Source organism: Frederiksenia canicola (genome assembly GCF_011455495.1).
In the GTDB taxonomy this organism is placed as follows: domain Bacteria; phylum Pseudomonadota; class Gammaproteobacteria; order Enterobacterales; family Pasteurellaceae; genus Frederiksenia; species Frederiksenia canicola.
Genome location: NZ_CP015029.1, coordinates 1153428 through 1268770, shown reverse-complemented (window position 1 = coordinate 1268770; position 115343 = coordinate 1153428). Strand labels below are relative to the sequence as shown.

Below are 115343 nucleotides of genomic sequence, written 5' to 3'. Positions count from 1 at the left end.
ATTAAATCTCTCGCCCCCAACAGTAAAATTTGTGCCGTAGTTAAGGCAAATGCTTACGGACAAAGTCTGGGATTTGTAACAAAGCAGCTAGAAGACATGGCGGATGCTTTTGGTGTTGCACGCATTAAAGAAGCGCTTTCAATTCAAGAAAGTGGTTATTCAGGAAAAATTGTCTTACTTGAAGGCTATTTTGATCGAGAAGAGCTATTAAAAACACTTTCTCGCCGTTTTGATACAGTCATTCACTGCATCGAACAGTTAGAACTACTGGAGCAAGTTGCTGCAGAATGGCAAGCTGAGCAGGAAAAAGGATTTTGGCAACGGAGGACCAAAATCTATTTTCCCGTTACCGTTTGGTTAAAAATTGATACTGGCATGCACCGTTTGGGCATTCCGCCAGAGCAAGTAGATGAATTTTACCAACGTTTGACCGCTTGCCCACTCGTTCAAAATATCATTTTCATCAGCCATTTTAGTCGTGCCGATGAGCCAAATTGCGGTTATAGTGAAAAACAGATTGCAACTTTTGAGCAAGCAACACAACTTTATGCTGCTGAACGTAGTCTATCTGCTTCAAGTGGTATTCTTTACTGGCAGCAAGCTCATTATGATTGGGTACGTCCTGGCATTATTATGCACGGTATTTCACCACATAGTCAGCCGATTACAGAACTTGGTTTTAAACCAGTGATTACCCTTTCATCTTCTTTGATCGCCGTTCGTGATCATAAAGCAGGCGAGCCTGTTGGCTATGGTGCAGGTTGGATTAGCCCGAAAGATACCAAAATTGGTGTTGTTGCGATTGGTTATGGCGATGGCTACCCACGCAATGCACCAGAAGGTACGCCCGTATTTATCAACGGTCGTAAAGTACCGATTGTCGGACGTGTATCCATGGATATGATGACCGTCGATCTTGGCTTGGATAGTCAAGACAAGGTGGGTGATGAAGTCATTCTTTGGGGCGAAAAACTGCTAATTGAAGAAGTCGCCGAGTCCTTAGGTGTTATCAGTTACGAACTCGTCACCAAACTCACTCCACGAGTTTTGGTCGAATACAAGTAAAAAAAGCAGGAAAAAATCCTGCCTTTTCACTCTTTAAATCAAATTAAAGCATTTCTTTCGCTTTTGCAACCACGTTTTCAACGGTGAAGCCGAACAGCTTGAACAATTCGCCTGCTGGTGCAGATTCACCGAAGCTGTTCATACCAACAATACGGCCACCAAAACCAACGTATTTGTACCAGAAGTCTGCAATCCCTGCCTCAATCGCCACACGTTTGGTGACTGCGCTTGGTAATACTGCTTCACGATACGCTTCATCTTGAGCATCAAACACATTGGTACTTGGCATTGACACGACACGAACTTTGTGACCTTCTGCGGCCAACACGTCAGCTGCTTTCATTGCCAATTCTACTTCAGAACCCGTTGCAATAAGAATTAAATCAGGGCAGCCGCCTTTTTCACAACATTCACGCAAAATATAACCACCACGAGCGACATTAGCTAATTGCTCTGGGGTTCGCTCCATCTGAGCTAAGTTTTGACGAGTGAAAATCAACGCACTTGGGCCTGTTCTCTTCTCAACTGCTGCTTTCCACGCTACAGCTGATTCCACTTGGTCACACGGTCTCCAAGTATCTAAGTTTGGAATTAAACGTAATGCTGCAGTTTGCTCAACTGGTTGGTGAGTTGGACCGTCTTCACCTAAACCGATTGAGTCGTGGGTGTAAACGAATAATACACGTTGTTTCATTAATGCCGCCATACGCACCGCATTATGAGCGTATTCCATAAACATTAAGAAGGTTGCACCGTAAGGGATGAAACCACCGTGAAGGGCGATACCATTCATAATCGCTGACATACCAAATTCACGCACACCGTAATTCACATAGTTGCCGTCCACGTTGTAGTCTGCACGAATTGGTTTTGAGCCAGACCATAAGGTCAAGTTTGAGCTAGCTAAGTCTGCTGAGCCACCTAAAAACTCAGGCAATAATTTTGCATACGCTTCGATCGCATTTTGTGAAGCTTTGCGGCTTGCAATATTCGCTGGGTTCGCTTGTAAATGCTCAATGAATGCTTGTGCATCTTTTGCCCAGTTTTCAGGTAAATCACCATTTACTCGGCGTTTAAATTCACTCGCAAGCTCTGGATAAGCGGCTTGATATGCGGCAAATTTTGCATTCCATTCTTTCTCCGCAATTTCGCCTTTCGCTTTAGCATCCCATTTCGCATAAATTTCTGCAGGAATCTCAAACGGTGCATGTTCCCAACCTAAATTTTGGCGCGTTAAGGCAATTTCTTCGTTGCCTAATGGTGCACCGTGGCTGTCGTGCGAGTTCGCTTTGTTTGGTGAACCAAAACCGATGGTTGTTTTACAGATAATTAAGGTTGGACGATCTTTCTCTGCACGAGCATTCTCAATCGCAAATTGCACTTGATCTGCATTATGCCCATCAACATTACGGATCACTTGCCAGCCATACGCTTCAAAACGCATTGCGGTATCATCTGAGAACCAACCATCAACGTGACCATCAATTGAAATGTTATTGTCATCGTAGAAAGCGATCAATTTACCTAACCCAAGAGTTCCTGCCAAAGAACAAGCTTCGTGTGAGATCCCCTCCATCAAACAACCATCGCCTAAGAATGCGTAGGTATAGTGGTTCACAATTTCGTGACCCTCACGGTTAAATTGTGCCGCTAAGGTTTTCTCTGCAATTGCCATACCCACTGCATTGGTGATTCCTTGACCAAGTGGGCCTGTAGTAGTTTCCACGCCAGGTGCATAACCATACTCTGGGTGCCCCGGGGTTTTAGAGTGTAATTGACGGAACTGTTTTAAATCTTCGATTGAAAGGTCATAGCCCGTTAAATGCAACAAGCTATAAATTAACATTGAGCCGTGACCATTAGAAAGGACAAAGCGGTCACGGTTTGCCCACGCCGGATTGCTTGGATTATGCGAAAGGAAATCACGCCATAATACTTCTGCAATGTCAGCCATTCCCATTGGTGCACCTGGGTGACCTGAGTTAGCTTTTTGCACTGCATCCATACTTAAAAAACGAATCGCATTCGCAAGCGTTCTACGTTCTGCCATTAGTTGCTCCTTAAAAAGTGAAAATAAAACGTTTCGATTCTACACTATTTTAGTAAAAGCAAATAACAAAATTTGCCTAATTTCCGCGTCGATGACGACTTGCAAAATTTCCAGCAGAAGTGTCCGCTTGTATAGTTGCAATCGTCTCAAATTTCACATAAAATGCACACTCTTTTTGGTGCTGAGAAATTCTCAGCGAATGTTAATACATATGGTATCAGACAGCCGAGTTGTATGCTCTGATGGCGATATGGCTTCTTTTGAGGTTTTCTATAATGAAACAAGGTATTCACCCAAATTATGTGGAAATTACTGCAACTTGTTCTTGCGGTAACGTGATCAAAACTCGCTCAACAGTGGGCAAAGATTTAAACTTAGACGTGTGCGGCAACTGCCACCCATTCTACACTGGTAAACAACGTGTTGTTGATACTGGTGGTCGTGTTGAACGCTTCAACAAACGCTTCAGCATTCCAAGCAAAAAATAATAATTTGAAATTATTTACGAACCCCACGTTTTGTGGGGTTTTGTCTATATAAGCTCCAAAAGAATAATGATTATTTATGAAACAGATACCTAAAATCATCCACTATGTATGGGTTGGTGAAAAAGAAAAACCAGAACTCGTATTAAAATGTATCGAATCTTGGAAAAGATTCTTACCCGATTACGAAATCATAGAATGGAATAATGATTCTTTAAAAAACATCAAAAATCAATATGTTGAAGAAGCGTTTAGAAATAAAAAATGGGCATTTGTTTCTGATTATCTCCGCTTATATGCGTTATATCATCAAGGCGGCATCTATCTTGATACTGATTGTGAAATTACACAGAACATTGATGAGTTCCTTGATTTAGATTTTTTTAGTTGTTATGAATATTTTGATAGTAGAGCAGAACTATTTCCTATATCTGCTTTATTAGGAGCAAAAGCTAATAATTCAATTATTTTTGATTTACTAAAAGAGTACGATAATTTAAGATTTGAAACTGAAAATGGGTTAGATCTGACCACAAACACTGTCAGAATCAGCAACTATTTTAGTAAAAAGTTTAATTTTAATCCTCCTTATAATGGTGAAAAAATACATCTAGAATCTAAAAGCATCATATTTCCATATACCTTCTTTTGTAAAAAAGAAGATGGTATAGTTAATTATGCCATTCATCATTTTAATGGCTCCTGGCTACCTACATATCAAAGAAGGGATAAAATCAGAATAGGTAAAAATTACATTCTCTCTAGATTTAAAAAAGAAAGAAATAGAGAAGATAATGACTATCCAATAAATCAAAATGAAGAAATTTTATTTAATATAAAATTTTCAAAGAAAAAATTATTTTGTCTAATTAAGAAGAAATAATATGATTTCAATTATAATGCCAACTTATAATTGTGCTGAATATTTAGATAGATCTATTTCATCAGTACTCAGGCAAACATATGCCAACTGGGAGTTAATTATTATTGATGACGGTTCAACGGATGAGTCTGAATCGATATGTAATTATTACTGTTCTTTAGACAGTAGAGTGAAATACTATTCTCAACCTATTAATCTAGGCGTCTCTAAAGCAAGAAATCTTGGTATCGAAAAAGCTAATGGAGAATATATATGCTTTTTAGATGCTGACGATCTCTATCATCACGAGTTCCTATCTACCTTACACAATAAAATTGAAGGATATGATATATCATATTCTGGATTTATATATAAAAATGGAAATTCTATATCAGAGAGTATAGACTTTACCTACACAGGAAATATCTTAAAACACTATATTGAATTAGTTTCTGAACAAAAACATCCATTATGTATTTGCTCCCTACTAGTTAGAAAAGACCTGATTATAACGAGAAACTTATTTTTTAGCTCCTCTAAAAATGGAGAAGATACTGAATTTATTATTAAGTTATTAGAATCTGCCAATGCAAATTATAGTAAAAAAAGATTATTTACTTATTTGCAAGGCAGAATTGGCTCAGCAACTACTAGTAATAAAATAGAGAACCAAATATTATCTGTTTTAGATTCTTATAAAAGAGTTTATGAATATTTAGACGATAAAAATAAATTCCTTGCTGCCAAGCTTATAGAAGCTGAAATTACTTATCACGTAAAAAATTTAACAAAGAAACGATTATTTAGAAATAGAAAAATACTGCTGAGTATTTTGAGATGGGCATTTAAGAATAAGAAAATTATACAAGGTTAATTCTATGAAAATATTAGTCGTTTTCGGTACTAGACCTGAAGCAATTAAATTAGCTCCTTTAATAAAAGAGCTAAAAAAATACAATTCTATTGAAACATCTGTTTGTGTCACAGGTCAACATAGAGAAATGTTAGATCAAGTTCTTGATTTATTCGAGATCAAGCCTAATTATGATCTGAATATTATGAAAGAAAGTCAATCATTAGAAACAATTACAACTAAGATTATCGAAAACATATCACCTATTTTAGACTCAATCAAACCCGATTGGGTAATCGTTCATGGTGATACATCGACGACCTTTGCTGCAAGTTTAGCTGCCTTTTATAAAAAAGTAAAAATTGCACATATTGAGGCTGGATTGAGAACTTATAATAATTACTCTCCTTATCCAGAAGAAGCAAATCGTAGATTAACAAGTGTATTAACCACCCTACATTTTTCACCTACAGAAGAAGCTAAAAATAATTTATTAGCTGAACATATTCCATCTGAGACTATTTTTGTGACTGGAAATACTGTAATTGATGCCTTATTATTAATGAAAGGAAAATTAGGTTCTAATGTTATAGAAATTGAAATGAAGCAGCACTTTCCTTTTATTGATAACAGCAGAAAACTAATTTTAATTACTGCCCATAGAAGAGAAAATCAACAAGAGGGAATATATAATATTGCTAAGGCTATTTCTCTATTAGCAAGTCAACATCCAGCATTACAGTTTGTTCTTCCTCTGCATTTGAATCCAGCCATAAGAATGCCATTGCAAAATAAATTAGAAAATCAATCAAATATTTATTTGATTGAACCTCAAGAGTATTTGCCATTTATTTATTTAATGTCTAAAGCACACATAATATTAACCGACTCTGGTGGAATACAAGAGGAAGCACCATCATTAGGAAAACCCGTATTAGTCATGAGAGATACAACGGAAAGACCTGAAGCAATAAAAGCAGGAACAATTAAATTAATTGGCTCTAATACTAATGATATTGTAGATAATTTTAATTTATTATATAACAATAAAAATGAACATTCTAGAATGTCTCAAGCTAAAAATCCTTATGGTGATGGAACAGCATCTGAAAAAATTGTTCAATTACTAATAAGTTATAATTAATATTTTAGGCTACCAAATGAAAGTTTTAATTTTACATAAATGGTTAGTAATAGGAGGAATTGAAAGAATCCTTATTAACTACCTGAATTTATTAAAAGACAAACCTAACTTTCAGCTTGATTTACTTATCGCATTTGACACGCCAAATAGTGTGCTTGCTAGAGAAATCCCTAATATAGTTAAAACATATTATCTCTTTGATAAATCCTATTACCAAACTCAGCAGGATATCTATAAAAATAGAAATAAAAATATTATTCAGAAAATAAAATATAAACTATATCGAATAAATGAAAAAAGAGTTAGCCGAAAAAAAGTTAACAAGATGATTTCAAATTATGATATTGTGATTAATTTCAGCAATCATTTTGATCAATTTTTAAATTTTAAAAAAATTGACATCCCAATTATACGCTGGCAACACTCTGCACTAGAAAATAAAAAAAGCAAATTAGGTTTAAGAGAAATAAGCTATTTAAAAAAATACGATCACATTGTTGCAATATGTAAAGAGATGAAAAAAGATATTCAATCAAAGAGTGGAATAGCCTCTCATCAAATTACTTATATATATAACCCGATAGATTTTGAGAATATTAAAAAACTTTCTGAACAATATAAAATCAATATAGAAAAACCTTATTTAATACAAGTTGCTCGTCTAGAGAAAAGTAAAAATCATATTGCTTTAATTGAAATTTATGCTGAACTCCTTAAAAAAGGAGTAAACCATTGTCTATATATTATTGGTAATGGTCCTGAATATAATATGCTTAGTCAAAAAATAAAACAACTCAATTTAGAGCAATACTGTATTTTACTAGGCGAAATAAATAATCCTTATCCATATATTAGGGATGCTGACTTGTTTTTGCATACATCGGAAAAAGAAGGGTTGCCAACAGTTTTATTAGAAAGTGCTATATTAGAAACACCAATTGTTGCAATGAATTGCCCTACTGGAGTAAAAGAAATTCTAAATAATGGAGAGTGTGGTGAGCTGATATCCTTAGGAAATAATACAGAATTTATTGATAAAACCTATGCACTTATTAAAAATCACTCTCTACAGCAAGAATACAAAAAACATATGAAAGATCATCTAATATCTTTTTCAGAAAAAACAACAAAGAAGAGATTCTTAAGCTTACTTAATAGCATTAATAAGAATAAGTAAATATTTCAACAACTAAACCCAATTTATACTATATTGGAAAAACAGAATGCAAAAAATTAATACTCCCCCCTCTATTTTCATTATTAGCTTAAAAAACTCTCCAAGAAGAGAATTTATTAATAAACGCTTAACTGATTTAGGATTTTCTTTTGAATTTTTCGATGCGACGTATGGAAAAGACTTATCCGAAGAACAATTAAAAGAAATTGACTTTGACTTTTATCCAAATAAATATGCGGCTAGACGTCCATTAACATTAGGTGAAATTGGCTGTGCAATGAGCCATATTAAATTATATGAACACCTTGTTCATAATAATATTGAAAAAGCTATTATTTTAGAAGACGATGCTATTGTCTCTCTCTATTTTAAAGAAATTTTGGTTGATGCACTTAATAGATTACCCAAACGAGCTGAAATTCTATTTTTCGATCACGGAAAGGCTAAAATTTTTCCTTTTACAAAAAATTTAGTTGAACGTTATAGGTTAGCTAGATATTTAAAACCATCTAAAAATTCGAAAAGAACCATTATCCGAACTACAGCTTATTTAATCACCCTAAATGGAGCTAAAAAACTCTTAAAATATGCTTATCCGATCCGAATGCCTTCTGATTTTCTAACAGGATCATTACAGCTTACACATATAAATGCCTATGGCATAGAGCCTGCTTGTGTATTTGGTGGATCACATTCTGAAATCGACCAAATGGAAAATCGTTATAAATAATTTCTAATTTATAAACTATAATGAATCTTAAAAAATTAATGGTAGCTATCTCTGAAAAGAGAAATAAATTAACAGAAAAAGACATTGATCTTAAAGAAATTAAATCTATTCTTTTAAGGCCATTGGGTAATGCCATCGGAGATGCTGCCGTTCATACTGCGCATTTATTACAATTAAAATCACTTTTCCCGAATGCCATTATTGGCGTTGTAGTAACTCAGCAGAATAAAGTCATTTTTGAACATTCTAAGCTTGTAGATAAATATGTTCACCGTAGTTTTTTTGATTATCTATACAATTATAAAAAATGGGATCTATTATTAGATTTTGAGAACAACTTTAACTCAGCATCATTATTCATGGATCGTGTTTTAATGCCTAAATATATTGCTATATTTAGAAAATATGATAAAAAGCATTACAACTTCAATACCATTTTTAATTATAACTTCCACTTTCCACAAAAAGATAATGAGCGACTAAGCCATTATTTATCTAATTCCTTTTTTAATAAAAACAATCAGCTTCTTGAGCCATACAGTCAATTAGTGACGGATTCTCAAGCAGATTTTAAAATAAATAGTATTTGGAAAGAAAATAAATTCCGTTTATTACTCTGTCCACAAGGAAGTAAACGCCAAATTCCACCACTTGAGCTAGGTGAATTATTAGTTGACTCTATTCAACCCGAAAAAATTGGTCATATAGATATTATTTTAAGTTATACTGAAACAGCTCAAAATTATCTTGAACAATTATTAGCTTATTATCCAGACTTACCAATACGACTATCACCTAAAACATCACTAACCGAATATCTCTCACTTATTGCAAGCTCTAGTTTTGTAATTGCGGTAGATGGTGGTTCTTTACATCTTAGTTGTGCTTTCAAGAAACCATTATTAAGCTTTTTTGCGGACAGCCAACCTAATTTAGGTACTTGGGAGCCTCTTATCCCCCCCCATATTCCGCATTTAAAAGTGCTAACCAAAAATAATGTAGGTAGCAATTCGAATTTAACTGAAGACTTTAACTTAGACCATGCAAAGACTTGGTTAAAAGAACAATTAAATACATTTATTAACAAGGAATAAACAATGAGCATAAAAAAACAATTACAGAAAATTCGCTTAGCCATTGGTAAAAAAATATTGGATAGGAAAAATCAAAAAAATCATAAAATAGCTAGAGAAAAAATGAGAAAAATTCTGTTTCTTCGCCACGATGGGAAAATTGGGGATTATATTGTTAGCTCTTTTGTCTTTCGTGAGCTAAAAAAACAAAACCCTAATTTGCATATTGGTGTCGTTTGCTCTACAAAAACACTATACTTATTTGATCAGAATCCGTTCATTGACTCTATTTACCCTGTCAAAACTAAAAAAATTCGTGATTATATAAAAACAGCCAACAAAATTAGAAAAGAAAACTATGACATCCTTATCGATCCAACTACTTTTCTAAGAAATAGAGATTTACTGTTAATTAGATTAATTAATGCTACTATCAACATCGGCTATCAAAAATCTGATTATCAACTATTTGATGTAAACATTACAGATAACAACCTTCATTTTTCGCAAATATATCAGAAAGCATTAGAATTGATAGGTTATTATAATATTGATACTCGTTATGATATTCCTGTTAATTTAGCAAGCCAAAAACACATTAATCAATTTTTAACTAGAAATCAGTTAAATCAATTTATTACCATTAATTTTTTTGGTGCAAGCTCATCTCGTAGTTTTAATGATAGCAATATAAAAGCATTACTTACTGATATTCAACAAAAATGTACATTACCAATAATCGTATTAACTTATCCTGCGGTTACCGAAAAATTGAAACATATTATAAAGAATTTTCATAATATATTCATATATGAAGAAACAAAATCTATTTTTGATAATATTGAACTAATCAGGTCATCTTACTTAGTTATATCACCAGATACATCAATTATTCATATTGCATCTGGGTTAAATAAACCTATGATTGCTTTTTATGGGGATGGAAAAGAAAATTTCACACACTGGCATCCTAATAGCCAAAATATTGTGCATCTCATACAGTATAAAAAGAACATTAATGAAATAACTCCGCAGCAAATATTACCTGAATGGTTGGTATAAATGGACTTCCACTCCCTAAAACTCTTTCTCGACATCACCCAAACTCGTAGTTTTATTCGTACGGCGGAAAAAAACTATATGAGTGCGTCTACCCTTTCTCGCCATATTCAGCGAATGGAAGATGAGATTGGGCAGCCACTTTTCTTGCGGGATAATCGGCAAGTGGTTTTAACGGAAGCCGGGGAAAAATTCCGCTATTTTGCAGAACAAAGCTGGGGAAATTGGTTGCAAATTCAGCGACAACTTTCCCCGCAGCAAACGGAATTAGAAGGGGAATTACGTCTGTTCTGTTCCGTAACTGCGGCGTATAGCCACTTACCAAAAATGTTGGAACGCTTTCGCCAACTGTACCCCAAAATCGAAATCAAGCTAAGTACGGGCGACCCTGCTAAAGCCTTGCAAATGGTGCAATCAATGCAGTCAGATCTTTCCCTTGCGGGCAAACCTGAACATCTACCATCAAATATCGCCTTTCACTATATTGACGACATCACGCTATCGCTTTTCGTGCCGAGAGTAGCTTGTCTTGCGACTCAACTTTTACAACAAACGCCAATTGATTGGCAGAATATTCCGTTCATCCTTCCCGTTGAAGGTCCTGCTCGCAAGCGAATAGAAAGTTGGTTTAAGTTGCAAAAAATTCGTGAGCCGAAAATTTATGCAACCGTGGAAGGACACGAAGCGATTTTACCGATGGTCGCTGTCGGCTGTGGCGTAGCATTACTGCCCGATGTGGTAGTTCAGCACAGTCCGCTGAGCAATCAAGTGTCTTATTTTAATCTGCCCGCCCCCATTCAACCTTTTGAATTAGGCATTTGTGTGCAACAACGCCGTTTACAAGAGCCGATAATTCAAGCATTTTGGGCGTTTTTATCTGATTTAGATTAAATCGAAAAAAGAGAATTCTGTTAAAATAGTCACATTGCAAATATCGCATACCATTTGCAAAATGTTTCGTGAATCTGACCGCTTGTAGCGGTCAACAATTAGCCATAGGAGAAAGAGAGAATGAAAATTGTTGAAGTCAAACACCCCTTGATCAAACACAAAATCGGTTTAATGCGTGCTGCCGATGTGAATACCAAAGATTTCCGCCAACTTGCCACCGAAGTCGGTAGCCTACTCACTTATGAAGCAACAACAGATTTAGAGACGGAAAAAGTGACGATTGATGGTTGGAATGGTCCTGTGGAAATTGATCGTATTAAAGGTAAAAAAGTCACTGTTGTGCCCATTTTGCGTGCCGGTTTGGGAATGATGGACGGCGTACTTGAGCATATTCCAAGTGCTCGTATCAGCGTGGTCGGCATTTACCGTAACGAAGAAACCCTTGAGCCTGTGCCATATTTCACTAAATTGGCTAATGATGTGGAAGAACGTTTAGCGATCATCGTTGATCCAATGCTTGCCACGGGCGGCTCAATGATTGCCACCATCGACTTGCTCAAAAAAGCAGGCTGCAAACAGATCAAAGTGTTAGTGTTAGTCGCTGCACCTGAAGGCATCAAAGCCCTTGAAACCGCTCACCCTGATGTTGAACTTTACACCGCTGCTATCGACAGCCACTTGAATGAAAAAGGTTACATCATTCCAGGTTTGGGGGATGCTGGCGATAAAATCTTTGGTACAAAATAAGGCTGACAAGCGGTCAGTTCCTGAAAAAAATTTGCAAATTCTGACGTTCTTATCAACGATTTTTTAAATATACGTTGCTCATATTTATTTAAATGTGAGCAACTTTTTTATCTGCGACACAGCCTTCAATACTGACCCACTTTTAACCTAAACAATATGGTGCTGATACCACTGCGAAAGTAGCACACCCGCATTCACTGCCACGTTTAAGGCGCTGTTGAGAGGGTTAGCAAAGGAAAGTTGGACGTTGGTGTCTTCTGGATATTCCATCTCATTTGAGACTACTTCACTCAACACAAACACTACTTTAGCTGCCAATGTCGTTTTGGCTAACGCAGGGGCTTGTTTTTGAGGTGTGATATGCACGATTTGATAACCTGCATTGCGAAGTTGGGTCAGGGCAATTTGTTTGTGTTTAGTTTCAAGAGCATGAACAAACTCCAACCCACCTTCTGCCACACGAGCGGCATTGCTGGAGTTAAGAATATCGTTGCTTTCCACAATCACGCCTTTTACACCATAAAATGCACACGTCCGCACCACGCCCCCCACATTTTGCGCATTATTCACGCCGTCCAGTAAGACTAAACAGTCCCGCTGGCGTGGGATTTGTAAATAACCTTCAAGCGAGAACGGGGCAGATTTTTTGACTAATAAACAGATTCCACCGTGATGCTCCGTTCCCGTGACTCGCTCCATTTCTTCGCTATCGACAACGTGGTAGGCTTTTTTCTGTTCCGCTAAATAGCTTAATAACGCCCCCGCTTTTTTTGCCCCCTCAACGGTTGCCCACAAACGCACAATGGCTTCGGGCCGTTGCTCAAATAAGGTATAGCACGCATTTTCGCCATACACTTTCATTTCAGTGGCACGATTATTGCGGATTTTTTCCGGTGCTCGTGGTGAAAGCGGACCGGTTTTCTTTTCACTTTTCTCATGACGACCTTTCACACTAATTTGCACCGAGCCTTCACGCCCTGCTTTTTTTGCTTCTTTTGGGTAGATATCGTCATTCGGCTGCGAACGCACAACACGCTCAGCTTTCTGGGCTGACAAGCGGTCAGATTTCTGGAAAGTTTTACGATTAGAGCGATCGTTATCACGATCATCATTAAATTTGCGAGCCTTGCTCTGTTTTTCCTCGATCGTTTTAAAACGAGGGGCGTTAAATTTTGTGTTCATAATCTTAATTCGCTGTAGGAAGGAAATAGTGCAAAGTATAACAAAGCTACTTTATGCGAGATAGGCTTTTTTATTTGCCCTATTCCCTTCTCAACCAACATTCTCTATAATCTCAACCTTTATATGTTCTTTAAAATCAGGTGGAAATCATGAATCCAATGTTAAATATCGCTATTCGTGCAGCACGAAAAGCGGGCAATATTATTGCTAAAGGCTATGAGCAAGCCCCCCAAGAAATCGAAGTCGCTCAAAAAGGTATGAATGACTACGTTACTTCAATCGACAAAGCCGCTGAAGCTGCGATTATTGAAGTCATTCGTAAATCTTACCCTGATCACGCCATTGTAGGCGAAGAGTCCGGTGTGTTAGAAGGGACGAACAACGATGTGCAATGGGTGATTGATCCACTTGATGGCACCACTAATTTTGTAAAACGTTTCCCGCATTTTGCAGTATCTATCGGTATTCGTGTGAATGGTCGCACTGAAGTGGGCGTGGTTTATGACCCAATCCGCAATGAACTTTTCACCTCCGTCCGTGGTGAAGGTACAAAATTAAACGAATTCCGTTTGCGTATTGATAACGAACGCCGTGATTTGGACGGTGCCGTACTCGCCACCGGTTTCCCATTTAAAGCGTCACGTCATCGTGCTGCTCACTTGAATATGGTTGAAGCCTTGATGAACAACGGTGTCGCCGATTTCCGCCGCACTGGTTCAGCGGCATTAGATCTCTGTTATGTGGCGGCAGGTCGTGTCGATGGTTACTTTGAAATCGGCTTAAAACCGTGGGACTGTGCTGCTGGCGATTTAATTGCTCGTGAAGCGGGCGCATTAGTGACCAACTTCGTTGGTGGAACAGATTATTTGCGTTCAGGCAATGTGGTTTCAGGCAATGTGCGAGTGGTGAAAGAAATTTTAAGCAGCATTCAACCAACATTGACCGAAGAGCTAAAAGCCTAAGTTTGTAAGGTGGTTTATCCACCTTTCCTATACAAGCGGTCAGATTTTCAATAAATTTTGTAAATGGTGGGACAAGCCCCCTATGATGATAAACCTATGCAAAACACCTACCCTTTGTTAAGTCAAATCAACTCACCTGGCGATTTGCGTTCATTACCTAAAGAAAAACTTCGTCTGTTGTGCGATGAGCTGCGAGCTTATTTGCTTGAATCCGTCAGCCAAACCAGTGGTCATTTAGCATCAGGATTAGGTGTGGTTGAACTGACCGTTGCATTGCACTATGTTTATCAAACTCCGTTCGATCAACTGATTTGGGATGTAGGGCATCAGGCCTATCCGCATAAAATTCTCACTGGTCGCCGTGACCAAATGCACACTATTCGTCAAAAAGAGGGTTTACACCCTTTTCCGTGGCGTGAAGAAAGCCCGTACGATGTATTAAGCGTTGGGCACTCCTCTACTTCTATCAGTGCAGGTTTAGGCATTGCTGTGGCCGCTGAAAAAGAAAATGCGGGGCGTAAAACCGTATGTGTAATTGGCGATGGTGCGATTACGGCAGGAATGGCGTTTGAAGCCATTAACCATGCAGGCTCGATTCACACGGATATGTTAGTGATCCTGAACGACAACGAAATGTCGATTTCAGAAAACGTCGGGGCATTAAACAATCATCTTGCCCGCTTATTTACTGGTTCGCTATACAACTCCTTACGTGAGAGTGGCAAAAAGTTATTATCGGGCTTACCGCCAATCAAAGAATTTATCCGCAAAACAGAGGAACACGCTAAAGGCTTTGTTTCGCCTGTTGGGACGATGTTTGAAACCCTTGGCTTTAACTATATCGGTCCAATCGACGGTCACGATATTGATGAACTCATTGCGACACTTAAAAATATGCGAAATATGCCTGGCCCACAATTCTTGCATATCAAAACAAAAAAAGGCAAAGGCTATACCCCTGCTGAAAACGATCCAATTGCTTTCCACGGCGTGCCGAAATTTGACCACACTTGCGGACAGTTACCGCAAAGCAAAGCGGTCAAAACTTACTCAAATATTTTCGGCGATTGGTTATGCGAAATGGCAGAACGCGATCCGAAAATTATCGGTATAACACCCGCGATGCGTGAAGGTTCAGGAATGGTGGAGTTTTCCAAACGCTTCCCGCAACAATACTTTGATGTGGCGATTGCCGAACAACACGCAGTCACTTTTGGAGCTGGCTTAGCGATTGGCGGCTATAAACCCGTGGTAGCCATTTATTCCAGTTTTCTACAACGTGCCTATGATCAACTCATTCACGATGTCGCAATCCAAAATCTACCCGTGATTTTTGCCATCGACCGAGCGGGCATTGTGGGAGCCGATGGGCAAACGCATCAAGGGGCATTTGATTTAAGTTTTATGCGTTGTATCCCGAATATGACGATTATGACTCCAAGCGATGAAAACGAAATGCGGCAAATGCTCTACACTGCCTACACAATGAACTCACCTGTAGCCGTCCGCTACCCACGTGGTAATACCCAAGGGGTTGAGTTGGAATCGATGCAAGCCCTTGACATCGGTAAAGGTAAAGTGCTTCGCCAAGGCAAAAAAGTGGCAATTTTAAACTTCGGAGCTTTACTGAGTGAAGCGAAAAGTGTTGCGGAAAAACACGACTACACCTTAGTCGATATGCGTTTTGTCAAACCGCTTGATGAAGTGCTGATTGCCGAACTTGCTGACAGTCATGATCTGCTTGTTACCCTTGAAGAAAATGCGATTCAAGGTGGTGCAGGTAGTGGTGTGAATGAGTATTTGCAAAAAATTGGCAAAATCCAACCGCTTGTGATGATCGGCATCCCCGATTTCTTCGTACCACAAGCCACTCAGCCTGAAGCCTATGCCGATTTAGGCTTAGATGCAAACGGAATAGAACAAAAAATCCATTCTGCATTAAATGTATCATAAACAAAATGGCTTAAGCCTTGTACTATAAGGTTTAAGCCATTTTTAGCAAAAGAGCTAATTGCTTTTGATCACCAGCTTCCGCCTGCTCCGCCTCCGCCAGTACTGCCTCCGCCGAATCCACCGCTTGATCCGCCACCGAATCCGCCTCGAGAGCCACCTCCAAATCCACCACCAAAACCTCCTCGTCTTGCACTGCCCAAAACTCTGCCTGCTTGACGGGGGCTGATATAGCGTCCACCACTTTTTCCACTGAAAATAACTAAGATCACAAAAGCGAAGAATAAGAAGAACATCAAATCTTCAATGTTAAAATCCGATCTGTTTTCTTCCACCGGAAGTGCTGCATATTCGCCTTGTGTCGCAGCAATAATGGAAGATAAACCTTTGGCGATCCCTTGTGCATATTGGTTTTGTTTAAAATAAGGGGTGATGTCGTTGCGAATAATCGAAGACGCAATCGCATCGGGTAATGCGGCTTCTAAGCCACGACCCGTTGCAATAAACAGCTTGCGATCATTTTTAGCTATCAACAGTAATACACCATTATCCTCTTTTGAACGCCCAATGCCCCATTTATTGAACAAATTATGGCTGTAACTAGAAACGGCTTCGCCATTGGTTGTCGGCACAATCACCACCGCAATTTGCGAGCTGGTTTTACGACCATAATCCGCCAAGGCATTTTCGAGCGTTTGCCATTCGTTTTGGCTTAGCGTTTTGGTGTAGTCCGACACATAGTGAAACGGCTTTGGTACATCAGGGTAATTCGCCCAACTTGCTATACTAAATAGCATGGTTATCACCACAAAGATCGCATGAGTCATTTTCTGCATCATTTGATCACCACCTTGTTGTCGAGTTCATTTTCATCATTTGACTGAAGTGGAAAATAGCGAGCTAGTTGCTGTTCAACTTGTGCAATCCCTTCGCAGATCGCTAAGGTAAATTCGCCCTGCTGGCAGCGGTTTTTCATCGCCGCATAGACTGATTGCCAAAACTCATCGCCAACTTTTTGGTGAATACCTTCATCTCCCACCACGGCAATGAGCTGCGGTTTAAACGAAAGATACAGCAAAACGCCGTTGCGTTGAGCCGTTTCCGCCATTTTTAGCTCAGCAAAAAGCTGCTCGGCTCGTCCGATTGCATCTGGCTTTTTCGCTTTCCGTTCCACCACAACACGCAATTCCGCTGAAGTTTGTTGCTCTAAATGCGAAATGGCCTGTTCGATCTGCTGAGTATCGACAGGCAATTTTGGGGTTAAAAATGAGAAAGGTTTCATAGTCTCTCCAATACAAGCGGTCAGATTTTTCTGATTTTTTGCAAATGTAAATAAGGACGCCAAATGTGCGTCCTTCCACAACTCATGTTAATTAAAATTCACCACTGGTGCTTTTTCTGCCCCCACCTCGGCTTTGAATTGTGGTTTTGCTTTAAAACCAAAAATCATGGCCGCTAATTTGGTTGGCATTTGGCGGACTTGTTTGTTGTACTCTTTCACTGCCGCATTGAAGTTATTACGCTCAACGTTGATACGATTTTCAGTGCCTTCAATTTGTGCCTGCAAGTTGAGGAAACCTTCGTGAGCTTTAAGTTCTGGGTATTTTTCAACGCTCACCAATAAACGTGAAAGGGCTGAATTTAAGCCATTTTGTGCCTGTTGGAACTGGGCCATTTGCTCTTCAGTTGCATTAGTTGGGTCAATTTTAGTTTGGGTTGCTTTAGCACGGGCTTCGATCACTTGAGTCAGTGTGTCTTTCTCAAAATTCGCTTGGCCTTTGACTGTATTCACTAAATTTGGAATTAAATCTGCACGACGTTGATACGCCGATTCGACATTCGCCCAAACGGAATTGATGTCTTCTTCCGCTTTCACTAAATTGTTATAACTGCTGCTTAACGTCATACCGCCGAAAATGGCAACAACCGCAAGTACAATAATCACAATCCACTTTTTCATTTTAAAATCCTCTTAAACATGCCTGAAAAATAGGCGGTGCAATATAACATAAACTCCGTAAAGTTATGCCAATTCTTTCTCTTTTTCGCTCGTTTTGCTAAAAACACGATCTTTCAATACACCAAGTAGCTCTTGTCTAACCACAGAAAGTGTCGGACGCTCTGCTCTGGTTAAGGCAACTGGGCGACAAAATTCCATTGCTTTAATCCCAAGGCGAGCTGTCAGCAAGCCCACACCAATGCCTTGAGCAGCTCGCATTGAGAGCTTCGCCGTCAAATTTTGCGAGAAAAAGTCCATCCCCACATCAGTAGCAATTTCCGTCGCCCCCGCAAAAACCATATTCTTCAACACCATTTTGAACAATTTCAAACGGCTGAAATAACCGAGTTCCATCCCATAGGCTCGGGTGATTTTGTTCACCAACGCAATGTTTCGCCACGCAATCATCAGCACATCAACAATCGCCAACGGGCTGACTGCTACGATGACCGCATTTTCTGCTGCACTTTGGCTGATTAACTTTTTGACTTGTTTATCAATTGGTTGTAGCACATTTTGGCTAAATAGAAACAGGACTTCTTGGCTGTTATAAGCCTCGTCCAATTCATTTAGCCAACGTTTTTCCGCTTGCTCGATCAACGGCGTTTTACGTAAATTAGCCAAAGTTGATTTGCAAAATTTTACCGCTATCTCACCGCTTGTATTGCTATCTTCAAGCAATAGTTGCTGACTAACTTGCTGATTTTGATGATGTTTACGTAGCCAAACTAATTTTCGCCATTCGGAAATAATCGAGCCGACTCCAGCTAAACTAATACCAAAAAATGCAATCGCAAAAGCAAAATAGATCCACTGCTTCGCTTGGAAAGTGTCTATAAGCCATTGAATAGATTGAGCAAATATCGCCACACCAAACAACACTAACCCTGCCAGTAACAGACGAATCCAAAAACGTGGTGGTGATAGACTTTCTTCAATAATCAATTCCGCTTCCACTTCTCTCACATCAGACTCAATGACCACATCAGCATCAACAAACTCCTGTTTCGGCTGATGTAACTCGGCTTGAATATGTTCTTCTTCGCTAAAAATTTGTTTTTTCATTACTTTATTCCATCACTGAATTTTCAATATGCCTTTTCAGCCCTTCGTAGCCGTGTTCGGTTTTTAAAATCTCAAATAAATCAATCGCTTCGGGATATTCTTTGTCTAAATAACGCAGCCATTGTTTAATACGGGCAACGTGATAAAAGCCTGTATCTTGCTCGTTTTCCATATTTACATATTGAAATAACAGCTGCATCACTTCCGACCAAGGCATTTTTGGGGCATTCCATTTCACTACTCGGCTGAGATTTGGCACATTCAAGGCCCCACGACCGATCATTAAGGCATCGCAAGCGGTCACTTCCACACATTTTTTTGCAGAGTCAAAATCCCAAATTTCGCCGTTAGCGATTACTGGAATTTGTAGCTGCTGGCGAATTTCACCAATCGCTTGCCAGTTAATTCGTTCAGCACGATAGCCGTCCACTTTGGTACGTCCGTGAACGGTAATTTCGCTTGCCCCACCTTGCTGCACCGCATCCGCAATTTCAAAACATTGAGCCGCGGAGTCCCACCCCAAACGCACCTTGACCGAAACGGGCAATCCTGCAGGTACGGCTTGCCGGATTGCTTGAGTCGCACGGTAAATCAAATCAGGCTGTTTCAACAAAGAGGCACCACCGTTGCTGCCATTGACAGTTTTAGACGGGCAGCCGCAGTTCAAATCAACACCGTGTGAGCCCAACTCTACCGCCAATGACGCATTTTCCGCCAACCATTCGGGGTGTTGCCCTAAAATCTGTACTCGAACGGGCGTGCCAGATGGAGTCAGTCCACCTTGATGAAGTTCAGGACAAAGGCGATAAAACGCCTTTTTCGGCAATTTTTGATCGACCACTCGCACAAATTCGGAAATACAGAGATCGTAATCATTCACCGCCGTTAAAAGCTGACGAACAAAAGGGTCAAGCACTCCTTGCATTGGGGCAAGAATCACCCGTTTAGCCGACATTTGCAAATTTTCCACAGGAACTGACCGCTTGTTAGTAGCGAGAAGGCAAACGCAGATCAGGGCGAACAATCAAAAAGATCACCAATGCCGTCAATGCTCCGAGCGTGTCCGCTAACATATCTTTTTGGGCGTCCCAAATATCCCCTTGAGAGCCTAAAAATTCAATACCTGCAGCTCCACCTTCAATCACCGCATATTGCCATTCAATAATTTCATAAGCCGCCGCTACCGCCATAATAAAAAAAAGCGAGAAGAAAAATGCCACGCCTACACCGCATTTGCGTTTACGCAATAGCCACTCTGCCATTGGGAAGCTGTAAAAACCGATGATATAGTGTGCAATTCTATCGAAATGGTTGCGATCTTCGCCTAAAAAGCCAAGATATTGATTTGCCCAATCAAATGGCACGTTAGCAAAGGTGTACTTTGCACCGATTAAGTGCAAAATCATCCAAAGCGACATCAAAAAATAAGCTAAACCGCTGAATTGGAATTTTGGATAAGTCAGTGCTAGCAAGCCAAATACCACAAAAATGGGCAATGTTTCAGCATACCAAACCGCACGATCAGTCGGATTTAGCCCTGACCAAACGGCAATCACTGTAATCAAAATCGCTAAAAAGAGTGGCACGATATGCGAACTTTGCGAGTAAGATTGCATTATTTCCATCCTTTTGTTTTGTTGATTAAGTCGTAAGCCGCTTGAATTTGTTGTGCTTTTTCTTTGGCAACCTCCATCATTTCAGGCGGTAAACCTTTGGCTACTAGTTTGTCAGGGTGATGCTCATTCATCAGCTTGCGGTATGCTCTTTTTACCGTATTTTGATCGTCATCTGCCGTTACACCAAGCACACTATACGCATCTTCCAAGGTTGGACCGTTCGAATGTGTTTGATAGCCACCATAATTTTTCTCTTGATATGACCCACGTTGTTGATGACTGCCGTGTTGTCCATATTGATAATAACCGGAGCGGAAACGTTGTGCTGCGGCAACCATGGCAAGCATTTGTTCAAATTGAAAACGAGACATACCAATTGTTTCAGCGATAGTAAATAGAATTTGCTGTTCACTTGGTTCAAGGTGTCCGTCTTGCAATGCGGCTTGCATCTGCACTTCTACAAAGAAACGTAGTAAATCATTGCGTTGTCCGCAGGCCTCACGAAATTCTTTGATCACTTGTCGTAATGGAAAATCAGCTTCTTTACCGAGTGTAAAGGCTTGTTGAGCAAGCTGTTGATGGGCGTCATCTAATCTCATGGATGCCATTAAATTACGAGCAAGCTGAATGTCATTTTCGGTTACGCGTCCTTTCGCTTTAGCGATATGCCCCAGCACGGCAAAAGTAGTTTGCATGAAAAGGGATTGGCGTGTAAGCGCCTTACCAAAAAGGCTAGAAGAAACTGAACCTAATTCATACAGTTTTTTATCTCCCCAGTGGCCAACAATTAAACCCAGCAATCCACCGAAAAAACCACCGAACAATTTATAACCTAAAATAAACCCTAAAATTTTGCCAATAAATTGCATTTTTTATCCTATTTTTATTGAAAAAGTGGCACTATTTTAGCGGAAAAATCTGAAAAAAGAATTAAGAATTAGATCTCTACGAAGCTCTCTTTTTCAACGTGAAATAACCATGTTAGTCACAACTAACACAAATCTCTCTGGTGAAAGAAAAATAAAAAAGCCCCGAATTATTCGGGGCCTCTTTCAATGTTCAGAATTAGAGATTAGTACTCTAACACTGCACGACGGTTTTTAGAGTAGTCAGCTTCTGTGTGACCTAAAACAGCTGGTTTCTCTTCACCGTAAGAAACAGTTGAAACATTGTTTGCACCTTTAGCAGCTAAGTAACCTTTTACTGCATCTGCACGACGTTGACCTAATGCGATGTTGTACTCTGGTGTACCACGTTCATCAGCGTGACCAGAAACAGTCACTTTGCCATTTACAGAAGTTAAGTATGCAGCGTGTGCATCTAATAAAGTTTGGTATTCGCCATCAACAGAATAGCTGTCAAAACCGAAGTACACAGTGTTGTAGCGAGTTTGTAAATCTTGAACAGACATACCGCCAAACATTTGTCCATCATTCATTGCTGCGTTTGCTTTATCGTTTGAGCTGCTGCAAGCTGCTAAAACGAATGCTGGTGCCGCGATCATTAAAACTTTAGCTAGTTTTTTCATTTTTTTCTCCTAAAAAGAATTATTGTTTAGTCAAGTACGGTGACCAAGCAGGGAATTTATATTGTCCACCTGCTCCCGGCAAGTTAGCTTTGAAACGGCCATCTGCGGACACCAATTGTAACACTTTGCTCACACCTTTGGTAGAGCTGTAAATAACCATAGTTCCATTTGGTGAGATACTTGGACTTTCGTCTAAAAACGTAGAACTTAATACTTCTGTACTGCCTGAAGCCAAATCACGTTTTACAATTTTATCTCCTGAAACCATAATTAAATTCTTACCATCTGCGGAAATTTTTCCGCTTCCATTACCACCGATGAGACTTGCACCACCACCATTTGCACTCATTTGATAAACTTGTGGTGAGCCAGCTCTATCCGAAGTAAATAAAATATAACCGCCATCTGGTGACCAGCTTGGTTCAGTATTATTACCTGCACCACTGGTTAATTGACGAGGTGTACCACCCGATGCCCCAGTTACATAAATGTTTAATACACCATCTTGATTAGATGCAAATGCGACTCGAGATCCATCTGGTGAAAAAGACGGTGCACCGTTATGCCCTTTCAATGCACCAATAATTTTCCGAGCTCCCGAACGGAGATCATGTACAACCACTTGAGACTTTTTATTTTCAAATGTGACATACGCTAATTTTGAGCCATCTGGCGACCACTCTGGCGACATCAATGGCTCTTTACTTCTCACTACGGTAAATGCATTAAAGCCATCATAATCCGCAACACGTAATTCATAAGAAGCCGATCCACGTTGTACAACATAAGCAATTTTAGTTCTAAAAGCACCGCGAATTTGCGTGATTTTTTCAAAAACTTGATCACTCACAGTATGAGCCCCCAAACGAATTTGAGCAGCTGGAACATTAAAAGAACCTTGTGTTAATACCGCTGCAGGCGTACTTAACGTATCAACTAATTGATATGCTACATTATAACCATTACCTGTCGCAGTTACTTGTCCAACCACAATCGTATCAACACCTAAGTCTGTCCAGTTTTGTGAGTTAACCTCTGCTGCTGAACCTGGCTGCTCTTTCATCCGAACAACAGGAATTGGGTTAAATTTACCGCTATTACGTAAATCATCAGAGATAATCTGAGCAACATCTGCTGGCACACTCCCGTTACCTTTAAAAGGCACGACCGCAATTGGCTGAGCTGAACTAACGCCTTCATCAACAGAAATCACGACATCAGAATCTGCCATAGCATGGGTAGTAAAGAATAGCGTCACTATTGTTAGCAGATTACTAAAACGTTTTATAAAATTCATTGGATAAATCCTTATATTATTGAATTTTTAAGCTAAATCGCATTATTGGCGATTTATACTTGTTATAAAGTTGATCACTCGGAGCTGGTGGAACTGTTTTTGCAGATACAATGGCAGATACTGCCGCCCGACAAATATCATCAGGGCCCGAAATTACCTGATAATTACTAATTCGCCCATCTCGCTCTAAAAACAGCTTAATCCGACACTCACGCCCTCTAAAGCTCTCTTCGACACGATAATAGCGGGAAAGTTTCTTTTTAATAAGGTTTTCATAACCTCGGTCTTCTGTTCCAAAGCCATCGCCCACACTTTTAGCATTGCCGTTACCTTGTGAACCCGTAGCATTTTGATTACCACCTTTACTTGAACCACCGCCAACATCTCCGCCACTCAGAAAATCATCGAGCGCTTTATTATTTTTAGCTTGTTGATCGGCTTTTGCTTTAGCATCAGCTACTGCTTTTGCCTCAGCAGCGGCTTTCGCTTTTGCTTCTTTTTCTGCTTTTAATTTCGCTTCTTTTTCCGCTTTTGCTTTAGCTTCTTTCTCTGCTTTTAACTTTGCCTCTTTTTCCGCTTTCTCTTTTGCCTCTCTTTGAGCCTGAGCTTTTGCTTCCTGTTCGGCTTTTTCTTTCGCTTCCTTCTCTGCTTTTACTTTGGCCTCCGCCGCTAATCTTTTTTGTTCTTCAAGCTGCTTCTGTTTTTCTGCCTCTTTTGCTTTACGCTCTTCTTCAGCTTGCTTTGCTGCAGCTTCTAAACGTTTTGCTTCGGCTTCTGCTTTTAATCTAGCGGCTTCTGCTGCTTTCTTGCGAGTTTCTTCTTCCTGTTTTTTCAATAGTTCTTGTTTAGCAATTTCTTGCTGGCGTTTTAATTCTTCTTGCTGACGTTGTTGCTCTTCTTGTTTCCGTTTCTGTTCTTCTAATTTTTGCTGTTGAGCAATTACTAAAGCTTTTTCTTTTTCAACATCTTCTGCTGCATTTTTAGGCAAGTCGTCTTTGACCACTTGTTCTTTGGGTTCAGTTTTAGCTATTTTTTCGCTCTGTTTTTGAGCAACAATTTGCCCATACTCTGCGGCGACCTGTCCTGTATCAACCATCACTGCATCAAGAGTATCCGCATCACCGCCACTTCCACCTGCGGCTGGCTGAATCATATTTGTAAAGAGAGAGCCTAAAACTAACAGCCCGATCAACAATAAATGCAAAATGATCGAAACAATGATGGCAAGTTCTAGTCTATCATTATTCACTTTCACAGGCTGTCCTTGCTATTTGCCTTGCGTCATTAAACCAACCGATTTAATGCCTGCATCCTTAAGTAATGAAATACCTTTCATCACTTCTTCATAAGGTACATCTTTGCCACCAGCAACTAAAAAGAGTGTATTATTATCTTGCTGAAAAGCATTAGCTGCGTGAGCAACAACATCTTGTTCCGTTAGATTTTCAACATTATTTACTTGCACATAATTTCCGTCAATTTTTAGTTTGAACTGATCTACCCCTGAAATTTCTAAAATAACGGGCGTTTTATCTTCATTTGATACTGATTGACTATGACGTTCTTCTGGCAAATCGACTTCTACACTTTGGCTGATGATTGGTGCAGTAGCCATGAAAATCAATAAAAGCACCAATAGCACATCTAAAAATGGCACGATATTAATTTCAGATTTAATGTCATTACGTTTACGACGACGGTAAGACATATTTTCCTCTTATATTCAATTTCCTGTTCTGACACGACAAGCGGTCAGATTCTCTAAAAGTTTTGCAAATGATGCTATCTTTTTGCAAAAGCTTGGCGATGTAAAATAGAAGTGAACTCATCAATGAAGTTCACATAGTTTTGTTCCAATTTAGCGACTTGCAAATTTAAACGGTTATATGCCATTACCGCAGGAATTGCAGCAAATAGACCAATTGCAGTCGCAATCAATGCTTCAGCAATACCTGGTGCAACTGATTGTAGTGTTGCTTGTTTTACTGCACTTAATCCCATAAAGGAGTGCATGATTCCCCATACTGTTCCAAATAAACCAATATAAGGGCTAATTGAACCAACTGTACCTAAAAACGGAATATAATTTCCAATACTTTCCAACTCTCGGTTCAATGCGAGATTCATTGCTCGGCTTGAACCTTGAATAATAAATTCTGGTGCATCAGAGTTAACTTGCTGAAGACGGTTATACTCTTTAAAACCAACATAGAAGATCTGCTCTGCACCGCTTAATCCATCACGACGATTCTCTAAACCTTCATGTAAACGGTGTAAATCTTCACCTGACCAAAAACGATCTTCAAATGCCAAAGACTCTTTTTTTGCTTGAGCAATCACACGACTACGTTGAATGATCACCGCCCAAGATAATACGGAAAAAATAATTAAAATAAGCATCACGATTTTCACCACGATGCTTGCTTCTAAAAAGAGCGAAACTAAATTAAATCCTGTTGATTCGGTTGGCATTAACAAACTCCAATATTGTAAAAATTTTAGACGATCAGACCGCTTGCAGAGCCTGATAAATCCCTGGTGGAATGGCTATTGGTTTCATTTTAGCTAAATCCACACTTGCTACGACCACTTTCGCTGAACAGAGACAAATATTTTCTCGCCATAAATGCTGCTCAAAAACAATGGACGCTTTCTTAATTTCGTGGACAATGGTTTCAACTGAGAGTAGATCGTCCAAACGGGCAGGCTGTTTATAGTCAATTTCCAGCTTTTTGACCACAAATGCGAAATTCTGTTCCAATAATGTTTGCTGAGAAAATGAGAGCGTTCGTAAGCATTCTGTTCTTGCTCGCTCGAAAAAATTTAGGTATTGCGCGTGGTAAACTACCCCACCTGCATCTGTATTTTCGTAATATACTCGAATTGGAAAGTTCATTCTCACCTCCATTTTCCAGCCATAAAAAAACGCCTAAAAACTAGGCGATCTCGACTTCTTATTGTAGAGAGAGAAAATTCTTTGTGCAAGCCCTTTCCCACTTTGGTGTGTAAAAATAGTTAGGGCTTGAAGAGTAATTTATTGTTTAATTTAAAACAATGTAAAGAAAAGCGGGGGTAGTAATGAGATAGCCTGTTATTGGTAAGAAAATCAATTTAAAAGGTGTTGATTTAATTTCAAATCCAATACCATGAATCCATAAAATGGCCATTCCATAAAAGACGAGAATCGCCAAATAGGGAATACTTCCACCGAAATGTTGTGCGAACATAAATGAATTCATCAAAATCGCCGCAAACATTGCAGTTGCTAGGATAAAAGAAAGGGCTTTAAGCCAGCCCTTTCTTGTTACATTATAGAGTGAGTTAATCATGCTTACTCGTCAAATTTGCCTGTTTTTTCAATACTAATAGTGATTACCGTTGCAAACAGAATGGCAAGTAGAACACCTAATACCCAAGTTACATAAAACATAGTTGTTCTCCTTAATATAAGCTCGCACTGTTGTTCTCAATATATTTAGAGTCAAGACGACCATACATCTTAATATAACTCCAAACAGTATATGCAAGAACAAGCGGTACAAAAATACAAGCAACGATAAACATAACGCCAAGAGTGTTATGACTCGCTGTTGCATCCCACATGGTTAAACTCATTTCTGGATGAGTAATTGACGGCATCACAAATGGGAACATTGACACACCAGCAGTTAAGATGATCCCTGCTTGCATTATTGATGACGCAAAGAACGCTAAGCCACTATTGTTTGCTTTTGATGCAACCACAGTTAATAATGCCCCTAACACTGCTAATGCAGGAACCACAAACAAGATCGGCATTTCGAAGTAGTTTTTGAACCACGCACCTTGTTCTAATACCACCGTTTTATTTGAAATAGTTGATGCCGCATTGTGATCAATCATGCTAGTCACAACGAAACCATCTTTGAAGTATAACCATACGCCAGCTAGTAAGAAGGCACCTAATGATACTAAAGCAGTCACTTGAGCAATGTTTCTTACACGATTGCGTAATTCACCCGTAGTTTTCATTTGTAACCAGGCTGCACCCTGAGTTGTGAGCATCATTAAACTCACTACACCGCAAAGCAATGCAAATGGATTTAATAAGCCTAACAATTTCCAAAGTGTCGAACCTTCATAAGTCACCTGGTTAATCTCATTGAAATGGAATGGTACACCTTGTAATAAATTACCAAATGCCACGCCAAAAATTAATGACGGAACGAAGCCACCAATAAATAAGCCCCAGTCCCAAGCATTACGCCATTTTTGATCATCAATTTTTGCACGATATTCAAAGCCTACTGGGCGGAAGAATAACGCGGCTAAAACTAAAATCATGGCTAAGAAAAAGCCTGAGAATGATGTTGCGTAAACTGTTGGCCACGCAGCAAAGATTGCACCACCCGCAGTTAATAACCAAACTTGGTTACCATCCCAGTGGGGTGCGATTGAGTTAATCATGACACGACGCTCAACATTACTCTTGCCAACTACTGGTAATAGGATTAATACGCCCATATCAAAACCATCAGTTACAGCAAAACCAATTAATAAAACGCCGATTAAGATCCACCAAATAAAGCGTAAAACTTCATAATCTAACATAGTTTACCCCTACTTATTTCGCAGATTGCTCAAAGTGGTAACGACCTGTTTTTAATGAACTTGGACCTAAACGACCATATTTGAACATTAAATACATTTCAATAACCAAGAACAATGTGTACAAGCCACATAATAGGCCGATTGCAATCCATAAATCAGCTGTAGTTAATGCTGAGTTACTCACACCTGTTGGTAGCACATTATAAACAGCCCATGGTTGACGACCATATTCCGCTAAGAACCAGCCACTTTCAATGGCAATCCAAGGAAGTGGAATTCCCCATAATAAGGCTTTAAGTAATAATGGTCTTGATCCCACTGTACCACGCATATTCTGAATAAACGCGGCACCAATAAGAAGAAGCATTAAACCACCAGCAGCCATCATGATACGGAATGCCCAGAAAGTTGGTCCTACGTTTGGAATGGTATCCGCAGCTGCTTTCTTAATTTGTTCTTCAGTTGCATCAACGACTTTATCCGTATAAGGCTTTAATAATAAACCAAAACCAAGATCATGCTGAACGGCTTTGAACGCCTCTTTATCTTCCGCAGTATAATTTCCTGTGCGAAGCTTCTCTAACAAACCGTAAGCAACGATACCGTTACGCACTCGCTGTTCATTTTCAACACGTAAGTCTTTCAAACCTTTGATTTCTGTATCAAGCGAACGAGTTGCAATAATACCTGCCGCATAAGGAATAGAAATGGCAAATTCGTTTTTCATTTCTGCCGTATTTGGAAGCACAATTACATTCCATGCCGCTGGAGCAGGGTGAGTTTCAAATTCACCTTCCATCGCAGCTAATTTTACCGGCTGAGCTCTACCAACCGAATAGCCAGACTCATCGCCCATAATAATGACTGCAATAATTGCCAATAAACCGAAACTTGCCCCCACAGAGAATGAACGACGAGCGAATCCTAAATCACGGCCTTTTAAGATATAGTACGCACTGATCCCTAACACAAATACCGCACCACAAGTATAACCAGCAGAAACAGTATGTAAGAATTTAGCTTGTGTAACAGGATTTAGAACAAGCTCAGAGAAGCTAGACATTTCCATACGCATGGTTTCAAAGTTGAATTCAGAACCAACAGGGTTTTGCATCCAGCCATTTGCAACTAAGATCCACAACGCAGAGAAGTTAGAACCGAAAGCAACTGCATAAGTTGCTAATAAGTGTTTTGCTTTTGACAAACGGTTCCAACCAAAGAAGAAAAGACCAATGAAAGTAGATTCTAAGAAGAACGCCATCAACCCTTCAATTGCTAATGGAGCACCAAAGATATCACCAACATAGTGAGAATAATATGACCAGTTAGTACCGAATTGGAATTCCATTGTAATCCCTGTCGTTACCCCTAGAGCGAAGTTAATACCGAATAACTTACCCCAGAACTTCGTCATATCCTTATACACCTCTTTACCCGTCGTTACATAAAGTGTTTCCATCACTACAAGAACGAAAGAAAGACCTAATGTCAACGGCACGAACAAGAAGTGGTAGAGAGCAGTTAATGCAAACTGCAATCGTGAGAGTTCAACAACGTCTAACATCTCAAACCTCTTTTAATATTACAAGTTCGAATTATTGATTACAAAACCGTAATCACCCAACAAAAATTGACCCTGTTTAATATTCTTTACAGAACTTTTTTTACCAAGATCTCAGCAACTATTTTACCTGTAAATAGCAAAATTAAAAATAGCAAAACCGTTACATTGATCACAAATTGCCGCGAAAATTTAAGACTTGTTAACTTTTATTTAATTAATTTTGACTTAAATCAACACTGTAATGTTATACAAATGTAAAAGAATACATTATGTTGAATTCTACTGGCAACCTGACTCTAGTAACGACATAGCAAATAGAATGAATTTAAAAATATCTGATTGCCAGAATAAATCGATTTGTTATACCATACACACCAATTTGTAAAACCTTTTAAAGAACTTGTTATGTTTAAGTACACTATCTCTTCTTTTTTTGTTATTAGCTGCATGTTCGTAAATGGAAATAGCTTCGCAGCAGACCTAAAAACCTCCTCACTAAACATTGCGAAACCACAAACTCCGAATAAGTTGGCACAACCATGTCTGCAATTATTTAAAGAAGGCGATAAGCTAATTTCTGAAGCAGAAAAACAACCCGGCACACACATCCAAGTAAAAAAGATGAAAGACAAACTGTCTTCTTCTAAACAAAAAATCTTAAAAATGGACAGTGAAATGCAGCAAAAAAGTTGTGATAAAGGTTTAATTGCACTCAATAATTTAAAACAAAAATATTAAATAGAAATAAAAAAACCAAGCAAACACTTGGTTTTTTTATGACTTACAAGCGGTCAGTTCCGACAGTTTTTTTGCAAATCGATCAAAAATCCCACCTAACAATTGTTAGCGTGGGATTTTTTCATAGAAAACGACAATTATCTCTTCGTACTAAGAATTTGGTAATAACAGAACAGAAGGTTCTTTAGCTTCCATTTTTACTTCTTTTAAATTCTGAGTGCGAATGGTTCCAATGAGTGCTGAATCATTTAACTGTTCGGCAACATAAAGTGCCATTATCCGATCATTTGGAGTACATTCTTGGTGTTCAAGCAACTGTACAAAGTAAGGTTTTGCTTTATCAAACACCCCTTCTCTTGCATAAATGTAACCCAAAGCTCGAGCGTAATCATCACTATAGTGTGTTTCGGCTTGAGTATAACGTTTCGCAAGCACTTTCAATAGCTTGCTGTTTTCATCCGTTTGTAGACGAGTTAATTCATTAAATAGACCTTGCAATTGCTCGTCTTGGAATTTTTTAACCGTTTCCAAAGCAATGTCTGTTGCAGATTGATGGTCCTCGCTATCAAGTAAACGTTTAACCAATGCGGTTCGAACGTATACTGAGCGACGGCGACGACTTGATTGATTTTCCCACCAATTTAGTAGTCCTTCTTGTCCTTCATCTGCCATTACTTCATCTAATAAGCCGTCATCAACTTGCTGTTCTAAACGCTCATATTCTTCTGCAGATAAGAAACTCCGCTTACCAATCTCTTCTAAAACATTATCTAAGGCTTTATATGCTTTAGATTTTTGATAAATGTCGATGGCGAGACGTAGTGCATCAATATTATGCGGTGCTAATACCAGTAAGCTATCTACCGCACTACGTGCAGCTGGTAGTTTGCCTTGTTGCAACAACAAGCGAGTTCGAGCTAACTCAACGGCAACATTATTTGGACCCGCTAATTTTGCCGCTTCAATCAAATGTTTATTTGCGGCGAGATCATCTCCACGTTGCTGTGCTGCTTCTGCGGCTTTAATAAAGTTAAGCACAGGCTCATCGGAATGTCTGGCATTTTTACTGATTAATTTTTCTGCTTTTGAATAATCCCCTTCAGTCATTTTCATCAAGCCTTCAAGCGTTTGCTTTTGCGCGGCTCTGCGTTTACGATTCCCAAACCATTGATAAGAATCACGGCTCAAACGGCAAAAACGGGCCACTATCCACTCTAAGCCATAAACTATCGCCATTGATACCGCAAAGAGCACGACGAGCATCACAATACTCATTTCATAGACCCGACTTGCTGTTTCAATCCGAACATAACCTTGGTTGCCTGCGATATAAGGGCCTAAAATCAACCCTGCTAGGACTAACAACATTAAAAAGAGAACACGTAACATACTAATTCCCCCTACTGTTGTGGTTCAGCTTGTGGCTGAACTGTTTGTTCTGCGGGCTGCTCTATTTTTAATCGCTCCACCGCTTTATCCACTTCTAATTCAATTTTTTTGACCGCTGGTTCAGCACGGTTTAGCTTTTGCTTTAATAATGTAGGACTTTGCAAATTATTCGGTGCATCAATGTAAATGGATTGCTCAATTAACTCGTCCACTTCATTTAAGAACATTTTCACATTCTCATTTTGCACATCAAAATAGCTTCTTACCCAAGAGCTGACAGCCTCGAGTGACTGCTTATACAATTCATTTTGCTGACGAGGCACGGTAAGGATCGCGATTTGCAAACGTAATCGAATATTTTCACGTAAATAGATTTCCTGATTTGGTGCAATAAAGGCTTTATCTTGAGCTTGCTTTTTATCACTCACACGAATGAAATGGCTTAAAAACGAATCTGCACTTTTCTCAATATTTTTTTGCCAGTCGGCGAGTGAATCACTCACCTCATTACTTTCCTGAACGGCAAGTTGCTGTTCATGATCTAACATTGGCATGTCATCAACTAAGTTAGCCAACTGTGCGAGACGTTGCATAATATTGTTTTGATCAACCTTATTTAAAGTCGCCAATGTATTTAAATCTGCTTTTATTGCTTCACGTATTGCAGCGATATTTGGTTCATTCACTTGACTTAATACACTATCAGCTTCAACTAACAGGCTTTTAGCGGTTTCAATATCATTGTCAATTACCACTTTACGCAATGCATTGGTTAATAGAAAATCCGCATCGGAAAGCAGAAACGTAGTAGGTTCTGCTTGTGGTGCTGAACCTAGCTTTTGTAATTGCGTTTGTAATCCATTAATTTGTTTCGCATCATTCGCTTGTTCACGTTCTAAATAACGAATTAATTCCAGAGTTTGCTGATGTTCACCAACTAGCTTAGCAATTTGGGCTTTTTCTGCATCAAAATTAGGTATTTCAATTGCCGTTTGCACAGGAACGTTCGCTTGTTGAGATAGTTGCTGAATTTGTTGCTGTGCTTTTGTGAGTTGTTCTTCTACGCTTGCAAATTTTTGTTGCCCGAAGAAATAGCCTGCTCCGCCAACACCAAGTGCAACAAGTAAGGCAAGTACCGCCATTCCGCTACCACCAGATTTTTGTTTTTTTTCAGTTTCCAGCGATGTCGGCTGAATTTCAGTTTGTTCCATTTTGTCTTCCACTTGTTCTTCCTTCCGTTTCGGTTCATTTTGGGTGTCTGCCATCGTCTCAGTATCTTTTGCAAAATGTTCTGATGATCTGACCGCTTGTTGCACGTCATCTGGTTCAGAGATGATGTCTTCAACCTTTTCTGTTACTTGTTCAGTAACCTCATCAACCTGAGAAATCTGTTTTTTATTCTGTTTCGTCATAACTCCCACCTATATTCAAGTTAAGATTTTAACAACGTATTCAGCAGACTATGATTATCTGCTTTCTCCGAAATATCAATAGCTTTTGTTTGCCAACCAAGCTGTTGGGCATCTTTGGCAATTCGTGGGCTCACCACCACTAAACGGCATTGAAACAACCATTCTCGATCTTCTTCACGCGTTTGAGCAACTAACATTGAAACAATATCGCTACTTGTTGCGACAATAGTGTCAATCCCTGCTCGTTTTGCTAAGCTGATTTTATCACTCATATCTTGAGTAAACGGAATGCGTTGATAGCACTCCAGCACTTTCACTTCAGCTCCTCGCTGTTTAGCTTGTTCAGCAAAATATTCACGCCCAGATTCTGCGCGTAAAATCAGTATGGTTTTGCCTTGCAGATTTTGTTGCATTTCAGGCAATTCTAACAAGCCTTCACTATTTGCAAATTTTAAGGGGTAACATACCGCTTGCATGGCGTGGCTTGCAAGATAGCTTGCGGTTGCTTGACCAACAGCAATATACTGCAAGTCACTTCGCCAACCAAAACCAATTTCTGTTAAGGTTTGATGAGCAAAATCTACCGCATTTTTTGATACTGCAAACAGAAAATCGCCCGCTTTTAGCCCCGAAACCGTAGAAGGCAACAAAGGGAGTTCTCTTCCTGCCACAACCGAAAAAAGCGGCTGATGGATAGCAAAAATTTGTTCTTTCGCTAACAATTCAACAAGCTGCTGCCCTCGTTCATCAGGGCGAGTGATCAATACATTCATTCGTTCGAATAAACTTCTGCAAGAATCCTATCTGCACCTTTTGCTAACAACTGCTCTGCAATTTGTACGCCTAACTGTTCAGCATACTCAACGTTTGCTGAGCCTTCTGCTCGAATAATTTCCGAGCCATCTACTGCCCCCACTAGTGCACGCAAATAAATTTGATCACCGTTTAATTCAGCAAAACCACCAATTGGTACTTGGCAACCACCTTGTAAATGAGCATTCATTGCTCGCTCTGCCTGTACACAATAGGTTGTGGGCTGATGAGCAAGAGATTTCACATACTGCAATACACGTTGATCATTTAGACGGGTTTCAATTCCAACTGCACCTTGCCCCGCAGCTGGCAACGATTTTTCTGTTGAAATGAAACTCCGAATTCGTTCTGGCATACCTAATCGGATCAGCCCCGCGGCCGCTAAAATAATGGCATCATATTCGCCATTATCCAATTTACTTAAACGTGTTCCGACATTGCCACGCAAAGACTCGACCTGCAAATGTGGGTAATTTGCAACTAATTGACACTGACGGCGAAGACTTGAAGTACCTACAACAGCACCTTCAGGCAACTCATCTAGACTGGCGTACTGATTTGAGACAAACGCATCTCGTGGCTCTTCCCGTTCACAAATAACAGCTAAGCCAAGACCATCCGGAAAAGCCATTGGCACATCTTTCATTGAATGTACGGCAAGATCAGCTCGATTTTCCAATAACGCTAGCTCTAATTCTTTGACAAATAAGCCTTTTCCGCCAATTTTGGCTAATGGAGTGTCTAAAATGATATCGCCTTTAGTCACCATCGTCACTAATTCGACTGATAAATGCGGGAAACGCTGTTCTAAAGCGTCTTTCACAAAGTTGGCTTGCCACAACGCCAATGGGCTTTGACGGGTCGCAATTCGCAGAATTTCTTTCATTAGGCAATTCTATTTTGAAATGAAAATGCCTGTATCGTATCACTTTTTTCATACTTCTGCCAAAAATTAAATCGACATCTACTCTCAAGCGGTCACATTTACATATTTTTTTGCAAACCCACCTTTACTGTTCAAAAAAACAGTATTAATATATAGATAAACAGTGTTTATTTATCCAGAGATCATGCTTACTCAACTTACCATAAATAATTTTGCCATTGTCCGCCATTTAGTATTAGAACTGAACGAAGGGATGTCTGTGATTACAGGCGAAACAGGAGCGGGAAAATCGATTGGAATTGATGCGTTAGGATTATGCCTCGGTTATCGTTCTGAAAGCAGCATGATTCGCCAAGGTGCAGAGAAAACAGACATCACTGCCACTTTTTCAATGCAACCAAATAGTCCTGCATTTTTGTGGTTAAAAGACCATGAACTTTTAGATGAGGACAATCCAAATGAGTGCATTTTACGTCGGATCATCAACATTGATGGACGCTCTAAAGCCTTTGTCAATAATCGTCCTTTGCCTGTCTCACAGTTACGTGAACTAGGGCAATATTTAATTCACTTAAATGGACAACACGCTCCACAACTCTTATTAAAAAGCGAATATCAACTTGAATTAGTCGACAACTATGCGGATCTTCATACGTTGCTTGCAACGATGGCTGAACATTATCAAATTTGGCGAAAACTGCATAAGCAAGTCAACAACTTTCATCAACAATGCCAAGAAAATGAAGCTCGTAAACAGCTATTGCAATATCAAGTGGAAGAGTTGGATGAGTTCGCAATTAAAGAAGGTGAATTTGAGCAAATGGAAGAAGATCAGGCTCGTTTAGCCAATTCTGAACAATTAACCGCACTGTCTCAATCTGTCTTGGCCAAGTTATCCGATAATGAATTAAATATAGATACCACGCTCTATCAAACTATTCGAGAGTTAGAAAAACTGGTTGAACTGGATAGCCGTTATGGCTCTGCACTTGATATGCTCCATGAAGCGTTAATCCAAGTACAAGAAGCCAGCTCCGAAGTTAGCCATTTAGCCAATAATATTGAACAAGATCCTGAGTTACTGAATCAATTAGATAACCGTATCAGTAAAGCCATACAACTTGCACGTAAACATCAAGTTCCTACTGAACATCTATGGAAACAGCACCAAAATTTGCAACAAGAGCTCGAAAAATTACTGGATTTTGAACAAAACGAAGCCCAATTGATGGCTGATGAACAAATGGCTCATCAACAATGTTTTGAAATTGCTGAACAGATTTATCAAAAACGTTGTGATGCTGCTCAAAAACTATCAGAACAAGTTACCCAACAGATCAAGCAACTCGCCATGGAGAATGGCGAATTTTTCATCGAAATTCAGCATAATCTTGATAAATTATCATCAAATGGGGCAGACGTTGTCGAATTTAATTTACGCAGCAATTTAGGACAACAGGCCCAACCGTTAGCAAAAATTGCATCTGGTGGTGAGTTGTCACGGATTTCATTAGCAGTACAGGTCTTAACCGCCAATAAACTCTCTACACCAACGATTATTTTCGATGAAGTGGATGTGGGCATTAGTGGTCCTACCGCCACCGTTGTTGGACGATTACTGCGTCAGCTTGGGAAAAAATGCCAAGTGCTGTGTGTAACGCATTTACCACAAGTCGCAAGCCATGGGAATTATCATTACAATGTGCAAAAATTCGTTGAAAATAACGAAACAGAAACACAAATGAGCTTACTTGCTCCTTCAGAAAGAGTTCATGCCTTAGCCAGATTGCTTGGAGGAAGTAAAATTACAGAAGCGGTTTTAGCAAATGCACAGGAAATGTTAAATTTGGCGGAAGAAGATTAGTTCGCTAGAATAAGCGGTCAGATTCTCCTAAATTTTTGCAAAAATATGCAGCTAGCTACGCATTCTCTAACTGAAACTGAATTACTACAAAAAGCGCAATGGCTTGCGGGATTCCGTTTAGGTGAAATTGCTGAACAGCTCAGAATGGTTGTTCCACAAGATCTTCGACGTGATAAAGGCTGGGTGGGTATTTTGATAGAAACCGCATTAGGTGCAAAAGCAGGCAGCAAACCAGAGCAAGATTTTGCCCACTTAGGCATTGAATTAAAAACAATTCCAGTCAATGAAAAAGGTCTACCGCTAGAAACAACCTTTGTTAGCTTAGCACCTTTAACACAGAATCATGGCATTACATGGCAAACTTCCCATGTTCGTCATAAATTGCAAAAAGTGCTCTGGGTTCCCGTTGAAGGAGAACGAAAAATTCCGTTAGCACAACGAAGAATAGGTATGCCTATTCTATGGTCTCCAACACCACATCAAGATCAGCAATTACAGCGAGACTGGGAAGAGTTGATGGAGTTGATTGTGTTAGGACGATTAAATGAGATTAATGCAACCTTAGGCGAAGTCTTACAACTTCGCCCTAAGGCGAGAAATAGCAAGGCTCTAGCAAATGCGATTAACCAGCAAGGGGAAAAAACCCAATCGCTTCCCCTTGGTTTTTATTTACGCAAAAATTTTACTTCAGAAATTTTACAAAATTTTTTACGCTCAACTCTTTAATTTCTGTGCGGCTCTCTATATGATGTGCGACTTTAAACAAAAAATTGGCGATTAGATCGCCAATTCTCTTTTTTATTCATTAAGGATTTATTATGTTTGAGTGGGTTGCCAACCCAGAAGCTTGGGTTGCTCTATTTACTTTAACCGCATTAGAAATTGTACTAGGTATTGATAACATCATTTTCATTAGTATCCTAGTTTCTCGCTTACCAGAAAAACAGCGCCAATCAGCTCGACTTATCGGTTTAGGCTTAGCTATGGCGACCCGTGTATTACTTTTACTTTCATTAGCTTGGATGATGCGTTTGGTTGATCCACTCTTTAGCATCATGGGGAAAGATATTTCAGGCAGAGATTTAATTCTCATTCTTGGTGGACTTTTCCTTATTGTAAAAAGTGCGATGGAATTACAGCATGCTATTCGTGGTGACGCCCATGATGAAAACAATGCCTCTGCTAAAAAAGCAAGCTATTTAATGATCTTAGTCCAAATTGCTATTTTAGATATTGTGTTCTCACTCGACTCTGTTATTACCGCAGTAGGTATGGCTGACGATATTCCTGTGATGGTTATCGCAATTATGATTGCAGTTGGTGTCATGATGTTAGCAGCGAAACCGATTGGTGACTTTGTAGATCATCATCCAACGATTAAAAACCTAGCGTTAGCGTTCTTAATCTTAATCGGTGTTGCTTTAGTAGGAGAAGGGTTCAATATTCATATTCCTAAATCCTCAATTTATACTGCAATGGGCTTCTCTGTTGTGGTTGAGCTGATAAACATCAGAATGCGACGTAATCAAGCAAAACGTCAGAAATAATTGTAAAATGCTCTCATCTTTGGGAGCATTTTTATTTAGAGGGCATTATGTTACTGATTGATTTAGTAGGCAAAGAACTAACCGTTGAAGAGCAAGAATTACTTGAACATCCGCTTGTTTCAGGTTTAATCCTGTTTACTCGTAACTTTCACGACCGTGAACAAATTCGGGCATTAATTCAGTCTGTTCGCCAGCGTATCAAAAAACCACTGCTGATCACCGTTGATCAAGAAGGCGGGCGTGTACAACGTTTTCGTGAAGGCTTTACAACGTTGCCAGCAATGCAATCCTTTCAAACTTTGCTTCCTGCCGAACAACAAATCCAGTTTGCCAAAGAAGCGGGCTGGCTAATGGCAGCGGAAATGTTTGCTTTAGATATTGATTTAAGTTTTGCGCCTGTTTTAGACTTAGGGCACCAATGCAAAGCAATTGGTGATCGTTCCTTTGGACAAAATCCAACTCACATCTTGCCCCTTGCTGAAGCGTTTATTGACGGAATGCGTGAAATAGGTATGGCAACAACAGGTAAACATTTCCCTGGGCATGGTCATGTCGTGGCAGACTCACATTTGGAAACACCTTTCGATGACCGTTCAAAAGAGACTATTTTTAACCACGATATCCAGCCTTTTAAGCAATTAATTACAAAAGGTAAATTATCTGCAATCATGCCTGCTCATGTGATTTACACCCAATGCGATAGCCAGCCAGCAAGTGGTTCAGCCTATTGGTTGAAAGACGTTTTACGCCAACAATTGAACTTCAATGGGGTTATCTTCTCCGATGACTTAGGGATGAAAGGGGCTGGTTTTATGGGAGACTATGTAGAACGCAGCGAAAAAGCACTCAATGCGGGCTGTGATCTGCTCTTACTTTGCAATGAGCCTGCTGGTGTTGTACAAGTACTCGACAACTTGAAATACCAACCAACGCAAGCTCAACAAGATCGTCACTACAGCTTAATGAAACGCAAATCGGTCAGTTGGCGTGAATTAGAACAAAGTGTACGTTGGCAACAAGCTCATCAATCACTCGCAAAATTGCAAACTCAATGGCTTGAATGGAAGGCAAACAATGCCTAACCTACTGAATTGCCAACATTTTGAGAAAAAGCGTTGTACTTCCTGCCAATGGCTAGATAAGCCATACCTTGAGCAACTATCTGATAAATCAGCGGATCTCAAGCGGTTAGTTTCGCCTTATATTTTGCAAAAGACGGCATTTTTCCCCGAAGTCACTTCTCCCATTACCCATTTTCGAAATAAAGCGAAAATGGTGGTGTCTGGCAGCGTAGAACGGCCGATTTTGGGCATTTTGAACGATCCCAATAACCCACAAAGTGCGGTGGACTTAACCGATTGCCCGCTCTACCCTAACTCCATCTCAGCACTCTTTCCACTTCTCAAACAGTTTATCGGGCGAGCTGGGCTTGTACCTTACAATGTGGCAAAAAAACGGGGAGAACTGAAATATATTTTGATTACCCAAAGCCAATATAACCACTCAGTGATGATTCGTTTTGTACTAAAAAGTGAGCTGAAAAGACCGCTTGTTGAGCGAGAACTGGCGGGCTTACTCGCTCAGCTTCCCGCTAATTCGGTGGTCACACTCAATATTCAACCACACCATTCTGCCGTGCTTGAAGGCGAGCAAGAAATTTTTCTCACGCCACAACAGGTGCTAGAAGAATATTTCAATGGCATACCGCTATTTATTCGCCCGCAAGGTTTTTTCCAAACGAACCCACATGTGGCAAGCCAACTTTACGCAACGGCACAACAATGGTTGCAAGATTTACCGATTTCGCATCTTTGGGATCTCTTTTGTGGTGTTGGAGGTTTTGGATTGCACTGTATTCGCCCATTACAGCAACAAAATCCGAATGCCACCTTAACAGGCATTGAAATTTCGCCCTCTGCGATTGCAAGTGCAATAACGTCTGCCAAGCGACTTGGGCTGAATCACATTCGCTTTGCATCATTAGACTCCGCTCAATTTGCCTTGAATGAAGCGGGACTGCGACCTGATGCCGTGATCGTCAATCCACCTCGACGTGGAATAGGTAAGCCATTAGCCGAATTCATTAACCAACTCGGCTCACCTTATTTGCTCTATTCAAGCTGTAATGCAAGCACAATGGCTGCCGATTTTGCATCATTAACCCATTATGAATTGGTTAAAGTCCAGCTGTTTGATATGTTCCCTCACACGGCTCATTACGAAGTGCTGACTCTTCTCGTTCGTAAAAGTAGTTAATACAAGCGGTCAGTTCCGCAGAAAAATTTGCAAATTTTCTTGTGAATCTGACCGCTTGTGGCTACTTGACTTGCCCCAGTTTTAGGCGTTCAAAATAGAGACGCGTTTCTTCAATTACAACATGGCGAAGGCTGACCAACGCAATCAAGTTGGGGAACGCCATTAAGCCGTTTACGATGTCGGCAATCGTCCAAATGGTATTGAGCTGAATAAACGGAGCAATCGCAATTAGGGCGATGAAAGCAAGGCGATAGAATTTGATACCTCGAGTGCGTCCGCCTGTGAGATAAACAAAGCAACGCTCGCCGTAATAGCACCAGCCCAATATGGTGGTAAAGGCAAAAAAAATCAGCCCAACGGTCACGATCACCGCGCCAAATTCACTCGCCAAGCCTTGTGAAAATGCCAAGTTTGTGAGTGCAGCCCCTTGAACTGTACCTTGCCAAGTACCGGTCAGCACAATCACCAAACCTGTCATTGTGCAGACGATAATCGTATCTAAAAAGGTGCCTGTCATTGAAATCAAGCCTTGTCGTACTGGCTCTTTGGTATGAGCGGCCGCTGCTGCAATCGGAGCTGAACCTAACCCAGCTTCATTAGAGAAAATCCCCCGAGCCACACCTGATTGAATGGCTTGCATCACGGTAAAGCCCACAACCCCACCAAGTGCTGCTTGTGGATGAAATGCGGCTTCCACAATAAACGCAATGGTTGTTGGTAATTTCTCGGCATTTAGCACCAAAATCAACACCGATGCCGCCACATAAGCAATCGCCATAAACGGCACAATTACGCTAGCCATTTTTGAAATACGCTGCACACCGCCTAAAATAATCGCCGCCACCAGCCCTGTTAATACAATGGCTGTGAGACTGATCGGCAAGTTAAAGGTATCATGTAAGGCCGTGGTAATCCCATTGATTTGCGGGAAAGTCCCGATACCAAACAATGCCACCATCACGCCAAAAAGGGCAAACAACTTCGCGAGCCATTTCCATTTTTTCCCCATACCCAATTCAATGTAATACATTGGACCGCCTGCAATAAAGCCATCGCGATCTTTGGTACGAAATTTAATCGCTAACAAACATTCCGCATATTTAGTTGCCATACCGAATAGGGCGATTAGCCACATCCAGAACAATGCCCCTGGCCCACCTGCTTGAATAGCTGTTGCCACCCCCACGATATTACCCGTACCAATGGTTGCCGCTAATGCCGTGGAAAGTGCGGCAAATGCGGAAATATCACCCGCTTGTTCCCCGCCTTTTTCACGGCTAAACATATAAACAAAGGCTCTCGGCAGGTTAAAAAGTTGAATCAGTTTTAGCCGAAAAGTGAAATAGATCCCGACGCCAGAGATTAGTATCAGTAACGGCGGTCCCCAAATAAAATGCTTAATACTATTTAGAAAAGTGTCGATCGACATTTGATATTCCTCGTAAAAAATGCTTACAAGGAAAGAAAAGAAATCCCCCTAGCCCCTTTTTCAAAGGGGCTAGGATCTGTGCCATTTGCAAGATCTAAAGCGAATATGACCGCTTGTTGAAACCTTTTCTCCCCTGTCCTTTTGCCTGAGCGTTTCACGGCATTTGCCATTTTCGCCTTCGGCGGCCAATACGTAATTGACTCTCTCCAAGGGTTCGTCCAATAGCTGTCCTCGCTGTTGCACCTGAAAGAGTTTACCTCGTCGGTGTGGGGTACTCCCCACTCTCCAGCTATCTTCATCCGAACATTTTCTTTTTTCTGTGAAATAAATGAAAAAAGCGCTGCGGATTCTAGCAACTCTTTTTCATTCGTCAATATGCTAACTTGATAAATATCAAGTGACTCCGAATTATCCTTGCAGTAAACTTTCATTCCCAAAACAAGGAGTGGAAATATGTTTTACAAATGGCTACTTGCCTTCAAAAAACCCAGCAATCAATTATGGGTAACATCAACCTATTGGACGATCGTTACCGTCATTTTCGTGTTCTCACTCCGCTTAGGGGCGAGAACATTAAAAGCAGATATTCTTCCTGACATTACACAAGAAACCCTTGATAGCCTACTTAACGTTGTTGCTTCTAGTATGCTCGCCGTGAGTACTTTCTCTCTCTCGATTATGGTGTCAGCATTTGCTGCAGCTGCCAATAGTGCAACACCAAGAGCGATTGATTTAGTCATGGATGACAGAAGTACCCGTACCGCAATCAGCAGTTTTATCTGTGCATTTATCTATGCAATCATTGCTAAAACCGCATTAGGCATGGGTTTTTATGAACAAAACGGACGCTTTGTGCTTTTCATTAGCACTGTAGCCGTTCTCGTCTATTTGATCGTAACCTTAATCCGTTGGGTTTATACCCTATCCCAACTAGGACGTTTAGGAAATACACTCACGAAAATCCATCATGCTGCGGAACAATCGCTTACACAATACCGCAAATCACCAACAATGGGGGCTGCACTCTCTTTTCAACCAACGCTCAATATGGAGCCAGTGAAAGCAGAACATTCAGGCTATCTTACTCACATTGATATGCAGACACTGCAACGTCTTGCGGAGAAATCTGAAAGCCAGATCCATATTGATCTTCGCCCAGGTGAGCTGATCACACCAGATACTACTCTGTGTTTTGTTGAAGGTGGAATTGAAGAACACAAGCAAATACAAAACTGCTTCGTATTCTCACAAGAAAGAACCTTTGCACAAGATCCTGCTTGGGCATTTATTGTACTAAGTGAAGCCGCACAACGCGCATTATCCCCTGCGGTGAATGACCCAGGTACCGCAATCAATGTGATGGCAATAATGATGTCTTTACTACTCAATGATACCGAAACTGAACAGGAAAAAGCTGAATACGATCGCCTTTCAATTCGTCCATTAGACTGCAAAGAGCTAATTCGGGATGGCTTTGCCCCGATTTCTCGTGACGGTGCAGGCATTTTGGAGGTCAATCTTGTGATGCAAAAAGTACTGGCCGGCATTTGGCGAAATGTGCCTGAAAAAGAGATTGCGGAGGCGGCGTTGACAATGGCAAGCCAATCCCTTGAACGTGCAAAACAAACTATTGCCTTTGAGCCTGAAGTCGCCTTATTGACCGAAAAACACCAAACACTATTTAAGTCATGCTAAAAACAGAACAGACCGCTTACAAGCGGTCAGATTCTATAAAAATGTTGCAAAACGAAAAAGCGATTTATTTGAAAATAAATCGCTTTGTGTTTTATTGATGAGAACGACACTATTCGCCGTAATACGCCTTAGTGAGAATTGCCTCCATGTCTTCCACCATCGCTAAACGTGGGTTGGCAGGGGTGCATTGATCTTCAAAGGCGAGCAAGGCAAGCTCTTTGCGGGCGGCTAAAAATGCTTGCTCGTCCACGCCTTGTTCACGTAAAGACATCTTAATGCCGCAAGCCTTGGCAAGTTCAGCTACGGCTTTGGCATAAGATTCCACTCCTTCCGCTGGCGTTGCCGCTGGTAAACCGAGCATTCTAGCAATGTCTTGATATTTTTCGTCCGCTTTATAGTGATTATACTTCGGCCATGTTGCCACTTTGGTTGGACGAGTGCCGTTATAACGAATCACGTGCGGCATTAAAATTGCGTTAGTTCTACCGTGAACAGTGTGGAAACGTCCACCGATTTTGTGAGCCATTGAGTGATTGATCCCCAAGAATGCATTCGCAAATGCCATTCCCGCAATGGTTGAGGCGTTATGCATCCGCTCACGAGCCTCAGGATCAGCTTCTTTCACCGATTTTTCAAGGAATTGGAATACTAATTTGATCGCCTGCAACGCTAAGCCGTCGGTGTAGTCATTTGCCACTGTTGACACATACGCTTCTGTTGCATGAGTTAGCACATCCAAACCCGTATCGGCAGCAATATGTGCAGGCACGGTCATCACTAACGCAGGATCGACAATCGCAATAGTTGGCGTGAGCGAGTAGTCGGCGATTGGGTATTTCTTATTGCCTTCGGTAATTACCGCAAATGGCGTCACTTCTGAACCCGTTCCCGATGTGGTTGGAATACAGACAAACTTCGCTTTGCGACCTAACTGCGGGAATTTGAACGCCCGTTTGCGAATATCCATAAATTTCTGTACGAGATCGCGGAAATCGACTTCAGGCTGTTCATAGAATAACCACATCACTTTTGCTGCATCCATCGGCGAGCCGCCACCAAGTGCGATAATAGTGTCTGGTTGGAAGCTGCGCATCAATTCGGTACCACGACGCACGGTTTCAATAGATGGATCAGGCTCCACATCAGCGAACAGTTGGTAGGTGACTTTATTTTTGCGTAAGCGTAACTGCTCAGCGATTTTCTCAACAAACCCCAGATCAACCATGGCACGGTCAGTCACAATCATCACACGTTCAACATCTTTCATTGACTTGATGTACTGAATGGAATCTCGTTCAAAGTAGATTTTGGATGGTACTTTAAACCACTGCATATTGTTTCTCCTTCTGCCCACACGTTTGATATTCAAGAGATTGACCGCACTCACGTTGTTACCAACGGAATTTTTGCCGTAAGAACCGCAACCAAGCGTAAGTGATGGTAAGAACGAGTTATACACATCGCCGATGCCGCCGAAAGTGGATGGCGAATTCCAAATCACACGGATCGCCTTCACTCGCTCACCAAAAGTTTTCGCTAGCTGTGCATCTTTGGTATGAATCGCTGCCGAGTGCCCTAAACCGTGGAAATTAACCATTTGCTCCGCCAACGAAATGCCTTCTTCTTGGCTATGGGAAGTGAGTAACGCCAACACGGGGGAGAGCTTTTCACGAGTAAGCGGTTCTTTTTCGCCCACTTCTTTACATTCCGCCAGTAAGATATTGGTATTTTTCGGCACAGAAAAGCCCGCTTGTTCTGCAATCCAAGCCGCCGGTTTTCCAACCACGGCGGAATTTAATTTCGCCCCAGAGCAGCTCATTTTGTCGGCTTTATCGACCCCGAAAATATATTTTTCAAGCATCGCTTTCTCTTTTTTATTGACAAGATAGACCCCGTAAGACTGCATTTCTTTGATGAAATCAGCATAGATCTCTTTATCCACAATCGCCGCTTGCTCAGAAGCACAGATCATCCCGTTATCAAAGGATTTAGACATCACAATGTCGTACACCGCTTGTTTGAGATCTGCTGATTTTTCGACATAAGCAGGGACATTGCCCGCCCCTACGCCCAAGGCTGGTTTACCGCAGGAGTAGGCGGCCTCCACCATTGCGTTTCCGCCAGTTGCAAGAATGGTTGCAATGCCAGGGTGTTTCATGAGTAAAGATGTGCCTTCCATTGACGGCGTTTCAATCCATTGGACACAATGCTCTGGAGCGCCTGCAGAAACAGCCGCATCACGTACAATACGAGCCGCGTGAGCAGAACATTGTTGGGCAGAAGGATGGAATGCAAAAACGATTGGGTTACGCGTTTTGAGAGCGATTAACGCTTTGAAAATAGTGGTGGACGTCGGGTTGGTAGTTGGAGTAATGCCGCACACCACACCCACAGGGTCGGCAATTTCGGTAATGCCTGTCACGTCATCTTCGCTGATCACGCCAACCGTTTTCAAATGCCGCATATTATTCACCACATATTCGCAGGCAAACAGGTTTTTGGTGGCTTTATCTTCAAACACCCCCCGCCCCGTTTCTTCAACAGCGTGGAGTGCTAAAGCACCGTGCTGATCGAGTGCAGCAACGGAGGCTTTTGCCACGATAAAATCGACTTGTTCTTGGTCAAGTAAACGGAACTGTTCCAAGGCTTTCAAGCCATTTTCAACCAGTTGATTGACTTCTGCTTGAGCATCATAAACCGCATCGTTTTTTGCATTGTGAGCCATAATGTTTTCCTTTAAAAAATAATTTAACTAATGAAATTATTATCTATTTGGAGTGAAATTACTGCAAAAACCGAACAAATTCAGCTCAATTTATGATCTACATCAACTTTTTGAGAACCATTATCAACAAATTAAATTTAACCAAACAATTTACTAACAAATTTAAAGTAATTATCACCCAACAAGCGGTCACTTTCGTCTGATCTTTTGCGATTTGCAAAACATTCCGTGGAACCGACCGCTTGTGATGCTTACTTCGCCAGAATCCCCTTGGCACAAGCCGCTGCAGACGACCATGCCCATTGGAAATTATAGCCACCAAGCCAGCCTGTCACATCTAATACTTCACCGATAAAATAGAGCCCTTCAACCTGTTTTGCTTCCATTGTTTTTGATGAAATGTAATCGGTATCTACTCCGCCCATTGTTACTTCGGCGGTGCGGTAGCCTTCTGTGCCGTTTGGTAGAAAATGCCAATGATGAATAAACTGTTCGAGCTGTTGCAGATCAGCTTTAGTCAGTTGAGCAATCACTTTATCTTGCAAAAGATGTTGCTCGAACCACAGCTCGACTAATTTTTTAGGAAAATGACGATTTAAGACTGTTTTTAGCTGTAATTTTGGCGAAGATTGACGAAGTTCTTGCACAATTTCAACAATATTTTCACTTGGCAATAAGTCGATTTCCACACTTTCGCCCATCTCCCAATAATTAGAAATCTGCAAAATAGCAGGCCCTGACAAGCCTCGATGGGTAAACAACATTTGATTTGTGAAGGTTTGATTACGATTACTCACACTCACAGGCAGGGCTATGCCCGATAAACTCGCAAAAGGCTTATCGCTCTCTTTCCAAGTAAAAGGCACAAGACTGGCACGCACTGGCACAACGGGAATGCTAAATTGCTCCGCCACTTTGTAGCCAAAAGGCGATGCCCCTAGCCCTGACATCGACAATCCCCCCGTTGCAATCACTAAATTTTCCGTTTGATAGGTTTCACTAGCGGTCTGAATTTCAAAGTTTTTTACAAATTTTTCAATAGAAACGACCGCTTGTCGCAGCACGATATCCACTTTGCCTTTTGCACATTCGGCTTGAAGTAGATCGACAATCTGCTGCGAACTTTCATCGCAAAAAAGTTGCCCCAATTCCTTCTCGTGATAAGCGATCCCATAGCTTGCCACCAGTGAAATGAAATCCCAGTTGGTGTAGCGAGAAAGGGCAGATTTCACAAAATGCGGATTTTGGCTCAGATAATGCTTGGGAGTAACATCCAGATTGGTGAAATTGCAAAAACCACCGCCAGACATCAAAATTTTGCGCCCAATTTTCTTACCGTTATCCAACACTGCAACAGACTTGCCCGCCTGACCTAATTGCGCTGCACAGAATAAGCCCGCCGCCCCTGCACCAATAATCACCACATCATACTGTTTCATTTCGTCTTTCCTTTTTGCTAAAATCCGCACGTTTTGGCTATTTTACCCCGATTCTACCCTAATGATGAACGCACTCACGATCAACCTGTTCTATATTTTTGCGATTGGTATCAATATTGTACTGCTTCGCTATTTCAGCCTACAGCTTGACCCACTGAATAATAATGCGGTGCGATTTTTATCTGGAGCTGTGGTACTTTTAATTTGGGTGCTCATTCGCTACCGCCAAAGTTTGATTAACTTGATAAAAGCACCAAAATTATTTGCTACCGCTTTATTCGTTGGCGTGATGATGTGCGGCAATATGTATTTTTATTTGAAGGGCGTAGCTGCCACAAACGCGGTTACCGCTTCCATATTTGGTGTCATCGCAATGCCCTTTGGCGTATTGATTGCAGCCCTTTTCTTTCAAGACGAACGCCAAAAAACACGCAGTAAAACCTTTTGGATAGGCTGTATTCTAACGGTTCTCGGTTGCTTAGGTTTTATTTGGTATGGCAAACGCCTCGAAATTGGCGGTGCCTTTGTGATGGGGGCATTTTTCTTACTGCTTTCAATCGTGATCCGCAATATTCAAAATTTGGTGGTGAAATTCACTAACAACAAACTCAATGTGATTACCCTAAGTTGCATCACCTCTTTCAGCACAGCGATTATCAGTTTGCTAATGAGTGTTCAAACCGACAAAATCAGTGAAATTCAGCACATTTCACACAGTTTTCTGCTCAGTTTAATCCTGTTCGGCGTATATGCAATTGGCGTAGGAATGATTTTAGCCTTCCACATTATCCAAAAACAGGGCATCATTACCTTTCAGATTTTAGAGCTACTACTGCCAATCTCCACCGCAATCATCGCCTATCTTTTTCTTGGCGAAACCCTTTCTATTCCACAGCTACTTTTTGCTGCTATGGTAATTTTCGGGGCAAGTGTGGCGTTGGGGATTGTAAAACAGAAAAGATAAATTCTGCCCCCGCTTGCGGGGGAAGTGGTTGAGCGAAGCGAAACCGAAGGGGGCTTTCGCAAATTTATGCTTAAAATTAACCGCTTGTTTTGCCCCCTACCCCGCCTTTCGGCGGTACTTCCCCCGCAAGCGGGGGCAGATTTATTTACAAAAGGAACTCAAATGGCCGATCTCAATCATCAAATCAGTCAAATTATCGCAGCGGAACTTGCGGTGCGATCTGAACAAATTTTTGCAGCGATGACGCTGTTAGACGAAGGCAATACCATTCCATTTATCGCTCGTTATCGTAAAGAAGTCACTGGCGGGTTGGACGATACCCAACTTCGCCATTTTGAAACTCGTTTGATTTACTTGCGAGAACTGAACGACCGCCGTCAAACCATTCTCAAGTCCATTGAAGAACAGGGAAAATTGACCGATGAACTTCGCACTAAAATTGAGCAAGTTGAGAGTAAAACAGAATTAGAAGATCTCTATTTGCCTTATAAACCGAAACGTCGTACTCGTGGACAGATTGCGATTGAAGCAGGGCTTGAACCTTTGGCAGAGAGCCTTTGGAACGAGCCAAGCCAAACGCCTGAAGTAGTGGCTGAAGCCTATGTCAATGCGGAAAAAGGCGTGACAGATGTGAAATCGGCGTTAGACGGGGCGAGATATATTTTAATGGAACGTTTTTCCGAAGATGCCGAGCTACTTGCAAAATTACGCCAATATCTGACCGCTTACGCGACCTTGGAATCAAAGGTCATTGAAGGTAAGGAAGAAGAGGGCGAGAAATTCAGAGATTATTTTTCACATAGTGAGCCATTTAAAAATGTGCCGTCTCACCGAGCTTTGGCGATGTTCCGAGGACGTAATGAAGGGATTTTATCGCTCTCATTAAATGCCGATCCTAATGCAGAAGAAGGTAGCCGTTCAAGCCATTGTGAAGAGATTATTCGTGAACATTTAGGCGTGATTTTCAACAAACAGCCAGCGGATAACTGGCGTGCGCAAGTGATTAGTTGGACGTGGAAAATCAAAGCCTTATTGCATTTAGAAACGGAGTTAATGGCAAGTCTGCGTGAAAAAGCGGAAGAAGAAGCGATTGACGTTTTCGCTCGTAACCTATCGGCGTTGTTAATGGCCGCACCCGCTGGGGCGAGAAATACCATGGGCTTAGACCCGGGGTTACGCACTGGGGTGAAGGTTGCGGTGGTGGATAATACGGGCAAATTGCTCGATACTGCCACCATTTATCCGCATACCACCGATCCTGTTCGAGCGGGGCAAATTCTGTATGCTTTGGGGAAAAAACATCAGGTGGATCTGATTGCCATTGGTAACGGCACAGCTTCTCGTGAAACAGAGCGTTTTGCGAAGGATATCATCAAACAAGCGAAAGATTGGCAACCGCAAACGGTGGTGGTGAGTGAAGCGGGGGCTTCTGTTTATTCAGCTTCCGAATTAGCAGCTGCCGAGTTCCCTGAACTTGATGTGTCCTTACGTGGTGCGGTTTCCATTGCTCGCCGTTTACAAGATCCGTTGGCGGAATTAGTTAAAATCGAACCTAAAGCGATTGGTGTGGGGCAATATCAGCACGATGTGAACCAATCTCAGCTTGCTCGTAAATTAGATGCGGTGGTGGAAGATTGCGTAAATGCGGTGGGCGTGGATTTGAATACGGCTTCAGCGCCATTATTGGCTCGAGTGGCAGGTATGACGAAGACTTTGGCACAAAATATTGTGGCATATCGAGATGAAAATGGGCGTTTTAACTCTCGTTCAGATCTGAAAAAAGTGGCTCGCTTAGGGCCAAAAGCCTTTGAACAATGTGCGGGCTTTATGCGAATTTTGGGAGGAAAGAACCCGCTTGATGCGTCAAGTGTTCACCCAGAGGCCTATCCAGTCGTGGAAAAAATCTTACAAGCAACGGCTTCAACCTTGGGTGATTTAATGGGCAATACGACTAAAATCCATAGCCTTCACGCCAAAGATTTTGTTGATGAAAAATTCGGTTTACCAACGGTCAATGATATTTTCAAAGAGTTAGAAAAACCTGGGCGAGATCCTCGTGGCGAATTTAAAACCGCGACCTTTATGGAAGGCGTGGAAGAAATCAGCGATCTCAAAGTAGGTATGATTTTGGAAGGAACGGTGACGAATGTGACAAACTTTGGGGCGTTCGTGGATATTGGCGTACACCAAGACGGCTTAGTACATATTTCGATGCTGTCTAACAGCTTTGTGGAAGATCCGCATCAAGTGGTGAAAACGGGCGATGTGGTGAAGGTGAAGGTGCTCGAAGTTGATGCTAACCGCAAGCGGATTGCACTCACTATGCGTTTAGACGATAAGCCGACGGATAAAAGCGAAACAAGCGGTCAAATTCGCAAAAAATTTGACAAAAATGACCGCTCGCAAGGCGCTCGCCAAGAACGTCAATCCTTTGGCAATAATGCCTTTGCCGATGCGTTGAAAGGTTGGAAAAAATAGATTGAACAACATGGCGACAATGTTCGCCATTTTTATTTTTGTTTAACGCAAACGTTTGCTTTTGCTATAATAACGGCAAATTGACTTAATAAAGGAAAAAAGAATGACAATATTAGGTACAGCGTTAACCCCTAAAGCCACTAAAGTAATGATGCTTGGCTCCGGGGAACTAGGAAAAGAAGTGGTCATTGAGCTACAACGTTTAGGCGTGGAAGTGATTGCAGTGGATCGCTATGAAAATGCACCCGCACAACAAGTAGCACACCGAGCTTACACCATTTCAATGTTAGACGGCAATGCGTTACGAGCGTTAGTCGAAAAAGAAAAACCCGATTTTATTGTGCCTGAAGTAGAGGCGATAGCCACCGATACCTTAGTGGAACTGGAGCAAGAAGGCTACAACGTAATCCCAACGGCAAAAGCAACCAAACTCACGATGAACCGTGAAGGGATTCGCCGCTTGGCATCAGAAGAACTTGGGCTGAAAACTTCCCCATACCGTTTTGTCGATAATTTTGAACAATTTACGCAATCAATTGCAGAAATTGGTATTCCTTGTGTGGTCAAACCGATTATGTCTTCCTCAGGGCATGGACAAAGTGTGATCAAATCGGAAGCAGATATTCAAAAAGCGTGGGATTATGCCCAACAAGGCGGACGTGCTGGAGGCGGGCGTGTCATTGTGGAAGGCTTTGTCAAATTTGATTACGAAATTTCACTGCTGACGGTTCGCCATGTTCATGGCACGTCATTCCTTGCTCCGATTGGGCATATCCAAATTGATGGCGATTATCGCGAATCGTGGCAGCCACAAGCAATGTCGGAAATAGCACTGAAAAAAGCCCAAGACGTTGCCGAGAAAATTACCAGCGCATTAGGTGGACGTGGCATTTTTGGCGTGGAGCTGTTTATTTGCGGTGACGACGTGATTTTCAACGAAGTTTCACCTCGCCCGCACGATACGGGAATGGTGACGCTGATTTCACAAGAGCTATCGGAATTTGCTCTGCATGCAAGAGCGATTCTCGGCTTACCAATTCCAGCGATCAATCTCATCAGCCCATCGGCATCTAAAGCAATCGTTGTGGAAGGCAAATCGACTCAAGTCTCTTTTGGTAACTTACATAATGTTTTGGCCGAGCCAAATACTAATATTCGTTTGTTTGGTAAAGGTGAAGTAAACGGTCATCGCCGTTTAGGTGTGGTGCTAGCTCGTGATGAGAGCATTGAAAAAGCCCTCGAAAAAGCTCGTCGAGCTTATGACAAGTTAGCTGTTACGTTATAATTCAATAAGAGTAGGTGTAGAATATCACTATACCTACTCTTATTTTTATTATGATATGACCGATAAAATGATCAATAATATCAAGGGGAAATGAATTAGATTACCTGTTATGTCATCCATTTCATCCCCTTAAATAATCGAAGAGAACCTATCTAAAACTTAGCTTCAAGGGAAAGTACAAAGTTTCGTCCTGGTGCTGCATAACGTGCGTAGTTACTTACATCATGGTGGCGATTAATCGATCCTACAGCAGATTGTCTTACAGACTCCCAAGTGATGTAACGATAGTTCATCAAATTGTAGATACCTGCACGAACGGTAATATTTTTATGCGGTTTGATATGCCCAACAAGATCGTAGATATACCAAGATTTTGTGGTTCTATCCGTTATATTCTCGCGCTTAGCGGAACCATCCGCACTAATAGATTCTGATTGAACTTCACTTAGTTTTTTCGCTTTCGAATAAGTCATCGTTAAATTAATCCCCCATTTATCATCAGGTTGATCATACCCTAAGCTCGCAATATAACGAGATGGTTGTAGGGTATCGAAAGCATAAGATCTTAACCAGAAAAAGCGTGGATCATTCATGATTTTTGTTGGTTTTGCTTTGTTATAAGCTAAATTGGTATATAAGCCTTCTGGAAGTTTGTCGTAAATACCATTCCAGTCAATTTTACCAACAACATTGATACCTTTTAATTCAATATTTTGAGCATTATTGTACTGAATATAGATATTCTCACGCTTTACTTTTTCGTTATAGACTCTTTCTGCTGCAAGTGTAATTAAGTCATTGTATTGATTAATAAAATAACTTGCTTCCAAGCTACCAAAATCACCTTTAAAGCCAATACCAACTTCTCTATTTAATGATTTTTCAGGGCGGAGATTACTTACTTTATAAGCCTCGTCATCTTCCCCCCTTTCAAAGCCTGGTACACGATGACCAAACATCTCTTGGAAACTTGGTACTCTAAAGCCATTTGAAACACGATAAGAAAGTGCAATATTGCGCGTTGGTTTCACGACAACACCAAGGTTCCAAGAACGAGTGGTGTAATTTTTACTTGCTGTCCATGGATCATCTGAAACAAATCTATGGGAATCAATTCGTCCACCTAGCCCAATATCAAGATATTTATTCACATTAATATGCTCTCTTAATGCGATAAACTTATTATTTCCTTTGATGATGCGGGTATTACAATCACGGAAAGCAGATAGGTTATTACACTTCGTTTCAGTCATCACTCGGCGACCACCTGGTGCTAACTGATAAATATAGGGATTATTGAAATAACCATTCCCCGTACTACCTTCTTTAATAACATAATTTTCAATAGCATATTGTTCGAAGTAGTCTTTACGATCGAGACGTGACTGTAAGAAATCTACTCCGCCACTTAGTTGTGCATTATGTTTTGTAGAAAACACTTTAAATGTCTTATCTAAAGAAAGTTTTATCAGATCATGATATTCCCTATAAATATTTCTCTCAGATAAGTAATACGACCATGGTTTATCTACCGATGGGCGACAATTTTTATCAATCGTTGGATATTCTGAGCAATAGAGATTATGAATATGCGAATCTAAGATAATTTTTTGGTTATCGTAGCTCAATGTAGCATTACTTAAGAAACTGTCTTTTTCACCGGTAAAGCGATACACCAAACCTTTTCTTGTTTTTGTATGACGTTCATCAAAGAACTGAGTACGAGACCACCGTAAACCAATCCCTTTAATCCCGTGAACCTTTCCTTTATTTTCATCTTCATAAAGCGTTTGCCCTAAAACGATATATATACCATCGAGAATTGAGCCAGATTTAGAATAGACACCACTACTTTTTATCGTATTAAAACGCTCTGCTTCATAGGGGGAATAATAGCTACTTACCGACATATCTTGAATATCATAACGTTGCTTCGTTTCTTCAAATACACCGCCAATATAGTGATTTTTGGTTACATAAACTCCGATTTTTGAAAGGATCGAGCCTGTTTTATACTTCATTGGATCAGGAATGACTCGTGCATTTCCCGTATAATCCTTAGGGTTTAAATGCTCTTTAACGTGTTGTGTTTTAGGAATAAACTGCTTCTCCTCCTCTGAAAATGGCACATGCTTATTCGCTTGATTACGGAGATTCTCCTCAGTCGGCACTGCCCCATTAGTCAGTTGGCTGATAGATCGAGGCTCACAGCTCGCTCCCGAACCACATTCCCCCTCAATCACAAAATAAGTAGAAGGCTTTGTATTAGGTTCTCTTAAGTCATAATCATAACGATAGCCACCTAAACGAGTAATATCATAATTGACAGTATTGATCGCATCATCATGAATTTTGGTCGATTTACCTATTTTGTGAGTATATTGGATAAGCCCTTCAACACGATTTGCTCTGCCCGCTAAACCAAAGGAATGAGTATATTGCTCATTTTTACTGCTATATGCCGTTTTTGCTGTTCCACCGAAATGTTCATCTTCTCCGAGAATATCGCTTGGTTCTTTCGTTCTAAATCCAATGGCTCCGCCAAGAGAACCACTCCCATATTCAGATGAGCTTGCCCCTTTACTAATCTCAACGGACGTAATATTCTCATTTTCAATTTCATTGATAGAACCGCCCCCTTGTCTTGATCGCGTGTTCTCCCCTTGCATTACATAGGACTGTGCTTGTGGAATACCATCAACAACTAAAGCGATGCGGTTTTTATCCACACCACGCATTGAGTAGCCGGCCGATCCCCCTCGTCCCTGCTCAACAACAGAGACACCAGGGTCATAACGCACTAAATCTCGAATACTTAAAATCTGCTCTTTATTGATCGTATCTTTCGTTTTAACGATCTTACCTAGTCCTGTAATATCGTTCTCTTTGCGGGTGGCTTTTTTCTTCCCAACAACATAAACATCTTTCAATTCTACAGTTTCTTCAGCATAGCTAAAACTTGGTGCCATAGGTAACACAAAAAGTGAGAGATAAAGGCTTGAATAAATAAATGTCTTTGATGTATTTGTTTTTTTCATTGTGAGTTACCTCTTACTTCTCTTTATTCTCAACTTTTTTACCGCCAAATACTGCACCAAATTTAGGTTCTTGAGCGTAAACACTACCACCAATTTCTTCCGCATTTTTACCGTAGAAAGCCCCTTCAACGATAGCTTTAGAAAATTCCATCTTACTCACACCTAAAGTGTTACCTTTATCAAGCGTAATCCCAAACTCTCCTGTTTTTGCATAGCCCTTAAAGCCATTTTTATCAATATCGCTCTCAATCAGAACAACAGGAACAGCATTATGAATTAATTCTCCGGTCACTTTTTTCGCTGCAAAATCCGCTACAAATTTTGCTTTACTGTCATAAGGTGAGAAATTAACCGGAGCAATTTTCTTACCAGCTGCGTGACCTTGCCAATTTCCTTCATAAGTAAAGGTTTGATCTGTCGGAAGAGCGGAAGTTGGCGTTCGATGCCCTTGAATAAAGAGATGCTTACCAAATTTCGTGTAAACAAGATCCTCTTCTGGTTTTAGATTTGAGATATTTTCATCGTTCTCATTTTCTGTCCCTTCATCTGGCCCCTCATTATCAGCCAATTCTTCATTAGAATCCGCTAGAGCCTCTTCATCATCAAAGTTGTCTTCTTCCTCCTCTTCAATAGGCACATGACGTTCACTTTTATGTATGAAAGTACCAAACTTCACTGACTTCAAATCGCCACAACAAGCAGAAACCGATATTTTATCGCCTGATGATAAGGTTGTTTCACCATTTGCAAGCGGTACTTCTTGACCATCAATGACCAATTTAGATATATCGAAATAGGTGTTAAGATTTGATTTCACGATATCTTCATTTTCTTCAATATTAACCTTGAAAGCATCGACCATAATCTCGTTTGTCATTTTCTCACTCTTAGCACCAAAGACCGCAAAGACAGAATTATCATTGGTTAAGAAGCTACCTGCGAGTTCATTGGCATTCATACCGTAGAACCCCCCTTCCACTTTATCGGAGTTAGCATAAAAATATTTAACACCTTTGTTACTTTTATCCAATGCGGTTGCTTTGCCATAGAAACGGTTATCTTTAATATCCGCATCAATCGCATAACGATCTATACCCGATGTAGCAATATCCTTAGTGTTAGCCTTGATAAGCTTCCCAGTTAATTTCTTCGTATTAAAATCGGCGGTAAATTCACTAAAGTGACCTCCACCACTATTAGGTGCGATATATTCATCGTATGATGATCCGCCATCAGAACTCCCTACATATCCATCTCTTCCCTCAAAATCTTTATAACCATCCCTTACCTGACCATCCTTGGTAAAAGGTCGAGCATCTGTCACAAAACGCCAAATCCCTTTATAGCTAACCACTTGATTAACAGGGAGAGCTTTGGCTGTATTTTCCGCTCGATAATAAATTCGTCCTTTTTTGCCTTCATACAATACATGTGGCTTACTAACATCGCCTTCACTTTCTGGTGGTCTTGAATAAGGAACATCTAACAAGATGTTCTCAAATCCATCACTTTCCCGTAGTCTAAAAGGTTCATCATTCGTACTTTGTGGATTTGAAATTTCGACATAGGGTTCGGCAGTGCCTATTGTTTCGCCTTTATAATATGGTGGCAAAGGATTCCCTTCCTTATCATGTTGAGCAATATTTCGTCTAGGAATAGCCACCCCAAAACCAAGCCCTTTTACTCTTTTAGCTTCTTCTGGAGACATATTTTCAGAAGTATTACTGTCTGGAGGCGTATTTTCTTTAGGTTTTGCATTCGGCTCCGTTGATGCATTACCTTGAGATAAAGCCGAAGGATCATCATTTTTCACAACGGCGGAATCAAAACTTCCCTTTCCTGCACAGGCAGTAAGCAATAAAGGGAAAAGGAGAGCTAATTTTGTTTTTTTAAGCGATGAGCACATAAGATAACCTCACTTTAATAAATGATAAGTATTCTTATTATCGCTAAATGTTATGATTTTGTAAATAATGTAATGTGATTATTTTCAAAAATTTGTCAGGTCACAATCCCTAAAAATAACCACTGAAGAGCACATAAAATATTACACTCAGCTATACATTTGTCTAAGGTGGGGGGAAACTGGATCTACATACACTTCAATCATTCATATCAACTCAATAAAAAGCGATCAAGATTGTAAACTAAGAGTAAAAAATCTTGTGATAGTAAAGAACCTCCCTATCAAAGAAAAATAACGTCTCACATATAGGCAAACAAATATTCAAAATAATCTTACTTTTCTTTATCCATATCGACTGTCTTAATCATCGTTCTTGACTTTTCATCCATACTTACTTCAATTTTATGGTCCACCACAACATTCATATTGATCGTAATCCCTTCTTTAGGGGTTTCGAGCTGAATTTTCGGGGTACAAGCGGTCAGATTCGCCGCAAATATTGCAAATAAAAGTAGCTTTGCTTTCATCGGTTATCCAATTGTTGATAAATAGAATGTTCAATATTTTGTTCAAATTGTGATCCAGAGTTAATCAGCTTCCACAATTCAAAAATATTCTCTTTATGGTTGTAATTTAGGTTAATTTTCGCTTTTTGGTGTTCATTTAAGTGCATTCTTAATGAAGACTGTAAGAGCATATTTCCTTTTTCATCGAGCTGGATTTCCCCAAAAAGATCATCAATCGTACTATCATTGACAAGATAAGTCAGAATTTGCTCGGTGTAACCACTTTTTTTCATCGCATCCAGAAGCTGCGATGTAAAGTTTAGGCGAGAACTGTCCGCTTGTGCGAAAGTACCGCGACAAATATAACAAGGTTTTCCATTCAGCCAAAACGGCAATGTGGCATTAAATTCACCTTTTAAATCGATTTGATGATATTGAGCTAAATTGAGAATTTGTTCAAATTGAATATCCCGCAAATTGAGATAGGCCTCACGACGTTGTGGCAAAGCAAGGCTCTCAACGCTTAAATTTCCGCCAAGCAAATCAAAAGAAAGTTGGCGTAAAAAGAGCGGACGTTTTCTGCTATAAGGGTAATGCCCTTGCACCTTCATTTGTGCATTTCGAATAGGAATTCCAACATTGATCTCGGCAATTCGCACATCTAACGCCTTTTTCACCCCAATATCAAACTCGTTATTTTTATATTGATAAGGCAAGGAAAACTCAATGCCTTTTAGCTCGCCATTTGGCAGAGAAATCGCCCCATTCCGAATAGCAAAATGTCCACCAGCCACTATCCCTGTTTTTGCGTTAATGCTAAAGGCAGTTTCTCCCCGAATAGTGCCATGGGTAATCAGCCAGTTCGAACGAAACGGAAAAAGCGACTGAAACACATTGGCAGGCTGTTCTAGCCAATAAAGTTTACCTGCGAGATGGCTTGCCTCTTGAGTGAGTGTTCGGCGAGCAAACAGGCGAATAGGTCCGAGCTTACCTGCACTGACTTCGCCTTTTAAATTCAGATTTTCCAATTCCCCACTGAAATTGAGTGCTGCAGCCGGCTGCTCCAGCGCTCCGCCATAGGTAAATTCCACTTTGTTGGTAGTGAGTTCCAAGCCGCCAGTAAGCTGATTATATGGATAACGATAGCGGATTGGTTCGAGCAAGTTCAACTCAACTTCAGGGATTTTCACCCCATTTTGCCGAACTTTATCTAATTGCCCACTAAATTCGCTCAGTTGAATATCTATCCCTTGCCAATCGCCTCGCCCTGCAATTTTGGCTCGGCTATTCAATGCGTTCACCGTTGAGCCGCCCCAAAAACGCCACTGCCAACGATCTGATACACTCGATGTTGGCTCAGCATTTATAAAGCCAGTTCCCGCTTTGAAATCCTTCGCATAGCCATCTAAATGTAATTCAATCTTTTTGAAATCAGGGCTTTCACCACGGAAAATCGCTTGCAATCGCCCGTTAATGCCATTTTTATCCACCCGAATGCCTGCCAAAGGGAAACGTAAATCGTCAATGGTCAGAAACCGTTCTTTACCTGTCATTCGCAGCAACGCAGAGGGCAAAAAACGCAAAGTCGGATCAGAATATGTGCCATTCACCGCCAGCGGCACAGCACTATACAAAATAAAGTTGCCCTGCTTGACGTTGCCGTGAATATTAATCGGCAAATTAAAGCGCTCCGCTAGCCACTCGCCATCGGGGCTATTCAGCACCACATTGCCTTTACCTCGATCATTTTCCGAGAGCAAACTCAGTCGCAAAGCCGTTTTAATCGGGAAAAACTCGTTGAGGACAAAACGATTTGGTGTGATTTTCCCCGTAAAAAATCCCCGCAAGGCGATTTCCTGCTCCACCCGCCAATCAAACTGCCCTTGTTCAATCATGATGCTCTGATAATCAAAGGTAAAAGGGAAATTGAGCTGGTTTTCAGGCTGAAGTTGTGATTGAATTTTCAGATTGCCTTGCAAATTACCCGCAGGATTGGCTTGCCAAGAAAGATTTGCCGTACCTAACTGCGATGAGGACAACTCCGCCTGTAATGTTTTCGGCAACTGCATAATGTCGCTCCCCACGTCCGCAGACAACACCAGTTGATATTTTTCTTGTTCGCTCGGCTGATAATCAATCTTGGCTGAAAGCTGTCCATTTGCAAAATTTGCCTCTAATCTGACCGCTTGTTGATGAATGAAAGCGGTCAGTTTCTCGTCATTTTTTGCAAACCGAATTTCGCTTGGTGTTTCCAACAACGGTTTGAGATGCTGAGGCATTTCCACTGGTAAATTCGCCCACGCCAACTGTTCAACCACCACTTCACCATCTGGCAGTAATGCTAGAATGGTTTGAATAGCATCGGGGGATGCTTCACTTTGGCCATCACTACTTGGCAACGATTGTAAACAATGATAGTCGAGCGTCGCATTGGCGAGAGAAAGCTGCTGCGGCTCACTCCATTGCAGCTTGAAATGATCCACTTGCAGCAGCGGACATTGTTGATACGAAAGGGAAAAATGCGGTAACGTGGCACGTTCCCACTCCGTTGAAAGTGGCTCAGGGATTTCCACTTGCCAGCCAGTCGGCAGCAGCCAGTTGATCGTTTGAGCCAACTGACCGCCCGTGAGCAACGCCGCACCACTCGCCATCAGAAGAGCAAGTACTGCAGAGAGAATGAGCAGCGTGCGGCGAATCATCATTTATAAAATATTCGTGAAAGGAAAGAGCATCGCTAAGAACATCGCAGCAGTCCAAGCCGTTGGATTTTTGATATTTTTGCCACTTTTTCCGAGCAACAACCACGCCAACAAAGTAAAAATCACAAATTGCACCGCAAAAAAAGTGAAATAAGGGAAAATCACCATATCAGGCATGATTTGTAGCTGTTGATAAAGCACAAACGCCGTCCAGCTATAGTTTAAAATCAAGGCAATTAATGCGACTAACACCAGCAATTTCAAAAAGCCTTCCAAACGGCTTTTGGCTAATATCAGATACCAGCCTGCCAACAAAGTCCCTAATAGCAGTTGGGCAAAATTATTCGCCCGAATGCCGTTAAACAGGGATGGAATTTCATACCAGTAAATCAACAAATATTGCAATATGCCTATGCCCGCCATTGCCAAGCCGCAATAAATCACAACATTTTTGAGCTGTTCATCATCAGGCAGAATCCGAAACAACACGGGCAATAAAATGGATACTGCCATTACAATAAAGGCTGGTGAATGTTTCGGGGTAAATGCAACGCTATATGCCAAATTACCCAAAGCAAAAATCAGTAAAAATGGCAAAATTGCCACCAATCTTCCCCGCTGCCCAGGGCAAATTTGTCCTTTCCATAAAGCAACCAGACCAATAACTGTCACCACCAAAAACGCCAACATATAGGGCGAAATAAAAATCGTTCTCGGCGGGGCAAAAAAGTGGTTTAAATACATCTGAATAAACAACATCGCCAGCAACGGCAAGGATGCATGTGTTGCAATTTCTAATTTTGAAGAGGTATCGTGATGTGATGACATGGCTTTTATCAAGGTTAAAAATGACTTTAAAGCAAGATTATGCCACAATACGCCCCAATTTTTAACATTAGAGGATTTCACCATGCGAATTTTACATACGATGTTGCGAGTTGGGAATTTAGAGCGTTCAATCAAATTCTATACCGAAATTTTAGGTATGCGTTTACTACGCACTAGCGAAAATGAGCAATATAAATATACCTTAGCGTTTTTAGGCTATGGCGATGAGAGCGAAACATCGGTGTTGGAACTCACTTATAACTGGGGCGTAGAAAGCTACGAACTCGGCACGGCTTATGGACACATCGCAATCGGTGTGGACGACATTTACGCAACCGTTGAAGCCGTTCGTAACGCAGGCGGAAAAGTCACTCGTGAAGCGGGACCTGTTTTAGGCGGCAAAACGGTGATTGCGTTTGTGGAAGATCCAGACGGTTACAAAATCGAATTTATCGAAAACAAAGATGCTCAAAAAGCCTTAGGCTAATCTCACAAGCGGTCAGTTCCAACTTATTTTTTGCAAATGGGCGTAGCAAATACGCCCGCTTTTATTCCAATGACAACAGAAACCGAAAACCCAACAACCGATTACAATTTGCTCAAACACCGCTTTCGTGGCTATTTGCCGGTGGTGATTGATGTTGAAACTGCCGGGCTGAATGCACAAACCGATGCGTTGCTCGAAATCGCAGCAATTACACTCAAAATGGACGAAAACGGCTATTTGCAACAAGACCAGCAGTTTCATCGCCATATCAAGCCATTTGAAGGGGCGAATATCAACCCTGAATCGTTGAAAGTCAATGGCATCAATATTGACTGTCAAAACCGCGGGGCAATTCCTGAAGATGTCGCCATTGTGGACATGTTCAAAATGATCCGCAAAGCCGTCAAAGATAGCGGCTGTCAGCGAGCGGTGATCGTGGCACACAATGCCACTTTCGATCAGGCATTTTTACAAGCGGCGGTCAAACGCATTAACGCTAAGCGAGATCCATTTCATCCTTTTGCGATGTTAGATACCGCAACGCTAGCAGGCTTTATGTATGGACAAACGGTGTTGGTCAAAGCGTGTCAAATGGCGGGTATCGCTTTTGACGGTAAACAGGCCCACTCCGCACTTTATGACACTGAACGCACCGCGGAATTGTTCTGTACAATGGTCAATAAATTGAAAAACTTAGGTGGTTTCCCACCGCTTGCCCTGAATAAAAATGACACGAATTAATGTTGTTCCCGTTGAGGAACTGTGCGATCAGCATCTATTGGCAGAACATCGAGAACTCACTCGTATTCCGAATGCCGTCGCCAAAGGTAAATTCCATTTAAAAGGTCAGCCAACCGATTACAAATTAGGTGAAGGCCATGTTCGCTTTTTCTTCAATAAGCTGACCTTTTTAAAAAAACGCTATGACTTGCTGCATCAAGAATGTAAAAAACGTGGGTTTAATGTGCAGTATATTTGGCCTGATAATTTGCCTGACGATCCCGCTCTATGGCTAGACTATCAGGTTACTGAAGCGGCCTTATCCATCAATCGAGAACGCATTCAACAAAGAATGCCTGCCAAAGCCCGATTTACGGCTTATAACTCATCCCACAATAAGCCGTCTACATTTGCAAAATATTGATAGGAAGTGACCGCTTGTAAAAGCAAACTATTTCCCTAATTTTCAAATTTTCCCTTTCATTCCAACGTCATTCACTATATTATGGCAAGCTATTTTTATGGCGTAATCTTTACGCAGGTCGAGCTGAATTTTTATTCAGATTTTTTGCATTTTCTCAACATTACCCTAGGGGGAAAACAAAAATAAATGGAAAAGTTAGATCAAAAACCAATTATTGAGCTTCGTTCTATCACAAAACGTTATGGTGATAAAACCATTATTGATGGCTTAGATCTGACCATCAACGATGGCGAATTTTTGACTGTTTTAGGTCCATCTGGTTGCGGTAAAACAACGGTTTTACGTTTAATTGCAGGCTTTGAAGAATTAACTGAAGGCTCGATCATTCTGGATGGTCAAGACGTGTCTGATGTGCCCGCAGAAAATCGCCCTGTCAATACCGTCTTCCAAAGTTATGCACTTTTCCCACATATGACCATTTTTGAAAATGTGGCATTTGGTTTGAGAATGCAAAAAGTGCCTGAAGCAGAAATCAAGCCTCGCGTAATGGATGCACTCCGTATGGTACGTTTAGAAGAAATGGCAAGCCGTAAACCATCTCAATTATCGGGTGGTCAGCAACAACGTATTGCGATTGCCCGTGCCGTAGTGAACAAACCAAAAGTATTGTTACTTGATGAATCACTGTCTGCTCTTGACTATAAATTGCGTAAAGAGATGCAAAATGAGTTAAAAGCATTGCAACGTCAGCTTGGTATTACTTTTATTTTCGTTACCCACGATCAAGAAGAAGCCTTGACGATGTCTGATCGTATCATCGTGATGAATAAAGGAAAAATCCAACAAGATGGTTCACCACGAGAGATCTATGAAGATCCGAAAAACTTATTCGTGGCACGCTTCATCGGTGAAATCAACGTATTTGATGCTACCGTGATTGAACGTGTTAGCGAGAAAACCGTAAAAGCAAATGTAGAAGGCCGTATTTGTGAAATCTACACTGATATGCCTGTTCATCCGAATCAAAAACTCAAAGTCTTATTACGTCCAGAAGATATTGTGATCGAAGAACTTGATGAAAACGAAGGTTCAAAAGCGATCATCGGACACGTTATTGATCGTAACTATAAAGGAATGACGTTAGAGTCAAGCATTAAACTTGATCACAATGGTATGAATGTATTGGTTAGCGAATTCTTTAACGAAGACGATCCGAATATTGACCACTCTATAGGTCAGAAAGTGGCATTAACATGGCATGAAGGCTGGGAGGTTGTAATCAACGATGAAAACAACGAATAAATTCCAAAACATTACTGTTTCAGTAATTTTCGGGTGGTTGATTTTCTTCGTCCTGATCCCGAATCTGCTGGTACTCTTCACCAGTTTTATGACCAAAGACACAAGTAATCTAATTGAATTCACTTTTTCATTAGATAGCTATAGTCGTTTAATTGATCCACTTTATTCAAAAGTATTGTGGAACTCGCTTTATATGGCGGGAATTGCAACTGTGATTTGCTTGGTCGTAGGCTACCCTTTTGCCTTTATGATTGCAAAATTACCTACAAAATATCGTCCGTTTTTACTCTTTTTAGTGGTGTTGCCATTTTGGACTAACTCACTTATCCGTATTTACGGGATGAAAATTTTCCTTGGAGTAAAAGGAGTCTTAAACGAAACCTTGCTTTGGCTTGGGATTATTGATACCCCAATTCGTATTTTAAATACAGAAATTGCGGTGATTATTGGTTTAGTTTATATCCTACTGCCATTTATGATTTTGCCACTTTACTCGTCTATCGAAAAAATTGATGGTCGTTTACTCGAAGCCGCAAAAGACTTAGGTGCGAATGCGTTCCAACGTTTTGTGAAAGTCATTATTCCACTCACGATGCCGGGGATTGTGGCAGGCTGTTTGTTGGTATTATTGCCTGCGATGGGGATGTTCTACGTTGCTGACTTACTCGGCGGTGCGAAAGTGTTGCTTGTGGGTAATATCATTAAGAGCGAATTCCTTGTTACTCGTAACTGGCCATTCGGTGCGGCTATCAGTATTGCACTCACCATTTTGATGGCGTTGATGCTCTATGTATACTATCGTGCAAATAAACTGATGAATAAGAAAGTGGAGTTAGAATAATGAGACGCGTATTTAACAGCTTATTTATGTTTTTGGTGTACGCGTATCTGTACATTCCGATTATTATTTTGGTGGTAAACTCGTTTAATGCTGACCGCTATGGGTTATCGTGGAAAGGTTTCAGCTGGAACTGGTACGAACGTTTATTCAACAACGATACGTTGATCCAAGCAGCATTAAACTCCGTGAGTATTGCCTTTTTTGCGGCAACGCTCTCAACCATCATCGGAGCATTAACGTCTATTGCACTTTATCGCTACAAATTCCGCGGTAAACAAGCCGTTGGCGGTATGTTATTCGTGGTGATGATGTCGCCTGATATTGTCATGGCAGTATCATTATTGGCTCTCTTTATGTTGGTTGGCGTTTCGCTTGGCTTCTGGTCGCTGCTCTTCGCCCATATTACCTTCTGTTTGCCATATGTGGTGATTACCGTATCGTCTCGCTTAAAAGACTTCGACAGCAAAATGCTTGAAGCAGCGAAAGATTTAGGTGCAAGCGAACTGACTATTTTGCGTAAAATCTTATTACCATTATTGTTGCCAGCAATCGTTTCTGGTTGGTTATTAAGTTTTACCATTTCACTTGATGACGTCGTGGTTTCTTCTTTCGTGACCAGTGCAAGTTATGAAGTGTTACCACTCAAAATCTTCTCATTAGTGAAAACGGGCGTAACGCCAGAAGTGAATGCTCTTGCTACCTTGATGATTATCTTCTCACTCACACTGGTGGTGTTAAGCCAAGTCGTGGCAAGGAAAAAAGACTAATTTAAACCTTAAATAACCCGCAACTTGCGGGTTATTTTTTACCTGCAAGCGGTCAGTTCCAGAGAAAATTTTGCAAAAGTGATCGCTTGTTCTGTTCTTTTATCCAGTTTTCCGTTATGCTACGGGCTTTTCATCTATCCTAATTTCTACGATGATCGGACGACTTCACGGCATTATTCTTGAAAAATCGCCACCAGAAATGGTGCTTGATGTACAAGGCGTTGGCTATGAGCTGCTGCTGCCAATGACCAGTTTTTACAACCTTCCCGCAGTCAATGAACCAACAACAATTTTCACGCATTTAGTGGTGCGTGAAGATGCTCATTTGCTGTTCGGCTTTGCTCAAAAGCAAGATCGCACGTTGTTTCGTGAATTGATCAAAACCAATGGTGTCGGTCCGAAATTAGCATTAGCGATTTTGTCTGCAATGTCTGTTTCACAATTTGCGACCGCTGTTGAACAGGAAGAATTAGCGAGATTGACTAAAATTCCAGGTATTGGGCGTAAAACAGCGGAACGTTTATTAGTCGAACTCAAGGGTAAATTCAAAGGTATCGCACAAAGCGATTTCTTTGTCGAACACCCCTCACATCATATTGTGGCAAGCGACCGCTCTGATCCTGCTGACGAAGCCCGTGATGCATTGATTGCTTTAGGCTATAAGCCTGCGGATGCAGAAAAAATGATTAAGAAAGTCAATAAAACCGATGCGACCAGCGAACAGCTTATTCGCGAAGCGTTGAAAAATTCGTTGTAAGATAAATTCCCATGATAGAAGCCGATAGAATTATTAGTGCCACACCAAAGCGTGATGAAGAAGCGATCGACCGAGCGATTCGCCCCAAAATGTTAGCGGATTATGTTGGGCAGCCGTCTGTCTGTGAGCAGATGGAAATTTTCATCAAAGCCGCCAAACTGCGTAACGATGCCTTAGATCACCTGTTAATTTTCGGCCCACCTGGCTTGGGTAAAACCACCCTTGCCAACATCGTGGCGAACGAAATGGGCGTAAACATTCGAACTACATCTGGCCCTGTACTTGAAAAAGCGGGGGATTTGGCGGCAATGCTCACTAATTTAGAGCCTTACGATGTACTTTTTATTGATGAAATCCACCGTTTGTCACCTGCAATTGAAGAAGTGCTCTATCCAGCGATGGAAGATTATCAACTGGATATTATGATCGGCGAAGGCCCTGCCGCACGCTCAATCAAACTTGATTTGCCACCGTTTACCTTGGTAGGGGCAACTACTCGTGCAGGCTCACTAACCTCGCCATTGCGGGACCGTTTTGGCATTGTGCAACGCTTGGAATTCTATTCGGTGGAAGATTTAACTTCGATCGTTAAACGCAGTGCCGATTGTTTGAATTTGAACTTATCAGCGGACGGTGCTTATGAAATTGCTCGTCGTTCTCGTGGTACGCCACGAATTGCGAACCGCTTGCTGCGTCGTGTGCGGGATTTTGCCGATGTGCGTAACGATGGTGTGATTTCTTCCGAGATCGCCAAACAAGCTCTCACAATGCTAGATGTGGATCCTGAAGGCTTTGATTTTATGGATAGAAAGCTGCTGTGGGCGGTAATCGAACGCTTTGATGGTGGGCCTGTGGGCCTAGATAATTTAGCTGCGGCTATCGGCGAAGAGCGGGATACGATTGAAGACGTTCTCGAACCTTACTTAATTCAGCAAGGTTTTTTACAACGCACCCCCCGTGGGCGAATTGCGACCTCTCGTACCTACGCCCATTTTGGCTTGAGCAAAATAGAAATTTAAGTATCATATTCCCAAAATTACACTACATTACATTTCCTATTATTTCATCATTACTTTAACTCATTGAATTTATTAATTTTAACAAGTAAATAATGCAGAAAATCACATATTTCTGCATTTTTATTGCTTTTTTATGCAAAAATATGCCGCTTTGGCTTATAATTCAGTCCGTTTTTTATTCATTTTGAGCAAAATTTCGTGACTTAAGTCTCAGAATAGAAAATTACTTCATTTTACGTTTAACAAAAACTTTACAAACAACCGATTTTCCGATAATAATCGCAGAAATCAGTAAAACTTATCACTCATAGGAGAATTTTTATGCAAACCACATTCACTCGTTCCCTATTGGCATCTGCCATTGCATTTGGCTTATCTGTTTCTGCATTTGCAGCAAAAGTGCCCGAAGGTACAAAACTTGCGGATAAACAAGAAATCATCATCAATAACGGTGCGGAGCCACAAAGTTTTGACCCACACAAAACAGAAGGTGTACCAGAGTCTCAAATCTCTTACCAATTATTAGAAGGTTTAGCATCTAAAGATTCTGACGGCAATGTAATCCCAGCTGTTGCAATGTCTTGGGAAAACACTCCTGATTACAAAACTTGGACATTCAAACTTCGCCCAGAAGCGAAATGGTCAAACGGTGAACTTGTAACTGCACATGATTTTGTATATGCGTGGCAACGTTTAGCTGATCCTGCAACGGCGGCGCCTTATTCAAGCTACTTGAACTATATGCAAATCGAAAATGCACAAGACATTATCGAAGGCAAGAAAAAACCATCAGAACTAGGTGTAAAGGCCGTTGATGATCACACTTTCGTAGTTACCTTAAGCAGCCCTGTTCCATATTTAGTAGGTATGACAACTCACCAATCTGTTTTACCTGTGCCAAAATCTGTAGTTGAAAAACTAGGCGATGCGTGGGTAAAAAAAGAGAATTTCGTGGGTAATGGTGCATATAAAATAACCAATCACGTTATCAATGAAAAAATTGAATTTGAGCGTAGCGCTACTTATTGGAACGATAAAGAAACTGTTATCAATAAAGCAACATTCTTAGCAATTCCACTTGCGACAACAGATGTTCAACGCTACCGTGCAGGAGAAATCGATGTTACTAACTACGGCTTGCCAACAGAGCTATTCCCTAAATTAAAAGCGGAAATTCCAAATGAGTTATTTGTAGTAAGAACACTTTCGACCTATTTCTACGAATTCAACAATAAAAAGGCTCCGTTTGATAACATAAACGTGCGTAAAGCGTTAAACTTAGCGTTAGATCGTAATGTCATTACCGATAAAGTATTAGCTCAAGGTCAAACTCCAACTTATGTGTTTACCCCAACTTATGTTAGTGAAGGTGCTGATATCAAACAACCAGCCTACTCTACTCAGTCCATGGCAGAGCGTAATGCAGAAGCAATCAAGTTGCTAGAAGAAGCTGGCTTTAGCAAAGCGAATCCATTGAAATTCACTGTGCTTTACAACACTAATGAAAACCATAAGAAAATTGCTATTGCTGTAGCATCTTTATGGAAACAAAATACCAAAGGTTTAGTGGACGTGAAACTTGAAAACCAAGAGTGGAAAACATTCTTAGACACTCGCCGTCAAGGTAAATCTGACGTGGCACGAGCAGGTTGGGCAGCAGACTACGATCATACTACCACATTCTTAAACTACTTCTTATCTAATTCATCGAATAATACCTCTTTCTACCAAAGCAAAGAGTACGATGATGCACTTGCTGAGTCTTACAAAGCAACGGATGCGACAGGCCGTATGGCAGCTTACGCGAAAGCAGAAGAAGTGTTAGCAAAAGACTACCCTATCGTACCAATTTATAACTACGTAAATACCCGTTTAGTAAAACCTTACGTAAAAGGCTACGAAGGTAAAGATTCACAAGATCACATTTACTTAAGAAATCTGTATTTAATTAAACAATAATCTCTACAAGCGGTCGGATCATCTCAAAAATTTGCATATGGACATTGGCAAAAAAATGAGGCGATCTGACCGCTTGCTTTTCTTTTTTTCGTGTGGATTTGGAGAATTTGCCAATGTTGAAATTTATTGTAAAAAGAATAATGGAAGCGATTCCAACGTTGTTTATTCTAATTACCTTTTCTTTCTTTTTAATGCGGCTTGCCCCAGGTAGCCCATTTACCTCGGAACGTGCGTATCCGCCAGAAGTAATGGCGAACATTGAAGCGAAATATCACTTAAATGAACCGCTTTATAAGCAGTATTTCATCTATTTGAAAAATCTTTCACAAGGCGATTTTGGTCCATCTTTCAAATATAAAGACCAAACCGTAAACGACTTAATTGCTTCAGCGTTTCCCGTTTCATTCAAACTTGGGATTGTGGCATTTCTATTTGCTGTGACAATTGGTATTTGTGCGGGGACTTTTGCTGCCTTGAAACAAAATAGTAGGTGGGACTATATCGTGATGTCATTCGCGATGACAGGCGTCATTATGCCAAGTTTCGTTTTCGCCCCACTTCTCGTACTTTTCTTTGCGATCTATCTCAAATGGTTGCCAGCAGGTGGCTGGAACGGTGGTCAGATCTATTATATGGTGTTGCCTGTGCTTTCATTGACAATCGGTTATGTGGCAGGGATTTCACGTATCACTCGTGGTTCAATGATCGAAGTGTTACATTCTAACTTTATTCGTACGGCCAAAGCTAAAGGCTTACCAATGCGTAAAATTATTTTCAAACATGCTCTACGCCCAGCATTGTTGCCTGTGATTACCTATTTAGGTCCTGCATTTGTGGGAATTATCACGGGCTCAATGGTTATCGAAAGCGTATTTGGCTTACCAGGTATCGGTCAGCTTTTCGTGAATGGTGCGTTAAACCGTGACTATTCCTTAGTGTTAAGCTTAACCATTCTCGTGGGTTCATTAACAATCTTCTTCAATGCGGTAGTCGATATTCTCTATGCCGTAATCGATCCGAAGATTCGTTATTCATAAGGAGCGTGTGATGTTAGTTAATAGTAAAAAATCTCAAGAAGCGGCAGAAAATTTTGTCGCTCAAGCAACGGAAGCAGCCGTTGAAGGTCGTAGTCTCTGGCAAGATGCTCGTCGTCGTTTCTTCCGTAACAAAGCGGCGGTTGCCAGTTTAATCATTTTATTCTGCGTAGTGTTATTTATCACCTTCGCCCCTATGTTAATGCCATTTACCTATGAAGATACCGATTGGAATATGATGAGTATGGCACCTGATGCTGAATCAATGCACTATTTCGGTACTGACGCATCTGGACGTGACTTATTGGTACGTATTGCAATCGGTGGACGAATTTCATTAATGGTAGGGATCGCAGGGGCATTAATTGCTGTGGTGATCGGCACAATCTACGGTGCAATTTCTGGCTACTTAGGTGGCAAAGTGGATATGGTTATGATGCGTTTAATCGAAATTCTCGGTTCATTCCCATTTATGTTCTTCGTGATTTTGCTCGTAACCTTCTTCGGACAAAACATTTTCTTGATTTTCGTCGCAATCGGGATGATTGCGTGGCTGGGGTTAGCTCGTATCGTGCGAGGTCAAACCTTGAGTTTAAAAAACAAAGAGTTTGTGGAAGCCGCAATCGTGAGCGGTGTACCACGTCGCCAAATCATTTGGAAACATATCGTACCAAACGTATTAGGTATTGTAGTGGTTTACGCTTCTTTGGAAGTGCCTGCTTTGATTTTGTTTGAATCTTTCTTGAGTTTCTTAGGTTTAGGGACACAGGAACCAATGAGTAGTTGGGGAGCATTGTTAAGTGACGGCGCAGCACAAATGGAAACATCCCCTTGGTTGCTTGCATTCCCAGCATTTTTCCTGTGTTTAACCCTGTTCTGTTTTAACTTTATCGGTGATGGCTTACGTGACGCTCTCGATCCAAAAGATAAATAGGAAGGAACCCAATGAAATTATTAGATGTAAAAAATTTAGATGTTTTTCTCAAAACTGACGAACAAATTGTTCATGCAGTGCGTGATGTCTCTTTCAGTATTGAAAAAGGGCAAACATTAGCGATTGTGGGTGAATCAGGCTCAGGAAAATCGGTCACTTCAATGGCGATTATGCAGTTGTTACCAAACAATATCACGAGCTACGGCAAAAACTCGTCTATCGTCTTTGAAGAAAAAGAGATTTTGTCACTAAATGAAGCACAGTTGCGTGAGCTGCGTGGCGATCGTGTGGCGATGATCTTCCAAGAGCCAATGACCTCGCTCAACCCGTTTATGCCTATCGGAGAGCAAGTGGCGGAAGCGGTTAGCACCCACAATCCGCAAATCAGCCAAGCCGAATTAGATAAACTGACCCTTGAAATGCTGCAAAAAGTAAAAATTCCTGATGCAGAGAAAAAACTCAAATGCTACCCTCACGAGTTTTCCGGCGGTCAGTTACAACGGATTATGATCGCAATGGCGATCATCAATAAACCTGATTTATTGATTGCCGATGAGCCAACCACCGCCCTTGACGTAACAACTCAGGCGGAAATTTTGGATTTAATGCACGAATTGCAAGAAGATATGGGAATGGCGATTATCCTGATTTCTCACGACTTACGTTTAGTGCATAAATACAGCGATTATGTCTGTGTCATGCAATATGGTGAAATCATCGAGCGAGGCGAAACCGAACAGGTCTTTACCAAACCGCAACATCCATACACCATTGAATTGCTTACCCCAATTCCAGATAATCTCAAAAATCCGCCAGCAGATGATGCAGCAAATATCATTACTGCTGATAACATCAGCGTAGACTATGTACTAAAACGCAGCTTATTCGGCAAACCTAAAAAAGTGTTCAATGCGGTAAAAGATATTTCCTTGCATTTAAAAGTAGGCGAAACTCTCGGTATCGTAGGTGAATCAGGTTCTGGCAAATCAACCCTTGGCCGTGCGATTATGCAAATTTTGGAATACCGTGGCAAATTGCAATTCAATGGACAATCTTTCGACACACTCAGCAAAGCAGAGTTGAAAGCGTTGAAAAAAGATATGCAAATGGTATTCCAAGACCCATTCAATTCACTTTCGCCACGTTTAACCGTCGGTGAAATTATCGGCGAAGGGCTCTCGGTGCATTATCCGAATATGAGCAAAGAAGAACGCCGTCAAAAAGTGATGAAAATGTTGGAGGAAGTGAATTTATCTCCATCTATGATCAACCGCTACCCGCACGAATTCTCTGGTGGACAACGCCAACGGATTGCGATTGCTCGTGCGATCATTTTAGAGCCGAAATTTGTCATGCTCGACGAGCCAACTTCTGCCCTTGACCGCTCAACCCAAATCACTGTGATTGAGCTATTAACCAACTTACAGAAGAAATATGGTTTGAGCTATATCTTCATCAGCCACGACTTGGCCGTTGTGCGGGCATTAAGTGATCGTGTCATGGTAATGAGCAAAGGCGATGTGGTAGAAAGCGGTGATGTAAATCAGATCTTCGAAAATCCGCAAGATCCATATACCAAACGCTTGATCGAAGCCTCCAATCTCTAACCCATAAAAAAAACCGTTCCATTGGAACGGTTTTTTTATTGCAACAAGCGGTCAGATCCTTCAAAAGTTTTGCAAATCACGCTTCTAACTTTAATGCCTGTGAAAAACGTTGTAAGCCTTTCACATTTCCGTCTTTAGCTAATGACTGTAGTGTTTGAGTTGGAACATGGAGCAGTTGGTTAGTGAGTTTATAACTTAATTCATTCAGCACTTTCTCACTATCTTGCCCTTGTTGCAAAGCGTTCATCGCTTTTTCAAGCAGTTCTAAACGAATGGCTTCCGCATTTTGGCGATAGTGCTTAATCAAATTACTCGACTGTTGCTGCTTCAGCCATACAAAGAAATCTTTCGCCTCTTCAACAACAATCTCTTTCGCTTGTTCGGCCGCTTGCTGACGCTGAGCAAGATTTTGCTCGATAATATGTTGTAAATCATCCACGCTATATGAATAGACACTATCTAACTCACCTGCCTTTTCATCAATATCACGTGGTACGGCAATATCAATCAGTAACATCGGAGCATAGCGGCGTTCCTTTTGGGCAGCTTCGACCATCTCTTTGCTAATCAATAGGTCAGGGCTACCCGTTGAACTAATCACGACATCAGCTTGGTTTAGACCGAGCTGCAATGCACTTAAGGATAAAATTTGCATCGGATGCCCGACTCGCTCTGCCATCATTTCTGCACGCACGTGAGTACGGTTGGCGACCATCATGTTCTTCGCCCCGTGCTGTACCAAATAACGAGCGACCAGTTCAATGGTTTCGCCCGCCCCGACCAACAGAAAACGTAGTTTGTCAAAATTATCGAAAATTTGGCGAGCTAAGCCACAAGCGGCATAGGCGACCGACACGGCCGAGCTGCCGATTTCTGTTTCAGAACGCACCCGTTTCGCCGTGGCAAAGGTTTTTTGGAAGAGACGAGAAAGGTTAGTGGACATTGTCTCGCCTTGGGCTTGGTAGAAAATTTCGCTGTCTTGATAGGCTTGTTTTACTTGCCCCAAAATTTGTGGCTCACCCAAAATCAATGAATCTAACCCGCACGCCACACTCATCAAATGACGAGCAGCGTCCATATTCTGTTTGAAATAGAGACTGTTTTCGAGTTCATCGTGTTCGAGATGATGAATGTTTTCAAACCACTCGGTACATTGTGCCCGCCACGCTTGGTTATCGGGGTGATCTTCTTGCGGTGGGACATCGGGCTGGTGAAAATAGAGTTCGGTGCGGTTACAGGTAGAAAGAATGACGACACTTTCGGCAAGTCCTTGCGCGCGAATTTGTTCAAGAGCCTGTTGGCGTTTGTCTTCCACAAATGCCACTTTTTCTCGCAAATTCACCGATGCCGTTTTATGATTGATGCCTAATGCTAAAATTGTCATTGCTACCCACAAAAAGAAAACGAGCTCAACTCGTAAAGTTGGCTATTCTAATCAATCGCTTCCCGTGGTGCAAATGATTGTCTTGATAGGTTTGACTTATCGCAAAATGCAAGCGGTCAGTTCCGAGACATTTTTTGCAATTGATCAGCGATGCTTTTTAAGACGAAGAAATCCGCCCCCTTTTCAAATGTTTTCCGCTATAATAAACCTCCTTTTTTGTCATTAATAGACTGGGTTAAAAAGCCATTGACCTACGTTTTTCTGGAGGAATTTATGGTTGCAATTCGTCATTCACACCTGCTTGATCCTAACAATTTTGAGTTGGCAAGTTGGAGTGCGGGTTTGCAAATGCCACCAATTACATTCGATCAACTTCTGGTTGCCTGGCGTTATGTCCAAGAAAAACTTGATACTGAGCAGTTCCACCTGATTTGGTCGGGTGTTGAAATGGTTGAAATTTTGCACAGTTTAAGTATGGATGATGAAAGTCTCGTCGCGGCGCTACTCTTCCCCTTAGTCAAAAATCACATTATCGATCTTGCCGATGTCAAAGAAAAATTCGGCAACTCAATCAAGAACTTAGTCAAAGGCGTATTGGAAATGGACAACGTCCGCCAACTCAACGCCAGCCATGCTTCCGATGTGCAAATCGACAATATTCGCCGAATGCTGCTGGCGATGGTAGACGATTTCCGCTGTGTCGTGATCAAATTGGCGGAGCGAATCGTCTATTTACGAGATGTCAGCCGTAGCGAAGAAGATCTGGTGCTTGCTGCCAAAGAGTGTTCGCACATCTATGCTCCACTTGCAAACCGTTTGGGCATCGGGCAGCTCAAATGGGAGCTGGAAGATTACTGCTTCCGCATTTTACGCCCACAGGATTACCGCCAAATCGCCAAATATGATCTCGGTGAACGCCGTTTAGATCGAGAGCAATATATTGCAAATTTTGTGTTTGATCTGACCGCTTGTTTAAAGGAACAGCTTACCGAAGTGCAGGTTTACGGTCGCCCAAAACATATTTACAGCATTTGGAAAAAGATGCAGAAAAAGCATCTGAAATTCAATCAGTTATTCGATGTACGAGCGGTGCGAGTGATTGTACCTACTTTGGAAGATTGCTATACCGCTCTCGGCATTGTACATACCCAATATCGTCATTTGCCTGAGCATTTTGACGACTACATTTCCAATCCCAAGCCGAATGGCTATCAATCAATCCATACCGTTGTGCTAGGCGAAGGCGAGAAAGCGATCGAAGTGCAAATCCGAACCCAGAAAATGCACGATGATGCCGAACTTGGCGTGGCAGCCCACTGGAAATATAAAGAAGGGACAGCGGCGGGGCGTTCTGGCTACGAAGAAAAAATCACGTGGTTACGTAAGTTGCTTGATTGGCAAAAAGATATTGCTGACTCAGGCGATATGGTGGCGGAAATGCGTTCACAAGTGTTTGACGATCGGGTTTATGTGTTTACACCGAAGGGCGAAGTGGTCGATCTCGCCAAAGGAGCAACCCCGCTGGATTTCGCGTATGCAATCCACAGTGAAATTGGACACCGCTGCATTGGGGCAAAAGTGGCAGGCAAAATTGTGCCATTCACTTATCAACTCCAAATGGGCGATCAGGTGGAAATCATCACCCAGAAGAATCCCAATCCAAGCCGTGATTGGCTGAACCAAAACCAAGGGTTTATCAACACGCCAAAAGCCCGCTCGAAAGTGGTGGCATGGTTCAAAAAGTTAGATCGTGAGAAAAATATCCCACTTGGCAAGGAGATGCTTGAAGCGGAAATGGCGAAATTCAATTTCACCCAAAAACAGATCGAAGAATACGCTCTGCCACGTTACAACTTAAAACAGCTAGATGATCTCTACGCAGGCATTGGCGGCGGCGATATCCGGTTAAGCCCGCTTTCGCACTACTTGCAAACCAAGCTGATCAAGCCGACCGCAGAACAAGCCGATGAAGCGATTTTAAAACAGGTCGCCCACAAAGCCCAAAACGCTCCGAAACAGAAAAAAGGCTTTGTGGTGGTGGAGGGTGTGGGCAACTTAATGCACCACATCGCCCGTTGTTGCCAACCGATCCCTGGAGATGACATTGTGGGTTATATCACCCAAGGGCGAGGGATTTCTATTCACCGATCCGACTGCGAGCAGCTGTTTGAGCTGCAAAGCAACAGTCCAGAACGGGTAGTCGAAGCCGAATGGGGCGAAACCTACGCTACTGGCTTCAGCCTTGTGATTCGAATTATCGCTAACGACCGCAATGGCTTATTGCGTGATGTGAGCGGCATTATGGCAAATGAAAAAGTGAACGTGCTTGGTGTTTCTAGCCGTACCGATACCAAGCGAGGTATCGCAACAATGGATGTAGAAATCGAACTGAATAATATCCAATTACTCAGCAAACTCACTGCTCGCCTTTTGCAGTTAGACGATGTGATTGAAGCGAAGCGGCTGTCGAACTAACAAGAAATAAAATTTAAATTATATGTTGCAATATGTAACGGGTGGGCACTTAATCCGCCAGCAATAGTAAAAGGAATAACATGAAAAAATTAGTAATTTTAGGTTCAACAGGCTCAATTGGGACTAGCACCTTATCGGTGATTGAACACAATCCTGAGCAATATCAAGCCTTTGCGTTAGTTGGTGGGAAAAATGTAGCGTTGATGACAGCGCAATGCCAACGTTTTCATCCACGTTTTGCAGCCTTAGAAAATGCAACCGCAGCTCAACAATTAGCGGAAAATTTACGCTCGCTCAATTTGCCAACAGAAGTGGTGAGCGGTCAGCAAGCAATTTGTGAGTTAGCGGCACACCCTGAAGTCGATCAAGTGATGGCGGCAATTGTTGGCGCTGCTGGGCTGTTACCAACTCTTTCTGCCGTCAAAGCAGGCAAGCAAGTGCTACTGGCGAATAAAGAATCGCTTGTCACTTGCGGTCAGCTATTTATTGATGAAGCCAAAAAATCAGGGGCGAAGTTATTACCTGTCGATAGCGAACACAATGCAATTTTTCAATCACTGCCTGTTGAAGCACAAAATCAAGTCGGCTTCTGCCCACTTGCTCAGCTTGGTATCAGCAAAATTATTTTGACAGGTTCGGGGGGACCTTTCCGTACTAAACCGCTAGATGAATTTTCAACAATCACGCCCGCCCAAGCAGTCGCTCACCCAAACTGGTCAATGGGGCGTAAAATTTCCGTCGATTCCGCCACAATGATGAATAAAGGTTTAGAATATATCGAAGCCCGCTGGCTATTTAATGCCACGGCGGACGAAATGGAGATCATCATTCACCCTCAATCGATCATTCACTCGATGGTGCGTTACATTGACGGCAGCGTGCTGGCACAAATGGGCAATCCTGATATGCGAACACCAATCGCACACACCATAGCGTACCCAAACCGCATCAACGCAGGTGTTGCTCCCCTTGATTTCTTCAAGTTGAAAGAGCTGACCTTTATCGAACCCGATTTCGCTCGCTATCCGAATTTAAAATTAGCGATTGATGCCTTCACTGCGGGGCAATATGCGACCACTGCAATGAATGCCGCAAATGAAATTGCTGTTGAAGCCTTTTTAAATGAGCAAATTCGTTTTACGGATATTGTGGGAGTCAATCGCAGCGTGGTCGAAAATATCGCTCCAATTGCCATTCGAGAAATTGCTGATGTGTTGCATATCGACAAATTAGCGAGAGAATTGGCTAAGCAAGCTATCTTACAATTCTAGTGACAAGCGGTCAGTTCCGACAAAAAATTTGCAAAATGTTCTTCGAATCTGACCGCTTGTAAGCACAAAAAACGCCACTCACTGAGTGGCGTTTTGCATTTAATCTATCAATTTAGATTATTTTTTATAGTTGTGTACTAAAGCAACTAAGTCTAACACTTTGTGTGAGTAACCAGTTTCGTTGTCGTACCAAGAAACTAATTTAACAAAAGTATCAGTTAATGCGATACCTGCAGCTGCATCGAAAACAGAAGTTTCTGTGCAACCGTTGAAGTCAGTAGATACTACTGCATCTTCAGTGTAACCTAACACACCTTTCATTTCATTTTCTGAAGCACGTTTGATTTCTGCACAGATTTCAGCGTAAGTTGCTGGTTTTTCTAAGTTTACCGTTAAGTCAACAACAGAAACGTTTGGAGTAGGAACGCGGAACGCCATACCTGTTAATTTACCGTTTAATGCTGGTAATACTTTACCTACTGCTTTCGCTGCACCTGTTGAAGATGGGATGATGTTTTGTGCCGCACCGCGACCACCACGCCAGTCTTTTGCAGAAGGACCATCCACAGTTTTTTGTGTTGCTGTCGTTGCGTGAACAGTGGTCATTAAACCGTCTTTGATACCGAATTTTTCGTGGATAACTTTAGCAAGTGGTGCTAAGCAGTTGGTTGTGCAAGATGCGTTAGAAACGATGTCTTGACCTTCATATTTATCAAAGTTTACGCCGTTTACAAACATTGGTGTAGCATCTTTAGATGGACCAGTTAAAACCACTTTTTTCGCACCTGCAGTGATGTGTTTGCGAGCAGTTGCATCATCTAAGAATAAACCAGTTGCTTCAACAGCAACATCAACACCGATTGCACCCCAGTTTAAGTTTGCAGGATCACGCTCAGCAGTTACACGGATTGACTTGCCGTTTACTACTAAGTTGCCATCTTTAACTTCAACAGTACCATCGAAACGACCGTGAGTTGAATCGTATTTCAACATGTAAGCCATGTAATCAACGTCGATTAAGTCGTTGATACCTACTACTTCGATGTCGTCACGAAGTTGAGCTGCACGGAATACGATACGACCGATACGACCGAAGCCGTTAATACCAATTTTAATTGCCATAGATTTTTACCTATATTTAAAGTTAAACAAAACTCGTTCCTTTCGTTACATCTTGTATTACGAAAAAGGCAATTAAATTATAACACACTCTTTCCGTCTTTTGGCAATCGAAAATCACTCAAACAACCATAGAGACGTTTTGTGTAATGATCTACATCAAATTTTCAACAACGTTAGTGGATACAGTGAAAATGGTACGTCTAATGGTATAACTAAAATTTCTAATTAAGTGCGTAAAAACACAATAAAAAAACGATAAGAAAAAAGAATAGAAAATGCTGTAAAGCCTGTATATCAAGGGGTTTGAGATAAGTTTCGAAAGGCTATGATAGGCTTGATGGTCCCCCCTACCGGACTTGAACCAGTGACCAAGCGATTATGAGTCGCCTGCTCTAACCGACTGAGCTAAGGGGGGATTGGAATGCAAGATGCATTTAAGAAATGAAAAACGCGCAGGATTATAACGAGAAAAGGCAGGAAAAGCTATCTTTCTGCCATTTTTGTTGGTCACTCGCTGAAAAAATCGGCTAAATTGATACGCTTTTGATTTGCAGATAAATTAGTTGCCCGACAGCAAGCTGTAATTCATCAAAAGACCATGGGCTAATACTTGCCCAGATTTGCTGGTCAGCAACTTGAATAGCGAGATCCAAGCGGTCAGATTTACGGGAAATTTTGCAAATTGAGCCATGCAAAATATTGCGGATTGACGTTTGCTCAGGTTTATTTTTGGTGAGTGACACATCTCGGCTGGCGATTGTGATCCGTAGTCTATCGCCGAGCTGATAACGGGACTGCTGATTAATCCAAATCTGCTGCCCGCCAATGCCTAACCCCAACATTTGATAAGCCGACTGTTCCGCAACAATCGGTAATTCAAGTAGGCTAACTTGCTGCGAGTCGGGCTGCCAATCCGCAAAAGCGGGGCTATTCCAGACCGCTTCTACCCGATCAAACGCAGCGACTTTCCCGTTGTCGAGCAGCAATAGCCTGTCCGCCAAGCGTACGACTTCATCAAGACTGTGGCTGACGTACAAAATCGGGATCTGCACGTTTTTCGCCAGTTGACTGAGAAAATCAAGCAACTCTTTTTTACGAGGAAGATCAAGGGCGGACAAAGGTTCGTCCATCAATAAAATATCGGGTTCAGACAGTAACGCTCGCCCAATTGCCACTCGCTGTTTTTCCCCGCCTGACAAACTATTTGGGAAACGTTCAAGCAGATGCCCAATGCCAAGCAGTTCAACAATTTGCAAAAAATAGGCAGGATCTGACCGCTTGCGGCCATAGTTGAGATTTTTCTCAACACGATAATGGGGGAATAGGCGTGGTTCTTGAAATACATAGCCCACTTTGCGTTTTTCAGGCGGCAAATTGATGCGTTGTTGGCTATCGAATAATACTCGATTATTGAGTAAAATTCGCCCTGTTTGAGCGGTAGAAAGCCCCGCAACCAAGTTGATTAAACTCGACTTCCCCGCTCCCGACTTGCCAAAAATCGCCGTCACGCCTTGGTTCGCAATCTCAACATCCACAGATAAACGCAAGTCGCCAAGCTGTTGTTGCACCGAAATTTGTAACATTTTCACCTACTTATATTTTTGTTGTTTTTGTGCCAACCACTCGGAACAGAACAAGGCAATTAACGAAATCACAATCGCCACCAAACAGAGCCGTGCAGCTGCCAGCTCGCCATCGGGGGTTTCAATGAAGGTGTAAAGTGCAGCGGGAATGGTTTGGGTTTCGTTCGGGATATTCGAGACAAAGGTAATAGTTGCTCCAAACTCACCAAGAGAACGAGCAAAGCCCAATACTGCCCCTGAGACAATACCAACAAAAGAGAGCGGTAAATTCAACGTGAAAAAGACTTTCAACGGACTAGCCCCTAACGTACGAGCGGCTTGTTCAAGTTTTGGATCAATATTTTCAAAAGAAAGTCGGATTGCCCGCACCATCAACGGAAATGCCATTACCATTGACGCCAGCACTGCACCACGCCACGAGAAACTAAACGAAAAACCGAACCATTGCCAGAGTAGCTGCCCGATCGCCCCTTTTTTTGCCATCAGTACCAACAAAAGGTAACCGATAACGACTGGCGGCAAGACAAGCGGTAAGTGAATAATGCCATTGAGCAAATTTTTGCCCCAAAAATTTTTACGAGCAAGCAGCCATGCCACCGCAATCGCAAAAGGCAACGCCAAAAGAATCGCGACCGATGCAATTTTCAGGCTAAGAAAAATGGCATTGAGTTCTTGGGAGGTAAACGAAAAAAACATAATAGTAGGATGGGTCTTGCTCCACCAAAAATGATTAAAATGACATGGTGGGTCAAGCCCCCCCTGCTTAATGTAAACTATTTTACAAGTTTAAAACCCGCTTTTTCAAATGCCATTTGAGCAACTGGGCTTGAAAGGTAGTCAAGAAAACGTTTTGCTTCGGCTTTTTCACTCAACGTTGCGGCAGGATAAACTACTTTGCCATAGCTTTCTTGTGGGAACTCTGCCACTACTTTCACTTTATCGCTAATTTTAGCGTCCGTTGAATAGACAATACCTAACGGCAGCTCTCCCCGTTCAATGTAGGCAAGCACTGCACGCACATCTTTCGCTTTCGATAAGCGATTTTCCACATCCGCCCATAACCCTAAGTTTTCTAACGCTTTTCTCGCATAACGACCAACCGGCACGTTATCATCGCCTACCGCTAAGTAGCTCTCACTAATCACAGATTTAAAATTGATCTCTTTCACACTAGCCACGTTCAAAGTGCTTGCACTAGGTGCAATTAACACTAAGGCATTTTCAGCTAACACTCTGATATTTTTGGTCTTTTGCGGTTGTTTTTGTGCAACATAATCCATCCATTTTTGATCAGCAGAAACAAATAAATCCGCTGGTGCGTCCTGCTCAATTTGTTTCGCCAATGTTGACGATCCAGCAAAAGAGAAAGTTAAAGAGTCCTCGGGATGTTGTTTTTTGTACTCATCACCGATTTGTTGTAATACATTGGTCATTGACGCAGCAGCAAAAACCGTGATGTTTTCCGCTAGTGCTACAGTAGAAACCAAGCCAAATGCGGTAGTTAGTGTTAATTTAAGTAACGCTTTTTTCATTTTTAGTACTCCAAGAAAGGGTTAAAATCTCGATATATAATAAATTATATAATGATAAAAAGCGAGTATGCTTTTAGAATATCTACAAAAATGCGGAGTGAACAATGCAACAAACTGAAATTTTGCTAACGATTAAGTTACAGCAACAACTTTTTGTCGATCCTAAACGAGTGCGACTACTTAAAGAAATTCGCCAAAGTGGCTCAATTAATCAAGCCGCAAAAAATGCCAATGTCAGTTATAAAAGTGCATGGGATCATTTGGAAGCGATGAATGCTATCAGCCCGAAACCGCTGTTAGAACGCAACGCTGGTGGAAAAAATGGCGGTGGCACGCAGCTAACACATTATGCCGAGCGTCTGCTGCAACTCTATGATTTATTAGCGAAAACTCAAGAGAAAGCGTTTGAAATTTTGCAAGATGAGCAAATTCCGCTCGATAGTCTGCTCTCTGCTACCGCAAAATTTTCCCCGCAAAGTAGTGCCAGAAATCAGTTTTTCGGCAAAGTGAAACGCCTTGATGAAAAAGGCGTACATTGTGATGTGATGATCGAAATTGCAAATTTCCCTGAGAATCTGACCGCTTGTATCACCGAATCAAGCCGCCAACGGTTGCAATTAGCTGAAGGCAAAGAAGTGATGTTGATGATTAAAGCCCCGTGGCTAACATTGCACACGCAAGAACCAAATCTACCAAACCGTTTTATCGCAACAGTTTGTGAAATTATTCAAAAAGGGGAAACCAATGAGGTGGCATTAGAGGCAGGCAATGTGGAATGTTTTGCAACTGTCCATCATGAAATGCCATTAGTCGCAGGCGAAAAAATTTGGGTAAGTATCGACCCAGAACAGATTGTGTTGTTAGCATTGTAGCCCGAAGCACTTCGTTCTTCGAGCTACAAGCGGTCAGTTCTGCCTAACATTTTGCAATTATGAACGTAATCCCACTCCTTTTTCGATCAAATAATACGCCCATGAATAAAGCACAATGATTAGCAATCCTAGCACGCCGAAGGTATAGTAAATTGACACATCGCTGATACCGAGAAAGCCATAGCGGAAGCCGCTGATCATATACACAATCGGGTTAAATTGTGATACCCCTTGCCAAAATTCAGGCAAGAGATTGATCGAATAAAACACGCCGCCAAGGTAAGTCAACGGTGTAAGAACAAAAGTCGGGATAATACCAATATCATCAAAAGTATTGGCAAAAACGGCATTGATCAAACCACCTAATGCAAAAGCAATTGTGGTCATCAGCATCGTTAAAATAATCATACTCCACGAATGAATATTAAACGACATAAAGCACAATGTCACCGCCGTGACTAGCACCCCAACAAAGATCCCACGCATAATGCTGCCCGCTACATAGCCCCAAATAATGGTATGAGTTGAGAGTGGTGAAACGAGTAATTCTTCGATATTACGCACAAATTTGCTCAAGAAAAAAGACGATGCGGTATTGGTATAAGCCGCAGTGATCGCCGACATCATAATCAGCCCAGGGGCAATAAACTGCATATAACTTACGCCATTCATCTCGCCAATGCGTTTGCCAATCAGTGTGCCGAAAATCAGGAAATAGAGCGTTGTGGTGATGATGGGTGGCACTAAAGTTTGTCGCCAAATCCGTAGCACACGTTTGGTTTCTTTTGTCGCTAATGTGTAAAAACCGATCATTTACTTTCCTTATATCGCATAAATAGTTCTTCTAAACGGTTTGATTTGTTGCGTAAACTTAACACTTCGATCTGTTGGGTAGTAAGCTGTTGGAACAAATTATTCAGCCCTTGTTGGCGTTTCACCTCGACTTCTAAAGTCGTTTCATCAAGCCATTCGAAGGGGTAATTTTCAATTGTAAGCGGTCGATTTTCCGCTAAATCTAGCAAAAAAGTTTCCGTTTCGAGCTTGGCAAGCAGAGCTTTCATTGAGGTATTTTCAATCAGCTGCCCTTGTTGAATAATCCCGATATTACGACACAAGGTTTCCGCTTCTTCCAGATAGTGTGTGGTTAAAATAATGGTTGTGCCTTGTTGATTAAGCTCACGCAAGAAATCCCAAAGGCTGCGGCGAAGTTCAATATCCACCCCAGCAGTTGGTTCATCTAAAATCAATAATTTCGGACTATGCATTAACGCACGGGCGATCATCACCCTCCGCTTCATACCACCTGACAGCTCACGGGTTAAGGCATCACGTTTGTCCCACAACTCCAACTTGCGTAGCCAATATTGTGCTCGTTCCAACGCTAAAGAACGATCAATACCGTAAAAGCCCGCTTGGTTGAGCAGAATATCGATTACTTTTTCAAATTGATTGAAATTAAACTCTTGTGGCACCAAGCCAATTTGTTGTTTTAATTGAACTTTTTGCGTATCTAAATCGTAACCAAATACCTTCACCGATCCGCTCGTTTTATTCACCAACGAGCTGATAATACCGATAGTGGTCGATTTCCCTGCCCCGTTATGCCCAAGCAATGCGTAAAAATCCCCCTGCTCCACGGTCAGATCAATCCCCCGCAATGCCTGCACACCGGTTTGATATTGTTTTACTAAGTTTTTGATTTCTAGGGCTTTCATATTTAATTGATTTCTTATTTGTAGAGGTGGACCTATATGTCCGCCCGTAAACATATGAGTAAGATCTTTGCTACATTCAACTGCTTGTTGCAAACGGACACAGAGATCCGCTGCTAAAAGGTCATAAAAAAGAATTTCTTTTCTACTCCGCCACTGCCCTTACTGTTGCTTCATCAATTTCGGCATCGAATGCATCACGTAGTAGTTGTAGTTTTTCATCGGCAAACAAGGCATTTTTTGCATCTAGCGTGAGATTTTCAAAAATCTGACGGCGAATTTCGAGCGGAGTTTTGTGTTCACTGCTTTCGCCTAAGGTTAATTGATATTTTAAGCCCAGTTTAGTTAGTGCTTCGCCAAGAAACTGCAAGGTTTCTGGATTTTGTAAATGTGCCATGGCAGGCTTCAATACAAGCTGCAATTCGTTCTCTTGACGACTAGCGAGATAGCTGTTTAAGGCGACTTGGCGAGTAAGCCCACCTAGCTGTAACCGTCCAACAATATTACTCCATTCATCTTGCTCACATGCCAATTCGATGGTTTTTTTGACTAATTCAGGGGTGCGTTCTTGCAAGATCGCTAATTTGATATCGGACGGTTTTGGTGCGTCGTCTTGCGTTTCTAATTCAGGATTCAGCCACGTCCAACGGTAATCCTCCTCTTTTTTCTGCGGCTCATTTTTAGTTTCTGCAGATGGCTGGTGAGTGGGTTGAGCACCCAATTTCGCAAAACGCTCTTGCAAATTTTGTGTTTTCTTCACCGCTTGTGGAAGGACTACGGGGTCAGGCTTTTTTTTTTCGGCACCTGCTAAAGTGGCATCGAGCTTGCTCAACGCACGCAATGCCATATTCGCTTTTGTCAGTGTATCTGTTGGATTATCCGATTGCGTTTCAGACGTTTGAACAAGCTGCGAAGCGGTCGGTTTTGCGGCAGGATTTGCAAATTTTTCATCGGATCTGACCGCTTGTGTAGGCGGCGGAATCTGAGCTTGTGTTTGCGTTGGCTGATTTTGGCTCAACCGCTCACGCAGCTGGGCGATCTGCTGAGTAGAATTTGATGCCGGCTGCGTTTGTTGGCTCATAGCAGGCTGAGTTGGATTGACGATTTTATCGGCATTTTTCGGGTGAAACGCCAAAGCACGCAAAACGGTCATTTCCACGCCAACACGTTGCTCAGGAGCAAAAGGTAGCTCCTTTTTGCCCGTAAGCATCAGTTGATAGAAAAATTGCACATCTTCAGGCGGCAGTTGGCGAGCCAAAAAATGCAAGGGGCTATCTTCTTGGGCATGATGTGGCAGCAGTTGCAACATCGCAATTTGGTGCAACGTTTCTGCCACGTCGCTCAACATTTGTTGCCAATCTACGCCTTTTTTGGCGACAGATTGAATCACTTTCATCGCTTTTTCGCCATCGGCAAGGGCAAGGGCTTGAACCAATTCAACAGGCTGATGATCGTCAATCAGCCCCAACATTGTACTGACAATTGGCAAGGTAATATTGCCATTGCTAACGGCAATCGCTTGGTCGGTCAGGCTGAGAGAATCTCGAATACTGCCTTGTGCCGCTTTGGCAAGCTTGTCCAAAGCGGTTAATTCATAAGGGATGTTTTCTTGATTGAGAATGAACTCAAGGTGATCACGAATTTGAGTTTGATCTAATGCACGCAAATGAAATTGCATACAACGCGACAAAATCGTAATCGGTAGTTTTTGCGGATCCGTGGTAGCAAGCAGGAATTTGACGTACTCCGGCGGCTCTTCCAAGGTTTTCAGCAAGGCATTAAAGCTGCTGCGAGAAAGCATATGCACTTCGTCAATCAGATAGACCTTAAAACGTCCAACCGTTGGTTTATATTGCACATTGTCAAGTAGCTCTCGGGTGTCTTCCACTTTGGTGCGAGATGCGGCGTCGATTTCGATTAAGTCGATAAAACGCCCTTCTTCAATCGCTTTACAATTCGCACACTCACCGCAAGGATCCTCGGTAATCCCCGTTTCGCAATTCAAGCCTTTGGCAAATAATCGGGCAATCGATGTTTTACCCACGCCACGCGTGCCCGAGAAAAGATAAGCGTGATGTAGCCGATTTTCTCTCAAACCGTTTTCAAGAGCGGATAAAACGTGTTGTTGCCCAACCACTTGGTTAAACCGTTGTGGTCGCCATTTGCGTGCAAGAACTTGATAGGACACAGGATACCTACTTTTCGTGAAAATTAATGACCGTCAAAACTCACTAAAGTGAAAGATTTGATGCCCGCTTCAGCTAAACGCTCTGCCCCTTTTAATTCTGGTAACCAGATCACAAAAGCCGCATTTTCAACGGTACCTTCTAAACGGCGAATGAGTTTTGCGGTTGCTTCAACGGTGCCGCCAGTTGCTAATAAATCGTCAATAATCAATACATTATCGCCTTTTTGGATCGCATCGGTGTGGATTTCTAACGTATCTTCGCCGTATTCCAAGGTATAAGATTGCGAAATCACCGCACGCGGTAATTTCTTCGGTTTACGTACTAACACAAACGGTACGCCTAAGGCTAACGCCACTGGTGCCCCAAAAATAAAACCACGGGATTCGGTACCAACAATTTTGGTGATGCCTTTACCTTTAAACTCAGTAACAATCGCATCAACAGAGGCTTGGAAAGCCTCCGGTACTTCTAATAATGAGGTAATATCACGGAAAATAATGCCTGTTTTTGGATAATCAGGAATGGATTTGATCGAGGATTTGATTAAATCAAGTTGGTTCATTTTCAACCTTCTGTTTAAATGGAAAAATAACCTTTGGAATGTAGCAAAAATCCCTAAAATTACAAGGAAAAAATGAAACAAGCGGTAAGTTCCAAAACAAAATTTGCAAAACCCTGTCTAAAATTAACCGCTTGTAAGCCTAGACTTTACTTTCAAACTTTTTCGGTACGATAAAAATCGCTGGCAGAGCGAAAATCAGCATTAGCCAAAAACTAAATGCAGGGGAAATTTGATAAACCAAACCAGCAATAAAGGTAAACAACGCCATCACCCCACAGCTTGCCCAACTAAAATAGAGAGCTTGCAGTTTGGCATTGTGTTCAACGGGTTGTGTGGAAATATAACGGATCATAGCATAATGCCCCATTGCATAAGAAATGGCATGCAATAGCTGAGCAGCAAACAGGATAGCAAACTGATTAGTCGATGCCAAAATTGCCCAACGGACCATTGCCCCCAAGGCAGCAAGAATGATCAAGTGTTGCGTTTTCCACGCTTTAAATAGCTTATTCGCAAAAAAGAAAAAAGTGATCTCTGCGACAACGGCTGCTCCCCATAAAAAACTGGTGTGGGTAGTTGAAATACCGCTGCTTGTCCAATAAAGCGTACTGTAGGCGTAATATGCGGCGTGCGAAGATTGAATTAACGAAATCGCAATCAACATTTTCAACGTCGTTGGTACTTTCATCAATGTCAAATAGCCCACGTCGCTAGCAGATTGATTGTCGTTTTTGCTATTTTCCACAAATTTTTGGCTTGGGTTGAAACTAATCCCCACACCAAGAAACACTAGCCAGCCGATTAGAATCCCGATAATCGCACTTTCACCTAACCAACCAACTAAATAGCCTGTGGAAATTGAACCAACCACAAACGCCACCGAGCCAAACAATCTCGACCGCCCGTAGTCCATTCCAATTTGCTGTTGATAGGTCGATGAAATGGTATCAGCAATCGGCATTGAGCCACCGTTAAAAATATGGAACACTGCAATCGCAGGTAATAACAGCCAAATCGAACCAACTGCCCACGCCACCACAAACAGCACGGCCACCGTTGCCCAAGTGAGAAAGCGGTTAAGTGGGATCAACTGGTTAGGATTTTTCACCGAACGTGAGAAAAACATCGCCCCGACAAAACGGAATAGATAACCCAAAGCAATCAGCAAGCCGATAATATCGGTGTCGTAGCCGTGGTATTTCAGCCATACGGGCAAAAACGGCAACAACACGCCAAAAGCGGCATAAAAGCCGAAGAAGTTAAATGCCGACCATTGAAAAGGAGATAATTGAAAAAGGGATAATTTCATCATAGTAATTTTTCCAACTCCTCAGCTCGCTTGATTGCGGCGTGCATCGCTTGATCAACGGTTTTGGTTAAGTCATTTTGCTCAAATACCACCAAAGCCTGTGCCGTCGTACCGCCTTTGGAGGTCACATTTTCTCGCAAAGTGGCGATCGGCAAATCAGGATTTGCCACCACCATTTTTGCGGCCCCCAGTGCTGCCGCTTGCACCAGTTGGCGGGCATCTTGCTCACTAAAGCCCATGTCGACGGCCGATTGCTGCATCGCTTCCATAAATCTAAAGAAATAGGCTGGACTACTGCCTGTGATCGCAATGATATGATTTAGTTTAGTTTCTGTTTCAACCCTGTAACAGCCGCCGACGGCCGAAAGCAAGGCTTCGGCGAACTGACAAGCGGTCGGTTCCACCGATTTTTTTGCAAATAATCCCGCCATGCCTTCGCCAATTAATGAGGGTGTATTCGGCATCGTGCGAACGATATTTTTCGCTGTTGGCAAAAGCTGTTCCAAACGAGCCACGGAAATGCCTGCTGCCACAGAGATCACCCATTTTTCGCTAAAATCAACATCGGCAAACTCGCTACACACTTCTGCCATCATTTGTGGCTTCACCGCCAAAATCACCACATCCGACAGCTCGACCGCGTGGCGATTGGTGCTATCCACATTCAGTCCCATTGCTCGTAACTGCTCTCGGCGTGCTTGGTTGCTTTTATTGCAAGCGGTCATTAATCCTGCTGGATAGCCGCTTTTGACTAAGCCTGCGATAATCGCAAACGCCATATTCCCCGCCCCGATAAACGCAATTTTCTTCTGTTGCATCCTATTTTCCTCATGATGAAATTCTGCCTACACCGTAAGTAAGGGCAGAATTTAACATTTTGCAAATCGTTTAAATACCGTAAAATGCCCGCTATTCTACGCTATCACAAGGAATTCCTAAATGTTTTGGTTCAAAAATGCCATGATTTATCGGCTCACCAGTCCCCTTTCACTCGACAGCAACACATTAGAACAACAACTGCAAGACACCCGTTTTCACCCTTGCCAACAGGGCGATATGAGCAAATTCGGTTGGTCAAACCCGCTTGTAAGCAGCGAATTACTCCATTTCTGCGTCGGGCAACAATTTTTGCTTGTGTCGCATAAAGAAGAAAAACTCCTACCCGCCACGGTAATTAAAAAAGAGACCGAAAACCGTATCGACACCTTAGAACAGAAAGAAAATCGTAAGCTGAAGAAAACCGAAAAACAGGCCATTAAAGACGATGTGATTGCGATGTTGTTGCCACGAGCATTCAGCAAACATCAATTTACGGCAATCTGGCTCGATTTAGATCGCCAACTGGTTTATGTTGATGCGGCTTCAGCCAAACGGGCGGAAGATACGTTAGCATTGCTGCGTAAAACGCTCGGTTCGCTGCCAGTGGTACCGATTTCTTTCGCTCAAACACCCATTGATGCAATGACCGCCTGGCTAGCCAAGGGCGAAACACCGCATTGGCTAACATTATTAGAAGAAGCGGAGCTAAAATCGTTTGAGACTGACAGCATTATCCGTTGCAAACGACAAGATCTCGAAAGCGAAGAAATTGCCATTCACTTAAATTCGGGTAAATTTGTGACGCGTTTGGCGTTGGAATGGGAAAATCATTTCAGCTTTGTACTCAACGAAGATGCTACCCTCACCCGCCTAAAATTTGCCGATGAAATTCGGGAGAAAAATGATGACATTCTGAAAGAAGATATCGCCCAACGTTTCGATGCAGACTTCCTGCTGATGACGGAAGAATTGCGCCTGTTCACCGAAAAATTGAGCGACACCTTAGGCGGCGTGAAAGAACGTTTATAAGCGAACAAGCGGTCAGATTCTGATGATTTTTTGCAAAATTTTTTCACAATCTGACCGCTTGTTTTGGACGGGCCATGTATGATCCATTCGCTGATATAAAAGAGGGATTCGCAAGATTCCTGTTCAATCGGATTTATGGGACAATACCGAAAATTTTAGGAACTCAACAATGGAAATTTACTTAGTTGGCGGTGCGGTGCGGGATAAATTGCTTGGCTTGCCCGTCAAAGATCAAGATTGGTTAGTGGTGGGAGCCACGCCCGAAATATTGTTGGCACAAGGCTATCAGCAGGTGGGCAACGATTTCCCCGTTTTTTTGCATCCTAAAACCAAACAGGAATACGCCCTCGCTCGTACCGAACGCAAACAGGGCAATGGCTATAACGGCTTTATTTGTGATTTCACTGCCGAAGTCACTCTTGAACAAGACTTGATTCGCCGTGATCTGACCATCAATGCTCTTGCTGAAGATGCAAACGGTCAGATTATTGATATTTATGGCGGCTTGGCGGATTTAGAACATCGTCTGCTTCGCCACGTTTCACCCGCATTTAGTGAAGATCCACTACGAGTGTTGAGAGTTGCTCGCTTTGCGGCACGTTTTCATTCCCTTGGCTTCCACATTGCCGATGAAACAGTAAAATTAATGCAAGAAATGACCGCTTGTGGCGAGCTGGCACATCTCACTGCCGAGCGAGTTTGGCTCGAAACCCAAAAAGCCTTTGCGACAAATTCCCCTCATATTTATTTCCAAGTGCTGCGAAAAGTGGGGGCGCTGGCGGTGCTATTTCCAGAAGTGGATGCACTTTTTGGCGTACCACAGCCTGAAAAACACCACCCTGAAATTGATTCGGGCGTACATACCTTATTGGTGTTGGAACAGGCAAAAAAGCTTGCCAGCCAAGCCCACGATCCTGAAAGCATGCTATTCGCAGCGTTGTGTCACGATCTCGGCAAAGCCTTGACGCCCAAAGATATCTTGCCCCATCACTACGGACACGAGCAAAAAGGTGTCGCCCCAACAGCAACGCTTGCCAACCGCTTGAAAGCCCCAACCCACACCAAAGATTTTGCTAAATTGGTGGCAGAATTTCATACACACACGCACAAAATGACCGAGCTTCGCTCTAACACCGTCTTGAAGTTATTCAATAAATTGGACGTATGGCGAAAACCTGAACGCTTTTTCGACTTTTTATTGGTGTGCGAAGCGGATAGCAAAGGGCGATTAGGTTTCGAAGATCGTGAATATCCACAAGCCGAACTTGCCAAACAGTATTACCAAGCCGCAAGTGAAGTGAGCGTACAAGCGGTTATTGCGGACGGTTTTCAGCAAGCGGAGATCCGTAAAGAATTAGACAAACGCCGCCAAGCGGCGATTCATCAACTTAAACACGAACTCAAGCAGGAGCAATAATGGCCCCACAAACGATTTTAGATTTTTGGTTTAGCGAAATCACCCCTGCCGAATGGTTTGGCAAAAGCGATGCGTTTGATAACTTGATCCGTGAACGCTTTGAAGCCGTAGCTGAAGCGGCAGCGAAAAGTGAACTAGACGATTGGCGGGAGACGATTGAAGGTCGCCTTGCGGAAATTATCGTGCTCGATCAATTTTCTCGCAATTTATGGCGTGATACACCACGGGCCTTTGCTCAAGACCCAATGGCGATGGCTCTAGCTCAAGAAGCGGTGAAACACCCTGATTATCAAACCTTGCCAGCGATTCAACGCAAATTTATTTTAATGCCGTATATGCACTCGGAATCGGCAAAAATTCATCAACAAGCGGTCGAACTATTCAAAGCATTAGACGATGATTACACTTTTGACTATGAAATTCGCCATAAAGAAATTATTGACCGCTTCGGACGTTATCCGCACCGCAATGAAATTTTAGGTCGCCAATCGACGCCTGAAGAGATTGCTTTTTTGCAGCAACCTGGCTCATCCTTCTAATTAACAAGCGGTCAGTTCCTTGCCATTTTTTGCACATCCTACTCGCAAAAAAATCACTGGAACTGACCGCTTGTTGCAACAAAAACGGGCATTCGCCCGTTTCTGTTTACTCGTACTCTTCTAACCAGATGGTCAAAATTGCTTCTAAAATATGTTCGTTTGATGCTTCTGGATCATCATCAAAATCGTCCATTTCAACGATCCATCGGTGCATATCGGTAAAGCGAACGGTAGTTGGGTCTAAATCTGGATTCATATCATATAGATTTTCAGCGATCATTCGCACATCTGTCCATTTCATTAGTGTGCTGCCTCATTTGCGTGGTTCAAGTTATATTTTGGAATTTCGACCACCAAATCTTCCGTGCCAACAACACATTGACAAGAAAGGCGGCTATCGATTTCTAAGCCCCAAGCCTTATCGAGCATATCTTCTTCTTGCTCTGAGCTTTCGTTAAGGGAGTCGTATCCTTCGCGGATCACAACGTGGCAAGTGGTACACGCACAAGAACAGTCGCAAGCATGGTGAATTTCCACGCCCGCATTGTGAGCCACTTCAAGCAAGTTCTCACCTGGCTCTGCCTCTACAACCATACCCTCTGGGCAAAATTCTTCGTGGGGAAGAAAAACTACTTTTGGCATAAAATCCTCTTATTTAATAACTTCATCAACGGCCTTACCCGCTAATGCTTTTTGAATTGATGCATTCATTCGTTTGGCTGCAAACGCTTGAGTTGCAATATCTAACTCTTTAATTCCTTGCTGGATCGCACCGCGATCTTCGCCTTTTTTCAGTTCGATCAAACGGGCTAATACCGCTTCGATCGCATTAAACTCATCAACACTCAGTAGCTCCGCACCGTGTTCTTGCAAGGCAATGATCACGCTATCAATTACTCGATCGGCTTCTACTCGCACTTCGGCTAACTGGCGGGCTTCCATATCTTGTTTCGCATTGCTCATTGATGAGCGGATCATTTCCGTCACTTCTTCATCAGTCAAACCATAAGATGGTTTGATTTGGATTGACGCCTGCACTTTGGTCGATTTTTCCATCGCGGTTACACTTAGCAAACCATCGGCATCGACTTGATAAGTGACGCGAATATGTGCCGCCCCCGCCACCATCGGCGGAATACCTCGCAAAGTGAAACGCCCGAGTGAACGGCAGTCATCAACTAACTCACGCTCGCCTTGCACCACATGAACGGTCATCGCTGTTTGCCCATCTTTGAAGGTGGTAAACTCTTGGGCTTTCGCCACGGGAATCGTCGTGTTGCGTGGGATGATTTTCTCTACTAAACCGCCCATGGTTTCAATACCTAACGAGAGTGGCACCACATCGAGCAACAACATATCTGCATCGGGTTTGTTACCGACCAAAATATCCGCTTGAATAGCCGCACCTAAAGCGACAACTTTATCAGGGTCGATCGAGGTTAGCGGTATTTTACCGAAAAACTCACCCACTTGTTCACGCACAAATGGCACACGGGTTGATCCACCAACCATTACCACTTCACGCACATCGCTGCTATTGACACCAGCATCTTTCAACGCACGGCGGCAAGTCATTAGTGAGCGTTTAACAAGCGGTTGAATTAACGCATCAAATTGCGAACGGCTGATTTCACCCGACCAATTTGCAAAATGTAACGGGAAACTGACCGCTTGCGATAAGCCAATTTTGGCTTGGCTCGCTAAGGTAAGCAGCTCACGCTGTTCACCTGCAGTTTGCGGCTGTACACCTGCCTGATCAGCAATCCAGTTTGCTAATAGATGATCGAAGTCATCGCCACCGAGAGCCGTATCACCACCAGTTGCCAACACCTCAAACACACCACGACTTAAACGTAAAATCGAAATATCGAAAGTGCCGCCGCCTAAATCATAGACCGCAATCACGCCTTCTTGTCCGCTGTCTAAGCCGTAGGCAATCGCTGCTGCAGTTGGTTCATTCAATAAACGTAACACATTCAACCCCGCCAAACGTGCTGCATCTTTAGTGCTTTGGCGTTGAGCATCATCAAAATAGGCAGGAACGGTAATCACCACGCCAGATAATTCACCTGCTAAACGTTGCTCCGCAAGTTGATTTAAGTGGCTTAAAATATCGGCAGAAATCTCAATCGGACTTTTATTACCTTGTGCGGTCACAATCAATGGTAAGCCATTTTCGCTGGCCATAAATTGATAAGGCAAATTGGGGTAGCGTTGCTGCACATCGGCAAGGGAACGCCCAATCAAACGTTTGACCGACACCACCGTATTTTTCGGATCACGGCTTGCTTGTGCGAAGGCATCTATACCAACGGTTTTCGCTTGTTCTCTATAATGCACCACTGATGGCACAAGGGCTCGCTCTTTGTCGTCCAATAAAACCTGTGTTTGCCCGCTACGCACTGTGGCAATCAGCGAGTTTGTCGTCCCCAAGTCAATCCCGACCGCCAATTTATGCTGATGCGGTGCGGCGGTTTGCCCAGGTTCTGCGATTTGAAGTAATGCCATTGTTATTTATATCTCTCTGTAGGGTGGGGCTTCCCCCACCAATGACCACCACAAGCGGTCATATTTTTCAAAAATTTACCCATTTCAATGATGGGTTAAGACCCACTCTACTCGACGTTTAGTTCACCGAATACCCAAAATCATTGGGAGCGAAAGTCGTTTGGTAATGGCGCTCGATCGGTTGTAGTTTTTGGGTTTCTGGGTTGATAATTTGATGTCCGCCAACTTTTTCGATGTCTGCTTGCCAATTATTCCAACGTAGATCGTGGTAGAAACTGGCGAGATCTGCCGTTAATGCCCAGCCGAGAAATTGCGAGTAGTTCAAACCGATGCTTTCCCATTTCTGTTTTTTCGGGTGGAAATAATGCACTAGTCCAACTTTTTCGCCTAAGCCACCGCCATTAATCGCAAAATAACCGCCGATGACATCATCAGCGATCAATAAATGGAACGGACGTTCGCCTGATTGCTCAAAGGTTTTGCCGAAATTCCATTCAAAAAAGCCTCGAGGTAATTTTTTGTTGCCAGAGCCTAAAATACGTAACCAACCGTGATCGACTAGCAACCCACCCGTATAAAAAATCATTGATCCAAGTGGTGTTGCGGTAGAAAGTTGCATTCCCACTAATTCATTACCTGCATTTTCCACATCGGGATCTAATACTTCATATTGGTTATTCGCTGAATCAAACCACGTTTTGACAATATTCCATGCAGGATGTTGATCGACTAATTCGTCTAAGGTTTTCATCGTTTATTCTCCTTAGAAATCAAACAGTTTTTCTTCCACTCGCTCAATTTCGACTTGCAATTTTTTGATAAAACGCAGTTTATCGTTAATCGCTAAGGCTTCTGCCCATTGTTGAGCGTTTAGGGCGGTTTCAAGTTGAGCTAAAATCACTTTTTCTTCTGCGACAATGTCATTGGTGAAATCGGTAAGATCTTCTTCATTTTTTGCAGTTTCAATATTTTCAAGGGTTTCACGCCATTCCATTTGTTGCATGAGGAACATCATATCGCGGGTACTTTTTTGTTCGATATCTTGTTGTTCGCCCGTATGAATATGAATGATCGCTTCAGCTCGCAAAATCGGATCTTTTAGAATATGCAACGCATCGTTAATTTCTGCCGATTTTTGTACTGCAAGCCGCTGTTCTTGAGCGGAACTCGCGGAATAATTATCAGGGTGCAGGGATTTCTGTAACGCTAAATAGCGGGCGGAAACTTCATCAAAATTCACCTGAAACTGCACAGGCAAATCAAATAACGCAAAAGGATTAGTCATCGTTTTCTCCTTAAACGTTGAAACTTTCGCCACAACCGCATTCGTTTTTCACGTTCGGGTTGTTGTATTTAAAGCCTTCGTTTAAGCCCTCTTTGACGTAATCTAGCTCGGTGCCAGCGAGATAAACCAAGCTTTTTTCATCTACGATGATATTCACACCGTGTTGTTCAAATATTTTGTCGTCTTCGTTTAACACGTCCACAAATTCAAGCACATAAGCCAACCCCGAACAGCCCGATGTTTTCACCCCTAGCCTTAAACCGATGCCTTTACCACGGTTCTCTAAAAAGGTTCTGACTCGATTTGCTGCTGCTTCTGTGAGGGTTACACTCATTTTTTCTCCTTACTTGAATATAATCAATTTGAAAGTTGTTTTTTCAAACAATTTTAAAATTGACTATAAATCACAAGCGGTCAGATTTTGCAAAAGTTTTGCGAAAAGTGACCGCTTGTTATGATTACTTACCGTTTTTCTCTTTGTAATCGGCGATAGCGGCTTTAATTGCATCTTCCGCTAAGATTGAGCAGTGAACTTTTACTGGTGGAAGTTCAAGCTCTTCAGCAATTTCGCTGTTTTTAATTGCCGCCGCTTCATCTAAAGATTTACCTTTTACCCATTCGCTGATGAGTGAGCTTGATGCGATTGCAGAGCCACAACCGTACGTTTTGAAGCATGCATCTTCGATGATGCCGCTGTCATTAACTTTGATTTGAAGTTGTAACACGTCACCACAAGCCGGTGCACCAACTAAACCTGTCCCAACATCAGTTGCTTTTTTATCAAATGAACCTACGTTACGTGGATTCTCGTAGTGATCTAACACTTTATCGCTATATGCCATTTTGAATTCCTTCTTGCTTTTGGGGAGTTAATATGCTCCCACATTTATTCGGTGAATACACTCACCTTTTAAAAAATTACCATTAGTCAGGCGTATTGCATACGCCCCGCAAATTTAGTGATGCGACCATTCAATAGAGTTGAGATCGATACCCTCTTTGAACATTTCCCAAAGTGGAGAAAGTTCACGTAATTTGATTACCGCTTTTTTCACGATTTCAATGGTATGGTCGATCTCTTCTTCTGTTGTCCAACGACCTAGTGAAAAACGGATTGAGCTGTGGGCTAATTCATCATCACGACCGATTGCACGTAGAACGTAAGATGGCTCTAAACTTGCTGATGTGCAGGCTGAGCCTGAAGAAACCGCAATATCACGCAATGACATCATCATTGATTCACCTTCTACGAAGTTGAAACTGATGTTTAAGTTGCTATCAACACGTTTACCTTCTTCCATTGTGCCGTTTACATAAACTTCTTCCATATCTTTGAAGCCGTTGTATAAACGGTCACGCAAGGCTTTAATACGTGGCATTTCAGTTGCCATTTCTTCTTTAGCGATACGATACGCTTCACCCATGCCTACGATTTGGTGAACCGGTAATGTGCCTGAACGCATACCACGCTCGTGGCCACCACCATGGATAATCGCTTCTAAACGTACACGAGGTTTACGGCAAACGTATAAACCACCGATACCTTTTGGCCCATAAAGTTTGTGGCTTGAGAACGACATTAAATCGACATTTAATTCTTGTACGTTTACTGGAATCTTACCTACAGATTGAGTAGCATCCACGTGGAAAATAATTTTCTTCGCACGGCAGATTTTGCCAATTTCAGCGATCGGCTGGATGACACCGATTTCGTTATTGACGTGCATTACCGAAATTAAAATGGTATCTGGACGAATTGCCGCTTCTAATTTTGCTAGGTCGATTAGGCCGTTTTCTTCTGGATCTAAATAAGTGACTTCAAAACCTTCACGCTCTAACTGACGGCAAGTGTCTAATACGGCTTTATGTTCTGTTTTCACGGTAATGATGTGTTTACCTTTAGTTTGGTAGAAGTGCGCTGCACCTTTGATCGCAAGGTTATCCGACTCGGTTGCACCTGAAGTAAATACGATTTCACGTGCGTCAGCACCGATCAATTCGGCGATTTGGTTACGTGCGACATCAACCGCTTCTTCTGCTTCCCAACCAAATTTGTGTGAACGAGAAGCCGGGTTACCAAAGACGCCTTCTTTGGTCATATAATCCATCATTTTTTTCGCAACACGCTCGTCTACAGGACAAGTGGCTGCATAATCCAAATAAATTGGTAATTTCATTGTTACTCCTAAAATTAAGGCAAATGTGAAAGCCTAAGGCTTTATTTTGAACAGGTTAATGGCGATGATCGTGACAGTGGGCATCTACACAGTTGTGATCACGATGCTCTTCGACTAACTCCGCCAAGGTAATTTGGTGTAAAAAATGCTCAATTTGCACTTCTAAACGCTCCCACAACGTATGGGTTAAGCATTGGTGGTTGTTACTGCAATTCCCGCTGCCTTTGCATTTAGAGACATCAACACCTTCGTTGACAGCCGAAATAATCATTCCCACGTTGATTTCGTCTAGGGACTTCCCTAACTGATAACCACCGCCTGGCCCACGCACACTTTGTACAATGCCTTCACGACGAAGTTGAGCAAACAGCTGTTCTAAATAAGAGAGCGAAATCGCTTGACGTTCAGAAATGTCGATTAAGCTGACAGGCATTGATTTACCGTGTAAGGCAATATCTAAAATCGCCGTTACCGCATAGCGACCTCTTGAAGTGAGTTTCATACTCCAACCTTATATAAGAAAGAATGTTATAAATAGGTTAAATTTTGATATACCCGACTAATTCAGTCAAGTATTCTACGCTTTATTACAATAGATTGCACCGATAAATTAAATAGCTTTAATTGCTTAAAGCTATTTAATTACAAAGCAGGACTTAACCCACCTTAGATTTTATCTAGTAGATAATTGGAAAATCATGGTTTCTGCTTGGCAACTAAAATCAAAACAAGCGTTCAATTCATAGCCATTTCCGACTGCTTTGATTTCGCTAGTGATTTTACACGGCTCGCTTTCCGCAGCACGAGCTTTACTGGTGAGATAAGCTAATGCCTCTTTGGCTTCGGCTTCCGTTGCGTACACCTGTGAAAAATCGACTGCACACTCACTGTTATCAATAATGGTACCGACGTCCACACAACAGCACATTGGGCTTTCATTTGCTTTACATTCAGACATTTTTGCCTCACTTAATTTTAAAAATAAACTGGATGATAGTTTACTCTTCTTAGCCATTCAGGGCAAATCAATCCGGACTTTTGGCAAAAAGTTCAACTCAACTGGTCTGAACACTTTGCAAAATCATAAAAATTTAATTGCTTCACTGATTACTGCTCCGTAAAATCCGTCCGTTTTGTCAATTTTTACTGATAGTTAGCGGCAATTTGCAAAAATTTTGTCAGATCTGACCGCTTGTTTTCAACCAAAAGGATTACCTTATGACTCAATTTACTAAAACCATAATTGCTTCACTTTTCACATTTTCTGCCGCTGGGGCTTCTGCCGCCGCATTCCAGCTTGCTGAAGGTTCTACTTCAGGTTTAGGTATAGCATTCTCTGGTAATGCTGCTGTTGCCGATGATGCGACCGTCGTTTCCACCAACCCAGCGTTAATGACAAAATTCAACCGTATTGAAGTGTCTGGTGGTGGTATTGTTGTTAATGCCGATGTTGATGTGGACGGTTCCTTCCAAGGTCACAGAGCTTCCCAGAAAAATATTATCCCAACTGCATTAGTACCAAACTTATATGTCGTTGCCCCTGTAAATGATCGCTTTTCATTAGGTGGCGGCTTAAATGTGAACTACGGCTTAAAATCTAAATTCGATACAGATTATACGGCGGGTGTGTACGGGGGCGAAACCGATTTAACTGCATTAAATCTCAACTTTAGCGGTGCTTACAAATTAGGCTACGGTTTTAGTCTCGGTGCAGGAGTAAATGCCGTTTATGCCGATGCCAAAATTTCTCGTCATTTAGGTGCTGCAGGGCATGGCATTTCAGCATTACTTAATCAAAAAGCAAATCAATTAAGCCAAGCAGGTGCGACTCAACAAGCAGCAGCCTTAAGAGGAGTGGCTCAGCAAGTCAAAAATATGCCAGCCGAAACTGTTGTTTCTGAAATTAAAGGCGACGCCTGGGGTGCCGGTTGGAATTTAGGCTTGGTGTATGAAATTAACGAAAACAATCGCTTAGGCTTCGCTTACCATTCACCAGTTAAACTCAAATTTAAAGGCGAATATAAAAATGATTTCCCTGTGGCTTACAATGCGTATTTAGCCCAACTTGCAGCAACTGGTGTCGCATTACCTATCACAGAAGCAACAGGTGGAAGCTATGTAAATGGTCGTTTAAACCTTACCTTACCTGGTTTCTGGGAAATTTCAGGCTACCATAAGCTCACCGAAAAATTAGCTGCACACTATAGTTATAAACGCACTGATTGGAGCAAATTAGAACGCTTGGATGCGTACAGCGAAAAAGGAAACCGTTTATTTAGTAAAGAAGAACATTTCACTGATTCATCTCGCATCGCATTAGGCTTTACTTATGATGTAAGCGAAGTGCTTACTCTTCGTACAGGTCTTGCTTACGATGAAAGTGCAAGTATAAATCACCCATCAATCTCAATTCCAGATACTGATCGTACTTGGTACTCAATTGGGGCGACTTACCGTTTCACACCTAACTTCTCAACAGATATTGGTTATGCTCACTTACGTGGAAGCAATAATGAATTTAAAGAAGGCTCTGGTGTATTCAAAGTGAAATCAAAAGCAAACCTTTACGGCTTAAACGTAAACTATAAATTCTAAGATTTCTTTTTCACAAAAGGCGTGTAAACTAAGGTTCACACGCCTTTTTTATTGGAGTTCCGATGTCGTCTATTTTCTATCATTTTTACACCTCCCCCATTGGAAAATTGCTCTGTATTGCTGACCAAAGCGGTTTAATTGGCATTGAATTTGAGCAAGAACAGCTCACCACCACGGCAAAAAAATGGCAGCAAGCCGATGCGACAAGCGGTCAGATCTGGCAAACTTTTTGCAAAACCGATGAGCTACTAGACCGCTATTTTACAGGCGAAACGCTCGACTTTTCTGTGCTTGATTTTATTGCACCGAAAGGCACGGCGTTTCAGCAATCGGTGTGGAAAATTCTGCGTAAAATCCCATTCGGGCACACCACCAGCTACGGCGAAATAGCCCAACAACTCGGCAAGCCAAATGCAATGCGAGCAGTAGGCAATGCTGTAGGGCGTAACCCCATTTCGATTTTAATCCCTTGCCATCGTGTACTCGGGAAAAATAAGACTTTAACTGGATTCGGTGGTGGTTTACCCGCCAAGCGTTACCTATTACAGCTGGAAAAAATCGGCTATAAAGATCAAGGTGTGGAATTTGTTAATCCAAAAAATAAAAAATGGTAAAGGAAAATAAAAATGAGCAAACACAATAAGTTAGACACCAAGCTCGTCCACGCAGGACGCCATTTTCGCTATACACAAGGCTCAGTGAACCCTGTGGTTCAGCGGGCATCTTCGCTGATTTTTAACTCCGTTGCGGACAAAAAAACCGCCACCCAAAACCGCTACAAAGGGGCATTATTTTATGGTCGCCGTGGTACCTTGACCCATTTTGCACTGCAAGATGCGATGTGTGAACTGGAAGGCGGAGCGGGTTGTTATCTCTACCCGTGCGGTGCTGCGGCGGTGAGCAATGCGATTTTAGCCTTTGTTGCACAAGGCGATCACGTGTTGATGACGGGAGCTGCTTACGAACCGACCCAAGATTTCTGCAATCAAATTTTGAAAAAAATGGGTATTTCAACGACTTATTATGATCCGATGATTACCGAAGCCATCGCTGCGTTAGTCCAACCGAACACCAAAGTGCTGTTTTTAGAATCGCCTAGTTCACTGACGATGGAAGTGCCTGATATTCCAACGATGGTTAAAACGGTACGTGCGATCAACCCTGAAATTATCATTATGATTGACAACACTTGGGCGGCGGGCGTACTGTTCCCTGCGTTACAACACGGTATTGATATTTCGATTCAAGCAGGCACAAAGTACCTCGTTGGACATTCCGATGTGATGATCGGTACCGCGGTGGCAAATGCACGCTGTTGGGATCAGCTACGCGAAAATTCTTACTTGATGGGGCAAATGGTCGATGCCGACTCGGCATACATCACCGCCCGCGGCTTACGAACGTTAGGCGTTCGCTTAAAACAACACCACGAAAGCAGTATCAAAATTGCCAAATGGCTTGCTGAACGCCCCGAAGTGAAAGCGGTTTACCACCCTGCTCTACCAAGTTGTTTTGGTCATCAAAACTTCGTGCGAGACTTCAGTGGATCAAGCGGTCTGTTTTCCTTTGAACTTTGCAAAACGTTATCTGACAGCGAGTTGGCAAATTTCCTTGACCACTTTGAGCTATTTACGATGGCATATTCGTGGGGCGGTTATGAATCGCTGATAATGCCAACCCAGCCGCATGAACTGGCTCGCATTCGCCCTGCGATTGAACGCCAATTGACCGGCACGCTAATTCGAGTGCATATCGGGTTGGAAGAGGTGGATGATTTGATTGCAGATCTTGAGAAAGGATTTGAGCGTATCCGTTAGCTTTTTTTCTGTTGTTCCGCTCGCAATCTCCTGATCTCTTTCGGATCAGCAATCAGCGGGCGGTAAATTTCAATACGATCACCATTCTCGACTAAATCCGTCAATTTAGCAGGACGACTAAAAATCCCAACTTTGTTCTCACGCAGATCAATTTCGGTAAATTTTTCCAACACTCCCGACTGCAAAATCACATTTTGAATCGATACGGGCGAATCCAAATAGAGCTTTTTCAGAAAGGCTTTATCAGGGTAAGCGTAAACCACTTCCACCACTATTTTTTGCTCAGACACCATAAATCTCCTTCGCCCGCTGTTTAAAGGCATTGACCATTTTGAGCGTTAATTCATTGAAAATTTTACCAAACACTATTGCAATCATTGGGCTAGAGAACTCAAAATCGAGTTGTAATGAAATATTGCAACTCTGTTCATCAAAAGGTTGGAAAATCCATGCTCCTTTTAAATAACGAAAAGGCCCATTCAACAATTCCATTGTAATTTTTTCGTTAGGAATCATCGTGTTATGGGTACTAAACCGTTGGCTAATGCCTAATTTTTGAATCACCAACTCGGCATTTAATTCATTTTCGCCTAGGCTTAACGTCTTCGCACCCACACAGCCCGACAAAAATTCAGGATAGCGTTCGTAGTCATTTACTAGACGATACATCTGTTCGGCACTGTAAGGCACAAGGGCGGATTGATTGATTACTGGCATGTTATTTTGATGGTTGGAAAAAGTAGCGGGATTGTAGCATAGATTCCCCAAATGCACCTACGCCCCTTTACAAGCGGTCAGTTTCTACCAATTTTTTGCAAATCGGAGTACAATCCGCCCATTCGTGAGCAACTGATTCAAGGACATTTATGCAACAAGAACCGATTCGCCTGACGCAATACAGCCACGGTGCCGGTTGAGGCTGTAAAATTTCGCCTAAGGTGTTAGGGACAATTTTACAATCACAACTACAGCCTTTTGTGGATCCCAATTTATTGGTCGGCAATGAAAGTGCGGATGATGCGGCGGTATACGACATCGGTAACGGTGTGGGCATTATCAGCACTACCGATTTTTTTATGCCGATTGTTGATGATCCTTTCGATTTCGGACGAATTGCCGCAACCAATGCCATCAGCGATATCTTTGCGATGGGTGGTAAGCCGATCATGGCGATTGCCATTTTAGGCTTTCCAATCAATAAGTTACCTGCCGAAGTCGCTCAACAGATTGTCGAAGGCGGGCGTTTTGCATGCCAACAAGCAGGGATTGCGTTAGCAGGTGGGCATTCGATTGATTCACCAGAACCCATTTTTGGTTTAGCTGTAACGGGAATAATTTCAACCAAACAAGTAAAGAAAAACGCCTCCGCCGAAGCAGGCTGTGAATTGTTTTTAACCAAACCCCTTGGCATTGGCGTGCTAACCACGGCTGAAAAACAGGGCAAACTTCGCCCAGAGCACAAGAATTTAGCCCGAGATGTGATGTGCCAAATGAACAGCATTGGGGCGGAATTTGCCAAACTGCCCGATGTCACAGCCATGACTGATGTGACGGGCTTTGGCTTACTTGGGCATTTAACCGAGCTTTGCCAAGGTTCAAACTTACGTGCCGAAGTGGATTTCGACCAAATTCAAACTTTAGACGGTGTGAAAGCGTATATCGCTCAAGGTGCGGTACCAGGCGGAACCCAACGCAATTTCGACAGCTACGGACATTTGATTTCGCCGATGACTGACGAGCAAAAAGCAATTTTATGCGATCCGCAAACCTCAGGCGGTTTACTGATTGCTGTGCGGCCACAAGCGGTCAGTTCCGTACAAAAAATAGCAAATAGTGCGAATGTGGAATTGATCCCTGTTGGGCGGTTATTAGTAGCGAACAACGACACTCACTCGTTAATTGATATTAATTAACCCGTGTCCGCTTGTGGGAAAGGGTGAATAATGGAGAAAAATTATGCATTTTGATATCGCTATCATCGGCGGAGCCATCACAGGTTCGGTACTTGCTCTTGCGTTAAGTTCAGCCACCCAGCACAAAATGCGAATTGCGATTGTCGAGAAAAACGAACCGAACTACGCCGAACAGGGAGGATTTGATGCTCGCTCAATTGCGTTAGCCTATGGCAGTTTGCAAAAAATGGCGAAGATCCGACCGCTTGCAAGCGGTCAGTTATCGGAACAAATTTGCAAAATCGCCACCCCCATTGAGCAAATTCACGTGTCTGATCGCCACCATTTTGGTAAAGCGATACTTTCCGCCCAAGAGTTGAAGTTAGATAAACTTGGCGTGGTGGTAGAGTTGGCGAAAACAGGCGAATTACTGGCAAAATTGTTAGCAGAACAACCGAACATTCAGCTTTTCTGTCCCGATACCGTGGAGAACATCGAAAGCTCGCCAGCCCATTGCAAACTGACACTATCGAGCCAGCAACAACTGGAATGTGCGTTAATTGTCGCTGCGGACGGCATGCAATCACACATCGCCAAACAGTGCGGTGTTGCAACGGAAATGGTGAAGGATTATCAGCAATCAGCGATTATTGCGAATGTGGAACTTACCGAACCGCACCGCAACCAAGCCTTTGAGCGTTTCACGCCACAAGGTCCATTTGCCTTATTGCCTTTGACCGAGAAAACGATGTCGTTAGTATGGTGCTTGCACGATCCGAGTGAAGCAATGTCAATGACTGATAGCGAATTTATTACGGCTCTTCAACACCAATTTGGTTGGAAACTTGGCAAGTTTGTGCGAGTTAGCAAGCGGTTTGTCTATCCACTTTCTTCACAAAAATCTGAATCGCATATTCATCACCGATTGGCCATTGTCGGCAATGCCGCACAACTTTTGCACCCAGTGGCAGGACAAGGCTTCAACTTAGGTATGCGGGATTTGTTCGCATTAGCAACCTTGGTGGGCGAGGCGTTTAATCAAGGTAAGGATATTGGTGAGTATTATTTATTAGCAGAATTTGACCGCCAACGCCATGCTGATCAGCAGCGAGTTATGCGAGCAACCAGCGGGCTGATTTTGATTTTCGGCTGCGAATTTCTGCCGATACAAGCGGTGAGAAACCTCGGACTTTTTGCGATTTCCCATAGCCCATTTTTACGCAATCAAGTGGCACATCAAGCATTGGGATGGTAAAAATAAGGGCGAACAGATGTTCGCCCTTATTATCACTTCGTAGAATTATTGCCCAATTCCACCTAATCCTAACATAAGCATAAATAACACACTTTGTAGATCTTGTTCAGGTACTTCGTTACCATTGAGCTTAACTTTACCTTGATCAATTTCAATTTTTACCTTGATATTGTCAGGATCCACTACTGCCAAACCGCTGTTCTGTGCATTTGCAATTAATTCATCCGTTGCCGCTTTTGCTGATCGCACCGCATCTTCTTTACTAAACGTATTCATCAGATTTAACTGTCTAATCAGTTCTTCAAACGCTACAATGTTCAGACTTCCCTCTAGTTTTGACTGAGCAAAAACATTTAATATTGGTTCGAATCCAAGTCCAAACAAGGTATTTAGGTCAAATGGTTTACTATTGAGTACTAATGAAAGTGTATGCTTTCCTTTTTCATTTTCAAATGAGAGATTATTTAAATGGAATTTAATTTCTTTCGCCGTTAGTGCTTCAATATCTTTCTGTGGATTTACCGATTGTAGCTCTTCTGGGGCATATTGAGCCAGTTTCATTAATGAATCGGTTGCTTTAGCATCACTTTTCATAAAAATGTCTGCCGTCATTTTCCCTAATTCAACACGGTTTTTATCTTTACCAACTAATGCTAATTTAGTTGAAAAATCAGCTACGCCTTCATAAAAATCGTTGGCAACTGTATTCTTCCCTTTAGCAACAAGATCATTAATTTCGAACGCCTCAAATTCACTATTATCCTCAACACTCTTCACCATTAAGGATTTAATTTTAGCATCGACATCACCTAAAGCTAAGTAAGGATAATCTCGAGATTCTTGTGGGAAGCTAACACGGTACTCTGCTTGATTAAAGGTAATATCAACATTTCCTTCAGGATCAATAAGTTGCACATGTGGAATAGTGACATTTACTTTGCCTTCCCCTTGCTTAGCAATCTCAAACTCAGCATCGATTTCGCTCGCCTTAAATGATGAGTCTTCAGATTTAAATGCTGCGGTTTTGAACTGTCCATCAACTGTTGAAGAATAGCTCAAATTGGAGTGCCCCACTAATATTTCAGGCTGTTCAAACATCCCTTTAAGTGATTCAGACGAGGTAATTTTAGAATCAATACTTGCCATTACAGGTATAACATTACCTTTGATTAAACGATTTAATGGCAATGGACCATGATAGATCTTATCATTACCCTTAAATTCGTGGGTTTTATTATCCATTTCTACTTCAACACTATAAGTAACATCAGATGTAAAGAAGCTGCGTTCTAAATTCACATTTTTAATTTCAGCTTTGATACCGTGTTGGCTAAGCTGTTTTAAACTCTCATTACCTTGTGCAACAAGTTCTTGATAGCGTTGCTCAACTTGTTTTCCAGTGTACCAGCTTCCACCTGTTGCAGTTGCACCGAGAATAACTGCCACAGAAAGGGCGATGGTTGATAATTTCATAGAATGTTCTCCATAATTTGGGGGCAGGCCCCGTTAAAGTTAAATATCACATGTGTAAAAAATTTAGCGAAAATATTCACAAACGTCCTACAAGGTTTGCTCACACTTCAGCTTCTGTTGATAGACAACGTTCAAAACGCAATAGCACTTTGTGACCGCTTGTATCACCGCAGCGGTTGTGATTCATCTGTTACTGCACGCTCAAGCAGCCACTGGCAAGGACTAAAACGCTCTCCATACAGTTGAGCATGCTTATGCAACTGCTTAACAATTTCTACCGCACCAATTTTTTCGATATACGCATAAATTCCGCCACGGAAATCTGGGAAATCAAATCCAAGCACCGAAGCGACATTCCCTTCGTCGGTGGATTGTATCACATTGTCCTGCAAGCACCAGCAGGCTTCGTTAATCATCCGCAGTACACAACGGCGGACAATATCTTCACCTTCCATTTCATTTCGCATAATGGTTTCCATGACATGATAAATACTCTTATCTTCTTGAGTCCGCTGAATATTTGAATCATACAAATAAAAACCCCGTTTGTTTTTGCGACCTTTACGTTCGTTGGCGATTAACAGCTGCACCGCTTCGGGCAGTTTAAAGCGGCTGCCAAGTTCATTCACCATTGCAGCATTCGATTTGACGATCACATCCAAGCCAATGTCATCAATCATTGCCAACGGCCCTGTTTTAAAGCCAAATTCCTGCAATGAACTATCAATAAATTCAATCCCCTCACCTTCTACCAAACATTGAACCGCTTCCAGTAAATATGGCGTGAGAATACGGTTAATGAAAAAGCCTTCACGATCTGCCACTAGCAGTGGAATTTTGCCTTGCTGAATGGCGAAGTGAATTGCCGTAGCAATGGTCTTTTCACTGGTTTTTTCGTGGGGGATAATCTCCACCATTTTACGTTTGGTCACGGGACTGAAATAGTGAAAACCGATGACATTTTCAGGACGTTTCGCTACGGAGGCAATATCACGAATAGCAAAAGTCGATGTGTTGGTCGCAAAAATGGCATTATCACTGTAATAATTTTCGCTCTCTTGCACCATTTGTTGCTTTAATGCGAGATTTTCATAAACCGCTTCGATAATGAAATCAGTAGTTTGTGCCGCAACCAAACGATCACCGCCCGTGATCAAATTCATTCGTTGAATCATCTCCCCATGAGACAACTTGCCGTGACGCACTGCCTTGTGCATCAAGTCATAACAGGTTTTCAAGGCTTTTTGGATTTCTGCGGGGTGAATATCTTTAATCCGAACAGGAAGCTGAGCATTGTTTGCCGTCAAATAGGCAATGCCCGCCCCCATAAAACCACTACCAAGCACACTAACTTGTGCCACATCTCGCCCTTGTGAGCGACCACGATAACTCGCTTTCATTTTGCGTTCAGTCTGTTTCAAGTTGATCAGTACTTGGGCTTGTTCCGTTTGGCTAAGCTCAATAAGAGCACGCTGTTCAAAGGCTAATCCTTCTTTAAAACGTGGCAGTTTGAACAACTCCAACATTTTCGCCACTGCGGGATAATTGCCAAATGCTTTGTTCCATACCCGATTTTCAATGTGATCAAGATAACGATGACGAATAAACAAATTGCCTTCAAGATTTTTACGGATAGCCGCCCAGCGTGCAAGCGGTCGTTTATGGTCAAACTTTTGCACTTCGTTATTCAAAAGCAACTGATAAGCCGTTTCAAACAGATTGCTAGCGGGGATCAATTTATCTACTAGGCCTAATTTCAAGGCTTTTTCCGCCCCGATTTTTTGCCCGGAAAGCAGTAGCGGAATGGCTTTAGATAAGCCGATTAAACGTGGCAAACGCTGTGTGCCCCCTGCAAAGGGTAAAATGCCCGAGCGAATTTGCGGCATCGCAAATTTGGTATATACGTCTTCGCTCGCAATACGGTAATCGCACGCCAATGCCAACTCTAAGCCAATCCCGAAACAGTCGCCATCAATCACGGCCACCACAGGCATTTTGAGCGTGTTGATCTCTCGCATCACCGCTTGGGCTTCTTGGGAGATAGTTTGTAGCTGGGCATCGGTTTTATCCCGCAAGCCACTTAATTTATAGCCTTTTATAAAGCACTTTGGTTTGCTCGACAAAAAAATCACACCTCGAGCTTGCTGATACAAAATCGTGCCAAGGGCATCACGCAAGTCAGACACAAAATCTTCAGGCAACCAGTTTGATGCTTCATTCGGCACATCAATCCGCACAATCGCCATGCGATTCTCGTCAATTTCCACATTAAATGTAGAAGGTTGGGCTTGTTCGTTGTTCATCTTTTTTATTCACTCTCCAATACCATTGCCGCCCCTAATCCACCTAAACCACTTGATGCAACAAGCGACATCCCGCCACCGTTGCGTTTTAAGGCGTTGAGAGATTGAATTAAAATTCGCAGGCTAGTCGCTGCTCGTGGGTTGCCGAAGGCGATTGAGCCGCCTAAATGATTGAGTTTATTAGGGTCAATTTTGCCGATACAAGCGGTACGATTGAGCTGATTTTTTGCAAATTCATCGCTTTCAAACAGCCGCATATTCACTAACATCTGGCTGGCAGACGTTTCGTGAATATCAATCAAATCAATATCTTGCAGCTCAACATTGGCACGCTCTAAAGCAAAATGACTGGCAACCGTTGCCCCCATAAACATATTCTGCCAAATATCGTTACCTGTAATCGCATAAGAGCGAATATAGCCGAGCGGGTTCAGACCTAACTCTTTGGCTCGATTTTCTCGCATTAATAGCACTGCCGCTGCACCATCCACTGCCTTGGGCATATTAGCTTCAGTCACAGTCGCATAACTTTTCGCCACAATCGGTTCCGCATTGTCGTAATAACGTTGGCGAGTAGCGGCTGGAATTAAGCTGTCAGACACCACAAAATCCGTATAAGGGCGAGGGAAAGAAGGAATCACCTCACCTTTCAACACCCCTAATTTCCATGCGTCTGCCGCTTTTTGATTAGAATGGCGAGCGAATTCGTCCTGCTCGGCTCGGGTAATGTGAAACTGTTGAGCCATCTGCTCGGACATTTCCGCCACCGAGAGCTGGGTCATATAATCTTTTAAATTGACGCCATGGGGTTTGAGATCCCGCCACGAAAAACGGCGGAACAGATCGAATTTTTGCTCAAGCGTTGGGGCGTTAAAAATGCCTTTCAATTTGTGAATAACACGGGGGCTGATGCTAAAAGGTGCGTTAGAAATGGAATCCGCCCCACCAGCGATTCCCGCCGAAATTGAACCACTGACGATACTGCCCGCCACATTAACCAAAGCTTGCAAACCTGACAAGCAAGAACTACTTAGCGTATAGGCTTGCAAATGAGGCATATTCAACGCTAACGCAATTTCGCGTGCTGGGTTAGGAATATCGGGCTGCTGAATCACTTGCCCGAACACCAGCTGATCAAGCTGACTGCGTTCAATCGCACTGCGGCTCAACAATTCGTTGGTCACCATCGTGCCTAAATCCGTGGCATAAGACGACTTAAACTCCGCATCTCGCAATACAAACGGCGTTCGCAACCCCGCCACAATCGCGACTCGCTCTCCTTGCGGATTGAGAAGATTTTGTTTCGCCATTGGGATTCCTTTACTTAATACAAAATTGGCGGAATTTTAACACGCCATTAACCAAAGCGGAAAAACAAGCGGTCAGATTTTAGGATTTTTTTGCAAATGGATTTAAAATACGCCACAAAAAATGACCAAGGAAACAAAATGCCCTACATTATTGGACTGACTGGTGGCATCGGGAGCGGAAAAAGCACCATTGCTGATTTATTTAGCGAACTCGGCGTACCGACGATTGATGCAGATGTAGTCGCTCGCCAAGTGGTTGAAAAAGGCTCGCCCTTGTTAGCACAAATCGCTGACCATTTCGGTAGCTCGATTTTAACTGACGGCGGTGAGCTCAATCGCCCTACATTACGCGAACGCATTTTTCAATCAGAAACGGAAAAAAATTGGCTGAATAATTTGCTTCATCCCGCCATTCGCCGTGAAATGTTACAGCAACTTGCACAAATCTCTGCCCCGTATGTCCTCTGGGTTGTGCCTCTGTTAATTGAGAATCAGCTCACTGAGTTTTGTGATCGGGTACTGGTGGTGGATGTCTCCCCTGAAGTTCAGCTAGCACGAGCAACAAGGCGGGATCAAAGCAAAATTGAGGTGATTAAAAACATCATGGCTGCTCAGGTTGATCGCCAAACTCGCTTAACCTTTGCCGATGATGTGATTGAAAACAACCTACCGCTTAATGAAAATTTATCTCAATTAAAACAACAAGTTGCAATGTTACATCAACGCTATCTCCACTTATCTCAAACAAAAGGAAATGAAAATGACAACCGTAAATTGCCCGACCTGTGAAAAAGCTGTAATTTGGTCGCCTGAAAGCCCTTACCGCCCGTTTTGCAGCAAACGCTGCCAACTCATCGATCTCGGCGAATGGGCTGATGAAAAGAAAGTCATCGCTGGCAATGAAGATGATGTAATGTCATCGGATTCAACCATAAATTAATCATACAAGCGGTCAGATCCGCTGATTTTTTTGCAAAAAAATGGTGGGAGAGCCCACCATTTTTACCTTGCAAAAATTATTTTGCACAACCGCAAGTTGATACTTTTTTCTCAAAACGTGCTGCTGCTTCATCCCAGTTCACCACATTCCAGAATGATTTGATGAAGTCTGGACGGCGGTTTTGGTAGTTCAAGTAGTAAGCGTGTTCCCACACATCTAACCCTAAGATTGGGTAGCCAGAAACGCCAGCTACTTCTTTACCCATTAATGGATTGTCTTGGTTTGCGGTTGAAACCACCGCTAATTTGCCATCTTCTAATACTAACCATGCCCAGCCAGACCCAAAACGAGTGGTCGCTGCTTTTTCAAATTCGGCTTGGAAGGCTTCTACTGAACCGAAATCACGCACGATGGTGTCTTTTAATGCACCGCTTAACGTTGTGCCCGTTTTTAAACCTTTCCAGAAAAGTGTATGGTTTACGTGACCACCCACGTTGTTACGCACCGCAGTGCGTTTTTCTGCTGGTACCACAGATAAATCTTGGATCAATGAGCCAGGACATTTTTCAAGTAATTCAGGATGAGCTTCTAACGCCGCATTCGCATTGTTGATGTAGGCTTGGTGATGTTTAGAATGGTGAATTTCCATTGTTCTTGCATCAAAATGTGGCTCTAACGCATCGTATGCGTAGCCTAATTCTGGTAATGTGTATGCCATTTTTAAATCCTCAAAAATAATTGGTAAAATTTGAGTCTAAACTCACCGCTTATCCTATCAAAAAATCACCGATGTACCTAGATTTTTTTGATCTAACGCAAAAAACTAAATTTTTATCAATAACGCGAAAAAACCATTGACAAAGCAACCGTTTTCGCACATTCTTCTGCGTGTTTTTCACTCTTAATCAAAGACTTTATGCACCGTTTCAGCACGATTATCACTACGATTATTACCATTATGTTGTTACATAGTGCGGGTGTTCGTAGCTAAAAAACGGAAAAATTTCACGAAAACCCGCTTATTTAGCGGGTTTTTTTGTATCATATTTGCAATATCACAACATTTTCAGGAGAAACTATGCGAGTTCTTAAATTTGGTGGCACGTCTTTAGCAAATGCAGAACGCTTTATGCAGGCAGCCGATATCATCGAAAAAGCCCATTTAAGCGATCAAGCTGCAGCCGTGTTGTCTGCTCCCGCCAAAATCACTAATCACCTTGTCGCCATTGTGGATAAAGCCCAAACCAGCGAATCTTACCAAGCCAATCTTGATGAAGCCAACGAGATTTTCAATAACATTATCAATGGATTACACGCCGTAAATCCTAAATTTGACCGTGATGGCTTGCACGCATTCATTCAAGCGGAACTTCAAGACATCTGCAATATTGCAGCGGAAGCCTCAACAAATAAATTCTGCCCAGACAATATCAGTGCAACGGTGCATAGCCGTGGTGAGAAATTGTCAATTGGAATGATGAAAGCATGGTTTGAAGCGAAAGGTTATGAAGTCACTCGCATTGATCCTGTAGAAAAATTACTGGCTCACGGCAGCTATTTAGAGTCTTCGGTGGATATTGAAGAATCGACTAAACGCGTGAATGCGGTTTCGATTCCGAAGAAAAATGTAGTGCTCATGGCTGGCTTTACGGCTGGCAATGACAAAGGCGAATTGGTATTACTTGGTCGTAACGGTTCAGACTACTCAGCAGCCTGTTTGGCGGCGTGCTTGAAAGCAGATGTGTGCGAAATTTGGACAGATGTGGATGGTGTTTACACTTGTGATCCTCGTTTAGTACCCGATGCGATCTGTTTAGAATCAATGAGTTATCAAGAAGCGATGGAGCTTTCTTACTTCGGAGCGAAAGTGATCCACCCTCGCACTATCGGTCCACTTGTGCCACTCAACATTCCGTGCTTAATCAAAAACACCCACAATCCCGATGCCAAAGGCACAATCATTGACGGCAACGTGGCAACGGACGGGTTGAAAGTGAAAGGTATCACCAACCTGGATAACGTGGCGATGTTCAACGTATCGGGTTCCGGTATGCAAGGAATGGTTGGTATGGCCGCTCGTGTGTTCTCCACAATGTCAAAAGCAGGTATTTCGGTTATTTTAATCACCCAATCCTCTTCAGAATACAGCATCAGTTTTTGTGTGCCTGTGAAGTCCGTGGAAAAAGCGTTATCCGCATTAAATGCTGAATTTGCTCAAGAATTGAAAGAAGGCTTGCTTGATCCTGTTGATGTCATCAAAGATCTCTCCGTTATTTCAGTGGTGGGTGATGGTATGCGGACGTCAAAAGGTATCGCTGCTCGATTCTTCTCTGCCC

The 115343-nt window shown here is 42.0% G+C and carries 107 protein-coding genes, 1 tRNA gene and 1 riboswitch (2 of these 109 cut by a window edge); of the genes, 49 read left to right on the top strand and 59 right to left on the bottom strand.

What is annotated here, in order from left to right; genetic code table 11:
- On the top strand, positions 1-1065 hold the 3' portion of the coding sequence (alr, locus tag A4G17_RS06220) for an alanine racemase (RefSeq protein WP_123956431.1). Its footprint begins 57 nt before the window's first position; 1065 of the gene's 1122 nt are visible here — the last part of the coding sequence; its start codon lies beyond the left edge, outside the window; the stop codon is at positions 1063-1065.
- A 43-nt stretch (positions 1066-1108) separates the two neighbouring features.
- Here alr and tkt read toward each other — a convergent pair whose 3' ends face one another.
- The gene (gene tkt / locus A4G17_RS06215) at positions 1109-3115 is read right to left on the bottom strand and encodes a transketolase (RefSeq protein ID WP_123956432.1); all 2007 of its coding nucleotides are present in this window, start codon (positions 3113-3115) and stop codon (positions 1109-1111) included.
- Between the two features lie 275 nt (positions 3116-3390).
- Between tkt and rpmE the strand changes: the two genes are divergently transcribed.
- From rpmE to upp, 10 genes are all read left to right on the top strand, one after another.
- On the top strand, positions 3391-3603 hold the full coding sequence (gene rpmE / locus A4G17_RS06210) for a 50S ribosomal protein L31 (RefSeq protein ID WP_123956433.1): 213 nt from the start codon (positions 3391-3393) through the stop codon (positions 3601-3603).
- A 76-nt stretch (positions 3604-3679) separates the two neighbouring features.
- A complete protein-coding gene (locus tag A4G17_RS06205) occupies positions 3680-4483 on the top strand; it encodes a glycosyltransferase family 32 protein (RefSeq protein WP_123956434.1) in 804 nt (267 codons plus the stop codon).
- Positions 4484-4499: 16 nt separating this feature from the next.
- Positions 4500-5336 carry a glycosyltransferase family 2 protein gene (locus tag A4G17_RS06200; protein ID WP_165894263.1) on the top strand — a complete coding sequence of 279 codons (837 nt, stop codon included), beginning with the start codon at positions 4500-4502 and terminating at the stop codon, positions 5334-5336.
- Between the two features lie 4 nt (positions 5337-5340).
- Complete coding sequence (gene wecB / locus A4G17_RS06195) at positions 5341-6459, top strand: non-hydrolyzing UDP-N-acetylglucosamine 2-epimerase (RefSeq protein WP_123956436.1); 1119 nt, start codon at positions 5341-5343, stop codon at positions 6457-6459.
- Between the two features lie 16 nt (positions 6460-6475).
- On the top strand, positions 6476-7636 hold the full coding sequence (locus A4G17_RS06190) for a glycosyltransferase (protein WP_123956437.1): 1161 nt from the start codon (positions 6476-6478) through the stop codon (positions 7634-7636).
- Positions 7637-7682: 46 nt separating this feature from the next.
- Positions 7683-8366 carry a glycosyltransferase family 25 protein gene (locus A4G17_RS06185; protein ID WP_165894262.1) on the top strand — a complete coding sequence of 228 codons (684 nt, stop codon included), beginning with the start codon at positions 7683-7685 and terminating at the stop codon, positions 8364-8366.
- Between the two features lie 20 nt (positions 8367-8386).
- Positions 8387-9460 (top strand): glycosyltransferase family 9 protein, encoded by a 1074-nt coding sequence (locus A4G17_RS06180; protein WP_123956438.1) that lies wholly within the window; start codon positions 8387-8389, stop codon positions 9458-9460.
- Positions 9461-9463: 3 nt separating this feature from the next.
- Complete coding sequence (locus A4G17_RS06175) at positions 9464-10501, top strand: glycosyltransferase family 9 protein (RefSeq protein ID WP_123956439.1); 1038 nt, start codon at positions 9464-9466, stop codon at positions 10499-10501.
- Complete coding sequence (ilvY, locus tag A4G17_RS06170; protein ID WP_123956440.1) at positions 10502-11389, top strand: HTH-type transcriptional activator IlvY; 888 nt, start codon at positions 10502-10504, stop codon at positions 11387-11389.
- A gap of 120 nt (positions 11390-11509) precedes the next feature.
- A complete protein-coding gene (upp, locus tag A4G17_RS06165; protein ID WP_123956441.1) occupies positions 11510-12136 on the top strand; it encodes a uracil phosphoribosyltransferase in 627 nt (208 codons plus the stop codon).
- A gap of 147 nt (positions 12137-12283) precedes the next feature.
- Here upp and A4G17_RS06160 read toward each other — a convergent pair whose 3' ends face one another.
- A complete protein-coding gene (locus tag A4G17_RS06160) occupies positions 12284-13318 on the bottom strand; it encodes a TrmH family RNA methyltransferase (protein ID WP_123956442.1) in 1035 nt (344 codons plus the stop codon).
- Between the two features lie 149 nt (positions 13319-13467).
- Here A4G17_RS06160 and suhB point away from each other — a divergent pair, with 149 nt between their 5' ends.
- The gene (gene suhB / locus A4G17_RS06155; protein ID WP_123956443.1) at positions 13468-14280 is read left to right on the top strand and encodes an inositol-1-monophosphatase; all 813 of its coding nucleotides are present in this window, start codon (positions 13468-13470) and stop codon (positions 14278-14280) included.
- A gap of 96 nt (positions 14281-14376) precedes the next feature.
- Positions 14377-16233: a 1-deoxy-D-xylulose-5-phosphate synthase gene (gene dxs / locus A4G17_RS06150; RefSeq protein ID WP_123956444.1), complete on the top strand. Its 1857-nt coding sequence runs from the start codon at positions 14377-14379 to the stop codon at positions 16231-16233.
- A 68-nt stretch (positions 16234-16301) separates the two neighbouring features.
- Here the strand turns inward: dxs and A4G17_RS06145 are convergent, their stop codons facing one another.
- The 17 genes from A4G17_RS06145 to A4G17_RS06065 all read right to left on the bottom strand — a co-directional run bounded on the left by A4G17_RS06145 (position 16302) and on the right by A4G17_RS06065 (position 29889).
- A complete protein-coding gene (locus A4G17_RS06145; RefSeq protein WP_123956445.1) occupies positions 16302-17069 on the bottom strand; it encodes a TPM domain-containing protein in 768 nt (255 codons plus the stop codon).
- On the bottom strand, positions 17066-17512 hold the full coding sequence (locus A4G17_RS06140; RefSeq protein WP_123956446.1) for a TPM domain-containing protein: 447 nt from the start codon (positions 17510-17512) through the stop codon (positions 17066-17068). Before A4G17_RS06140 ends, A4G17_RS06145 begins: the two co-directional genes overlap by 4 nt.
- Before the next feature lie 87 nt (positions 17513-17599).
- Positions 17600-18190, bottom strand: coding sequence for a LemA family protein (locus tag A4G17_RS06135; RefSeq protein ID WP_123956447.1), 591 nt, complete (start codon positions 18188-18190; stop codon positions 17600-17602).
- 63 nt (positions 18191-18253) lie between these two features.
- A complete protein-coding gene (locus A4G17_RS06130) occupies positions 18254-19294 on the bottom strand; it encodes a YcjF family protein (protein ID WP_123956448.1) in 1041 nt (346 codons plus the stop codon).
- Positions 19295-19298: 4 nt separating this feature from the next.
- The gene (dusC, locus tag A4G17_RS06125; RefSeq protein WP_123956449.1) at positions 19299-20249 is read right to left on the bottom strand and encodes a tRNA dihydrouridine(16) synthase DusC; all 951 of its coding nucleotides are present in this window, start codon (positions 20247-20249) and stop codon (positions 19299-19301) included.
- A 31-nt stretch (positions 20250-20280) separates the two neighbouring features.
- Complete coding sequence (locus tag A4G17_RS06120) at positions 20281-20910, bottom strand: DUF2238 domain-containing protein (RefSeq protein WP_123956450.1); 630 nt, start codon at positions 20908-20910, stop codon at positions 20281-20283.
- Positions 20910-21779: a co-chaperone DjlA gene (gene djlA, locus A4G17_RS06115; protein WP_123956451.1), complete on the bottom strand. Its 870-nt coding sequence runs from the start codon at positions 21777-21779 to the stop codon at positions 20910-20912. Before djlA ends, A4G17_RS06120 begins: the two co-directional genes overlap by 1 nt.
- A gap of 203 nt (positions 21780-21982) precedes the next feature.
- Positions 21983-22438 carry an OmpA family protein gene (locus tag A4G17_RS06110; RefSeq protein ID WP_123956452.1) on the bottom strand — a complete coding sequence of 152 codons (456 nt, stop codon included), beginning with the start codon at positions 22436-22438 and terminating at the stop codon, positions 21983-21985.
- 19 nt (positions 22439-22457) lie between these two features.
- Positions 22458-23669, bottom strand: a complete 1212-nt coding sequence (gene tolB / locus A4G17_RS06105; RefSeq protein WP_236941040.1) for a Tol-Pal system beta propeller repeat protein TolB — start codon at positions 23667-23669, stop codon at positions 22458-22460.
- Positions 23670-23751: 82 nt separating this feature from the next.
- Entirely contained in the window at positions 23752-24990 is a 1239-nt protein-coding gene (tolA, locus tag A4G17_RS06100) for a cell envelope integrity protein TolA (RefSeq protein WP_123956454.1), read from the bottom strand.
- Positions 24991-25002: 12 nt separating this feature from the next.
- On the bottom strand, positions 25003-25443 hold the full coding sequence (gene tolR, locus A4G17_RS06095; protein ID WP_123956455.1) for a colicin uptake protein TolR: 441 nt from the start codon (positions 25441-25443) through the stop codon (positions 25003-25005).
- A gap of 74 nt (positions 25444-25517) precedes the next feature.
- A complete protein-coding gene (gene tolQ, locus A4G17_RS06090) occupies positions 25518-26207 on the bottom strand; it encodes a protein TolQ (protein WP_123956456.1) in 690 nt (229 codons plus the stop codon).
- 34 nt (positions 26208-26241) lie between these two features.
- A complete protein-coding gene (gene ybgC, locus A4G17_RS06085; protein ID WP_123956457.1) occupies positions 26242-26631 on the bottom strand; it encodes a tol-pal system-associated acyl-CoA thioesterase in 390 nt (129 codons plus the stop codon).
- Between the two features lie 145 nt (positions 26632-26776).
- A complete protein-coding gene (gene ybgE, locus A4G17_RS06080) occupies positions 26777-27064 on the bottom strand; it encodes a cyd operon protein YbgE (protein WP_123956458.1) in 288 nt (95 codons plus the stop codon).
- A gap of 2 nt (positions 27065-27066) precedes the next feature.
- Positions 27067-27165, bottom strand: coding sequence for a CydX/CbdX family cytochrome bd oxidase small subunit (locus tag A4G17_RS06075; protein WP_078237229.1), 99 nt, complete (start codon positions 27163-27165; stop codon positions 27067-27069).
- An 11-nt stretch (positions 27166-27176) separates the two neighbouring features.
- Positions 27177-28325, bottom strand: a complete 1149-nt coding sequence (cydB, locus tag A4G17_RS06070) for a cytochrome d ubiquinol oxidase subunit II (RefSeq protein WP_123956459.1) — start codon at positions 28323-28325, stop codon at positions 27177-27179.
- Between the two features lie 13 nt (positions 28326-28338).
- Positions 28339-29889, bottom strand: coding sequence for a cytochrome ubiquinol oxidase subunit I (locus tag A4G17_RS06065; protein WP_123956460.1), 1551 nt, complete (start codon positions 29887-29889; stop codon positions 28339-28341).
- Positions 29890-30294: 405 nt separating this feature from the next.
- On the opposite strand from A4G17_RS06065, the gene A4G17_RS06060 reads away from it, so the two are divergent.
- Positions 30295-30627: a DUF5339 domain-containing protein gene (locus A4G17_RS06060; RefSeq protein WP_123956461.1), complete on the top strand. Its 333-nt coding sequence runs from the start codon at positions 30295-30297 to the stop codon at positions 30625-30627.
- 150 nt (positions 30628-30777) lie between these two features.
- Here the strand turns inward: A4G17_RS06060 and A4G17_RS06055 are convergent, their stop codons facing one another.
- From A4G17_RS06055 to hemC, 4 genes are read right to left on the bottom strand one after another with little or no spacing between them, the layout of a single operon-like run.
- Positions 30778-32016 carry a heme biosynthesis protein HemY gene (locus A4G17_RS06055; RefSeq protein ID WP_123956462.1) on the bottom strand — a complete coding sequence of 413 codons (1239 nt, stop codon included), beginning with the start codon at positions 32014-32016 and terminating at the stop codon, positions 30778-30780.
- 11 nt (positions 32017-32027) lie between these two features.
- The gene (locus A4G17_RS06050; protein WP_123956463.1) at positions 32028-33428 is read right to left on the bottom strand and encodes a uroporphyrinogen-III C-methyltransferase; all 1401 of its coding nucleotides are present in this window, start codon (positions 33426-33428) and stop codon (positions 32028-32030) included.
- A 20-nt stretch (positions 33429-33448) separates the two neighbouring features.
- A complete protein-coding gene (locus A4G17_RS06045) occupies positions 33449-34201 on the bottom strand; it encodes a uroporphyrinogen-III synthase (RefSeq protein ID WP_123956464.1) in 753 nt (250 codons plus the stop codon).
- Positions 34198-35127: a hydroxymethylbilane synthase gene (hemC, locus tag A4G17_RS06040; RefSeq protein WP_123956465.1), complete on the bottom strand. Its 930-nt coding sequence runs from the start codon at positions 35125-35127 to the stop codon at positions 34198-34200. The genes A4G17_RS06045 and hemC overlap by 4 nt, the downstream gene beginning before the upstream one ends.
- Positions 35128-35311: 184 nt before the next feature.
- On the opposite strand from hemC, the gene recN reads away from it, so the two are divergent.
- From recN to rlmC, 5 genes are all read left to right on the top strand, one after another.
- On the top strand, positions 35312-36991 hold the full coding sequence (gene recN / locus A4G17_RS06035; protein ID WP_123956728.1) for a DNA repair protein RecN: 1680 nt from the start codon (positions 35312-35314) through the stop codon (positions 36989-36991).
- Between the two features lie 45 nt (positions 36992-37036).
- Entirely contained in the window at positions 37037-37717 is a 681-nt protein-coding gene (mutH, locus tag A4G17_RS06030; protein WP_123956466.1) for a DNA mismatch repair endonuclease MutH, read from the top strand.
- A gap of 92 nt (positions 37718-37809) precedes the next feature.
- Complete coding sequence (locus tag A4G17_RS06025) at positions 37810-38538, top strand: TerC family protein (RefSeq protein ID WP_123956467.1); 729 nt, start codon at positions 37810-37812, stop codon at positions 38536-38538.
- A gap of 47 nt (positions 38539-38585) precedes the next feature.
- Positions 38586-39620, top strand: coding sequence for a beta-N-acetylhexosaminidase (gene nagZ, locus A4G17_RS06020; protein ID WP_123956468.1), 1035 nt, complete (start codon positions 38586-38588; stop codon positions 39618-39620).
- A complete protein-coding gene (gene rlmC / locus A4G17_RS06015) occupies positions 39613-40794 on the top strand; it encodes a 23S rRNA (uracil(747)-C(5))-methyltransferase RlmC (protein ID WP_123956469.1) in 1182 nt (393 codons plus the stop codon). The genes nagZ and rlmC overlap by 8 nt, the downstream gene beginning before the upstream one ends.
- A 61-nt stretch (positions 40795-40855) precedes the next feature.
- Here the strand turns inward: rlmC and A4G17_RS06010 are convergent, their stop codons facing one another.
- A complete protein-coding gene (locus A4G17_RS06010) occupies positions 40856-42223 on the bottom strand; it encodes an alanine/glycine:cation symporter family protein (protein ID WP_123956470.1) in 1368 nt (455 codons plus the stop codon).
- A gap of 123 nt (positions 42224-42346) precedes the next feature.
- Positions 42347-42443: riboswitch (glycine riboswitch) on the bottom strand.
- A gap of 233 nt (positions 42444-42676) precedes the next feature.
- Between A4G17_RS06010 and A4G17_RS06005 the strand changes: the two genes are divergently transcribed.
- A complete protein-coding gene (locus tag A4G17_RS06005; protein WP_123956471.1) occupies positions 42677-43918 on the top strand; it encodes a DUF2254 domain-containing protein in 1242 nt (413 codons plus the stop codon).
- Positions 43919-44027: 109 nt separating this feature from the next.
- Here the strand turns inward: A4G17_RS06005 and adhE are convergent, their stop codons facing one another.
- A complete protein-coding gene (gene adhE, locus A4G17_RS06000) occupies positions 44028-46643 on the bottom strand; it encodes a bifunctional acetaldehyde-CoA/alcohol dehydrogenase (protein ID WP_123956472.1) in 2616 nt (871 codons plus the stop codon).
- A gap of 251 nt (positions 46644-46894) precedes the next feature.
- On the bottom strand, positions 46895-48082 hold the full coding sequence (locus tag A4G17_RS05995; protein ID WP_123956473.1) for a BaiN/RdsA family NAD(P)/FAD-dependent oxidoreductase: 1188 nt from the start codon (positions 48080-48082) through the stop codon (positions 46895-46897).
- A gap of 61 nt (positions 48083-48143) precedes the next feature.
- Here A4G17_RS05995 and A4G17_RS05990 point away from each other — a divergent pair, with 61 nt between their 5' ends.
- From A4G17_RS05990 to purT, 3 genes are all read left to right on the top strand, one after another.
- Positions 48144-49046, top strand: coding sequence for a DMT family transporter (locus tag A4G17_RS05990; RefSeq protein WP_123956474.1), 903 nt, complete (start codon positions 48144-48146; stop codon positions 49044-49046).
- Between the two features lie 162 nt (positions 49047-49208).
- A complete protein-coding gene (locus tag A4G17_RS05985) occupies positions 49209-51524 on the top strand; it encodes a Tex family protein (protein ID WP_123956476.1) in 2316 nt (771 codons plus the stop codon).
- Between the two features lie 103 nt (positions 51525-51627).
- Positions 51628-52809, top strand: coding sequence for a formate-dependent phosphoribosylglycinamide formyltransferase (purT, locus tag A4G17_RS05980; protein ID WP_123956478.1), 1182 nt, complete (start codon positions 51628-51630; stop codon positions 52807-52809).
- A 152-nt stretch (positions 52810-52961) separates the two neighbouring features.
- On the opposite strand, the gene A4G17_RS05975 is transcribed toward purT, so the two are convergent.
- The 5 genes from A4G17_RS05975 to A4G17_RS05955 form a co-directional block, all read right to left on the bottom strand.
- Positions 52962-55847: a lactoferrin/transferrin family TonB-dependent receptor gene (locus tag A4G17_RS05975; RefSeq protein ID WP_123956480.1), complete on the bottom strand. Its 2886-nt coding sequence runs from the start codon at positions 55845-55847 to the stop codon at positions 52962-52964.
- Positions 55848-55860: 13 nt separating this feature from the next.
- The gene (locus tag A4G17_RS05970) at positions 55861-57753 is read right to left on the bottom strand and encodes a transferrin-binding protein-like solute binding protein (RefSeq protein ID WP_123956482.1); all 1893 of its coding nucleotides are present in this window, start codon (positions 57751-57753) and stop codon (positions 55861-55863) included.
- A 332-nt stretch (positions 57754-58085) separates the two neighbouring features.
- Positions 58086-58280, bottom strand: a complete 195-nt coding sequence (locus tag A4G17_RS05965) for a YnbE family lipoprotein (protein ID WP_123956484.1) — start codon at positions 58278-58280, stop codon at positions 58086-58088.
- Positions 58277-60961, bottom strand: coding sequence for a YdbH family protein (locus A4G17_RS05960; protein ID WP_236940992.1), 2685 nt, complete (start codon positions 60959-60961; stop codon positions 58277-58279). The genes A4G17_RS05965 and A4G17_RS05960 overlap by 4 nt, the downstream gene beginning before the upstream one ends.
- Positions 60962-61786, bottom strand: a complete 825-nt coding sequence (locus tag A4G17_RS05955) for a hypothetical protein (RefSeq protein WP_123956732.1) — start codon at positions 61784-61786, stop codon at positions 60962-60964.
- Positions 61787-61868: 82 nt separating this feature from the next.
- Here A4G17_RS05955 and gloA point away from each other — a divergent pair, with 82 nt between their 5' ends.
- The 12 genes from gloA to A4G17_RS05895 all read left to right on the top strand — a co-directional run bounded on the left by gloA (position 61869) and on the right by A4G17_RS05895 (position 73637).
- A complete protein-coding gene (gene gloA / locus A4G17_RS05950; protein WP_123956486.1) occupies positions 61869-62273 on the top strand; it encodes a lactoylglutathione lyase in 405 nt (134 codons plus the stop codon).
- 69 nt (positions 62274-62342) lie between these two features.
- Positions 62343-63014, top strand: a complete 672-nt coding sequence (gene rnt / locus A4G17_RS05945) for a ribonuclease T (RefSeq protein ID WP_123956733.1) — start codon at positions 62343-62345, stop codon at positions 63012-63014.
- Complete coding sequence (locus A4G17_RS05940; protein WP_123956488.1) at positions 63001-63417, top strand: pyrimidine dimer DNA glycosylase/endonuclease V; 417 nt, start codon at positions 63001-63003, stop codon at positions 63415-63417. The genes rnt and A4G17_RS05940 overlap by 14 nt, the downstream gene beginning before the upstream one ends.
- 186 nt (positions 63418-63603) lie before the next feature.
- Positions 63604-64719, top strand: a complete 1116-nt coding sequence (potA, locus tag A4G17_RS05935; RefSeq protein WP_123956490.1) for a spermidine/putrescine ABC transporter ATP-binding protein PotA — start codon at positions 63604-63606, stop codon at positions 64717-64719.
- Positions 64703-65560 (top strand): spermidine/putrescine ABC transporter permease PotB, encoded by an 858-nt coding sequence (potB, locus tag A4G17_RS05930; protein ID WP_123956492.1) that lies wholly within the window; start codon positions 64703-64705, stop codon positions 65558-65560. The genes potA and potB overlap by 17 nt, the downstream gene beginning before the upstream one ends.
- Entirely contained in the window at positions 65560-66327 is a 768-nt protein-coding gene (potC, locus tag A4G17_RS05925) for a spermidine/putrescine ABC transporter permease PotC (protein ID WP_123956493.1), read from the top strand. Before potB ends, potC begins: the two co-directional genes overlap by 1 nt.
- Positions 66328-66478: 151 nt before the next feature.
- A complete protein-coding gene (gene ruvA / locus A4G17_RS05920; protein WP_123956495.1) occupies positions 66479-67084 on the top strand; it encodes a Holliday junction branch migration protein RuvA in 606 nt (201 codons plus the stop codon).
- Between the two features lie 11 nt (positions 67085-67095).
- Entirely contained in the window at positions 67096-68103 is a 1008-nt protein-coding gene (gene ruvB / locus A4G17_RS05915) for a Holliday junction branch migration DNA helicase RuvB (RefSeq protein WP_123956497.1), read from the top strand.
- 321 nt (positions 68104-68424) lie between these two features.
- On the top strand, positions 68425-70062 hold the full coding sequence (locus A4G17_RS05910) for an ABC transporter substrate-binding protein (protein WP_123956499.1): 1638 nt from the start codon (positions 68425-68427) through the stop codon (positions 70060-70062).
- Between the two features lie 113 nt (positions 70063-70175).
- Entirely contained in the window at positions 70176-71099 is a 924-nt protein-coding gene (gene oppB / locus A4G17_RS05905) for an oligopeptide ABC transporter permease OppB (protein ID WP_123956501.1), read from the top strand.
- 10 nt (positions 71100-71109) lie between these two features.
- Entirely contained in the window at positions 71110-72030 is a 921-nt protein-coding gene (gene oppC / locus A4G17_RS05900) for an oligopeptide ABC transporter permease OppC (protein ID WP_123956504.1), read from the top strand.
- A gap of 11 nt (positions 72031-72041) precedes the next feature.
- Complete coding sequence (locus tag A4G17_RS05895; RefSeq protein WP_123956506.1) at positions 72042-73637, top strand: ABC transporter ATP-binding protein; 1596 nt, start codon at positions 72042-72044, stop codon at positions 73635-73637.
- Positions 73638-73713: 76 nt separating this feature from the next.
- Here the strand turns inward: A4G17_RS05895 and hemA are convergent, their stop codons facing one another.
- Positions 73714-75021, bottom strand: coding sequence for a glutamyl-tRNA reductase (gene hemA, locus A4G17_RS05890; protein WP_123956508.1), 1308 nt, complete (start codon positions 75019-75021; stop codon positions 73714-73716).
- 273 nt (positions 75022-75294) lie between these two features.
- On the opposite strand from hemA, the gene relA reads away from it, so the two are divergent.
- Positions 75295-77496, top strand: a complete 2202-nt coding sequence (gene relA, locus A4G17_RS05885) for a GTP diphosphokinase (protein ID WP_123956509.1) — start codon at positions 75295-75297, stop codon at positions 77494-77496.
- An 80-nt stretch (positions 77497-77576) separates the two neighbouring features.
- The gene (ispC, locus tag A4G17_RS05880; RefSeq protein ID WP_123956511.1) at positions 77577-78767 is read left to right on the top strand and encodes a 1-deoxy-D-xylulose-5-phosphate reductoisomerase; all 1191 of its coding nucleotides are present in this window, start codon (positions 77577-77579) and stop codon (positions 78765-78767) included.
- A gap of 117 nt (positions 78768-78884) precedes the next feature.
- Here the strand turns inward: ispC and gap are convergent, their stop codons facing one another.
- The 5 genes from gap to modA form a co-directional block, all read right to left on the bottom strand.
- Positions 78885-79889: a type I glyceraldehyde-3-phosphate dehydrogenase gene (gap, locus tag A4G17_RS05875; RefSeq protein WP_123956513.1), complete on the bottom strand. Its 1005-nt coding sequence runs from the start codon at positions 79887-79889 to the stop codon at positions 78885-78887.
- Between the two features lie 338 nt (positions 79890-80227).
- Positions 80228-80304 (bottom strand) — tRNA-Ile (locus A4G17_RS05870).
- A gap of 112 nt (positions 80305-80416) precedes the next feature.
- The gene (gene modC / locus A4G17_RS05865) at positions 80417-81472 is read right to left on the bottom strand and encodes a molybdenum ABC transporter ATP-binding protein ModC (protein ID WP_123956514.1); all 1056 of its coding nucleotides are present in this window, start codon (positions 81470-81472) and stop codon (positions 80417-80419) included.
- A gap of 6 nt (positions 81473-81478) precedes the next feature.
- Positions 81479-82168, bottom strand: coding sequence for a molybdate ABC transporter permease subunit (modB, locus tag A4G17_RS05860; protein ID WP_123956516.1), 690 nt, complete (start codon positions 82166-82168; stop codon positions 81479-81481).
- A 77-nt stretch (positions 82169-82245) separates the two neighbouring features.
- The gene (gene modA, locus A4G17_RS05855; protein ID WP_123956518.1) at positions 82246-83004 is read right to left on the bottom strand and encodes a molybdate ABC transporter substrate-binding protein; all 759 of its coding nucleotides are present in this window, start codon (positions 83002-83004) and stop codon (positions 82246-82248) included.
- Positions 83005-83108: 104 nt separating this feature from the next.
- On the opposite strand from modA, the gene A4G17_RS05850 reads away from it, so the two are divergent.
- Positions 83109-83876: a TOBE domain-containing protein gene (locus tag A4G17_RS05850; protein ID WP_123956520.1), complete on the top strand. Its 768-nt coding sequence runs from the start codon at positions 83109-83111 to the stop codon at positions 83874-83876.
- Positions 83877-83933: 57 nt separating this feature from the next.
- Here the strand turns inward: A4G17_RS05850 and A4G17_RS05845 are convergent, their stop codons facing one another.
- The 6 genes from A4G17_RS05845 to proC all read right to left on the bottom strand — a co-directional run bounded on the left by A4G17_RS05845 (position 83934) and on the right by proC (position 90466).
- Positions 83934-84689, bottom strand: coding sequence for an ABC transporter permease (locus tag A4G17_RS05845; RefSeq protein ID WP_123956522.1), 756 nt, complete (start codon positions 84687-84689; stop codon positions 83934-83936).
- Entirely contained in the window at positions 84686-85591 is a 906-nt protein-coding gene (locus A4G17_RS05840) for an ABC transporter ATP-binding protein (RefSeq protein WP_123956524.1), read from the bottom strand. The genes A4G17_RS05845 and A4G17_RS05840 overlap by 4 nt, the downstream gene beginning before the upstream one ends.
- A gap of 142 nt (positions 85592-85733) precedes the next feature.
- On the bottom strand, positions 85734-87776 hold the full coding sequence (gene dnaX, locus A4G17_RS05835) for a DNA polymerase III subunit gamma/tau (RefSeq protein WP_123956526.1): 2043 nt from the start codon (positions 87774-87776) through the stop codon (positions 85734-85736).
- A 23-nt stretch (positions 87777-87799) separates the two neighbouring features.
- Complete coding sequence (apt, locus tag A4G17_RS05830) at positions 87800-88339, bottom strand: adenine phosphoribosyltransferase (RefSeq protein ID WP_123956528.1); 540 nt, start codon at positions 88337-88339, stop codon at positions 87800-87802.
- Positions 88340-88478: 139 nt separating this feature from the next.
- Entirely contained in the window at positions 88479-89651 is a 1173-nt protein-coding gene (locus A4G17_RS05825) for a 3-phenylpropionate MFS transporter (protein ID WP_236940991.1), read from the bottom strand.
- Positions 89648-90466: a pyrroline-5-carboxylate reductase gene (gene proC / locus A4G17_RS05820; protein ID WP_123956530.1), complete on the bottom strand. Its 819-nt coding sequence runs from the start codon at positions 90464-90466 to the stop codon at positions 89648-89650. Before proC ends, A4G17_RS05825 begins: the two co-directional genes overlap by 4 nt.
- 121 nt (positions 90467-90587) lie before the next feature.
- On the opposite strand from proC, the gene rdgC reads away from it, so the two are divergent.
- The 3 genes from rdgC (at position 90588) to A4G17_RS05805 (ending at position 93452) form a co-directional block, all read left to right on the top strand.
- On the top strand, positions 90588-91496 hold the full coding sequence (rdgC, locus tag A4G17_RS05815) for a recombination-associated protein RdgC (RefSeq protein ID WP_123956532.1): 909 nt from the start codon (positions 90588-90590) through the stop codon (positions 91494-91496).
- Between the two features lie 169 nt (positions 91497-91665).
- Positions 91666-92913 (top strand): multifunctional CCA addition/repair protein, encoded by a 1248-nt coding sequence (locus A4G17_RS05810; RefSeq protein ID WP_123956533.1) that lies wholly within the window; start codon positions 91666-91668, stop codon positions 92911-92913.
- Positions 92913-93452 carry a DUF924 family protein gene (locus A4G17_RS05805; RefSeq protein ID WP_207948541.1) on the top strand — a complete coding sequence of 180 codons (540 nt, stop codon included), beginning with the start codon at positions 92913-92915 and terminating at the stop codon, positions 93450-93452. Before A4G17_RS05810 ends, A4G17_RS05805 begins: the two co-directional genes overlap by 1 nt.
- A 106-nt stretch (positions 93453-93558) precedes the next feature.
- Here the strand turns inward: A4G17_RS05805 and iscX are convergent, their stop codons facing one another.
- The 10 genes from iscX to A4G17_RS05755 all read right to left on the bottom strand — a co-directional run bounded on the left by iscX (position 93559) and on the right by A4G17_RS05755 (position 100380).
- The gene (gene iscX, locus A4G17_RS05800; RefSeq protein WP_123956537.1) at positions 93559-93753 is read right to left on the bottom strand and encodes a Fe-S cluster assembly protein IscX; all 195 of its coding nucleotides are present in this window, start codon (positions 93751-93753) and stop codon (positions 93559-93561) included.
- A complete protein-coding gene (fdx, locus tag A4G17_RS05795) occupies positions 93753-94094 on the bottom strand; it encodes an ISC system 2Fe-2S type ferredoxin (RefSeq protein ID WP_123956539.1) in 342 nt (113 codons plus the stop codon). The genes iscX and fdx overlap by 1 nt, the downstream gene beginning before the upstream one ends.
- 9 nt (positions 94095-94103) lie before the next feature.
- Positions 94104-95960: a Fe-S protein assembly chaperone HscA gene (gene hscA, locus A4G17_RS05790; protein ID WP_123956541.1), complete on the bottom strand. Its 1857-nt coding sequence runs from the start codon at positions 95958-95960 to the stop codon at positions 94104-94106.
- A 118-nt stretch (positions 95961-96078) separates the two neighbouring features.
- The gene (locus tag A4G17_RS05785) at positions 96079-96711 is read right to left on the bottom strand and encodes a DUF2625 family protein (protein ID WP_123956543.1); all 633 of its coding nucleotides are present in this window, start codon (positions 96709-96711) and stop codon (positions 96079-96081) included.
- 12 nt (positions 96712-96723) lie between these two features.
- The gene (hscB, locus tag A4G17_RS05780) at positions 96724-97245 is read right to left on the bottom strand and encodes a Fe-S protein assembly co-chaperone HscB (protein WP_123956545.1); all 522 of its coding nucleotides are present in this window, start codon (positions 97243-97245) and stop codon (positions 96724-96726) included.
- A 10-nt stretch (positions 97246-97255) separates the two neighbouring features.
- Positions 97256-97579, bottom strand: coding sequence for an iron-sulfur cluster assembly protein IscA (gene iscA, locus A4G17_RS05775; RefSeq protein WP_123956546.1), 324 nt, complete (start codon positions 97577-97579; stop codon positions 97256-97258).
- A 124-nt stretch (positions 97580-97703) separates the two neighbouring features.
- Positions 97704-98087, bottom strand: coding sequence for a Fe-S cluster assembly scaffold IscU (gene iscU / locus A4G17_RS05770; RefSeq protein WP_123956548.1), 384 nt, complete (start codon positions 98085-98087; stop codon positions 97704-97706).
- 114 nt (positions 98088-98201) lie between these two features.
- Positions 98202-99422, bottom strand: a complete 1221-nt coding sequence (locus tag A4G17_RS05765) for an IscS subfamily cysteine desulfurase (RefSeq protein ID WP_123956550.1) — start codon at positions 99420-99422, stop codon at positions 98202-98204.
- A 55-nt stretch (positions 99423-99477) separates the two neighbouring features.
- Complete coding sequence (locus A4G17_RS05760; RefSeq protein WP_123956552.1) at positions 99478-99924, bottom strand: Rrf2 family transcriptional regulator; 447 nt, start codon at positions 99922-99924, stop codon at positions 99478-99480.
- Between the two features lie 171 nt (positions 99925-100095).
- Positions 100096-100380, bottom strand: coding sequence for a YfcZ/YiiS family protein (locus A4G17_RS05755; RefSeq protein ID WP_123956554.1), 285 nt, complete (start codon positions 100378-100380; stop codon positions 100096-100098).
- 260 nt (positions 100381-100640) lie between these two features.
- On the opposite strand from A4G17_RS05755, the gene A4G17_RS05750 reads away from it, so the two are divergent.
- The 3 genes from A4G17_RS05750 (at position 100641) to metC (ending at position 103834) form a co-directional block, all read left to right on the top strand.
- Positions 100641-102017, top strand: coding sequence for an outer membrane protein transport protein (locus A4G17_RS05750; protein WP_123956555.1), 1377 nt, complete (start codon positions 100641-100643; stop codon positions 102015-102017).
- A gap of 62 nt (positions 102018-102079) precedes the next feature.
- A complete protein-coding gene (locus A4G17_RS05745; RefSeq protein ID WP_123956557.1) occupies positions 102080-102631 on the top strand; it encodes a methylated-DNA--[protein]-cysteine S-methyltransferase in 552 nt (183 codons plus the stop codon).
- Positions 102632-102643: 12 nt separating this feature from the next.
- On the top strand, positions 102644-103834 hold the full coding sequence (gene metC / locus A4G17_RS05740; protein ID WP_123956559.1) for a cystathionine beta-lyase: 1191 nt from the start codon (positions 102644-102646) through the stop codon (positions 103832-103834).
- On the opposite strand, the gene A4G17_RS05735 is transcribed toward metC, so the two are convergent.
- Positions 103831-104127, bottom strand: coding sequence for an RnfH family protein (locus A4G17_RS05735; protein ID WP_123956561.1), 297 nt, complete (start codon positions 104125-104127; stop codon positions 103831-103833). The two genes, metC and A4G17_RS05735, sit on opposite strands and share 4 nt — an antisense overlap.
- Positions 104117-104551 carry a type II toxin-antitoxin system RatA family toxin gene (locus A4G17_RS05730; protein WP_123956563.1) on the bottom strand — a complete coding sequence of 145 codons (435 nt, stop codon included), beginning with the start codon at positions 104549-104551 and terminating at the stop codon, positions 104117-104119. The genes A4G17_RS05735 and A4G17_RS05730 overlap by 11 nt, the downstream gene beginning before the upstream one ends.
- A 149-nt stretch (positions 104552-104700) precedes the next feature.
- On the opposite strand from A4G17_RS05730, the gene selD reads away from it, so the two are divergent.
- The gene (gene selD / locus A4G17_RS05725; RefSeq protein ID WP_123956565.1) at positions 104701-105747 is read left to right on the top strand and encodes a selenide, water dikinase SelD; all 1047 of its coding nucleotides are present in this window, start codon (positions 104701-104703) and stop codon (positions 105745-105747) included.
- A 43-nt stretch (positions 105748-105790) separates the two neighbouring features.
- Complete coding sequence (gene ubiH, locus A4G17_RS05720) at positions 105791-106981, top strand: 2-octaprenyl-6-methoxyphenyl hydroxylase (RefSeq protein ID WP_123956567.1); 1191 nt, start codon at positions 105791-105793, stop codon at positions 106979-106981.
- Positions 106982-107026: 45 nt separating this feature from the next.
- Here the strand turns inward: ubiH and A4G17_RS05715 are convergent, their stop codons facing one another.
- The 3 genes from A4G17_RS05715 to A4G17_RS05705 all read right to left on the bottom strand — a co-directional run bounded on the left by A4G17_RS05715 (position 107027) and on the right by A4G17_RS05705 (position 112067).
- The gene (locus tag A4G17_RS05715; protein ID WP_123956568.1) at positions 107027-108454 is read right to left on the bottom strand and encodes a YdgA family protein; all 1428 of its coding nucleotides are present in this window, start codon (positions 108452-108454) and stop codon (positions 107027-107029) included.
- 164 nt (positions 108455-108618) lie between these two features.
- Positions 108619-110757 carry a 3-hydroxyacyl-CoA dehydrogenase NAD-binding domain-containing protein gene (locus A4G17_RS05710; protein WP_123956570.1) on the bottom strand — a complete coding sequence of 713 codons (2139 nt, stop codon included), beginning with the start codon at positions 110755-110757 and terminating at the stop codon, positions 108619-108621.
- A 5-nt stretch (positions 110758-110762) separates the two neighbouring features.
- Entirely contained in the window at positions 110763-112067 is a 1305-nt protein-coding gene (locus tag A4G17_RS05705) for an acetyl-CoA C-acyltransferase (protein ID WP_123956572.1), read from the bottom strand.
- A gap of 138 nt (positions 112068-112205) precedes the next feature.
- Here A4G17_RS05705 and coaE point away from each other — a divergent pair, with 138 nt between their 5' ends.
- Positions 112206-112856: a dephospho-CoA kinase gene (gene coaE / locus A4G17_RS05700; RefSeq protein WP_123956574.1), complete on the top strand. Its 651-nt coding sequence runs from the start codon at positions 112206-112208 to the stop codon at positions 112854-112856.
- Positions 112822-113007, top strand: coding sequence for a DNA gyrase inhibitor YacG (gene yacG, locus A4G17_RS05695; protein WP_123956576.1), 186 nt, complete (start codon positions 112822-112824; stop codon positions 113005-113007). The genes coaE and yacG overlap by 35 nt, the downstream gene beginning before the upstream one ends.
- 76 nt (positions 113008-113083) lie before the next feature.
- Here yacG and sodA read toward each other — a convergent pair whose 3' ends face one another.
- Entirely contained in the window at positions 113084-113725 is a 642-nt protein-coding gene (gene sodA / locus A4G17_RS05690) for a superoxide dismutase [Mn] (protein WP_123956578.1), read from the bottom strand.
- 360 nt (positions 113726-114085) lie between these two features.
- Between sodA and thrA the strand changes: the two genes are divergently transcribed.
- A protein-coding gene (gene thrA / locus A4G17_RS05685; RefSeq protein ID WP_123956580.1) for a bifunctional aspartate kinase/homoserine dehydrogenase I crosses the window boundary here: on the top strand, positions 114086-115343 show its 5' portion. The gene runs 1199 nt beyond the window's last position; 1258 of the gene's 2457 nt are visible here — the first part of the coding sequence; the start codon lies at positions 114086-114088; its stop codon lies off the right edge, out of view.

Coding starts and splice junctions, on each gene's coding strand:
- tkt (WP_123956432.1), bottom strand. CDS start 3,115: ATGGCAGAACGTAGAACGCTTGCGAATGCGATTCGTTTTTTAAGTATG.
- rpmE (WP_123956433.1), top strand. CDS start 3,391: ATGAAACAAGGTATTCACCCAAATTATGTGGAAATTACTGCAACTTGT.
- A4G17_RS06205 (WP_123956434.1), top strand. CDS start 3,680: ATGAAACAGATACCTAAAATCATCCACTATGTATGGGTTGGTGAAAAA.
- A4G17_RS06200 (WP_165894263.1), top strand. CDS start 4,500: ATGCCAACTTATAATTGTGCTGAATATTTAGATAGATCTATTTCATCA.
- wecB (WP_123956436.1), top strand. CDS start 5,341: ATGAAAATATTAGTCGTTTTCGGTACTAGACCTGAAGCAATTAAATTA.
- A4G17_RS06190 (WP_123956437.1), top strand. CDS start 6,476: ATGAAAGTTTTAATTTTACATAAATGGTTAGTAATAGGAGGAATTGAA.
- A4G17_RS06185 (WP_165894262.1), top strand. CDS start 7,683: ATGCAAAAAATTAATACTCCCCCCTCTATTTTCATTATTAGCTTAAAA.
- A4G17_RS06180 (WP_123956438.1), top strand. CDS start 8,387: ATGAATCTTAAAAAATTAATGGTAGCTATCTCTGAAAAGAGAAATAAA.
- A4G17_RS06175 (WP_123956439.1), top strand. CDS start 9,464: ATGAGCATAAAAAAACAATTACAGAAAATTCGCTTAGCCATTGGTAAA.
- ilvY (WP_123956440.1), top strand. CDS start 10,502: ATGGACTTCCACTCCCTAAAACTCTTTCTCGACATCACCCAAACTCGT.
- upp (WP_123956441.1), top strand. CDS start 11,510: ATGAAAATTGTTGAAGTCAAACACCCCTTGATCAAACACAAAATCGGT.
- A4G17_RS06160 (WP_123956442.1), bottom strand. CDS start 13,318: ATGAACACAAAATTTAACGCCCCTCGTTTTAAAACGATCGAGGAAAAA.
- suhB (WP_123956443.1), top strand. CDS start 13,468: ATGAATCCAATGTTAAATATCGCTATTCGTGCAGCACGAAAAGCGGGC.
- dxs (WP_123956444.1), top strand. CDS start 14,377: ATGCAAAACACCTACCCTTTGTTAAGTCAAATCAACTCACCTGGCGAT.
- A4G17_RS06145 (WP_123956445.1), bottom strand. CDS start 17,069: ATGATGCAGAAAATGACTCATGCGATCTTTGTGGTGATAACCATGCTA.
- A4G17_RS06140 (WP_123956446.1), bottom strand. CDS start 17,512: ATGAAACCTTTCTCATTTTTAACCCCAAAATTGCCTGTCGATACTCAG.
- A4G17_RS06135 (WP_123956447.1), bottom strand. CDS start 18,190: ATGAAAAAGTGGATTGTGATTATTGTACTTGCGGTTGTTGCCATTTTC.
- A4G17_RS06130 (WP_123956448.1), bottom strand. CDS start 19,294: ATGAAAAAACAAATTTTTAGCGAAGAAGAACATATTCAAGCCGAGTTA.
- dusC (WP_123956449.1), bottom strand. CDS start 20,249: ATGTCGGCTAAACGGGTGATTCTTGCCCCAATGCAAGGAGTGCTTGAC.
- A4G17_RS06120 (WP_123956450.1), bottom strand. CDS start 20,910: ATGCAATCTTACTCGCAAAGTTCGCATATCGTGCCACTCTTTTTAGCG.
- djlA (WP_123956451.1), bottom strand. CDS start 21,779: ATGCAATTTATTGGCAAAATTTTAGGGTTTATTTTAGGTTATAAATTG.
- A4G17_RS06110 (WP_123956452.1), bottom strand. CDS start 22,438: ATGAAAAAACTAGCTAAAGTTTTAATGATCGCGGCACCAGCATTCGTT.
- tolB (WP_236941040.1), bottom strand. CDS start 23,669: ATGGCAGATTCTGATGTCGTGATTTCTGTTGATGAAGGCGTTAGTTCA.
- tolR (WP_123956455.1), bottom strand. CDS start 25,443: ATGTCTTACCGTCGTCGTAAACGTAATGACATTAAATCTGAAATTAAT.
- tolQ (WP_123956456.1), bottom strand. CDS start 26,207: ATGCCAACCGAATCAACAGGATTTAATTTAGTTTCGCTCTTTTTAGAA.
- ybgC (WP_123956457.1), bottom strand. CDS start 26,631: ATGAACTTTCCAATTCGAGTATATTACGAAAATACAGATGCAGGTGGG.
- ybgE (WP_123956458.1), bottom strand. CDS start 27,064: ATGATTAACTCACTCTATAATGTAACAAGAAAGGGCTGGCTTAAAGCC.
- A4G17_RS06075 (WP_078237229.1), bottom strand. CDS start 27,165: ATGTTTTATGTAACTTGGGTATTAGGTGTTCTACTTGCCATTCTGTTT.
- cydB (WP_123956459.1), bottom strand. CDS start 28,325: ATGTTAGATTATGAAGTTTTACGCTTTATTTGGTGGATCTTAATCGGC.
- A4G17_RS06065 (WP_123956460.1), bottom strand. CDS start 29,889: ATGTTAGACGTTGTTGAACTCTCACGATTGCAGTTTGCATTAACTGCT.
- A4G17_RS06060 (WP_123956461.1), top strand. CDS start 30,295: ATGTTTAAGTACACTATCTCTTCTTTTTTTGTTATTAGCTGCATGTTC.
- A4G17_RS06055 (WP_123956462.1), bottom strand. CDS start 32,016: ATGTTACGTGTTCTCTTTTTAATGTTGTTAGTCCTAGCAGGGTTGATT.
- A4G17_RS06050 (WP_123956463.1), bottom strand. CDS start 33,428: ATGACGAAACAGAATAAAAAACAGATTTCTCAGGTTGATGAGGTTACT.
- A4G17_RS06045 (WP_123956464.1), bottom strand. CDS start 34,201: ATGAATGTATTGATCACTCGCCCTGATGAACGAGGGCAGCAGCTTGTT.
- hemC (WP_123956465.1), bottom strand. CDS start 35,127: ATGAAAGAAATTCTGCGAATTGCGACCCGTCAAAGCCCATTGGCGTTG.
- recN (WP_123956728.1), top strand. CDS start 35,312: ATGCTTACTCAACTTACCATAAATAATTTTGCCATTGTCCGCCATTTA.
- mutH (WP_123956466.1), top strand. CDS start 37,037: ATGCAGCTAGCTACGCATTCTCTAACTGAAACTGAATTACTACAAAAA.
- A4G17_RS06025 (WP_123956467.1), top strand. CDS start 37,810: ATGTTTGAGTGGGTTGCCAACCCAGAAGCTTGGGTTGCTCTATTTACT.
- nagZ (WP_123956468.1), top strand. CDS start 38,586: ATGTTACTGATTGATTTAGTAGGCAAAGAACTAACCGTTGAAGAGCAA.
- rlmC (WP_123956469.1), top strand. CDS start 39,613: ATGCCTAACCTACTGAATTGCCAACATTTTGAGAAAAAGCGTTGTACT.
- A4G17_RS06010 (WP_123956470.1), bottom strand. CDS start 42,223: ATGTCGATCGACACTTTTCTAAATAGTATTAAGCATTTTATTTGGGGA.
- A4G17_RS06005 (WP_123956471.1), top strand. CDS start 42,677: ATGTTTTACAAATGGCTACTTGCCTTCAAAAAACCCAGCAATCAATTA.
- adhE (WP_123956472.1), bottom strand. CDS start 46,643: ATGGCTCACAATGCAAAAAACGATGCGGTTTATGATGCTCAAGCAGAA.
- A4G17_RS05995 (WP_123956473.1), bottom strand. CDS start 48,082: ATGAAACAGTATGATGTGGTGATTATTGGTGCAGGGGCGGCGGGCTTA.
- A4G17_RS05990 (WP_123956474.1), top strand. CDS start 48,144: ATGATGAACGCACTCACGATCAACCTGTTCTATATTTTTGCGATTGGT.
- A4G17_RS05985 (WP_123956476.1), top strand. CDS start 49,209: ATGGCCGATCTCAATCATCAAATCAGTCAAATTATCGCAGCGGAACTT.
- purT (WP_123956478.1), top strand. CDS start 51,628: ATGACAATATTAGGTACAGCGTTAACCCCTAAAGCCACTAAAGTAATG.
- A4G17_RS05975 (WP_123956480.1), bottom strand. CDS start 55,847: ATGAAAAAAACAAATACATCAAAGACATTTATTTATTCAAGCCTTTAT.
- A4G17_RS05970 (WP_123956482.1), bottom strand. CDS start 57,753: ATGTGCTCATCGCTTAAAAAAACAAAATTAGCTCTCCTTTTCCCTTTA.
- A4G17_RS05965 (WP_123956484.1), bottom strand. CDS start 58,280: ATGAAAGCAAAGCTACTTTTATTTGCAATATTTGCGGCGAATCTGACC.
- A4G17_RS05960 (WP_236940992.1), bottom strand. CDS start 60,961: ATGATGATTCGCCGCACGCTGCTCATTCTCTCTGCAGTACTTGCTCTT.
- A4G17_RS05955 (WP_123956732.1), bottom strand. CDS start 61,786: ATGTCATCACATCACGATACCTCTTCAAAATTAGAAATTGCAACACAT.
- gloA (WP_123956486.1), top strand. CDS start 61,869: ATGCGAATTTTACATACGATGTTGCGAGTTGGGAATTTAGAGCGTTCA.
- rnt (WP_123956733.1), top strand. CDS start 62,343: ATGACAACAGAAACCGAAAACCCAACAACCGATTACAATTTGCTCAAA.
- A4G17_RS05940 (WP_123956488.1), top strand. CDS start 63,001: ATGACACGAATTAATGTTGTTCCCGTTGAGGAACTGTGCGATCAGCAT.
- potA (WP_123956490.1), top strand. CDS start 63,604: ATGGAAAAGTTAGATCAAAAACCAATTATTGAGCTTCGTTCTATCACA.
- potB (WP_123956492.1), top strand. CDS start 64,703: ATGAAAACAACGAATAAATTCCAAAACATTACTGTTTCAGTAATTTTC.
- potC (WP_123956493.1), top strand. CDS start 65,560: ATGAGACGCGTATTTAACAGCTTATTTATGTTTTTGGTGTACGCGTAT.
- ruvA (WP_123956495.1), top strand. CDS start 66,479: ATGATCGGACGACTTCACGGCATTATTCTTGAAAAATCGCCACCAGAA.
- ruvB (WP_123956497.1), top strand. CDS start 67,096: ATGATAGAAGCCGATAGAATTATTAGTGCCACACCAAAGCGTGATGAA.
- A4G17_RS05910 (WP_123956499.1), top strand. CDS start 68,425: ATGCAAACCACATTCACTCGTTCCCTATTGGCATCTGCCATTGCATTT.
- oppB (WP_123956501.1), top strand. CDS start 70,176: ATGTTGAAATTTATTGTAAAAAGAATAATGGAAGCGATTCCAACGTTG.
- oppC (WP_123956504.1), top strand. CDS start 71,110: ATGTTAGTTAATAGTAAAAAATCTCAAGAAGCGGCAGAAAATTTTGTC.
- A4G17_RS05895 (WP_123956506.1), top strand. CDS start 72,042: ATGAAATTATTAGATGTAAAAAATTTAGATGTTTTTCTCAAAACTGAC.
- hemA (WP_123956508.1), bottom strand. CDS start 75,021: ATGACAATTTTAGCATTAGGCATCAATCATAAAACGGCATCGGTGAAT.
- relA (WP_123956509.1), top strand. CDS start 75,295: ATGGTTGCAATTCGTCATTCACACCTGCTTGATCCTAACAATTTTGAG.
- ispC (WP_123956511.1), top strand. CDS start 77,577: ATGAAAAAATTAGTAATTTTAGGTTCAACAGGCTCAATTGGGACTAGC.
- gap (WP_123956513.1), bottom strand. CDS start 79,889: ATGGCAATTAAAATTGGTATTAACGGCTTCGGTCGTATCGGTCGTATC.
- modC (WP_123956514.1), bottom strand. CDS start 81,472: ATGTTACAAATTTCGGTGCAACAACAGCTTGGCGACTTGCGTTTATCT.
- modB (WP_123956516.1), bottom strand. CDS start 82,168: ATGTTTTTTTCGTTTACCTCCCAAGAACTCAATGCCATTTTTCTTAGC.
- modA (WP_123956518.1), bottom strand. CDS start 83,004: ATGAAAAAAGCGTTACTTAAATTAACACTAACTACCGCATTTGGCTTG.
- A4G17_RS05850 (WP_123956520.1), top strand. CDS start 83,109: ATGCAACAAACTGAAATTTTGCTAACGATTAAGTTACAGCAACAACTT.
- A4G17_RS05845 (WP_123956522.1), bottom strand. CDS start 84,689: ATGATCGGTTTTTACACATTAGCGACAAAAGAAACCAAACGTGTGCTA.
- A4G17_RS05840 (WP_123956524.1), bottom strand. CDS start 85,591: ATGAAAGCCCTAGAAATCAAAAACTTAGTAAAACAATATCAAACCGGT.
- apt (WP_123956528.1), bottom strand. CDS start 88,339: ATGAACCAACTTGATTTAATCAAATCCTCGATCAAATCCATTCCTGAT.
- A4G17_RS05825 (WP_236940991.1), bottom strand. CDS start 89,651: ATGATGAAATTATCCCTTTTTCAATTATCTCCTTTTCAATGGTCGGCA.
- proC (WP_123956530.1), bottom strand. CDS start 90,466: ATGCAACAGAAGAAAATTGCGTTTATCGGGGCGGGGAATATGGCGTTT.
- rdgC (WP_123956532.1), top strand. CDS start 90,588: ATGTTTTGGTTCAAAAATGCCATGATTTATCGGCTCACCAGTCCCCTT.
- A4G17_RS05810 (WP_123956533.1), top strand. CDS start 91,666: ATGGAAATTTACTTAGTTGGCGGTGCGGTGCGGGATAAATTGCTTGGC.
- A4G17_RS05805 (WP_207948541.1), top strand. CDS start 92,913: ATGGCCCCACAAACGATTTTAGATTTTTGGTTTAGCGAAATCACCCCT.
- iscX (WP_123956537.1), bottom strand. CDS start 93,753: ATGAAATGGACAGATGTGCGAATGATCGCTGAAAATCTATATGATATG.
- fdx (WP_123956539.1), bottom strand. CDS start 94,094: ATGCCAAAAGTAGTTTTTCTTCCCCACGAAGAATTTTGCCCAGAGGGT.
- hscA (WP_123956541.1), bottom strand. CDS start 95,960: ATGGCATTACTTCAAATCGCAGAACCTGGGCAAACCGCCGCACCGCAT.
- A4G17_RS05785 (WP_123956543.1), bottom strand. CDS start 96,711: ATGAAAACCTTAGACGAATTAGTCGATCAACATCCTGCATGGAATATT.
- hscB (WP_123956545.1), bottom strand. CDS start 97,245: ATGACTAATCCTTTTGCGTTATTTGATTTGCCTGTGCAGTTTCAGGTG.
- iscA (WP_123956546.1), bottom strand. CDS start 97,579: ATGAGTGTAACCCTCACAGAAGCAGCAGCAAATCGAGTCAGAACCTTT.
- iscU (WP_123956548.1), bottom strand. CDS start 98,087: ATGGCATATAGCGATAAAGTGTTAGATCACTACGAGAATCCACGTAAC.
- A4G17_RS05765 (WP_123956550.1), bottom strand. CDS start 99,422: ATGAAATTACCAATTTATTTGGATTATGCAGCCACTTGTCCTGTAGAC.
- A4G17_RS05760 (WP_123956552.1), bottom strand. CDS start 99,924: ATGAAACTCACTTCAAGAGGTCGCTATGCGGTAACGGCGATTTTAGAT.
- A4G17_RS05755 (WP_123956554.1), bottom strand. CDS start 100,380: ATGTCTGAATGTAAAGCAAATGAAAGCCCAATGTGCTGTTGTGTGGAC.
- A4G17_RS05750 (WP_123956555.1), top strand. CDS start 100,641: ATGACTCAATTTACTAAAACCATAATTGCTTCACTTTTCACATTTTCT.
- A4G17_RS05745 (WP_123956557.1), top strand. CDS start 102,080: ATGTCGTCTATTTTCTATCATTTTTACACCTCCCCCATTGGAAAATTG.
- metC (WP_123956559.1), top strand. CDS start 102,644: ATGAGCAAACACAATAAGTTAGACACCAAGCTCGTCCACGCAGGACGC.
- A4G17_RS05735 (WP_123956561.1), bottom strand. CDS start 104,127: ATGGTGTCTGAGCAAAAAATAGTGGTGGAAGTGGTTTACGCTTACCCT.
- A4G17_RS05730 (WP_123956563.1), bottom strand. CDS start 104,551: ATGCCAGTAATCAATCAATCCGCCCTTGTGCCTTACAGTGCCGAACAG.
- ubiH (WP_123956567.1), top strand. CDS start 105,791: ATGCATTTTGATATCGCTATCATCGGCGGAGCCATCACAGGTTCGGTA.
- A4G17_RS05715 (WP_123956568.1), bottom strand. CDS start 108,454: ATGAAATTATCAACCATCGCCCTTTCTGTGGCAGTTATTCTCGGTGCA.
- A4G17_RS05710 (WP_123956570.1), bottom strand. CDS start 110,757: ATGAACAACGAACAAGCCCAACCTTCTACATTTAATGTGGAAATTGAC.
- A4G17_RS05705 (WP_123956572.1), bottom strand. CDS start 112,067: ATGGCGAAACAAAATCTTCTCAATCCGCAAGGAGAGCGAGTCGCGATT.
- coaE (WP_123956574.1), top strand. CDS start 112,206: ATGCCCTACATTATTGGACTGACTGGTGGCATCGGGAGCGGAAAAAGC.
- yacG (WP_123956576.1), top strand. CDS start 112,822: ATGAAAATGACAACCGTAAATTGCCCGACCTGTGAAAAAGCTGTAATT.
- sodA (WP_123956578.1), bottom strand. CDS start 113,725: ATGGCATACACATTACCAGAATTAGGCTACGCATACGATGCGTTAGAG.